The sequence below is a fragment of the Hassallia byssoidea VB512170 genome (genome assembly GCF_000817785.2).
Classification (GTDB): domain Bacteria; phylum Cyanobacteriota; class Cyanobacteriia; order Cyanobacteriales; family Nostocaceae; genus Hassallia; species Hassallia carrinoi.
Genome location: NZ_JTCM02000009.1, coordinates 33,395 through 129,165 on the forward strand (window position 1 = coordinate 33,395; position 95,771 = coordinate 129,165).

The following is a 95,771-nucleotide window of genomic DNA, read 5'->3' on the forward strand; positions in this document are numbered from 1 at the left end:
TGTCGGTGTTGGTTGGGTATTGACGGGTTTAGGTGTAGATGTAGGTGCTGGTGGTGTCGGTGTTGGTTGGGTATTGACCGGTTGAGGTGTAGATGTATCGGCTGGTGATGTTGGGGTGGTTGTACCAGGTGTCGCAGGGGGTATGGGTGACTCAATAGATGGGTTAGGTTTTGGAGATGCGGTCGGTTGAGTAGCAGGAATTTGCTCGATTCCTTGTTGTACTGCTTCTGGTTGTCTTTCATCTGGTGGTTTAGCTATGATGAAATTTGCACCTGGTTGAAGGCTTGCTAAAGCACTTAGAGGTAGGACGTAACTGCTTATCAAAAAACTACTGCTCATGAAACAAATCAAAATAAAGTCTAATTTGTCTCGATAGTTATATTTGCTTTTTATTACCATAATTGCGTTCCTCATTGTTGATGAAAACATTGAGTTTGAAGATAGGTTGTACCCGACAAGATTTTATTATTGACGTGTTAATTTCATCTACTTTATGCTGATTTATTAGAACGAGATAAGTTTATTTGGTTCCCATCCAAATTAAAATTTTAAATGACTAACAATATTTATATTCATCTGCTTTAAATAAGTTTATTGAGTTATGAAGTTAGTCAAGGGCTGAGTTTTATACTAGAATAAATATATACTGTAAATGTTATAAAATATACAAAATGATTTTGTTTTTTCAAGATGATGAGGGGTAACACCCATTATAAAAGTGGCTTATTTGATGCAATTATTAAGAGCGATCGCTCTTCGATGATGTCATACATATGGCTATTTGATGTCCACCTGATAGCAGATAGCAAGATTATACGTCATAAATTAACATATACCCAAAGTGCAAATGGATTCCCAGTATGCTCTGCTGCCTGAATCCCGATTGCCAAGACCCCCTAAATCCAGATGGTAATAAATTTTGTCAGTATTGCGATACTCCATTAATTTCCCTTTTAAGGGGTCATTATCGAGTTATCAAATTACTATCTGATGAAGGTGGATTTGGCAGAACCTATCTAGCGGAAGATGTAGATAAGCTGAACGAACAGTGCGTTGTCAAACAATTAGCACCGAAAATTCAGGAAGCTTCGGTATTGCGTAAAGCAGTTGAGCTATTTAAAGAAGAAGCGAAGCGGCTGCAACAATTAGGAGAACATAACCAAATTCCCACGCTTTTGGCTTACTTTGAACAAGATAATTATTTATATTTAGTGCAGCAGTTTATTGATGGGCAAAATTTACTTAAAGAATTGCAACAACAGGGAACATTTAGTGAAAGTAAAATTCGAGAAGTTTTGCTCTCATTATTACCCGTTCTCAAGTTTATTCACGATCGCGGCGTAATTCATCGAGATATCAAGCCACAGAATATTATCCGCCGTCAAAGTGATGGGCAATTAGTCTTAATTGATTTTGGTGCTTCAAAGCAACTCTCGGCAACAGTCATGATGAAAACGGGAACAGCTATCGGTTCGCATGGCTATACCCCAATTGAACAAATGCAAGATGGAAAAGCTTATCCCGCTAGTGATTTATTCGGTTTGGGTGCGACTTGCTTTCACCTGCTGACGGGAATTCGTCCATCTCAACTTTGGATGGAACAGGGTTTTAGTTGGGTTACGTCTTGGCGAAAATATTTGCATAATTCTGGTAGTGGGATTGCCTCACGTCTAAAATTGGGTAAGGTTTTGGACAAGCTGTTGAAAACAGATATCCAAAAGCGTTATCAATCAGCCTCGGAAGTCCTCAGTGACTTGATATCTGTATCACCACCGTCAGCAGTACTTACAACTTTAATTTCTACCCAAGCGCAATCTCTGACAACAAGTCGCTCCGCGTCTACTACTACGCTACAATTAGGCGCGAGGCTGAGAAATCAACTGATTATAAGTGCGGCTATCGTAGTGTTGGCAATAGCAGGAGTTTGGTATTCATTATCTCGTCCTGTTGCAATCACTAAGTCTTCTCCCAGCCAGCCTGTAAAAACAACTTCGGAAAATTCCGATCAACCAGATACCCTAAAAGGACATTCCAGCGATGTTAATTCTGTCACCTTCAGTCCCGATGGACAGATGCTTGTGACTGGAAGTGACGATCTGACGATCAAATTATGGAATCTAACAACTAAACAGGAAATTCGCACCTTCAAAGGACATTCGTCATACATTTACGCGATCGCTATCAGTCCGGATGGACAAACTATAGCCAGTGGTAGTTTTGACAAAACTATCAAATTGTGGAACTTAAACACAAAAGAAGAAATCCGTACCCTCAAAGGACATTCTGACAGCGTTGCTTCTGTAGCTTTCAGCCCAGATGGTAAGTTGCTAGCTAGTAGCAGTTTGGATAAGACGATTAAACTGTGGAATCTCCAAACAAACAAGGAAATCCGCACTTTTACGGGACATTCTGGTGGCGTTGCTTCTATTGCCTTTAGTCCTGATGGTTTAACTCTTGCTAGCGGTAGTTATGACAAAACAATCAAACTGTGGCAGATCGCAAACGGTAAAGAAATCCGCACTTTAACGGGACATTTGGATTTAGTTTCCTCCATCGCCTTTAGTCCCGATGGACAGCAACTTGCTAGCGGTAGTAAAGACAAGACGATCAAATTATGGAATCTAAATACAGGAAAGGAAATCCGCACCCTCACCGGACATGATGACAAAGTTACTTCTGTTGCTTATATCCCCAAAGGAGGATACAGTAAAAACCCAGATAGTGTAATTGTGGCAAGTGGTAGTAATGACAACACAATCAAATTGTGGGATACAGCAACCGGGCGAGAAATTCGCACATTAAAGAAAGATTCTGGCTATGTTTATGCGATCGCCATCAGTCCGGATGGACGAACTCTCGCTAGTGGCGGTAGTGCTGACAATATTATCAAAATTTGGCATCCGTAAAAAAGTAGTGAAAACTGTAGTGAGGACTTTAGTCCTCAAGAACACGGCTAAAGCCGTGACTACGTATGATATAAGTTCTATAGATAACAGCAACAACCCGAAAGCATCAAATATCACAAATGATCAAACATGTTATCTTTGTGCTGCTATTAATACTGTGTTTATCAGTGGCGCTTCCGGCTAAAGCCGCTGTCTGCCGCAATTACGACAATCACCGGATTTGTATTATAAGTATAAAACGAAGCGCAAAAAATTACTGGGAATACAGAGCAGCCATTAGTTTTGATGGAATTAAAACACCTATCGAGGTCTACAACTGCCGCTCTGGAGTTAAAATTCAACAAGATAAAACTGTTTTACCATTTAAGCATAACGATGCTGGCAAGCTAATATGCAGTTTTTTTCCGAAGTCGTCATAAGGAGTGTAAATCTTAGTTTATTTCTTCTTTGTAGCGAACACGCACCACGCAACAAAGAGTGTAAAACCTACATAGCCAAATACAACGATCCATTCTTGAGCGCTACTAAAGTTATCTATCATTGCGATCGCTTCTCTAAGTCGTTTTTTGAAAAACGAGTATAATTAAGTATATACACAAGTAATTGCTTGCATTAAATAAATAAAAGTAAGTAATATCAGGTTCGTTAGTTCCACTTATATTAACCGTGAGGTCGGTAATGAGTAATGGATAATAAAAATAATTACCTATTCTCAATTAGCCAACAATCTTAGACAAAAAGGAAAGCCAAATCAAATAAGAACGAACTCGCGTTAAATTATGAATAAACGGCATTTTTTGCAGGCTGGTGCAACAGTACTTGGCACAGCATGGTTATCACATTATTTACTTGGCAGGTCAGAAGTTATGGCAATCTCAAATAACGAGTTTGAAGTTCAGAAAACTGAACAAGAGTGGCGTACTATTTTAACACCAGAACAATATAAAGTGCTGCGTCAACATGGAACTGAACGCGCTCACACTAGCCCGCTGGATAAAGAGTATGATAAGGGTACTTATGTATGTGCAGCATGTGATTTGCCAGTTTTTAAATCTGATACAAAATTTAATAGTGGCACAGGCTGGCCCAGTTTTTTCCAACCAATTGAAGGTGCGATCGCTACAACCGTAGACAAGTCATTATTTATGACTAGAACTGAAGTTCATTGTCATCGTTGTGGCGGACATTTGGGTCATGTATTTGACGATGGTCCTAAACCCACCGGCAAGCGCTACTGCATGAACGGTGTATCTCTGAAGTTTGTTGAAGCTTAAGTAAAAATTAAGTAGTGAGCGATTTATCGCTCAAAATGGGCACTCGTGTGTGCCCACTACATTATTTTAAATTTTAAACACAAGATAAACAAAATAAAAATACGTTTCTCGCATGAGAAACTGCAACTGACTATTCAAACTGCGATAACGAGTAGTCGGTGTTGGTGATGGATACGCATCCATTCCCAAATCTTGCGCCATCAACACGGAACGCTTAAGATGCAAAGGATCGCTAACAATAAGAAACTTAGTTAATTGATATTCATCAGCTACCTTTTGAGCGTTTTTGAGATTCTGGTTAGTAGTTCGAGATTCAGTTTCAATCAGAATATCCGCTGATTTGACTCCTTGGGTTATAGCATAGCGTTTACCAACGATCGCTTCCGCAGATTCATCTTTATCGCCAATTCCCCCAGTAAAAATAATCACCCGAACATCGCCATTTTTATAAAGATTAATGCTGTGATTTATTCGTTCGCGGAAAACCGGAGAAGGTTCTTCTCCCCAAACTGCCGCACCGAGAACAATTGCCGCATCAGCTTTGATAACATTGTTATTGTTGCCATAAAAATAAATGGAGAGAGATATGGAGGCGATCGCTAAAATTAACGCAGACATTAAACCGAGCAAAATCATCGCCAGCCATTGTTTTTTAGTTTTATAATTGAACATTGCCAGAAACCGCTAATTTAAAATTAGTAATTACAGCAGATTGCAAAGCGCGTTAAGTACAGTTCCGATGTCTATAAACGACATATAAAGCCCTTTTTACTTTTAACTCCGCTCCTCTTGTACAGACGTTCCAGTGGAACGTCTCTACCGCTCCTCCGCGCCTTTTACTTAACTTTCTAACAACGTCCAGAAGTAGCCATCGGGAGCGACAAAAGAGAAACTCATCTCCCCAAATTCATTGCTAACAATATTTGTAAATTTTTGTACTTTACTTGCTTTAATGCGGTCGAAATATGCATGTATTCCGCGCACGCGATAAGTGTATAACGACATTCCCAAACAGCCCGGTTGCGCTTGCTCAAAGTGCGATTCTAATTGGATAGAATCTGGAAAGCGAATAATATAAAGTCTGCCAGAACGTGCAGCCATAAAATCAGACGCAGAAGAACGCGGATCGTCAAAAGCTGTAACAATAAACTTTTCACCTTTGTTTAAATCAAAAATCTCTCTACCCGCAAGAGAAGATTCATAACTAGTTTCAACATCATCACGCACTTTCAGCAAACCCAAAACTTCTTCATAAAACTTCAGCGTTTCCTTACTATCATCTTGAATTATCATTCCCATGTGGGTAAACTGACTAGTTTTAAAAGTAGCGCTGAGGTTGATTTGTCCGTAATGCGGTAGGGAATAGCCAAAGCGTTGAAATAAAACTTGTCGAGTCAAAGGTTGCAATAATAGCATTTCTCGTACCCCTACAACTGGTTCAACAAAAGGACGACTTTTTCTGTCTTTGTTGTAAATAACTTCCCAGTGCGGATTAGTGTAGCGGATAGACCAATTTGCAATTTTTGCCTCCTCCACATGATTTAAAATACTTAATACATCCGCAGTTAAAGTTGTTGCCCAGCGATTTCCCTTCGCTTTCATTGTCGCAGTTCCCAACCCTTCATTCGTCGGATTTTGCCAAACCATCAACCGAATCAAACCATGATCTGCATTTAGGTGGTTAAGGCGAAGCGATCGCAAAGACGAATCTACCCCATATAATTGCTTTGCTGCTGCTGCGGATAATTCCCCCACTTCCCCGATACGATAACCAAATTGCTGCCAATATTGAATTGCCGAAATTGGATCTGGAATACCAATACAAACCTCGTAAATACCTTCAATCATACGATTTTAGATTTTGGATTTTAGATTTTAGATTGGGGAATGGGTAATGGGTAATGGGGAATGGGTAATGGGTAATGGGGTAATGGGGAAAGGGCAAAGAATTATTACCAATTACCAATTACCAATTCGCAATTACCTATTACCTATTACCTATTCCCAATTCGCTATTCTCCAATTTGTTTCAAGTCTTGTAAAACTGCGTTGGCTGATTGATAGCGATCGCTAAAATGATATCGCACCATTTTATCTAAAATCGTTGCCAATTCGTCGCTGACTTTCGCCGATTGACGCCACCTCACATTACCTGTTTCCAAATCTGGTGATAGTTCTTGGGGTGGCACTCCTGTTAGTGCTTGAATGGCAATCATCCCTAAGGCATAAATATCACTGCTCAAGCGGGGATGACCGGCAAATTGTTCTGGTGGTGCATAACCTCGCGTTCCTATCGCAACTGTCGCTAATTCTGTTTCTTCGGTGCTTGGTGGTTGCATCAATTTGACTGCACCAAAATCAATCAGCACTAAGCGATTATCTATTTCTGACCTAATAATATTACTCGGTTTAATATCCCGATGAATCACCCGATGTTGATGAATAAATGCCAGAACTTCTAAAACTTCTTTCAGCATTTCTATAACAAAAGGTTCCTTTTGCACCCGTCTAGTAACAGGTGGTAATTCCTCACTCAAGGTGTGTCCGGGAATATATTCTTCTACTAAATAGAATTCTTGATTTTCTTCAAAATAGGCGAGTAATTTAGGAATTTGATGATGTTCGCCCAAAACTTCTAAAATTTCCGCTTCGGTATTAAATAACCTTCTGGCAACTTCCATAAATCTGGTATCTCGACGTGCCGGCATTAATTGTTTGACGATACAATTAGGATTGCCCGGTCGTTGAGTATCTTCTGCTATATAAATACAACCAAATCCGCCAGAAGTGAGGACTTTGATAATTTTGTAGCGTCCACTTAAAAGAAGGTCGCCAGTTTGTTTTTCTGGTAGAATTGTCCTAGAAGTGTGATGATGTTGGTCTTGAATTGCTGTCTCTTTTAACAGCATATTTAATTGAGCGATCGCCTCTTCTTGTTTTTCAACTTCTAAAATAATCAACTTGCTTTTCTGTTGCGTTTGATATGTGGTGTAAACCATCACACTCACACCACTCATTACCAAAGCTAAAGCCTGGGGAATCACTGGTATCCATCCAGCTTGTAAAAACACCAGATAACAAAATCCGAACATGCTGCTGAGAATTATAACCACAACTACCAATCCTAAAGGATGTCGCAAACGCCATGCGACAGCGGCACCAACCACAGAAGCAACCCAAATGCAAACATATTCGGAATATTGAGGTAAATACCAAATTAACGGTTCTTTATCCAGCACCGCACTCATAATCTGACTGGCTATCTGTGCATGAATATATACAGACGGCATTCTCGGTGATTGGTTTGGTAAAGCGCTGTAGGGCGTGTAGAAGCCTTTCTCAATGCTTATTGCCGTAGTGCCAATAATTACTAAACGGTCTTTAATTAAGTTAGGATTTACTTGATTGTTGAGAACTTCTGTAAGAGTTACTTTATCAGCAAGGCGATCCAGATGGCGATAATTTAGCATGATTTGGTAGCCCGCTGCATCCAGATGTTCATAGCTACCAGAATTAGATTTTAAAATTGGGAATAAAGTTTTACCTATTTTAATTTCTTGCTTGGTGAAACTTGTTTCAATACCTTCTTTTTGTAAATAATTAATAGCAAGTAAGGCAGCAAACGATACAGTAGTTTGACATTTTTTGTCGTCTGAGTGGGCAAACAACAAACTGCGACGAACAATGTTATCATTTTCGTCAGATATCAAATCGGTAAAGCCTATTCTCTTTTCAAAAACACTCGGCGGTGGCGGAATTTCCGGATTTCCCAGACTGCTGAATCCGCAGACAGCGATAATATTATTTTGACGTGAAAGACGATTTGCTAACTGTTTATAACCAGGTTCAACAGGCAAATCGCGGTAAATATTTAAGCCGATAACCCGTGGTTGATAAGACTCTAGTTTGTCTAAAAGTTGATTAATTGTCGCATCAGACAAAGGCCATTTTTGGCGTTTAATGTCTGCTTCAGTAATTGTAACTAATAAGATACGGCGATGTCTCACGACAAGCCGCTCCGCGTCTACGCTTGCTTTTTGAGGACGCGATCGCGTAGCGCTGCCACCTGCGGCGGATCGCAACATTTGATCGTAAACTCTTAACTCCCAAGGCTGCAACCATCTCAATTCCCGAATTCCGGCAATGAAGACAGTCACTCCCACACTAGCAATGAGAATACTTGGCAGCCAGCCTTTATTAGACGCAGTATCACGAACAGAAAACAGAGGAGTTAGCGAATCTCCACTTGTTTCTTCCAACTTCGAGTCACGCCTATTTTTAGCCAACGCGGTGCGAAATTTTTCTAAAAGTCGAATCATCAAGGCGTTGCGGCGATAGCGCCAATTAGGTAGATGTTGCAGACTAAGTTAACTCTACCTCAATGTAGCAATAAACTCAGTTCAAGATACATTCATCATACATATAGCAGTTTTAAGTAAGTCGGCACTTTCTTTGTGAGCCAGTGGCTAGAGCGCCTGTCCTTTGTAGCGTGCGCTTTATTGCAGGGCAATAAAGCGAAAATGTGCAAAATTCTTACAGCCAGTGCTTGGGATAAGTTCTCTCTTCTGCCAGATTATTGAAAACCACAGCGCAGAGTACCAAAATAATAGAACCTTCCAGGGCAGGTGTTAGCAAAAATTGCCAGGGAGCCTTTGTCATCATTACGACTAATGCAACTGCTCCCGAAGGTGGATGCACAGTTCCAGTAAACTGCATCATCGCAATGGCTGTGGCAACTGCCATTCCCATTGCCCAAGGTGACGAACCGAAAAGATGTAGAATAGTCAAGCTGACTAAAGCTGCTACAAGATTACCGCCAATCACATTACGCGGTTGAGCCAAAGGACTCTCAGGTACGCCGAAAATTAATACGCTAGTAGCACCAAAGGGAGCCATAAGCAAAGGAGAATTGGTTTTCACGCTTAGGTAAGCTGTTGCCGCTATTGCTAGGAAACTACCAAACCAACTCCAAAATACATGTTTGTGATGAGGTCTATCTATAGGACATGTTAAAGGGCATGAACGCCACCTGCCACCTATCTTGAACCAGTAATTCTTACATTTCAACTGAAAGTTTTTGTAATTAAATCTGGATAGATAAGCGTAATTAATTCGCCCTTTGGGTAAGTTGCCTTTCATAATTCTCCATAACAACCATAACAAACAGGCACAAAGTTAGAAAATTTGCCTGCACAATGCTGCCCTAGCTAATTTTCATAGGACTTACGCACTCATGTCGTCACCAATTGAATTTACGTAGGGGCAATTCATGAATTGCCCCTACAAGACTTTAGGAATTCGGCTCATTCCTATTTCAAATTCACTTTTGAACAAAAAAAGCAATTAGAACTTCAATGAATAAAGAAATACCTCAAGTTTGTAAACAGGCTGAATCTACAACCTAGGCTTTTAACCTATTATTTCATTTGTATATCCACCCCACAATTAGCGTTTTTACTATTACAAAATGCACGCACATTTATAGCGTGTAAATTTCCCAAATTTAGCGACTTCACAAATGTCATAAAATTTTGACATATATTTTTAGGATATCCTTTACAGTCTCTAAATAAAACGGAAAATATATAGGAATAACTAATATTATATATAAATAAAATTTATAATATAATTTGTTCACAAGATTTAGTATTTGGCTGAGGCAATAGGATAAGTGCAAGTCGGCAACGTGTCTACGTTCTTCAAAAGCTTTTTTCACGAAGGAAAAAAGATTGCTATACATAGATTTTTTGGCTTTGCAAATTAATTTATAATTACTTCCACTTATTTCTCCGGAATATTATTTATTGGCAGATTAATAAATCAATGCAAACTATAAGTTTTCTCAATGCTGACGGTGCAGTACATTGAATCAACTGAAAGTCTTGAATTAAGCGATCGCATCACAGCTTATTGAAATATTTTGGCGAGTTAATTGAACCCTGATATGTTTAATGTTATTTATCATTGAGCCGGAGTCATAATAAGTATTTATATCAAATTTGTCCTAATATAATCCTAAAGATAGATGTAATAATTCAAAAGTCAAAGTTAGATTAAAAACGACAGCCATAATATAATTGTGGCTAAAGTAAATTTGGAGGTGAGGCTTAAAGGGTATTAGCCGAGATAGCGGTGTTCGCACGCCCGAAGCGGTTAATTTAAACTTCAGAAAAGGAGGCAAAAACTCTGAACTAAAGTATTTCAACCCTTTGACAACGACCAATTTACCTGAACCTAAACAATTTTATGAAAATAGCTCAAGTAGCCCCATTGTGGGAACGAGTTCCGCCCCCAACTTACGGAGGAATTGAACTGGTAGCGAGTCGCTTGACTGATGAACTGGTGCGTCGAGGTCATGATGTGACATTGTTCGCTTCTGGCGATTCTCAAACTTTGGCTAAATTAGAAGCTGTTCATCCGCGTGCATTGCGCTTAGATTCAGACATTAAAGAGCATGTAATGTATGAAGTGCTGGAGGTCAGCCAAGTTTACCAAAAAGCAGCGGAATTCGATATAATCCATTCCCATGTAGGGATTTGGGCATTACCTTTTGCAAATTTGGTGTCAACACCCACAGTACATACTTTGCATGGCAGATTTACGCCTGATAACAGCAAAGTATTTTCGTTTCATCAATCGCAACCATTCATCAGCATAAGTAACGCGCAGCGTCAGTTGAAACTGAATTACGCCAGCACAGTTTATAACGGCATTAACCCGGAAGAATTCACCTTTGTAGCCCAACCGCAAGATCCGCCATATCTGGTATTTTTGGGACGGTTTTCGCCAGAGAAAGGACCGCAACATGCGATCGCGATCGCCAAGCAGAGTGGTTGGTGCTTAAAAATGGCAGGAAAAGTAGACGTAGTAGACACAGAGTTTTTTGAGAAAGAAATTGCCCCTCACATCGACGGTGAACAGATACAATTTTTAGGCGAAGTTAACCACGACCAGAAATCTGAACTCCTAGGCAACGCAAGCATTACACTCTTCCCCATTACCTGGAGTGAACCCTTTGGCTTGGTAATGATTGAATCAATGGCAACTGGTACACCAGTAATTGGGATGAACATGGGTTCTGTCCCAGAAGTGATTGCCCACGGAAAGACAGGTTATGTCTGCCAAAGCTATGAAGAAATGGCAGCAATGATTCCCGCCACCTTAGAATTAGATCGTCAAACCTGCCGAGAATACGTAGAGCAAAACTTCAGCGTTACCCAGATGGTAAACGGCTACGAAGCAGTTTATCAGCAAGTTCTCCAAGAAAGCAACGCCAAGAAGTCTTCATCACTCTTGCAAGGTCAATTTTGGAATTCTCTTCTTTCCAGAAGGAAGAAAATAGCTTAATTGAAGCATGAAGGCTGAAATAAACGAAACCTTGAGATAGCCATTTCCCGTTCCCAGTCAGAGACTGGGAATGCAATAATCCCAAGGCATTCCTTCAAATTTAATGGCAGGTCTGTCACTGCTTAAACCGGAGTAGAGCAATTGGATATGGGATTAGCACTAGAAACGCTACAAAAATGGTTTAGTACGATCGATGCCAATCTACTAGCTGAGGATATTGTTTGGACAGTTTCACCTGGGTATCCCGTCTCTCAATCGCAGTATTCCTCTCGTCAAGAGGTGTTTGAGCATTTCTTAAGCGAACTCACCGCGCACTTTTCCCAGTGGGCAGCTAAACCGGAACAGTTGATTGAAGCAGGCAATCAAGTGATCGTTAAAGGTCGCTATGTTGGACAAGTGAAGCACTCTAATCTACCGATTGAAGTTGAGTTTATCCACATCTGGACTGTCCAAGACGGCATCATTACAGAAGTTGTCTCCGTGGCGGATACCGCTCAGTTTGTTCGTCATCTTGGCTATTGAGTCGAATCATGACCAGTGATGCTCTATTTGTGCAAACCGATGTGACGCAGGAAGTACAGGTGAAAGCCGCGATCGAACTTTTGGTGCGTTAGCGTCAAGCGCATAACGCACCCTACCAATCTATAGCACCATATTTTTAATTACCCTCATCCGCTGGCTTATCATTCTTCTGAGATTGACTATCAGAAGAATTTTGCTTCACTTCCTGTGTTGGTACGACGATACCGTTTGGTTCATTCCGTGGTTGTACTTGGGGTATGACTACAGAATTTGACTCTCTAGGAGATTGACGTGAAGGAGAAGCGCTATCAGAAGATGATTTGCTGGGGGAAGCGTTACGAGTTGAGCGTACCGCTCGTAATTTCTCAACCAGAGATGGTGAGGGCGCCGCGTCAGGTGTAGGTGTTTCCTTGTTGTAGGATCGACGCCGACGTTGCGGTTGTGGTGAGTCGTCTGATGTCGATTCTTCTCTTTGTCTGTAAGTCCGTTTTGGTGTTTCCTCCTCATTAGCAACAGGACGAATGCGCTTAGTGCGTCGTCTTTGTGTGTAGGTGGGTGCATCATCTCGCGACGAGGACGAGGTAGTAGAGGTAGTATTAGTAGTCTGTTTTGGGGTGGTAGTTTCTTTTACCTGCGGCGACGGTGAAATCTGCACGGGACCGACTTCCGCAGAAGTACCATTAGTAGTAGGCTGTTGAAGAACTGGCTTTGCGGATGGTTGCGGCGGCTGAGATTTGGGAACTAAGCTGGTGATAGCAAAAGCGATTGTCGCCGCTGTGAGTGCGATTCCACTACCAATCAAAACTTTGCTCGAGCGAATTTTTTTGGCAATTTTTGTCAAATTCCCGGTTGTTGATGGCGCAGTAGTATTATTTGCGGCAACTTCTGGAGGTGATGGGTACTGGTGAGTAGATAAATCGACAGTTGCAATCGTGTGAGTTGGTGTCAATTTTGTAGCACTTACCCCATTTGCGGGTAGCAACTTTAACCATTCTGCGACTGTTGCCGGACGAAAGCGAGATTCTACCGCCATACCACGCATAATTGCTTGGTTGACAGCAGCACTCAAATGTGGTTGCAGTTCGCGGGGGGAATGCATTTTTTCGCGATCGCGCAACAATGCAGGCATAGGAACTTGTGCTGTCAACAATGCATACAAAGTAGCCGCCAAACCATAAACATCGGTGGCTGGGCTGCGCTGTGCTTGCGTCATATACTGTTCAATCGGCGAATAACCCTCAGAAACCATACCTGTGTGAGTTTGCCTCACCCCACCGTTAAATTCTCGCGCAATGCCAAAATCAATCAGCACTACTTCAGCCGTTCCTTGGCGGAGGATAATATTATCAGGTTTCACATCGCGGTGCAGCAAACCGTTATTGTGTACCACCTCCAATGCTGCCCCAATCTGCCGAATGTAATGAATTGCCGTCGGTTCTGGTAAAGGTATCCCCGGCAAAACAAATGCCTCGCCTAACGTTTCACCCCGAATGTATTCCATTACCATGTAAGGCAGACCCGCTTCAACAAAAAAGTCGCTCACCCGGACAATGTTCGGGTGGATACAAGTAGCTAATCGCCTTGCCTCATCTTGGAATTGCCGCTCGAACTTAGTAAAATCAGGATGTTGTCGCAGTTTCTCATTGAGCGTTTTAATCACTACCTCCTGACGTAAGTAATGATGCGTAGCTTTGTACGTAATGCCAAAGCCCCCACGCCCGATTTCTTGATTGAGGGTATATTTTCCCCCCTGCAAAGTTGTACCTGCTAACATAGAAAATCCTAAGTCTTGAATGAGCAGCTTAGTAGTGAGTCTTTTTTGTCTTTGTTAATAATACAGTAGGGGACTCTTAACTGGGGGAGAAGGGGAGTGGGGGAGGAGGCAGGGGGACAAGCAAGAATTTATCCTATTACCGATTACCGATTACCGATTACCCATTCCCCATTCCCCATTCCCCATTCCCAATTACCGATTACCGATTACCCATTTTCTTAAAAACGCTGACCTATGCCAAAGTGCAATCGACTTTCGCCGAGGTCATTAAGACCATAATCAGCGCGAATTAAGCCCAAAGGTGAGTCAAAACGCACACCAGCACCATAACCAAAACCACTACCTGGTTTGTTACGCACGCCAGCCGGATTTCCTAATACTGTATCACCAGAACCTAAATCTGAGCCAAAGTCAGCAAACAGCACACCCCCCAAGATTGGGAAAACCGGGAAGCGATATTCTGCGGAAGCTAATACGTAAGTGCGACCGCTGCCAACGTCTCCAGCATCGTAACCGCGCACGGAATTTGGACCTCCTAAGTTAAAGGCATCATAAGGCGGTAAATCTCCAAGTACGGTGCCGCCTTGGAGATTCAAAGCTAATACTTGTGGGTTCTTACTGTTGTATAATTTAACTGGGAGAAACTGACTATAATTTGCCCGCAGGCGATTCATCGAAATGTTGCCTAGACCAATCGGAACTGATTGTTCTGTGCTGAGACTGAGAATCGAACCTTTGGTAGGATTAAACGGGTTATCTCGTTGGTCTTTGACGGCGGTGAAGGATACGGTAGCTAAATCGTCGATACCAGTACCGCTAAAAGTTAGTGGATTACCCTTTTCATCTTTTGGGGTAATTGTGCCATCGCGATCGCGTATGCTAACACGAGCATAATTAAATCCTAATGAAGTATCCCAACCGTCAATCGGTCGCTGCAAGCTGACACTACCACCTATTTTACCTTCTCGCGGTCTGTCAGCGTTAGCAAGTTTGACATCGCCATCAAAAACCTCGGAAAGTCCGCGCTTGCGAAAAGCGTTGATGCTGTAACCAAAGCGATCGGGGTTAGTTATTCGATAAGGACTGCTATACCTACCATCAAACTGAAAGTCACGCGCACCGACTTCAACATTTGCACTCAAAGTATCGTTAATACCGCCGATATTTCGGTCTTGATAGTTTAATGTACCAACAATTCCTTGGTCTGCATTGTAATTACCACCGACGTTGATACCGCGTGCGCCAAGTTCTTTTAATTGGTAAACTACATCAACGCCTGTCGCATCACCTTCTAAGGCGACATTGACATTTTCAAATAATCCCAGTTTATATAACTGCTGCAAGTCTTGCTTGACTACATTGTTTTGGAAAATTTGACCGGGTTTTAACTTTAGCTGTTGCCGCAAAAAATCTTCTTTGGTGCGTCCTGTAACTGGCTTACCTTTGCTATCAACTGTATTGCCTTCGTCGTTGACAAAACGAAACTTGACATTACTCACTAAACCTTCAGCTACATTTAAGCTCAAAATTCCTTCGCTGCTCGGTTTAATAGAGACAACCCTTGCCAGATTATAACCTTTATCGGCGTACCATTTATTAATTTGTTCTACTGTTTGCTTCAAAGCTTCCGGACTGATGGCTTTGCCAATTTGCGGTTGAAAGAGCGGCAAAACTACTTGATAGGTAAGCGTTTTCGCCCCAGAAAGTTGAAGCGATCGCACTATCAATGGTTGCACTCGATACACCACACTCAATCCCACCGGACTAGTGGTGGTATTTACACGGGCATCAACGAATAAACCCGTATCCAAAATTGCCGCTACATCTCTTTGTATCTGGTTTTGACTGGTTTCTCCCCCAGCTTGGGTTTTAATGACGCTGTTAATTATTTGCTGCAATTCTGGAGTAGCACCGACTACCTGCACATCGGTAGCGGTAACGACTAAATCCTTTTCGTTAGCCGGGGGAGTGGAGGAGGAGGGGGGAGACAAGGGAGAGGGGGAAGCAGGGGAAGCAGGGGAAGCAGGGGAAGCAGGGGAAGCAGGGGAAGCAGGGGGAGAAATTTTTCCTTGTCCGCCTCCTCCGCCTTGTCCTCCGCCTCCTCCGCCTTGTCCTCCTCCGCCTCCTCCGCCTTGTCCTCCTCCTCCGCCGCCTTGTCCTCCTCCTCCGCCGCCTTGTCCTCCTTGTCCGCCGCCTTGTCCTCCTCCTCCGCCGCCTTGTCCTCCTTGTCCCCCTTGTCCTCCTTGTCCTCCTCGTCCCCCTTGTCCCCCTCGTCCTCCTCGTCCCCCTGTCCCAACCTCTTGTGTTACGACTACAGTTGAATTATTATTAGCCGGAGTTTGGGAAAATTGTTGGACGACTACGGTTTCTGGGGATGCGATCGCCTTTATCGGTGCAGGTGTATTTTCTTGCGTCACCGGCACTACTAAGCCGGCTAATTCTTGCTGAGTCGGAGTTATAGAAGGTGCAGCTATTGCTTCAGTAGGGTTGCTAGTCACTAAGGTAGCTAAAGTCAAAATTGCGGCAGAAGAAACTTGCATGTTTTTAGCCTGATTACCTGGGAGTTAGTTTGTACTTTTATACTGAGGTTCGGCAATGGGAATAATACTAACTTCCAGCTTCCACGCCGATGATTGATACTCCCATTCACCCCTCTTGCCCAAACAGACAGTTAATTATGAGTTTTTGTTTCTATTATGAGCGATCTACCTAGGTTATCCCTAGCTTTAAATTCACCAGCTACAACTTCTGCCTTGCGTTTACTTGTTTTAAGTAATGGTCATGGAGAGGATGTAATTGCTGTCCGTATTTTACAAGAACTCCAGCAACTATCCAATCCTCCTGATATCTTCGCTTTGCCTATAGTGGGTGAAGGACATGCTTATCAACAGTTGAATATTCCCCTGATTGGTTCAGTACAGATTATGCCTTCTGGTGGCTTTATTTACATGGATGGACGGCAATTAGTCCGAGATGTACGTGGTGGTTTAGTGCAACTAACCCGCAGTCAAATTAAAGCTGTACGTACTTGGGTAAATTTGCAAAAGAAATCAGGTAATAAAAGCGCTATTTTAGCTGTAGGGGATATTGTACCGCTGTTGTTTGCTTGGGGAAGCGGTGCTGACTATGCTTTTATCGGTACGGCAAAATCAGAATATTATGTGCGGGATGAAGTCGGGTTACTGCAACGCAAATCAAAAGCTGCACGTTGGGAAAGTTTTTCCGGTTCAGTTTACCATCCTTGGGAACGTTGGTTGATGAGTCGTCCCCACTGCAAAGCGATATTTCCCAGAGATTCGCTAACCACGGAAATCTTAACAAAGTGGTCTATTCCTGCTTTTGATTTGGGGAATCCGATGATGGATGGACTTGAACCCAGCTTTCCTCAAGGACGATTGTATCGTGGTGATGCTGAACAACAAGAAATAATTCGTCCGTTGATTGTGACTCTTTTACCTGGTTCTCGTCCACCAGAAGCTTATGCGAATTGGGAACAAATTATGGTTGCAGTTTCTTCACTGATGGAAATCCCAAAACGCGATTACCTTTCACGCACTGAAAGTATGGTGTTTTTAGGTGCGATCGCGTCCAGTTTAGACTTGAACATTTTATCTCAATCTCTACTATCTCAAGGCTGGCACCTTCACTCAGAATCTCCGGTGCAAATTTATGATATTAATGCCTTGACTTTTAAATTAAAAAATGCATATATTATTTTGACTCAACAAGCTTATAACGACTGCTTGCATTTAGGAGATTTAGCGATCGCAATGGCAGGGACAGCGACAGAACAATTTATCGGCTTGGGAAAACCTGCGATCGCCATTCCGGGAAATGGTCCCCAATATAACCCTGTGTTTGCCGAAGCACAAAGCCGTCATTTGGGGTCATCTTTGATTTTAGTAGAGCAAGCGGCGCAAGTTGGTCAAGTCGTGCGATCGCTTTTTAACGATCCAGATAAACTTCAGGCGATCGCTGACAATGGCTTGCGACGCATGGGTAAACCTGGGGCAGCACGACGTATTGCCGAATGCTTGCTGGATAAGTTGGGGTAAGCAACAAACATATTTGATATCATGTCCGCTTAATTAACATTAATAAAAACATTCCAAACGTCGTAGAGACGTTCCGGTGGAACGTCTCTACAATAATATGTTGTGTGATTTGTCGGACATGATATCAGATGCGATTATGCTACTAACCCGGAACGCAAAGCGCGAACTGCCGCTTGAGTACGGTCATCGGCGCAGAGTTTGTTTAAGATGTTGCGAACGTGGGTTTTAACTGTCCCAACTGTAATATAGAGTTTTTCGGCAATCTGCCCATTGCTACAACCTGCAACAATCAACTCTAGAATTTCTAATTCTCGTTGAGTTAGGGGGTAAGTTTCTAAAACTTGCTCGTATTCAGTCTCTAATGCTTCAATTTTGACGGTCTTTGGCTGACTTGCCTGTGGGTTCTCTTCTGGCAGACCTTGCCGCATTTGCCGCAATACGACGTTGGCGATCGCTGGATCGATCCACGAGTTACCTTCGTAAGTCGCTTGGATCGCTTCCATTAATCTATCAATGCTGGTATCCTTCATGTAATATGAGTCTGCACCTGCCGCAAAAGCAGCTAGCACTGCATCCTCTGAATGTTCCATCGTCAAAATGAGGATCTTCGTTCCTTGGTCTGCTGTCTCTTCTTGGAAACTTCTAAACTTTCTCGTGAGTTCAATTCCATCCATGTCCGGCAAACCAATATCCACAACCGCGACATCCGGCTTACTGGCTTGCAAAAGTTTCAGTCCTTGGGTAGCATTTGGCGCTTCGCCAATCACTTCAAGCCCGCTATGAGACTGTAATGCCGCCCGTAGTCCCATTCTTGTTAAATCATGGTCTTCAATGAGAACTATTTTTATTTCGCTCATAGCTATACCCACTTTTTCCTGATTATATATATTAATTTACGACCTTTTGCGATCAATTTATTTTAATTTCAAAACTTAAGATAGATGATATTTTTACCAACATGCATCCACCGATAGAAATAATTAGTTTTTCTTTTTCTTCTTGCATCAAAGTAAAAATCTAGCCTGGGATATATAGCTATTTTACGAATAATTGCTCAATATTAAGACGAACTGAAATTTATACAGCTTCATGATGAATTCTAAACGACTAATTAATAATATTCAATAACAATGTTTGCAAAAGCTTTAAAATAATCTGAAAAAGTATGATTTTTCACCAAAATGAACAAATCAGAGCCGGTGGAAGCAGATATACAAGCAAGTAAAGTATGCTTTCGTACCATTTTTGACCAGACTTCTCAATTTATCGGATTAATCAAACCGGATGGCACTGTTGTTGAAGTCAATCAGACGGTGTTAAAGTTTGCCGGACTCACCAGCGCAGAAGCGATCGGGCGTTTTTTTTGGGAAGTGCGTTGGTGGACGATTTCTCCGCAAACTCAAAGACAATTACGAGAAGCGATCGCACTGGCAGCAACAGGAGAATTTGTCCGCTACGAAGTTGATATACTCGGTGCAGCCGATAACATCATAACCATCGACTTTTCGATTAAGCCGATAAAAAACGAAAGTGGGCAAGTAACTTTGTTAATCTCAGAAGGTAGAGATATTAGCGAAGCCAACGCAGAACTAAAGCAACGTGTCGCTAAAAAAAATGAAGCACTACAAAAAAGTGAGCGTCGTTGGGAAACTTTAGCCAAAATTTCCCCTGTCGGCATCTACCGTACAGATTTATCAGGAAATTATCTTTATGTCAACGAGCGCTGGTGTGAAATTAGCGGAATTACATCAGAAAATGCTTTATTGAAAGGCTGGCGATGTACAATTCCCCCAGAAGACTTAGAGCGGATAGATTCTGAACTACAACAAACAAGTCAAGATGCTTTGCCCTTTGAGTGTGAATTTCGCTTCATCCATGCAGATGGGAAAGTAAGTTGGGTGTTGTCGCAAGCAGTTGCAGAAACTAAAGATGATGGTAAGATTGTTGGTTATGTTGGCACGGTAACAGACATTAGCGATCGCAAACAATCAGAATTAGCTCTTCAACAACGAGCTTCAGAATTAACTAGTTTGACAACTATTTTGGCGCAAACAACTGCACTTTTACAAAAGCAAAATCAAGAACTTGACCAATTTGCTTATGTGGCGTCTCATGATTTGAAGGCACCTTTACGAGCGATCGCCAGTCTATCAGAATGGATTGAAGAAGACTTGGCAGATCAACTTCCCGAAGAAAATCGCCATCAAATGCATCTGTTGCGCGGAAGGGTGCAAAGAATGGAAGGACTGATCAACGGTTTATTAGAATATTCTCGCATTGGGCGCGTCCAAACAGAATCTTATGAAGTAAATGTTGGTGAATTGATAAAGGAAGTGATTGATTTACTTGCACCACCGTTAACTTTCAACATCGAAGTTGCTGAAGGGATGCCCACTTTCAGAACGAAACGATTACCCTTACAACAAGTATTTTCTAACTTAATTGGCAACGCAATCAAGTATCATCCGCGAATGGATGGTCACGTAAAAATTTATGTTGAAGAACGCTCATCGTATTACGAATTTGCTGTAGCTGATGATGGTGCTGGTATTGCCCCAGAATATCACGAAAAGATTTTTGCAATCTTCCAAACTCTGCAATCCCGCGATCAAAAAGAAAGTACTGGAATCGGTTTGGCGATTGTTAAAAAAATTGTGGAAACGCAAGGAGGTACGATTACTTTAAAGTCGCAAATAAATGCCGGAAGCACTTTTTGTTTTACCTGGCAAAAGTAGTAGAGACGTGGGCGTGCGGAACGTCTGTACAAAAGTTTGGAGTTTGGAGTTTTGACAACTTATTCGGAAATTTTTGAGGAAAACTGCTGAAAATTTCGATCAACAAAACTTTAAATCTAACTCTCACCAATGGCTGAGGACAGGCGATCGCTCGTTCATTTACAATGGGGTTGACCTTACAGGTTGCCGTATTTTATGATACGCTATTTCCAATCGCGATCAAAATAGATAATCATTCTCAGGGTCAGAATTGCTAATAGTTGTATTGTTTGCAGTAAACAGCGAATAATTAACTATATCCTCCAAGGCGATTTATGGTAAATCTACTAAAGTATAATTTCTGACCTTGCTAATTTATATCCAAGGAAATGCCAGAAAACGTGATTAATATACTACTAGTGGAGGATGACGAAGTTGATGTAATGAATGTGCAGCGGGCATTCAAAAAAATTAATATCACTAACCCAGTTTACGTGGCGACAAATGGAATAGAAGCGCTCTCGATGCTACGAAGCAGTAACGGTGAACCACCGCAAGTCCCCGCTGCGCGACGCTTAATTTTATTGGATTTGAATATGCCGAAAATGGGCGGAATTGAATTTTTAGTTGAATTACGCTCTGACCCGGAATTGAAACCAACTCCAGTAGTTGTGATGACAACTTCCAACCAGGATCAAGATAGAGTGGAAGCATACAATTTAAATGTAGCTGGGTATATACTTAAACCTGTAACGTTTGGTAATTTTGTCGAATTAATGGCAACACTCAATAAATATTGGACATTATGTGAAATGCCATAAAAAAAATTACCATTAGGTAGATTTTGGATTTAAGATTGGTTAAAAGTTAACAGTTATCAGTTTCTGCCAATGCAAAAATTTAAAATATAAAAGATAAAATTCCCGTGATGGATTTGAAAAGAGAAATGTTATACATGAACCTTTATTTGAAAGCGATAACTCAAGCCGATGGAAGAAACGCTCTCAATTTTGCTAGTAGACGATGACATAGTGGATCGCATGGCTGTGCGTCGCGCTTTGACAAAAGCAGGTGTGCGGATGGAACTGTCGGAAGTAGAAGACTGTGAAAGTGCGTTAGCGAAGCTTACCGGAGGTATCGCTGCTTTAAACGATAATAGCTATGACTGCGTTTTCCTCGACTATCGTCTACCAGACCAAGATGGCTTAACGCTGATCCAAAGAATACGAAAAGCAAAAATCAAAGTTCCCTTAGTAGTTCTCACAGCTCAAGGAGATGAGCAAATCGCTGTGGAACTGATGAAAGCTGGTGCTACAGATTATCTGTCTAAGTGTAGAGTATCCCCTGAAACGTTGGCGCAAGTTCTGCGAAATGCCATCCGGGTTTATCGCGCAGAAATGCAGGTAGCCTTGGCAGACAGACAGATCCGCGAAACTAACGAGGAACTGATTCGCAAAAACTATGAACTGGAAAAACAACGCCAACAAATTCAGTTACAAAACCTAAAGTTATTAGAAGCATCGCGGCTGAAAACTCAGTTTTTAGCCACAATATCTCATGAATTGCGGACACCCCTAAATGCCATCATCGGGTTTTCGCAATTATTGCTGCGTCCCAAGGCTGGGGAACTTACGCTTGGGCAAAAAGATATGGTGCAGCGAATCTTAAATAATGGTAAAAATTTACTGGTGCTGCTGAACGAAGTTCTCGATTTTTCCCATTTAGAAGCTGGAGGGATACAGTTAAAGCCAGGAATCTTTGATTTATCAAAGATAGTTAATGCCACAGTCGCAGAAATGCGTTCTCTCGCAGAAGCCAAAAAACTAACGGTGCTGGTTCAAAATCAGTTGCAAAACCCGATGGTATTTAATGACTGTTTGCGCGTGCGACAAATTATCACGAATTTGCTTTCAAATGCGATTAAATTTACAGAATCTGGCAATATTTGGATCGATATTAAAGAAATAGGACAAAATCAAATAGCGATCGCCATTCGCGATACAGGTATTGGTATCGCTGCCGAAGATTTAAATCATATTTTTGAAGCATTTCGGCAAGTCGATCAATCCACCACTCGCAAATATCCCGGCACAGGTCTGGGTTTGGCAATTATAGATTCGCTGGTGCAAATGATGGACGGCAAAATCATTATTGAAAGTCAGTTGGGTCATGGTTCAATGTTTCGCATTGAAATACCACGTCAAATATCATTATTGAACAAAGACGAAAATCCCACAGAACCGAGATTAAATAGTCAAAATAACCAAAATTACCAGTATCCTCCGCAAAACGAAACTTCGCTGAGATACCGAAACCAAAAACTCTAAAATTCCTTTAAAAAAGCCGATAAGTCATGTCTGTTGTTGAAACTTTAAAAATTGACCGTATTCTCGCTGTTGATGATACTCCAGATAATCTCATCCTCGTTCAGACGATTTTAGAAAGTGAAGGATTTGAGATGGATTTAGTCGCAGATGGGATGACTGCTTTGCAGCAAATTACAGAATCACCACCAGATTTGATTTTGCTCGATGTGATGATGCCGGGAATAGATGGATATGAAGTCACACGACGCATACGTAGTAACACGGGATTGCCTTATATTCCGATTCTGCTAATTACAGCTTTTACAGAATCTAGCGTTGTTGAAGGTTTGGATGCGGGAGCGGATGATTTTATTAGAAAACCATTTGATACAGATGAGCTACTGGCAAGAGTGCGATCGCTTCTACGTCTAAAACACAGTCTTGACGAACAACAAAAAATGGCACGTCAGCGAGAAGACTTTGTTTCGCGGATGACGCATGATTTGCGAACTCCGTTAGTAGCATCGGATCGAATGTTGAATTTATTTCAACAAGAGATTTTCTGCAAGATTTCCCCAGAAATGAAACAAGCGATCGCTGTGATGATTCGCAGCAACCATAACTTGACGCAGATGGTGAACAATCTGCTAGAAGTTTATCGGATTGAGGCTGGTAAAAAGACCTTGAATTCCGAAATTTGCAATTTACCAGAAATGCTAACTGAAGTAGTTGAAGAATTAAATCCAATTGCTAACGATAAAGGCTTAACTTTAAAAATAGATACTAGCGCTTTGGAAAAAGTCAGTGAAAATGCTGGTATAGTTACAGGCGATCGCTTAGAATTGCGGCGCGTTTTCAGCAACTTAATCGGTAACGCCATCAAGTTTACAGATTCAGGAGGGATAGAAACTCGCATTTTTGAATCCGCACAGAATAACGGTAAAAATTTGGTAACAATTGAAATAGAAGATACCGGCTATGGGATAGCTGCCGAAGACCAAACAACAATTTTCGAGCGCTTTCGACAAGGTAGAAATAAACGCGCCGGTAGCGGTTTGGGACTGCATTTATCCCGTCTGATTGTCGAAGCACATGGGGGAACGATTGAGCTTTTCTCTGAAGTAGGTAAGGGTAGTGTATTTACTGTGCGCTTACCAAAGCAAAGTCAATTGAGCAATTAGCCATTAGCTATATCTAAAATTACCAATCGAATAAACCAGGAGACGGATAAAAAACGAGTGAGAAATACTACATTTGGATGCTGACTTTTGGCAGTGGCTATTACTATAATGACGACAGTTGCAACTGAAGTTCTCAATTTAATTACATCGTAAGAGTCCACTACTGCTGATAACTCAGAAAGTAATCAATAATTAATAAAAGTAGATTACAATACTTTTTGGCTTAACGGTAGTTGTCTAAATCTACAGTAAAACAACACATGACGACAACATCAACCCCAACCCGCGGACAAATTCAAAGAACACTCGCGCAGCGTATCCAAGCTTTGTACCGTGACCAACTAGGACATCAGCCGAGTAAAGTTACCTGTCAATTATCCGATAGCAATCTTACCATCATCCTGGAAAATTCCATCACTCAACCAGAGCAGTTACTAGCGCAAACCGGTCGAATTGAACTTGCAGAACAAGTACGAGCTGATTTAGATGAAGCAATTCAACCTCAACTCAAAACAGTAATTGAAGATATATTAAATGTCCAGGTAGTTGAACTACTTAGCGATGCCACACTAGAGACAGGACGCACAGGAATTATAGCTTTACTCACCGATACCCCAAATATTCGCAATTCCCCTTTAGCTTCCAAGACTAAAAAAAAGACAACAGATAAAAGCGATAGTGACACATCTGGCGAATAAACTATTGCTGTAGGTCAAAACAAAATTCCGGATTTAGCTTTTTACCCAAGACTTTGCAAATCAGCGCTTCTAGGTCTTCAATCATGTAAGGCTTGCTGATATAATCATCAAAGCCTGCCATGAGGATGCGTTCTCGTTCCTCCGGGCTTGCTAAAGCTGTAACTGCTATCACCGGAATTTTACAAGTTAGCGGTTCATTTTTCAGATAATGTACTACATCGATACCACTCAAACCAGGTAACAAAATATCCATCAGTATCAAGTCTGGTTGATACTCTTTGGCTATAAGTAGCGTTGAAGAACTGTCTGTTTGACAAATGAGTTTACAACCAAGTGACTCCAGGGTATAGCTAATCAGCATTAAATTATCATCGTTGTCTTCCACCGCCAAAACCAAAGGCTGCGGATAGTTGGGCTTCTTTTCTTCACTAATGAAAGAACGTGCCAAATCCATATCTTCTCCAGAAGATGATATTGAACATCGTAGTTATAACAGACAACAGCGGAGGCATCAAGAGAGCGGTTCTAAAACGCTCATTCAAGACTGGCTCTTGTTTCGACCTTCAAAGTTGATAATCTTTGCTCACTCAACACATCCACGAGGAAAGAATATATCTAACTGACAAAGCGATCGGACACTTCTTGATTATATGAGATAAATGTAAAGAATGATAGCACTCAGGTGAGAAAACGTTAATAAATTTAATTATAATTTTACATTATACCACTTTATTACATTTTTATCAAAGAAAATTAACCTACTTTGTAGTCAGGACTGAAGTCCTTATTTCTTCTTTGCTGCGATACCAGCTTGTAAAAATTACCATCCACCCCCTTGACAATTGTGTAGTATAAATGTAGTATAAAGATAGCGATAAACAAAAGCATCATATATTTCTAAGTTAGACAAAAGCCACATAACTGGTAAGCGATCGCAGATATAAGGAAATTTCCGAAAAACTGGGTAAAGAAAACCTTTATCCTTGTGCTTGGTGAATGTTCCTTTCTAAAAATGCTGTCGTAATAGTGCCAGATATGATAACAGTATAGGCAAATACTATTTTTATAAATTAAAGCTGTACTGACCAAATTGGCAGTTATCGCTGCACCGCAATTAAAGAATAAAAAAAATTTGACTTATTCTACTTGCGTCTTTAAATAGGAGGCAAAATCATGGAAATATCTGCAAAACTTGTCAAAGAACTGCGGGAAAAAACTGGCGCGGGGATGATGAGTTGTAAAAAAGCGCTGACAGAATGTAATGGTGATATGAATCAAGCGATCGCCTGGTTGCGGCAAAAAAGTATGATATCTACTATCACAAATCGCATTGCAGCAGAAGGACTGATTGAAAGCTACATTCACACTGGTGGTAAAGTCGGTGTGCTGGTAGAAGTGAATTGCGAAACTGATTTTGTTAGTCGCAGTCTGGAATTTCAAATCTTGGCAAAAAACATCGCCATGCAAATTGCGGCTTGTCCAAATATTGAGTACGTGAACATAACAGATATTCCCGTTGAAGTTGTCGATAAAGAAAAAAAAATCGAAATGGGACGGGATGACTTGGCTAATAAACCAGAAAATATCAAAGCCAAAATTATTCAAGGACGGATTGAAAAACGTCTCAAAGAAATGTCTTTGATGAATCAGCCTTATATCCGTGACCAAAATATCACGGTAGAAGAACTGGTGAAACAATCTATATCTAAGTTTGGTGAAAATATCCAAGTTTGTCGTTTTGTTCGCTTTCTGCTAGGCGAAAAAATTGAAAAGTAATACTGCGATGATTTAGTAGGGTGGGATTTTCTCACTCTGCTTTCAACCATGAGGTGAACCATGAGCATATTTAAAGTTGAAGTAGTCAAAATAAGCAGCGTTAATCCTCACCCCAATGCTGATAGGCTAGATATTGCTGTGGTTGAAAATATGGCGTATCAAGTTATCACCGCCAAAGGTAACTTGAAGATTGGAGATTTAGCATTTTACTTTCCGATTGATAGCGTAATTCCAGAGCGTTTTATCGATGAATTTGGCATTCGCAACTACTACTCTAAAAAACTGCGTGCGGCTAAATTGCGAGGAATTTTTTCGGAAGGTTTGCTGATTCCAGTAGGTGAGAACTTTACAGTTAACGTTGGAGATGATTACACCGAGTATTTTGGTGTAACTAAATACGAATACCCAATTCCTCGCGGAATGAGTGGGGAAATGGAAAACCATATTGGACACTATAAATTCCCCAGTCCAGAGAATTTAAAGCGTTACAAAGATGTGTTGATAGAAGGTGAAGAAGTAGTAGTCACAGAAAAGCTACACGGAACTAACTTCACCGTCTTAGTTGATGCTGAAGGCATCATAAAAATTGGCAGTCACAATTACTTTTGGAAAAACAGCGAAGCGAATAAAACTCTAGTTTACATCAGAGCATACAACGAAAATGAAGCTTTGCAGAAATTACCGCCAAATACTCAAGTTTTTGGGGAAATCTACGGCGTACAAGATATTAAATATGGCTTGAATAATGGCAAAATTAAAATTGCTTTATTTGCTGTACGTCGTGATGGAAAATTCCTAAATTACAATGAGTTTGTGGATTTTTGTGAAGAATTTAATCTACCGCGAGTGCCTTTACTTTATATTGGTGCTTACAGTTGGCAGGCGGTGTCTCAGTTCAATAATGCTGATAGTGTCACAAGTCCAACTTGCATGATGGAAGGTGTTGTTGTACAACCAATAGTTGAGAGAACGCATCCGGAAATAGGTAGAGTAGTGCTGAAATTGATAAGCGATCGCTATCTACTTCGTCAAGATGGAACTGAACTACATTAATAATAAATAGCAGGTTAATATCGCTTAAAGAATCACTATAATTAGAAAGTGATAAACTATAACTTGGCGATATACCTGTGCTGTTGTAATTACAAATCAAGAAAAATCACTTAAAATTGAACTGCTTGCGTGCCATAATAGTCGCGCATCTTACATAGAGAAGCGAGTCAGCACCCAAAACCTGCAAGGTAAGCTTAGAAGTAGCTATCCTTGTTGATCATTTGTGTACAAACTCCCCAGCGGAGTTTTTTCTTCTGTGATGGACAATCAAAGTGGCAACTTGCACGTAAGTAGTTTACAGTACAATAAAACTTTTTTCCCATCTCCTACATTACAACAGAACAACTCAACCACTGCCGCACAACTGAAAATATGGATTTTGATTATTTTAGACACAATGAAGGCACTCCAACAAATAACAATCGTCAAAGCTTACTTGCTAGCGGTTGGCGCCCGTTTAACCGAGAGTTTGACTGGGGCTTTTTGTGGCATTTGTTGCATACCGACGCAGGGGAATTAACTCAAAAAAGTTTGAATTTAGCAAGTAATATTGCTGATAATTTGGGACGGACTAATTATGCTTGGTGGGCTAATATATTAAATGTTGTTTCTGATAATACGCGCTACGAAATAGAAAAACTTTGGAATTACATCACACCTGAACCTAACTCACCAGATCATCGCTATAAAGATATTTTAAGTACAGAAACGCCGATTGTTCAATTTGTGAGCCGCAACAGTATTCCGATTGATTACGTTCTGAATAGACTTCAAGAAATTACTGTATTAAGAGTTTTAGAATTATTAGGTCGTCCGGATATTATTACTCAATATTATTTAGAACGAGATTTTTATTTTCCGGTGGAACGATTTTCTAACTGGGAACGCTTAGATGTGATAAATACAGTTTATGCTTACTGGTCTAAGTATGACGTTTGGCTGCAAATTGACCCTTACGATCGCGGAAGACGCCAATATACTTTAATGGCAAGAAAATTAACGCCATTAATTAACAAAGCAACTTATGATTTGGCAATGATGCTGAGTGGATATCAAAGTCGTGTGGGTAAGGTTCACAGTCAATTTCCGATTCGCACTTTTCCAGAAGATATCCAAAGTTTTACAGATTCAGTACAGCAAGCGGTTCTCAATCAAAAGCAGCTAGCAGTTTTAGTACATGGTGAACCGGGTACAGGTAAAACCGCATGGACGCAAGCTGTAGCTAAAGAAATTCTTGTGCCTTTAGGATATGTGATTTTTATTTTAGATCACGATGCGATCGCTAACTTTGTCCCACCCACATACTTAGAAAGAATCTGTATTATTATCAACGAAGCTGATAATTTAGCACAAGACCGTGCCAGCGAAGTCGCGCAATACAATAATAAAACCGAACACATTCTCAGCTTGCTGGATGGCACATTATACCAAAGTGTAATTGATGAATCTGGTATTCAAATGCAACAGCGTTTGGTCATTTTGATGACTTGCAACACAACTGAAAGATTAGACCCCGCAATGTTACGTAAAGGAAGAATAGATTTAATGTATAAGTTTGAGCAAAAATTTGTGTAAAAGATAATTTATTGTGAATTTTTTAGGGAGAGTAACTCATGCAAAGTCTTAGTGAATTCATTAACAAGACGATGCAACAGTGGAAAGTGCCTGGACTGGCAATCGCGATCGTTAAAGATAACGAAATAATTTTTTGTGAAGGCTTTGGAAAGCGAGATGTAGAACAAGACTTAAAAGTAACTCCGAAAACTCTCTTTGCGATCGCATCTTGCACCAAAGCTTTTACCACAATGACGATGGGCATCTTGGCAGACCGGGGAAAATTAGACTGGGATAAACCTGTCAGAAATTATTTGCCCACTTTTAAGCTTTATGACTCTTATGCAACTGAACACATTACACCTCGTGACCTGGTAACTCATCGGTCTGGTTTACCCCGTCACGACGCGATGTGGTATAAAAGTTCCTTCACCCGGCAAGAAATATTTGAGCGCTTACAATATCTCGAACCCACTCACGAGTTGCGAACTGTTTTTCAATATCAAAATTTGATGTACATGACCGCTGGGTATTTAGTTGGTCAAATTGCAGACAGTTCTTGGGAAGAATTTGTACAACAGGAAATTTTTAATTTTTTAGAAATGAGAGACAGCAATTTTTCTGTTGTGAAATCTCAGGAAACTAATGATTTTGCGCTTCCTTATCAAGAAAAAGACGACGAAGTTAAAAAAATTCCCTTTTGCAATATCGATGTCATTAGTCCAGCGGGTTCTATTAATTCTAACGTCACTGATATGGCTCAGTGGCTTTTACTCCATCTTAACCAGGGTAAGTATGGTGAGAAACAAATTATCTCCTCAACTAATCTGAGTCAGATGCACTTTCCGCAAATCGTGATTTCCCAACCACTAGAATATAATGAAATTTTCCATAATTTTTATGGGTTGGGATGGCAAGTTACCGCTTATCGGGGGCATAATTTTCTTGAACATGGGGGTAATATTGATGGATTTTCTGCCCTAACAACTTTTCTGCCTCAAAACAATATTGGTATGGTGATTTTAACTAATATGGATAAAACGCCATTACCAAGAATTGTGACTTATTATGTATGCGATCGCTTGCTCGGTCTAGAAGAGGTTCATTGGAATGAACGCATAAAAGAAAAGGTAGCCCAAACTAAAGAAGCTGCTGCAAAAGAAAAAGAACAAATCGCCTCAGAGCGTAAAACTGGAACTCAACCTTCTCATTCTCTAAAAGATTACATAGGTGATTTTGAGCATCCAGGATATGGAAAACTATCAATAGAATTTAAGGACAATCATTTAACAGCAACTTATAACTCAATTGTTTATGAACTAGAACACTATCACTATGACATTTTTCAATTAAAATCTGAGTTCGTTGATAAACCTCAAATGATATCTTTCTTTACTGATACCAAAGGCAATATTACTAACCTGAGCGTCCCCTTAGAACCTACTTTCAAAGATATCGTATTTACTCGAATGCCTGACAAGGGCATGACACAAATAAGTTTTTTGGCACAATTTGTCGGTGAATATGAATTTTCAGGGAAAATTATCAAAATTTCTCTCAAAGATAATCGCTTAGTTGCGTCACTACCTGGTCAGTCAGATTCCGAATTAGTCGGTTACAGAGAAACCGAATTTAATTTGAAAGATTTACCAAAAAATACTATTAAATTTATTCGAGATCCTAATGGGATTTTTACACAAGCATTAATTACTCAACCTAACACATTGATTACTCAGCCTAATAGTGTATTTACGGCAACAAAAAAATAATAAACTTGATGTCAACAAGTTTATTTGTAGGATGTTTTCAGGAATTCGCAAACAATATGTGTAGTAATATTTTTCTGGAATCTGTCTTAGATGTTTTGTAGTTAAACCCTAAGCATACTCATTCCCACCCCACAAATAATCAGGTGAATAAATAAACGTGAAAATCCAACAATTGATCACAGAAGCACTTAGCCTTCCTAATAATGCGATCGCTTACCATGTCAGTCAACAGTTTGCCGCGCTTTATCCCAAAAAAGCACTGGTAGAAGGTAACGATTCTACGTTTAATTTAAATAAGTACGCAGAAGCAAACTTTTGCTTTCTGCACCAGCAAACATCTATCCATAACCAGATTCTTACTGCTTGGGATGGAATGGAAAATAAAATTTACAATTATACCGAAAATGCTAACTTCGAGGTGATATGGCAAGGGCATAAAATCGACGTACTTTTAATGAGTTGGCAGGAAGGTTTTTGTAAAATTCGCTATTACTGGATTTTAGCTGAGACTAAAGAGATTGCCGAAAGCTTTTTTACTGCTGTTTGTGATTGGAACTCAGAAATTCGCGATGAAGTTTTAGTATTTGAAGATGGTTGCTGGGCAAAAAATCCCGAACTATTTCAAGCAATTCAAAGTGCAACTTTTGAGAATCTCATCTTGCATGGTACTCTCAAACAAGACATTCAAGACGACTTGACAAACTTCTTTGCATGTCGCGAAACTTACGCAGCTTATAATGTACCTTGGAAGCGAGGAATTTTGTTTATCGGTTCCCCAGGAAATGGCAAGACGCACACAGTAAAAGCATTAATTAATAAAATGCAGCAGCCTTGCTTGTACATTAAAAGCTTTAAGTCAGAGTATGATACTGATAGCGAAAACATCCGTAAAGTCTTCAAACAAGCACGACAATCTGCTCCTTGTATTTTGGTTTTAGAAGATATTGATTCTTTATTAACTGATGAAAATCGCTCTTTCTTTTTGAATGAACTTGACGGTTTCGCGTATAATGAAGGAATTGTCACTCTGGCGACAACCAATCATCCTGAAAAATTAGATTCAGCAATTCGCGATCGCCCCAGTCGTTTTGACCGCAAATATCATTTTGAACTGCCAGATATCGCAGTACGACAAGCTTACATAGAATTTTGGAACAATCGCCTGCAAACTGCAATGCGTCTATCTGAAGATGTTTTAAATCAGATAGTTGCAATGACAGATAACTTTTCTTTCGCGTACTTGAAAGAACTATTTCTCTCATCTATGATTCGCTGGATGACAACAATGGAAGCTGGAGCGATGGAGAAAATTATGATTTCTCAAGTTGCTATTTTGCGAGAACAAATGAGTAGTAATACTGGCAAATAAAATTTGGGTAATTGAAATGAAAGTCTATCGATATCAGGATGCAAATCAATTTTATGACCGGGTAAAAGATTACTTGCTGAGAGATGAAGCACTTCATAATCGGCTGCTTAGACTTTGCCACGGCTTGATTCACAATCCCGAAAGCTTCGAGGAAAAGCCACTTTTAGCAACCGTGGAAGCTGAGGGAGATATCGTTGCAGTAGCAATGAGAACACCACCTCGGAACTTGTTATTGTCCAAGATACAGGATTTTGGGGCAATAGAGGCGATCGCTCAAAATTTACACCTCACAGAAAATTCATTAGCGGAAGTCAATGCTCCTAATGCTGAGGCAAAAGCTTTTGCAGAAACTTGGCGATCGCTTACCAGTCAATCCTACGAAATAAAAATGGCGCTGCGTGCTTTTCAATTGAAACAAATTGAGAAGATTTCTCAAGCAACGGGTGAATTACGTCAAGCGACTGAGCGCGATCGCCAATTGCTTATCGATTGGTTTGAAGCCTTTGTGGTGGAAGCTTTGGGTATTGCTCGCACAAATACAGAACGCGCTGTCGATCGCCATTTACAGCGAGGTACAGCTTACCTTTGGCAGGATGAAACCCCCGTCTCAATGGCTTGTCATGTTGGGATAACGCCCAACGGTGCGGCAATTAGTCTAGTGTACACACCGCCGGAACACCGTGGCAAGGGTTACGCTAGTTCTTGTGTCGCAGCTTTGAGCCAGACTTTACTATCTCGCGGACACAAATACTGCTTTTTGTTCACCGACTTGGCAAATCCTACTTCTAACCGTATTTATCAGGCGATCGGTTATCAATCGGTAGGAGATTTGTATGATTGTTCTTTCTTTGCGGGATGATTTATTCACTTATAGGCGCAAAGGTGCAGAGTAAAATGAAAGTTCATCGGTATGAAGATGCAAGTCAATTTTATGAGCGAGTTAAAGACTACTTGCTGAGTCAAGAAGCACTTCATTTCCTGCTGCTGGGAATTAGCAACGTTTTAATTTACAACCCAAAACGTTATGGGGAAAAGCTTTATCTAACAACTGTAGAAACAGACGGAAATATTGTTGCAGTTGCGATGAGAACACCACCTCACAGGTTACTTTTATCCAAGATACAGGATTTTGCAGCGGTGGAAGCGATCGCTCAAGATTTACACCTCATTCAATCATTACCGGGAGTTACTGCTCCCATGAATGAAGCAAAAGCTTTTGCGGAAGTATGGAAAGCGCTAACTGGTCAATCTTACCAATTAATCAAAAGGCTGCGTACCTTTAAACTGGAAAAATTGCAGCCAATTTACTCAGCACAAGGTAATTTACGAATAGCGACAGAAGCAGACAAAGAACTTCTTTTGCGCTGGTATGAAACCTTTTCGCTGGAAACAGTTGGTGGTATTGAGTCATATCCAAAACGCTGGATTGAACACACTTTGCAGCAAAGTACTGCTTACATTTGGCAAGATAAAATTCCTGTCTCAATCGCTTGTCGTGGGGGATTAACGCCTAACGGTGCGAGTATTAATATGGTATATACGCCTCCAGAATACCGCAAAAAGGGTTACGCTAGTGCTTGTGTAGCGGCGTTGAGTCAGACACTATTAGATAAGGGATATAAATACTGTTTTTTGTTTACTGACTTGGCAAATCCTACATCCAATCACATATACCAAGCCATTGGTTATCAACCTGTAAATGATTGGTATGATTATTCTTTTATAGAAAATGATTCGATTGATGTCTCAGCATAATTCTATCACCATAACTGACATACAAGCTGCTGCAAAACGTCTTGATGGAATTGCCCATCGTACCCCAGTTATAACTTCCATAACTGTTAATCAACGCATCAATAGCCAAGTATTTTTCAAATGCGAAAATTTTCAACGCACTGGCTCTTTTAAATTTAGAGGTGCATATAATGCGCTGTCGCAACTATCGGAAACTCAAAAACAAAAAGGTGTGTTAACATTTTCATCCGGGAATCATGCTCAAGGAATCGCCTTAGCCGGACAATTATTAAACATTCCCACCACAATTGTAATGCCTGATGATGCACCCGCCGTCAAACAAACTGCAACACGCGGTTATGGTGCTGAGGTGATTCTATATAATCGACAGCAAACCAACAGAGAAGAATTAGCCCAAACTTTAGCACAAGAAAGAGGTTTAACACTGATTCCTCCTTACGACCATCCTGATATAATTGCCGGACAAGGTACAACAGCTTTAGAACTAATTGAAGAAGTTGGTGAATTGAACTTGCTATTAGTTTGTTGTGGGGGTGGAGGATTACTTTCCGGTTGTGCGATCGCCACCAAAGCACTTTTACCAAATTGTCAAGTAATTGGTGTAGAACCACAACTTGCCGACGATGCTACACGCTCATTTCATAGCAAAATCTTACATACTGTAAACAATCCTAATACCATTGCCGATGGTGCGCGTACTCCCAGCTTGGGTAAAATAACTTTCCCGCTAGTACTGGATTATGTTGATGATATGGTGACAGTATCGGAAGAAGCAATTCTTCGCACCATGTTCTTTTTGTGGTCACGTTTGAAAATTGTCGTTGAACCTACCGGAGTGTTAGCAACAGCAGCTTTACTTGAAAATGTGGTGACAGCATCAGAGGCAAAAATTGGTGTCATCATCAGCGGTGGAAATGTCGATTTAGTGCAAATTGGTAAACTGTTTTCAGTAGGATTTTAATCAGGTGGTGGATATTCCAAGCCTATATAAATATGTAGGTTCAGAGGAAGTACAACTTGCTGTGGCTAGTTTTGCCATAGGAAAGAAGATTCAGTCTGTAAGTGACCTTGAAAAGTGGATTTATGAAACTAAACAACAAACAAACCCTTGGGGACTGATTCCTGCGACTTTTGTTGTGGACTCAGAAGGCTATTTACGAGTTAGCGATCGCCACTCTGAACATATCGCTTGTGCTGGTGGTGAATCTGTACTTTCGGCTGGTGAGATATTTTTTAGATATGGTGACGAAGGACTAGAAGTAGCTGAAGTTACAAATCAATCAACAGGCTTTTGTCCAGAACCAGAATCTTGGAAGTACCTTGATAATGCGCTGAAATTAATTTTATTACCTCATCCTCCAGGATTTACTATCGAGTTTATTTTTCGCCGTTGTTGTGCTTGTAACCAAGTTAATCTAGTTAAGGAAAACGTATTTATATGCGCTGTTTGCGGCGAAAAACTTCCAAACATTTGGAATTTTGAATAACCTTAGTACATATTTGCACAAAGAAAGCAAAAACTCTGCGTCCCTTAGCGCTGACTCTGTGTTCCCACCGAAGCTTTGATCGGAGGAAACCTCCGCTCAAACTTCTCTCTGCGTTGAAAAACGCTCTGACGCATAGCTATACTTAATACAAAGACTTTTTTAGATAAAATCATGATTACTTTTGTGAATGTTTTCACCGTTTTACCAGAAAAGCAAGAAGATGCTTTCCTCAATATCCAAAAAGTCTACATGGATGTTGTCAAACATCAACCAGGATTTATTTCTGCCAAATTACTTGTCAGCGATGATAAGACAAGAGTCACTGCGATCGCTAACTGGGAAAGCGAAGTTGATTTGAAAGCCATGAGAGAAACTCCAGGCTTTAAGGATTTACACAATCCCCAATTTTATCAAGCCATTGTTTCTAACGATGGTCATGTATACAGTACTGTGGTAGACGTTTAGGCGCAGTTCTCACCCCAATATGGACAATTCTCGTCTGGTAAAAATCAGCAAATATCTCAGCAAACATCTACGACATCAACCAGAAAGAATTGGCATTACCCTTTCTCCTGGTGGTTGGGTTGCTGTCAATAAACTATTAGCAGCTTGCAAAAAATATCAGTTTCCTATCAGCCGCGACGAGTTGGATTTAGTCGTAGAATATAACGACAAACAACGCTTTTCTTTTGACTCTACAGGCACTCTCATTCGTGCTAACCAAGGACATAGTGTAGAAGTCGATTTGCAGCTAAAAGCTGTTGTTCCTCCTGATGTACTTTATCACGGTACGGGACACAAAGCCGTTGAATCAATTCTGCAAACCGGACTTTGTAAAATGTCACGCCATCATGTCCATCTTTCAGCAGATATTGTTACCGCGACAACTGTTGGTGCAAGGCACGGTAAACCGATAGTTTTTGCTGTAAATACTAGGGCAATGTATCAGGCAGGTTACGAGTTTTACTGTTCTGATAATAATGTTTGGTTAGTAGATAATGTACCACCATTATATCTACAAAACCTCAAAAGACTTTAGTTTTCTTAACATTTATTAGTTATCTCTTACGATAGAAGAATAAGTTCATAACTAATTGAGAAAGTAATAGCAAGATTCTTGATGGACTATAAAATGAACATTATTGCTTGGATTATTTTCGGTCTTATAGCCGGAGCGATCGCCAATCTCGGTTCGAGTACATAAAGCAGCGTTTGCCCAACCGAAAAACCTTAACTTGATAAACACATAACCGCAATTAACAGCGCTTTCTACGCAGTCCCCAAACCATGACACTACATGTCCCAATTAGAAAGAAACCAGATGATGGTTCGGGAACTTTCGTAACTACCAACGAGAGATTATCTGCATAAGCATCATTTACCCGTCCTCTTACATAATTTGCATTTAGCACCACATTGATTGACTTTGTACCCACAGGTACAACCCCTTTATTAGACTGAAAAAACAAGCCTGTCTGATTATTTCTCTGCTCTGGAGTATAAGAAATAATACTAGCTTTACCTAAAGACTTATTATCCTGACCGAGGAAACTAATATCTAATTGTGCGCTATCTAAATCTGTTGTATATCCACCCAACCAACCACTCAAGTTAAATGCACCTTTACCCTTATCAATAATAGACGCAATATCAGCTACATTGATTAATTGCGAAGCACTAGAAGAACCTCTATCACCTCCACCATAAAAGAGATTTTTGCCGCGATTTACCGGTCCTGGAGAAGTAGCATCAGGAAGTCCACCAACGCTTACGGGTTGACCAGAAGGGGTGGTAAAATCGAAACCTTTAGCTCCATATTGCAGCACGCTGAAACTACCAGTTAAAGTCCAGCCAGGAATAGCAGGTATATTAGCTCCAACTGCATTACCGATTGGATCTCCTTGTCCTTGTTCCGCATCACCATTAACAATTAAATTTTTGTTGAGTGTGCCAGCATAAATTGGACTAGAAAGTAGCAGACTAGATGAAATTCCTGCTATCAAGGTTACACCAATCTTGACTATCAAATTCTCAAAGGTATTTTGAAGTTTTAGCTGATTCATAGATAATTTATTCTCCTTAAATAACATATTCAACAGAACACCAAATCTTTCGCGTAAAAACTTACTCAGATGTTAATCTTAACTTTGACTTGCTGCTTTTTATAAGCTACTAATTTTTTCTGCAAGGCAAAGGCAACACTCACAGCTAAGATAACTCCACCCACTCCTTGAGATTCAGGAACAGAAGTAGATTTTGCACTCGTAAACCCATACTTTAATAAAACCTTTTGTCCATCAGGTGACAGAATATATTTTGCCAATTTATCACCCTCCGGGCTAGCATTTTTGAGGACTGTTAAACCATACTTAGCTCTGACTGCTAAGTTATCTGGCAATTCCACAATTTGCAAATCTGAGGCAATATCACGGGCAGCAAGACCGCTGGTGTAGTAAGCTAAAAAGACATCTGCCTGTTGGGTTTCTTTAACAAAGTAAACCAAGCTATTTTTTCCCTCAGGAACTGTGGGAGCATTAGGATTACCACCTACCAATTGCAAAGCTTTGTTATTGAGAATGTCATAGTTACCTGGTTTAATATTGTCAGCTTTGCGGAATATCTCTTGGGCATAGTCTCCAGAAGGATCTTTTATTGGTGTTGAGGTTCCCAACTTAATCTCAGGGTTGAGCAAATAATCTAGTAAGTTGTCTGAAGTTACTGATAACCCTGGTTTAACAATTGCAACCAAACGGTTATCAATAAAGTTGACCACAGGTTGACTCAAGCCTTTATCATATAATTGCTGCGGATTACCGATATCTGCACTAGCAAAAACGTCAGCAGATGCTCCTTCGCTGAGTTCTTTTTCTATACGTTCCCGAATTGAACCAGAAGGACCAGATACTTGTGTAACAGGAATTCCATATATTTGAGTGAAATCGCTGCTGACTTCCTTAAGAGCATTGCCCAAACTGCCTGCATTGTACAAAACAGCAGCAAAAGCTTGATTGGGAAGCATGACACTACAAACGCAAGTAACCAAGGATACAGCAAAAAGATGCTTGTTCATATTTTTTGGGTAGATGTAAGCTCGTTATTAGTCAGTAAATTTTCTACAAGCCTTTTGAATCCATGAACTATCAACACTGCTCAAGTATGTTTGTGTATGAACCCTGATACATACGTGCTTTTTCGGATACACACAACTTTACCAACAATATTGGAAAAAATCAATTTATCTTACGTGTTTAATTGCCAACTTTACAAAAACTTCATGAGTGCAAAAAATCTTCATTCTCTACCGCTTAAGTTGGTAAAAGGATTTAAGTGATACAGTTTAGTCTGCCAACTTCTGCTTTCTGTGGCATAGCCAGAATTATTTTTCTTTTATGCCTTTGCAACTTTCCTTCATCTTCAAACTGCTGTAAAACGCGGGTAACTGTCACACGAGTGGTATTAAGTACATCTGCTATTTCTTGATGGGTGATAGCTAGTTCAATTAATTTTCCTTGTTCTAACTCACGACCAAATTTGTTGCTTAACCACAGCAAAAATTGCCACACACGCATAGATACCCGCTTGCAATTGATAATACACATTAGCTCCTCTACTTGCTGAATGTGCGACAACAAAGCGTCTATATTTTGATGCAAGACCTCAAAGGGAACGATACTTGCTTCTGTTGCATTCAAGCACTCTAGATGGTAAGGTCGAACTTTAGATAGCGGATACCCAACTATATCGCCAACTCCCCAATAACCTAAGGTCGTAGATTTTCCATCTTCGTCCCAGGTTGAGGCACAAACTATTCCCCGTTCTATTCTATAGAACACGCTCGGTTCTAGTGGAATAAGTTCACCACGTTCAAAAAAGTGCTGTTTTACAAGTGTAGGGGTTTCACAAAAAGTAGACAAAAATGGCACAAGCGTTCGTTTACTAGATCCACAAGTCCCCACGACCAAATCGGATGTTCGCGCTTGCGTCTTTGTTGTTTGAGCGTCTCCGACAGGAGAAGGCTGTCCATTTTTGTCCGGCATCGGACTTAGGGTAGATTTTGCCTGGATGGGTATTGCAGTTTCGAGCATTATTGCTACCAAAATTGTAGGTAATAAAAGATTTAAATGATTAATATTATTTATTCTGTAAATTTCGATACTTATTGCTCTTGACGTTTGGGAAAAACGAAGTTCCCCTTGCTCCTCTTTTTCATTCTTTTACCCTGACCCGGACATGAGAATAAGTCGCATCGAGTCTAAATGAACATACCAAGGGAAAGGTTGGTCTTTGAGCGTCGTCCATTTCTCTTTGAATACTTCGGCTTGTAAATGATAATCTTGATTATTTGTAGAAGACGAATGCAGCTTCAAAAACAACGTCATTCGGTGGGGTGTTTCGACAGTTCTTACCAACCAGCAAGGAAATGTATTTTCTTGTGATGAGTCGCCCTTAAAGGTGATATGATGGGCGCGAATACCTACAGAGGATAGCTCGTCTGGAATTGGTTCAATTACTCGTAGCGTGCAACCCCAGTCAACAGCCTCGATTTGTTCGGGTGTAAGAGTGCGACCAAACGAGAAGTTCTTGCATCCAGTTAGTTGAGCAACGCTAACTGTGGCAGGATGCTCAAAAATTTCGTATTTTGAGCCATAATGAACTGCTTGTCCTCGATCCATAACTAGCAGATTTGGACAAATTCGGTAAGCTTCTTCCAAATTGTGAGTGACAAATAAAGTAACTCCTTGGTAATCAGCTAGGGTAGCAATCATTTGCTGTTCTAACTGACTCCGCAAGTGAGTATCTAATGCTGAAAACGGTTCGTCTAAAAGTAAAGCTTCCGGTCTAGAAGCTAAAGCTCTGGCTAATGCGACTCGTTGCTGTTGACCACCGGAAAGTTGCTGTGGAAAGCGATCGCCCAATCCTTGCAATTGTACATCTATCAGTTGAGCCTCTACTTGCTGCTTCACAGATATAGAAGATAACCCCTTCGGCAAACCAAAAGCGATGTTTTGTGCTACCGTCATGTGTGGGAAAAGCGCGTAATTTTGCACTAAAAAACCAATGCGGCGATCGCGTGCTGCTAAATTAATTTTCCGTTCCGCATCAAATAACACCCTTCCATTTAAAACAATCCGCCCCGAACTCGGTGTTTCTACCCCCGCCAGACAGCGTAAAATCATACTTTTACCAGCCCCAGAACCCCCCAACAATCCCAAGGGTTCCTTGTCAGCACTGAAAGATACCTTCAACTCAAAACCAGCAAGCTTTTTCTCAATATCTACAAAAAGTCCAGAATCTGTGGAATGGGGAGTAGGGAGTAGGGAGTAGGGAGTGGGGAAAGAATTACCCCCAAGTCGTCCCCCTTGTCTTCCTTGTCCACGGACACGTTCCTCACTCCTCCACCCCCGCACGGAAGTGTCCTCCCCTTGTCCCCCCCTCCCCCCCTCTCCCCCTCTCCCCCTCTTCCCCCTTGCTTCTTGCCAAATATTCACCGCAACAATCCCAGATAACGAAGTAGCCATAATTACTAATGACCAAAGCCAAGCTTCGTTATTATCACCCGCTTCCACAGCAAAATAAATTGCTAGTGGCATAGTCTGCGTTTGTCCGGGAATATTGCCAGCTAACATTAAGGTGGCTCCAAATTCACCCAAAGCACGAGCAAAAGCCAGGATTGTTCCGGCTAAAACTCCCGGAATTGATAAAGGTAACATGATACGCCAAAATATCGTCCATTGGGAAGCACCAAGGGTTTTGGCTACTAATAGGAGGTTTTGGTCAATTTGTTCAAAAGCTCCCAGTGACGTTCTATACATCAAGGGGAAGGAAACAACTGTGGCAGCGATCGCCGCACCATACCAATTAAAAACGATGCTAAAGTTAAACTTATCCAGAAATTGCCCAGCCGGACCATATTTGCCAAAAAACATCAGTAATAAAAAGCCAACGACTGTCGGAGGCAAAATCAGCGGAGAAACGAAGATTCCCTCAATCAGCGATTTGCCTTTACCTCGGTATCCCAACATCCAATAGGCAGCGGCAATACCGACAAAAAAGGTAATAATTGTGGCAAGTAAAGAGGTTTTCAGGGATATCCACAAAGGGGTTAAATCGAGGGGCATAATTCACTTTATGGGTTTAATTATTTACATTTAGTTTTATGAACCTGTAGCCAACGTAAATCCTTGATTTTCAAATGTAGTTTTGGCTTGATTGTTAGAGACGAATTGTATAAAATCCTTGGCAGCATCAGCATTTTTGCTGCTTTTGAGAACAGCAACTGGATAAACAACACTTTTATGGGTATTTTCAGGTGCTGTTTTTACAATTTTTACCTGGGGAGAACTTTTAGCGTCTGAGAGGTAAACGATACCAGCATCAGCGTTTCCTGACTCAACATAATTGAGTGCTTGACGAACATCCTTTGCGTATACAGCTTTCGGTTTAACTGCATCCAAAATTTTCAGTGCAGTTAGAACTTGTTGGGCATATTCTCCAGCGGGAACGCTTTTAGGTTCACCCAAAGCAATTTTTTTCACACTCGGTTTTGTCAAGTCTTTGAAGTCAGTCACTTGTGTAGATTTTTGCGGAACAACCAACACCACCTGATTTTTTAACAAATCTTTGCGGGTTCCCTCTAGCAAAAGACCTTTTTTATCTAAAGCGTCCATTTGTTTGGTTGCAGCAGAAATGAATACATCAACTCCTGCACCCTGTTCAATTTGTTGTTGCAGCGCACCAGAAGAACCAAAATTGTATGTCAGCTTTACATTTGGCTTTTCCTTGGTGTAGCTTTGCTTAATTTGCTCCATCGCATCTTTTAAGCTAGCGGCTGCTGATATAGTTAAGGTTGCAGACCCAGGAGCTGCACTTTTAGTCGCGGGTGGGTTAAGCGTCGTTGTAGAATTACAACCGACGACCAGTAGCAACGATAGAAACACCCAACTGATAAAAGAAAAAATTCGTATCTTGCTCATTAGCAGCTTCTAAAAATCTTGTTATTTTCTCAATACTACCAACTAGTTTACCTACTAATTTGGCAATAAAAATTATGATTAGAGAAAATATCTAGAAATGAGAATGCCTTTTAACTCAAGGTGAATTCGACGAACCTCTCCCCGCTTTTTGCAAAGCAAAAAGCACCCCTCTCCTACATGGAGAGGGGGAAATAAAGCGCCTAGTTTGAACGAAAAATAGGGTTTCAAAGCCTCTCCCCGCTTCGGGGAGAGGAATGGAAGCGGGGTCATATTTTATTCGTCGAACTCACGTTAACTCAGGACTTACACAAAATGCGGTTGGACACTCTATTCGCTTGTAGCGGTAATTCATGAATTACCGCTACAAACGATATGTTTTGCGTAAGTTCTATAACTGTTGACAATGTGTCTTAAGAATGCAACGTGCGTATTATTGCATTAAGGCAAAAGAAAGCCGTATTTGGTGAGTATACCCTTAGCTTGCTCACCAGACAAGAACTGGACAAACTCTTTAGCAGCAGCAACGTTTTTACTGCTTTTCAGCACTGCCATCGGATAGGCAATTGGCGAATGATATTTTTCATCAGCAGCAACAACAATTTTTACCTTGTCAGAAATTTTGGCATCAGTTCTATAAACCAGACCCGCATCAGCATTACCACTTTCTACTGCTGCTAGAACTTGACGCACGTTGTTAGCATAGACGAATTTGCTTTTTACTTTCTCAAAAATGCCTAATTTCTTCAAGACTTGCTCACCGTATTGTCCTGCGGGTACGCTTCTCGGTTCGCCGATCGCAATTTTCTTTATATTACCTTGCGTCAGGTTATAAAAACTGGTAACACCAGCAACATTCTTTGGCACAACCAAAACTAAACGGTTTTTCGCTAAAACTCCACGAGTCCCCGCAACCAACTGTCCTGCTTGTTCTAATGTATCCACCTGCTTTTTCCCCGCAGAAATAAAAATATCAGCCGGCGCACCTTGCTGAATTTGTTGTAATAAAGCACCAGAAGCCCCAAAATTATAGTTGATGTTGGTTCCTGGTTTACTTTGTTGGTAAACAGTCTTAATTTCTTCCATCGCTTCTTTTAAGCTAGCGGCAGCAGAAACAAGTAAGTTACCGTTAGATGCTACCACTGTAGAGTCACTCAGCAGCGGCAAGCTGGCAACTGCTGCACCAATCAAGGTAAAAAATCGTCTTCTATTGATCATGGAAAATATGTAACCCGTGATACGGTTTTTCCCAAAAATACTGGTATAAACTATTTACCAACATTGTTTAGCGTTAGTTGAAGTATTCTATATAATTTTTCTGTGTATGTCTAGTACGTTATTACCTCAAGTTCTCAAGCAGATTAAGTAAAAAGAATTGATTTGTGATTGGGGGATGCGCTTCTATTTGCTACTTGACACTGACTTAATTGGTAGTATGATTTTACAGTATCAATTAAATTGGTATAGAGGTGTGAGGTAAATGTCTAGTTTTCTTGCGTTATCTTTGTGGATAGCTCCAATACTGTTATTTGCTAGCGTTGTTACTGCACAAACTGCATCAGCAAATTCCGTGCTAGAAGCTACTCACCAAGTGCAATTGGATACTCAACTGGCTCAGTCGCAGACAGAAGATAATCTTGTTTCGGAAACACCAATAGTACCTGTTAAGGATATTTCATCCGAACAGAATCGGCAAATCAATGACGAAAGCAATCAAGATCCATACATAATGGATCAGGTGACTTCAGTCTCGCAACTTTCGGATGTGCAACCTACAGATTGGGCATTTCAAGCTTTGCAATCATTGGTTGAACGCTACGGTTGCATTGCCGGCTATCCAAACGGCACGTTTAGAGGCAATCGGGCAATGACTCGCTATGAGTTCGCTGCTGGTTTGAATGCTTGTTTGAATCGGGTTCAAGAACTGATTGCCACAAGTACGGCTGACCTGGTTACTAAAGAAGATTTGGGAACTCTGCAAAGACTGCAACAAGAGTATGCTGATGGGTTAGCAGAACTGCGAGGACGGATAGACCCTTTAGAAGCGCGTATAGCAGTTGTGGAAAGTCAGCAATTTTCCACGACTACCAACTTGACTGGAGATGCAATCTTTAGTATTGGGGGTGTGTTTGGTGGAGACAGAGCGCTCAATTCCGACCAGTTGAATGAAATTAATAATCCTAGTATCACCGCAGCACAGAGGAATACAGCCAGAGCGAGTGCTTATGGTCCATCGGGTTCCAAGTTGCAAGATAATGCAGTTTTTAGCGATCGCGTTCGTTTAATCTTCGATTCCAGCTTCTTCGGCAAAGATCGCTTGCGAATTCTTCTCAAAGCAAATAACACCATTCCTTTTAACTCGCCAGTTACTGGCACAAACATGACTCGCTTGAGTTATGACACCACAGTTCGGCAGGAAAATACAATAGATATAGGGAAAATATTCTACAACTTTCCAGTCGGCGATAAGCTCAGTGTCACTGTTGATGCTATTGGTGGGTCGTTCTTCGATAACTTTAACACTGTTAATTCCCTGTTTGCCGCAGCACCAACAGGCGCACTCTCCCGCTTTGGTCGATTTTCACCCATCTACCGAGCAAGCAACACAGGTCTTGCTGTTGGTCTAGGTTCTGGGGTAAGTGCGGTACTCAAATTGAACGACACATTTACCTTGTCTGCGGGTTATTTGGCACGCAATGGTAATGAACCCGGTGTTAATAGAGGTTTATTTGATGGTAGTTATGGAGCTTTAACGCAATTAGCTATCCAACCAAATAAAGATGCGACTATCGCTTTAACTTACGCGCACTCTTACTTCAGCGGTGTTGTCAATGGTGTTGTAACTGGTGATGTAAACGTTTCTGGTTCTGAAGGTAGTGCTTTTGCAGCTACTCCTTTTGGTAACAATATTGCCACCTCTGCCAATCATTACGGTTTACAAACTAGCTATCGCTTTAACCCTAAATTCGTCCTTTCTGGTTGGGTTGGATATACTCAAGCAACTGCGGAAATAGCTTCAGGTAATAACCCTGCAAGAAATAATGTTAACAGAGGTGACAAAGCCGATATTTGGAACTGGGCTGTAACTCTTGGTTTCCCCGATTTGGGTAAAAAAGGCAACTTGGCTGGTATTATTTTTGGTCAACCGCCCAAAGTAACAAGTAATGACTATGGTCCGAGTACCTTCACACCTACAGCTACAAATCGAATAGTTGACCGTCGTACAGACAGCGATACTTCCTATCATTTGGAAGCGCTGTATCGCTATCAAGTTAATAGCAATCTCTCAATTACGCCAGGATTTATTATCATATTCAACCCAGAACACAATAGCAACAATGACACTATATATGAGGGAATTATCCGCTCTACATTCAGGTTTTAGATAATTCTTTCTGAATACTTGCAAGATTCGTAGTAGCTTAAGCCTATTTTCTCACTTACATCAATAAGCCTGACTCATGACTGGGGAGGGTTTTTATTGATTGTTATATCCCGGATTTAAACACAAATAAGCGACTTGCTCACGATAAGCAAGCCGCTTATTTTTCTAGACACTTAATCTTTTAATCTACAGCAAGTAACACATCAGATGATTTAATTACCGCGTATGCCATCTTTCCCTCAGAAATTTTTAGTTCTTCCGCTGAGATTTTTGTGATTATTGCAGTCACTTCTATTCCTGGCGCAATTTCTAAGGTTATTTCTGTATTGACTGCTCCAGGCACAACTGTTTTAACTGTACCTTTGATAGCATTACGAGCGCTAACTTTCATACCCTGATTTTCTTTTATTGATTTCAGCATCGTTAAATATAGCACGACTAAAATTAATTGTCTTCCGTAAGTTTACGGTAATTATATTTCCCCTGACAAGAAAATAATAATTTTTTAATTCTTTTGATACCAAATAAACTGTCTTTAAACACTTTGCTCTATTTTTATATGCCACGCTTTATTCACTATATTTATAGTCCGACTTAGACCTCACTCGCAGTATGACCATCTAAAAAGCCTTTGAGTATTAATTACCAGCAGATAATATAATTTGTCATGGCGCAAAAATTTTTTCATGACGCAAGCAAATTGGCAAGATGTATGATATTCTTTTTATATAGGGAATCGAAAGGGCGAAAGCAGTCGTAATCTTGAGGCAAAGTAAGATATACTATCCTCGAATATTGCTTTTGCAGATATTAGGTAAATCCGCGATCGGCTTTTTGTAACGCAAGAGATAGAGAAGCCAATGAAGCAGGATAGTGAACTCCGTAACAACTTGAAGTCAATGAGAACTCGCTTAGGTATGAGTCAGCAAGAGTTGGCTAACCTAGCTAAAGTTACCCGTCAGACAATTAGTGGTGTAGAGTCAGGACAGTATGCTCCCTCAGTTGCGATCGCACTTCGTTTAGCCAAAGTGCTTGGCTGTCAAGTCGCGGATCTATTCTGGTTCGAGGAGGATCTACTTGAAATTGAAGCAGTTCTTGCCAAATCTATCTCTTGCAGTCAACAACAGCCGGTCAGTCTAGCGCGGATTGGGGGGCAATGGATAGCATATCCTCTTGTTGGGAAAGATGCTTTTCGCTTGGAGATGATTCCGGCGGATGGTAAGATTAATAGCCTCTCAAATGCAAACACAGTCCGGGTTAGGCTTCTTGATGATATAGACAAACTCCACAACACGGTTGTGATTGTCGGCTGTGCGCCTGTACTCTCATTATGGGCGCAAGCTACGGAACGCTGGTATCCTCAACTGCGAGTTCAGCATAACTTTGCCAACAGCATGGCTGCATTGCATAGTTTATGCAAAGGTGAAGCTCACATTGCCGGAATGCATCTATACGATCCGGAAACTGGAGAGCATAATACTCCTTTTGTTCGTGAACTACTAGCCGAAAGAGCAGCTGTTTTAATTACTCTTGGTGTTTGGGAAGAAGGAATTTTAGTCGAGTCTGGTAATCCGATGGGAATTAAAACAGTAACCGACTTGGTAGAAGCGAAAGCAATGATTGTCAACCGCGAACTCGGTGCTGGTACTCGTTTGCTTTTGGAACATAAACTGCAAGAAGAAAAACTACCATTCCACGCTGTTAAAGGATTTGACCATATCGTTAAAAGTCATCAAGAAGTTGCCGAAGCTGTAGTATCAGGTATTGCCAAGGCAGGCATCAGTACGGCATCTATAGCTGCTTCCTTTGGGTTGGGATTTGTACCTCTGCATTCCTCAAGATACGATTTAGTGATTCTCAAGGAATATTTAGAAGAAGCACCAGTAAAGCAGTTACTCGGTACTTTAGGAAATCGCTTGATTCACTCTCAATTAGAAGTTCTCGGTGGTTATGACACAAGCAAAACCGGGGATGTTGTAGCGACGATTTAGGAATGGTTAGGAGTTAGTGGGTAGTGGTTAGTGGTTAGTGGATAGGAGTTAGGAGTTAGGAGTTAGGAGTTAGTGGTTAGTGGTTAGTGGTTAGCTAGTGGTTAGCAATTAGCAACTATCAACTCTCAACTCTCAACTCTCAACTCTCAACTCTCAACTCTCAATTATCAACTATCAACTATCAACTACCAACTATCAACTATCAATCAAAAATTTACTTCTTCGCTTTGAATATGTACTGGCTTTCGACAGTTTTTGCTGTAGAGCGATCGCCCCCTGGTGACGTTCTACAAGCGATCGCACTGCTGTAACAAAGTAGATGTGCGATCGCACAAATGCAAAAAGACCCACCAAACAAACAAATTGCAGGAATAACTCATCATGTCGGACGAAAAAATTAGACAGATTGCTTTCTACGGTAAAGGTGGTATTGGTAAATCTACCACTTCCCAAAATACTCTTGCAGCTATGGCAGAAGTGGGTCAACGCATTCTAATTGTAGGTTGTGACCCCAAAGCTGACTCCACCCGCTTGATTCTCCACTGTAAAGCTCAAACTACCGTGTTACACCTCGCTGCTGAACGTGGTGCTGTGGAAGACCTAGAACTCGAAGAAGTGGTAATTGATGGCTTCCGGGGTATCAGATGCGTAGAATCTGGTGGTCCAGAACCTGGTGTAGGTTGCGCCGGTCGCGGTATCATTACCGCCATCAACTTCTTAGAAGAAAACGGTGCCTACCAAAACGTAGATTTCGTATCTTATGACGTGTTGGGTGACGTTGTTTGCGGTGGTTTCGCCATGCCTATTCGTGAAGGTAAAGCCCAAGAAATCTACATCGTTACCTCCGGTGAAATGATGGCGATGTTTGCGGCTAACAACATCGCTCGCGGTGTTCTCAAGTACGCTCACACAGGTGGTGTGCGCTTGGGTGGTTTGATTTGCAACAGCCGCAAAACTGACCGGGAAGATGAACTGATTACCACGCTAGCAAACAGATTAAGCACTCAAATGATTCACTTCGTCCCCCGTGACAACATCGTGCAACACGCTGAATTACGTCGCATGACAGTGAACGAGTACGCACCTGACAGCAACCAAGCTCATGAATATCGTACCTTAGCTGACAAGATTATCAACAATAAATTCCTCGCCGTTCCCACACCTATCGAAATGGACGAGCTAGAAGAGTTGCTGATTGAATTCGGTATTCTTGAAAGCGAAGAAAATGCAGCGAAAATGATTGCTACAGCCGATGCAGCTAAAGAAGCCGAGAAGAAACAAGAAGATGCTGAAGGTGAAGCGCTTGAAGCACTCAAGAAAGGCAATGTAGAAATAGTTGCTGGCTAAAACAAGTAAAGCTTTTGCTTCTATTTAAGAAGTAATAGAAGTTGCTGAAAACGGGTAAGGCACTTGCCCTGAAAAAAGATACCAGCCGTCACATCCAGATCCACGACACACAACGAATAATCCCAATACACGGTGAATCAGTCGGCGGCAAAGGTTTCCTTTCCGTCGAACTGATGAACCCGGAGGGCTGGTATCTTTTTTTTGCGGTCTCCCCTAAGCAACCAGGTGGGCTAAAAAGCCCACCTTCTCCCGAATTGTCGAAACGACCTGGAGGTGTAAGAATGAAGTATGCATAAGTATTTCCACGTAAGCATTAATCTGTCAATGCAATTGCTTGCAAAACTAATAGTTTAGTTTTTTGTGTTCTCCTAATTTTTGGTTGATTGTTTGGGAATGGGAGATAGAATTTCTCATTCCCTTTAATTACACACGTTGCATTAGATGGATAACCTGTTATTAACCCACACATAAAAATCTCTCTTTTCCCAATCCCCAGTCTCCAGTCCAAGCGTCACTAATCCCCAGTCCCCATGAAACCCACCTCAGAACAAATCAACGACTCCCTCGCACCCGGATGCGAAAATAATCCGCAAAATAAAAAATCCACACTACCCCAACCTGGAACCGCTCAAGGGGGTTGTGCCTTTGATAGTGCAATGATTACCCTCCTACCAATAGCTGATGCTGCTCATGTAGTCCACGGACCGAGTGGCTGTGCTGCAAGTATGTGGGGAAGTTATGGCAGTCTTTCTTCTGGTTCAACATTGTACAAGATTCGCTTTACCAGTGAAATAGAAGAAAACGATATCATCTTTGGCGGAGCCAAAAAGCTCTACAAAGGTATTATAGAATTGCAAAGACGCTACAAACCCGCTGCGGTATTTGTCTACTCTACCTGCATCACCGCCATGATTGGTGATGACATCGAAGGTGTCTGCAAAGATGCCACCCAGCAAACAGGAATACCCGCTATCCCCGTACATTGCCCAGGATTTATTGGTAGTCAAAGTATGGGCAACCGCGTTGCTGGTGAAGCTTTACTAGAACACGTTATCGGCACGGCTGAACCAGAATATACCACACCATTAGACATCAACCTAATTGGTGAATACAACATCGCGGGTGCAATGTGGAATGTTTTGCCGCTTTTGGAGAAATTAGGTATCCGAGTTTTGGCAAAAATTACCGGCGATGCTCGCTATAAGGAAATTTGTTACGCTCATCGTGCCAAGCTCAACGTGGTGCTTTCTGCCAAAGCATTAACCAGTATGGCAAAAAGGATGCAGAAACGCTATGGTATCCCCTACATTGAAGAGTCTATCTATGGTGTAGAGCAAATCAATCAATGTCTGCGGAATATTGCCGCGAAATTGGGTGATAGCGAAGCGTTAGCGAGTCCTCGAGCGTCTGCAGATTTACAAGAACGTACAGAAAGGCTCATTGCTGAAGAAACTGCCGCATTAGATGAGAAACTTGCTGTTTATCGTAGCCAATTACAAGGTAAGCGCGTTGTCCTTTATACCGGAAGTTTTAAGAGTTGGTTAATTATCTTTGCGGCTCAGAAGTTGGGGATGAAAGTTATTGCTACCTGTACTGAAAATAGTACTGAGGAAGAAACAGCTAGAATCAAAAGTCTGCTGGGTGAGGATAGCATCATTCAACAAGACAGTCCCGAAGAAATGCTACAAATAATTAATGAAAATCAAGCTGATATGTTGATTGCAAGCGATCGCTTTCAAGACACTGCCCTAACAGCCAAGATTCCTTTCCTCAACATTAACACCGATCGCAATCATCCTTATGCAGGCTATCTGGGCATATTAGAAGTAGCAAAAGAACTGTATGCAGCTTTTTACAATCCTGTGTGGTCAGAAGTACGTCAGCCCGCTCCTTGGAATGCAGAGGTATAAAAATGGCAATTCTTAGCATTACCAGCACGTCAGTTGCAGTTAATCCCCTCAAGCAAAGCCAAACTTTGGGCGCAGCTCTAGCCTTTTTGGGATTGAAGGGAATGATGCCTTTATTACACGGTTCAATAGGCTGTACTGCCTTAGCTAAAGTTGTATTAGCGCGGCATTTCCGTTGCAGCATTCCCCTTTCTACGACAGCGATGACAGAAGTTGCGACGGTTCTAGGTGGGGAGGAAAATGTTGAAAAAGCAATTCTTACTTTGGTGCAGAAGTGCAAGCCAGAAATTATCGGTTTATGCACGACTGGATTGATGGAAACCAGAGGAGATGATATGGGGCGTTTTGTCAAGGAAATTCGCCACCGTCACCCAGAATTAGATTATCTGCCGATTGTGGTTGTCTCCACACCGGATTTTAAAGGTGCATTGCAAGATGGCTTTGCTGCTGCTGTCGAAAGTATAGTTAAAGAAATTCCCCAAAAAAGTGATGATTTAGATGCTTGTCCTAGACAAATCACGATTTTGGCAAGTTCTGCTTTCACGCCAGGGGATATACAAAAAATCAAAGAGATTGTTACCAACTTTGGACTTATTCCCGTTGTTGTACCTGACCTTTCTGGCTCATTAAATGGTCACATAGAAGATTCATCAACAGCCATTACGGCAAATGGTACAAATGAAGCACAGTTGCGCTCTATCGGCAGTTCTGCGTTCACTTTGGCGCTAGGTGAGAGTATGCGGAGTGCAGCGCAAATTTTAGAAAAGAACTTCAGCATACCTTATGAGGTGTTTGGTGAACTGACAGGACTATCAGCAACAGACAAATTTATGCAAGCATTGGCGGATATCAGTGGTAACAGCGTACCAGAAAAATATCGCCACCAACGCTCTTTGTTGCAAAATGCGATGCTGGATAATCACTTTTTGTTTGGCTGCAAGCGAGTTTCTCTAGCGTTGGAACCAGATTTACTTTGGTCAACAGTTCATTTTCTGCAATCGATGGGAGTTCATATTCATGCAGCAGTGACTACAACACGCTCTCCACTGCTGGAAAAACTTCCGATAGTCAGCGTCACCATCGGCGATTTGGAAGACTTTGAGCTACTAGCACCTGGGTCTGACTTGTTAATTGCTAACTCTCATGCGGATGCGATCGCCCAACGTTTGGGTATTCCCCTTTATCGTCTAGGAATTCCCATCTTTGACCGCTTAGATCATAATCATTTTACCCTAGTTGGCTACCGAGGCACTATGCAGCTTTTATTTGACATTGGCAATCTGTTTTTAGAGCAGGAAGCCTTAAGGAAAGTTAGGAGTTAGGTAGAGACGTTCCGCCGGAACGTCTGTACGGGAGGCGCGGAATTAGGAGTTTTTTCTGATGTTCTTTTTACTACTTATGACTTCTAATTCAGACCAAAATTAAAACAGTAATTGTCATGTTTGTATTCTCATTAATTGCTTTGGTGAGCGCGATAATTTCTGTTTATATCAGTACAAGTATCGCCGATAAAATAGAGCAGCCGATAGCTGTATTGATTGCTTTGTTCTTCCTAAGTTTAAGTTTGATTTTTGCACCTGTACTAATCAAACTACTAATTGCAATAGTTTTGCTGCTCATACAAAGAAGTTACGTTCAACTCGCTTATTTGTTGCAGAGAAACAGAAATCAAAAGCCAGGAAAAGGAAATGCTATTTCCTGACTTTTTCATTCTTCAATCTTCCGCAACACTCCCAACCCTCAATTATTTTCCTTTTTACCAACAAATTTGGTAAAAATGTATCCGTTGATGCAATTTTGTGGAGTAATTTCAGCTTTGATAGTTATGGCAAGCCGTATACGCTTTGGAAATATACCAACCAATGTTAGCAAGCACTCGCGCGATCGCTTCTGCATTGACACCAAAATTACGTCTTTTACTAGATATGAATCCAGCACAGCCAAAAAGAGCAACTGTGACGAGTAGTATATCAAGAAAGCTTCGCCGTCGCTTTGACTTGAGACAATCAGTTGCAGCACCATCTTTGCTCACCTGGTTCGAGGTCATTGGCTACACAGTTCTGTTAGAGTCAGACATTGCCTCTCTTAAGTATCGTATAGGGCGCAGTAGTTATAGTGAAGTGATTTTGCGCGATCGCCTTTATAGTGCTTTGCTCTTGATTAACCCGACTTTACCAGATGAAGCGATCGCCACCGCTATCAATCAAATTACTACCACAGATGAAAACCTACTGGAAAATAACCGACGTTTTCATCAATTCTTAACTGATGGTGTTGAAGTTGAATATCTCTTGAATGAACAAATAGTTCATGACAAAGTGTGGCTAATTGATTCGGATAATCTACTGAATAATGATTGGCTAGTTATTCATCCTTTTACAGTTGTTGAGGGTAGTCATGCTCATTGTCCTGATGTGGTTGTTTTCATCAATGGCTTACCTTTAGCAGTGATTGTATCGATTCATCCAAGTGATGATCAAGCCACGCTTAAAGCAGGTTATGAACGAATTCAGACCTATATTCAACAGATACCAAAGCTATTTTATTACAATACATTCCTAGTCATTACTTGCGGAAATCGAGCGCGAATCGGTACATTAACATCAAATTGGCAAGAGTTTTTACTTTGGCGCACAATTGATGGTGAGGCAGTTGCGGTGAGCCACCCCGTTGCGGGGGTTCCCAAGGCACGTTTTCGGGGGAAGCTTCCCCCGAAAAGCTGCCGCCCCGTTGTAGGGAGTGGCGAACCCGTAAGGGTGGACGGGTTCCCCGGCATAAGCAAACTGCCGTTAGCGTCAGCGGTAGCGAGGAACGAGCGTCACCCGGAGGGCGAAGACTTTACCGATTCGGGCGCAACTGAGCTAGAAGTGTTAATTCAAGGTGTTTTTGACAAACGGCGTATAAGAGAGTTAATACAGCATTTCATAGTTTTTGAATCTACAGAAACCGACATTAAGAAAAAGTTTATTTACCGACCTTTTTGTACAATTTCCACAAAGCCCTATAGACGGTATTAGATATTTAGGTTGTCAGATTCCCAACTTCTTAAATAAGTTGGGAATTTTCCCAAATTTGCAGTATCCAGTCACACATAAATAGAGGTTGAAATGATTACAGAATCAGACCTAGTGCAACAATTCACGATAGTTATCAATTACTATGAACCACAATTGGGTGAATGCTTACGCCACTGCTATATAAAAGTTATTCAATCTTCTTGGAAAAAACATTGTGTTCGCTCTTTACCATACATCGGAATTTACTGTCCTGATAGCATGATTGCTATTCTCAAAGAGCAAAAAGATGTACTCAAAGATGTAGCACAACATCTGGGACTAGCTGAAGTTGTTTGCATTAATGCTAGTCGCTTGTTGCGAGATCCCCAATCGAAGTTAAAGGATGCTCATCCGCGCTTGTGGTTAGAACTGCACTGGATGTTGACACAAGAACAGGAACACCTACTATGAAAACTGGAATTTTTTGCAATTACGAAAATCATCATCGAGATGCCCGTCGTGCAATTTTTGAGCAAGTGGCATTAGTCAGACGTGCAGAAAGCTTAGGATTTGAGTCAGCTTGGGTAACAGAGCATCATTTTAACGATTTTAGTGTGAGTCCATCTATTTTGGTATTGATGGCACATTTAGCGGGTGTGACTTCCACAATTAGATTAGGTTCAGCAGCAGTATTGCTGGCATTTCACAACCCGATCGCTATTGCAGAAAGCATTGCCACATTAGATAATCTGTGCAACGGACGACTTTTGTTTGGAATTGCCAAGGGTGGACCATTTCCTGACCAAAATAAGCACTTTGACACTCCTACAAGTGAATCACGTCCGAAAACATTAGAAGCGATGACGTTGATTCATAAATTGCTGTATGACACTGATGTGTCGTTTAGCGGAAAATATTATGAATGCGCGAGCGTAACAGTTTATCCAAAGCCTTTACAGAAACACATTCCAGTATATTTAGCAACTAGTGATGATGAGGCGATCGCCTTTGCTGCTCTCAATTCTTTTGGCTTGATGGGGGGAGCACCATTTAGTATGGATACGCTCAAAAACAATGTTGCCAAATATCGTGCGATTAATTCTAATGGTTTTGACCGACTGATGCTAGCACGCTTCTTTTTTGTCGCTCCTACATACAATGAAGCAGTAAGTGAGGCATTACCTTTTTTACGTAAATTTAGCCAGAGAATGAAAGCATTCAGAAGTCAAGTCCAAAGTTGCGATAATAACAGTCAACATCTCCAGCCAATTAATGGTCACAAAACCTGTTTTGATGAAGACTATTTGCTTGAAAACTCAATTATTGGTAATGTTACTACTTGTCGTGACAAAATCAAACGATTTCAAGATGAACTTCATTTAGGTACTCTTGCACTCAATCCATGCTCGTTAAATCTACAAAAAAACCTAGACAGTTTGACACGTTATAACCAAGAGGTGCAAAATTATGTATGAAAAGATTGAGATTAGTTATTGGTTAGTTGATAGTGGATAGTGGGAGCGTTGTTAGTGGTTAGTGGTTATTGGTTAGTGGTTAGCAACTATCAACTACCAACTATCAACTAACACCCAACAACTACCAACTATCAACTAACAACTAACACTCAACAACTATCAACTAACACCTAACAACTATCAACTCACTATTACTCATTATGAATATATCTAACCTTCATCCAGATGATTTGCCTACAACTAAGGCTAGCCTACTTACTGAGTTAATGTACAGGCAGCTTGAAGAAGCTATCAACAGACGTTTTTACGAAGCCTGTACTCCGATTATGCGAGTTTTACTATCAAGTTGTCACTGGTATTTTCAGATAAATACTAGCCCTTTGATGTTAATTATTATCTGCTATGAGGTTGAAAGTTACTGTCATATCACCAACGCTATTCCTCAATTTGTCAACAAGTTGAAGTTGTTTTCTAATAACTCCAAAATTCATCTTTTTTCACCAGATAAGGGGATACCGTGATCAATGGAAATCCAAGAAATATCAGATGATTAAGGCTAGTTAAATAAGTGAATGCATCTAGAAATTAGATGACTAAAGAGAGTTAAATGTCAAAATTTACCAGCCAGAAGATATACCCCTTGGCTGGGAAATTTTGACTTTCATTTCTAGGATGATGATTTCTGTAGATTGCAGGACTTAGGCAATAACTCTCTGAAACTCTTATTCCTTGTTTTGTGGGAGACCAAGGCGAACGGAATGTCCCTGGTATAAGATTAGGATGTAATTTTTTCTTTGTTGCCTCTCCCACTTTACGAAACCGTGGGATCGTCACCAGTTTTCATTTGCCGTAAAATCTGCTCAATTTGTCCTGCTTTCTCAGGTCTATTTTGTGCTTTAAAAATATTTAATGCTTTTTCTGCATATGCGATCGCTTCAAAGTGATTACCTTGTTCCCAAAGAGCTATAGCCATATTCCTTAACGCATCACCATAATTAGGATTGATAGTTAGTGCTTTCTGATACTCTGCAATTGCTGATGACCATTGCTGTTGACTTGCATAAACTTGACCCATTGCATTGTATGCAAGGGCATATTTAGAATTTTTCTGAGTCGCTTTCTGATATTGTTTGATTGCATCTTCTTTTTTGCCCTGACGAAATAGAACATTCCCTAACTGGTAATATCCGAAACTATCTGAGGGAAATTTTTTAATTAACTTACGTAAAGTTTCTTCCGCGCCAGTGAAATTACCTTGGTAAAATAAAGTGTTTGCTGTTTGCCGAAGTTGCGATCGCTCTTGGTCTTGGTTGTTTGAGAACTGCGCTAGTAGTTGTGGTTGTGTATATTGTTTGGTAATATTTAAATCGCGTACTTCTGCTTTGGCGAATTGTAATGTATTCGTTACAGTCAAGATATTGAGTATCAAGTAACTAGTAGTTTGAAAAAAAGCTGATTTGGGAAGATTTTTGGAATTCATGGGTAATATATTTTCTCTACTGCATGAGATTTTCATCAATCTTTCTCATATTCTAGTATTATTGAACAAATGCCAGTCAGAAAAATAGCCGCGTCCTTTCAGCAATAGAACTATAAGTAATGGTAATATTTGCCTATATTTTATAGAACTATTAGCCCTCTAATGCCAAAAGGCAGCTATGCTGGCATTACAAATAAACTTGACTATGAGCAATATTTTTCATATGCTTTTTGATGCTCCTTTTTAATTTCTTTTGCTAAAAAGTCTGGGGTTAAAACTTGAACATTTGCCCCATATTGCAACATTCGCTGTCGAAACCAAAACCAATAATCTTCTAGTGTAGCAATATCAACAAATTTACCTTCTGTATCTCGATGAATTACCCGTTCTCCGTCGCGACGGGGTTGGTAGTTTGCTAAGTCACCACTCATGCGGTAGTGGATTTCCAACTTGGGCAACTCGCAAGATAGCCAATGTACATCAGAAGCAGGACCAACATTAACTATTCTATCTACTCTAAATATATGATTTTGGTCGATGTTGGGGAAAGTTAGAAATCGCCACGATTTCCAATCGGGAATAAATGCAAAAAGGTAAAGAATACCATTATGAAAGCGCAATTCTGAGCGATCAATATCCCATATACGCTGTCCCTTTTTGTTGCTTTGGTAGGTAATAGTGTAACGACGTTGTTGTTGAAACCTTTCCTGAAGGTGGCGAACAATAATATCAAGTTTGCTTTCGCTGTAGTCTACGGGAGGGCTAAAATTAACTTTGACAAATTCTGGAATGTCAGATTCTTTCAGATTACCAAGGCGCAAAATTTGGCTTGCTTGTGCAGAAAAGCCCATCCCCGCAAAGAAATAAGCTGCTAGTGCTAATGCCTGTCGCTGTTCGGTTGAGAGAATAACGGGGAAATTTGACTCTACCAGTTCGTAAGGATGGTGAGGCGCACTTTTAATTTCTATACCGCAGTCTCTCAGCTTGCGAATTGTGCGCGTGAGTTTTTGCTTGATATCCATGTCGTCTGATGACTTGCCGTGTGCTTCCATAAATGGAGATAGTAAGTCAACTAATTCTTCTCGCTTCCGTGGCTTCTCTGCTAGCTGTTTGAGGATTTCTAGGGCGAAGGCGATTTGGTTGTAATTAGTATCAAGTTTATATGACATAGTTTCTGGAGAAGTTAGTTAATTTAAAATTAACCTCCTCAAGCAGAAAACTTTAAAGTTTCAATACCACGGCAGCATCCCAAGCGGGAATCATTAATTTGAAAGTTTAGGGAGAGCGATCGCATGATACTGCAAGATATTGTTTCAATCCCGCAAGCGGGAATCATTAATTTGAAAGTATATTGAACTCTACTATCAGTAAATACGATATTTTGTTTCAATCCCGCAAGCGGGAATCATTAATTTGAAAGGCCAGGGAAACTAGGTGATTGGTGTTGTTCCTCGATGAGTTTCAATCCCGCTTGCGGGATTGAAACAAATTAAGAGCGATCGCTTTTATGCAAATGTATAGTTACTTTCAAATAAATGAAACCCGCTTGCGGGATTGAAACTATGGCTCGTGGGCAAAAATGCGGCGTGCGCTATCTTTCAAATAAATGAAACCCGCTTGCGGGATTGAAACACGGATAGCGTCAGTAGGCAACATGACCTTAACCTTTCAAATAAATGAAACCGGGCAACGAAATTGAAACTTCCCCATAAAGAAATAGAATTCATCGACGATCGCAACTTTCGGTCATTGCCAAAGCGATATACTAGACAAGTAAATTAACAAAATTTAACAATGGTAGAACGCCCAATCAAAAAATCGGAACGTCAGCCCTCTTCAGGTAATGACAGCAAGTCAGAAAATTCGGATTCTATGCCGACTCCTCAATCCAATCCCAAAAGCTCAAAACAAAGTGATGACCGCTCAAAGGGTAGAGGCAAAAAAGCATCCTTTAAAGATGAATCCAGGCAATCGGTTAATCCAGCCCTAGCGCGGGGTCCGAAACCTGTTAAACCTCAGCCGAAAGTCATCATAGAACCGGAAAGCGAATCACAACCAATTTCCGAAGAATCTCAAGATTAAAAAGTAGAATTATCAGGATAATTCAAATAATCACAATTGAACCATTTGAGATTCTTTGACGTTATCGATATTTGATAGCGAAATCCTTGAGAGTCCGAATACTGCGTAGACGCGGAGCGGCTTGTCGTGAGACATCGCTCTGGTTGGATTGCTTGAAATAGTGCGATCGCAGTCGTAATAATTTCACTCAACTCGATGATTCTTGGTTATACGCGCTTGTATATGAAGCGATAATCCCGGTTTTTTCACGGTTTATACGTCCAGTTTTTCAAAATCTGAACGTATAACCTATTTTTAACGTAGGCGCGTTGTCTTGTACCTGCTTACTATCAACACCGCCTATCTATTCTCTATTTGCCAAAAACATCCTTGATTTTATCAACAACGCCTTCAACAACATTCTTTTCCTTGTCTATTACTTTCTGGGTCTTTGCAGCATCTTCGTTTGCTCTCTTTTCAATTGTAGCCTTATCTGTTTTTGCTTTGCGCTCAATCAAATTACCATTGTCAGTTGCTTCGTCAACTTTAGAGGCATTTTTCCTTGCAGTTTGCTTAACTTTATCTTGTGAATCTCGGACGAAATTTTTGGCTGCTTCAGCACCTTCATTAACTTTGTCTTTAACTTGATCGCCTGCGTCTGCTTCGGCGATTAAGTTTACAGCCGGATTAGCCATTGCTGCGGTGTTTGAGAAAAACGCACCCTGCCAGACGAAGGCGACAGCAAGCACACAAAACACAGTTGTAGCCAGAAAGCGTCCCACTCTCGTTAGCCCTTTCGTTAAATAATTCCGTTTCATAGAATACAATCTCGATTTTTATTTAGCATTCTATTATTACTTCATTTGGCTCCCAACCCAAATCATTCCCTAGACAGAGGTTCTCCCCTCATAAGTTGTTGAACAAATTCGCTCTTTCAATAGATTAAATAAATCAACATTATGCAATCTACACATTCAAGGAGCGCAGTTCTTTTATGATTATTTCTTTTACTCAATAATATTCCCCTCATCATCTTGATCCACTTCAACCACACCCACGTTAAATCCCTCCCACTTTAAAGACAGTAAACCCAACTCAATAAAAGAGCGATCGCACTTTCGTTTATACGTATAAATATAAATTTTTATGTAAAAAATTATATTTATACGTAGTTTAACTTTCACTGACTACCATCACAGGATATGTGACAGTTGATTATTCCGAATGCGGGTTCTAAAAATTCGCGTTTTGAATTGGCTTAATTCTATTTCCATTGTTCAGTCCCCCATTTATGCCTTGTATGATAAAAGTCCCACTAGGGCTAACTGTATTTTTCTCAGTGGTGATGCGCGTTCCATTTGAGTAATAGTAAGTACTAGATCCGTCACCATGATTTATCGTCACGGATGGATAAATTACCTTTCTATTGTTTAGCTTAAGGGAACCATTATTATAAATGCGCGTTCCGCTAGGGTAATTGAGCAAGTTGCCAGTGCCTTGGCTAGCATTAGACCTAGCTGGGTTTTGCGTTATAGTCTGAGCGCTTGTCACCGACTGAGTTGTTGCTACTAAAGACAAAATAGACAAACAGCTTACAATAAAACGTTTCATCACATAACCTCGCTCGTTTGTCCGCTTCAATTTTTTATTTTTAGTTTAAAGCAGACGCAATTAATACAAGTCTCATTATTTATTTTAAACAGGCATATGTTGATCGGGGCAGCGCTAGGTAAAACAGCCTCCAGAACTGAACTTAATAAAACGATTTTGGCAACATTTTAAAATCGCTCCACCAATATCAATCTCCTACTTTAGGTAAAACAATCCCTCCTTGGGAGGAAGTTTATATCACCTATGAAGGACAGAACCGTTTTCACCAATGCCGAAGTTATTCTGACAATACATTGAAACACGGTTTCAAATAACACCAAGAATGTTTTTTTTCGGTTTACCGCTGAAAAAGCTTCAAGGCTCTTTGAGTATAGCTTTATCAAACTTTTACATTCAGAAAAACAACACGTATGACTAACCCCAACGAAAACAAAAGTTACCGCGAACAAGTGCAAGAAAGTTACACCGACAATAGTGGAAATATTCACACCAACGTGACGCGAACTTCGGAAACAGTTAGTAACAAAGTAGATCCGAAATCTTACGAGAATGGTTATCTTAACGGTCAAACATCTGAACGTATCTACCAAGAAGAAACTCTCACACAACGCGATAATGAAAACGCTAATCGTGGATTGTTAATCGGTATTTTGCTTACAGCCTTAGCAGGGTTGATCGGCGGTTCTGTGTGGTATTTTAATCAACGCGATCGCGCTGTGGATAACACTGTTGCACCAGTAGCGGTTCCCGTACCCGCTAGCAGCCCAACTCCTACAGTAACTGTAACGCCTCAACCCCAAACTACAATTATTGAAAGAACCAAAGAAGTTCCAGTTCCAGTTGAAAAAACCAAGGAAGTTCCAGTTTTTATACCCGTACCTCAACAGAAAGCTGCACCCGCACCAACGGTGAAACCTAACATTAATATTACTGTTCCCCCTCAACAGCCTGCTTTGAAACAAACTCCTGCTACACCAAAATCGACAACGCCGCCATCAAGCTCAAATAGTAGCAGTGATAGCACCTCTACTTCTACTACTCCTACAGCTACTCCCGAAGAGAAACAAAATAAAACAGATGTATCACCCAGTGACAGTTCTTCGCCTACTGAGAACGATAATCAAGATAGTTACGCTAGGTAATAGCTGACCCAGACAGCGGTTTTAATGTGAGTTAAGTACAAGCGGGTGGGCAGTCTTTGCCCACCCTACAATAGTTTTAGAGATTTCTGGTGTACCTTATTTACCTGCAATGTGAGGTTATTGCAACCCTACCCAGATACTACCTTCATCCACACGGGTAGGAAAAACAGCTAGTGCTTTTTCTTTAGACATCATCCCCATCACCTTGCCAATACCGGGGGGAAAAGGACTCCAATCCTTAATATTACCGGTACGTAAGTCGAAGGCGCTGCGGTGAAAAGGACAAATAATCGCTTTATCTTCTGTTAGTTTGCCCTTTCGCATCGGTAGCCCCAAGTGCGGACAGGAATTTTCTACGGCGTATATTTCGTTGTCATGGTGAAGCAGTAGAATAGCGCGTTGTTCAACTTTAACAACTTTCCGCTCATTAGGTGGTAGTTCATCTTGAGTTAGTACTTTAATCCAATTCATACACGCCTCGCAGCTATGGCAGATTTGGGAATTTTATGCGTTTTTGGTGAAAGGATGGGCGATCGCGTACATAATTTCACACTTCTTTTGGGGAATTTCATGAGGGGAAAAGGTTAAAGGGGAAAGGGAAAAGGAATAAAGAACTTTCTTTTTCTTTTCTTTCCCCTTTTCCCTTCCTCCTTCCCCTTTTCCCTTTACCCTTTTCCCTTTACCCTTCCCCAACTTGATGACGCTAGCTCGACAACCGATTAAACTGTGGATAATATGTAACGATTGTTGCTATCAGCAACACTTACATACATTTCATGACATTCATAAACATTCCTAAATTCAATCTTATATCTAAAACCACTTATGTCAGTGTATCAACGTAGTTGCGGGTCAGCCGCTGATTTGATTATTGGGGTTTGCAATCAAGAAAACGGCGATTTTAAGCCAAATTCGGCTTCTGTGAGTGTCCTCGCCAAAAGAAAAGGCACTATATCTAATTTTCTGGCTCCCCTCACCCAGGATACTTTTAAACAGGTTGTTACCGAAGTAGAACAAAAACTGCTGATTGTGAATCAAACCCTTTCCATGCTGGATTCCCAAGGGTTTGAAACGATTTTGCAAGAAATGTTACATACTATAACACTTAAGACCGGGGAATTACTAGGAGCAGACCGAACGACAATATTTTTATTAGATGAAGAAAAACAAGAACTTTGGTCAATTTTGGCAGAAGGAGAAGGCGATCGCTCTCTAGAAATTCGCATTCCAGCGAATAAAGGAATTGCCGGTGAAGTCGCCATGTATAAAAGAGCGATTAATATCCCCTATGATTTTTATGAAGATCCGCGATCGGTATTTGCCCAAGAACAAGAAAAAAGAACCGGCTACCGCACTTACACAATGTTAGCTCTGCCGTTGTTAAATCAACAAGGGCGATTAGTTGCAGTAGTACAATTACTGAATAAATTACTATCTTCTGACAATCTAGATGCCCCTATTTCCGACAGAATCGATATTAGAGGCTTTACCAGCGCTGACGAACAATTATTTCAAGAATTCGCCCCTTCAATTAGACTAATTTTAGAATCATCACGCTCTTTTTATGTCGCAACCCAAAAACAAAGGGCAGCAGCAGCCTTGATGAAAGCGATAAAGTCTCTTTCTCAAAGCAATCTCGACTTAGAAGACACCCTAAAGCGGGTGATGGACGAAGCGAAGGAACTAATGAACGCCGATCGCAGTACTCTATGGTTAATAGATCGCGAAGCAAGTCAATTGTGGACGAAAATTACTCAAGATGATAATTCTACCAAAGAGTTGCGAATCCCAATCGGTAAAGGCTTTGCTGGCAAAGTAGCAGAATCTGGGAAAACGCTAAATATTCCTTTTGATTTATACGATCATCCTGACTCTGATACTGCCAGACACATGGACAAGCAAAATGGCTATCGCACATGTAGCTTACTTTGTATGCCAGTGTTTAACGCCGATCAAGAATTGATTGGTGTTACCCAGCTAGTAAATAAAAAGAAATCCGGCGATTTTCCCAATTATAACCCGAATTCATGGCCCAAAGCGCCCGAATGCTTCCAAGCTAGTTTTGACAGCAACGATGAAGAGTTTATGGAAGCTTTTAATATTCAAGCAGGAGTCGCATTGCAAAATGCTCAGTTGTTTGCCACTGTTAAACAACAAGAACAAATGCAGCGCGACATTTTACGCAGTCTTTCTAATGGTGTGGTTTCTACAGATAAAGCCGGGTTAATTATCGCCGCTAATGAAAGTGCAAAACGCTTGCTAGGACTTGAGGCAGAAGACCGTTTAGAAGGTAAATTAATTACTGATATCATCCGCATCAAAGAAGGTGACTTTAGTAAGTGGTGTCAGAATGCTTTAAATGCAGCTAACCTCAAATACAGCCAGCAATATTATCCGGATCGCACACTCATTGCCGGTCAGATAGAACAGCACAGTATTAATTTATCAATTAACACGATCGCCGATGCAAGCGATAATCGGCAAGTTCGCGGCGCCCTGGTTGTCATGGAAGATATCAGCGATGAAAAACGCCTCAAGAGTACAATGTACCGCTACATGACTCAGGAATTAGCAGAAGAATTGCTGAAGTTGGATGATGCTAAATTAGGAGGCGATCGCAAAGAAGTTTCGATTTTATTTTCTGATATTCGCGGCTACACCACTTTAACTGAAAACCTGGAAGCAGAAGAAGTGGTAAGTATGCTCAACGAATATTTTGAATCGATGGTAGAGGCGATTTTCAAACATAAAGGCACTCTTGATAAATATATCGGCGATGCGATTATGGCGGTGTTTGGTTCCCCTTTACCTTTAGAAGAACACGCTTGGATGGCAGTGCAGACATCTTTAGAAATGCGCGATCGCTTAAAAGAATTTAATGCCCGTCGTTACGCAGCTAGTAAGCCGAGAATTAACATTGGTATTGGCATCAATTCTGACACTGTAATTAGTGGTAATATTGGTTCTAGCAAGCGAATGGAATTTACAGCGATTGGTGACGGTGTGAACCTTGGTTCTCGATTAGAAAGTGTTAGCAAACATTATGGTTGCGACATTATTATTAGTGATAACACTTATAAACAATGTCAAAATCAAGTCTGTGCTAGAGAACTAGATTACATTCGCGTCAAAGGTCGAAATGAACCAGTTGCAATATACGAATTAATCGGTTTGTGTTCTGATTCTATAAAAAGCGAAAAAATACAAGTAATTGAGTATTATCGTAAAGGACGAGAGTATTATCTCAATCGCGACTTTGAAAAAGCTAAAGCTGAATTTGATAACGTTTTAGAAATTGACAAACATGACCAAGCTGCTATGTTACATCTGCGGCGTTGTCAGCACTGGTTACAGCAACCTCCAACGGAAGCAGATTGGGATGAAGGCGTCTGGACTTTTAAGGATAAGTAAAAGTAACTCGTAGTAAGCGCTTCAGTACTTAGACTTGAGCGCTGAAGCGCTCACTACGAGTTAAAACCAAGGACGACGGAACAATCCAGAGTCAAAACCGTGGCTGTAAAATTGCAGCCTTCCATAACCGAGAAATTGTCCGTGTGATTTCTCACCCGCCGGAAAAGCTGTGACTCCAAATAGATAAACACCGCTAACTGTAGGATTTTGCACTGGTTTTAGCGCAATTGTGATGGTTTTACCTGGAGACACTGGCGGGTTAAATGTTATTGATATTGTCTTTTTATCTCTGCTAACATCTGTCAGTTGTAACTTTTGTCCTTCGTTAGAACGTGTACCTTCAAAGGCGTAACTTTTTTTCAGTTCAAACCGAATGTCATCTACTCCCTCATGCTGGTTAATAGTTATCTTTTGTAAAGGTTCGCCAGCATTATCTGGCAAGCTGACTGTAAAATAATATGTCGCGCCCCACACATAAACGTCGTTATATGTAGTCGCTGTATAAGTAAGGCGCGGCGGTTGGGCAAAATATACTGTGCCATCTCGCAATTGGATTGCTTGAGTCAGGCGATCGCTATATCCCCCAATTCCAATTGTCCAAGCAATTGCGCTGCTAAATAAAACTACTATATGTATTGCTTTATTCACACAAAACACGCTTCAAAATAATTTATTAAGTAGAGACGTTCTGCCAGAACGTCTCTACAGATAACGTTTAAATGCTACAAACAGCAGATAACTTTTTTTGAATTCGTTTAGTTTATATTCCTATATTACCATGAAATACCGACAATTATTTTCATTTATGAGGTTTTGTAAAGTTAAGTAAAGTTTTTCCGAAGAGAACTAATAAAAGCAACAACTGTATTGTTAAAGATGATTGAGATTGCTTGTCAAAGTAACTACTTACGCGACAAACTAGAAATTAAATACAGGCAATTATTTTTATGAATGCTATTTCCAACGTTGAATTCAAGCGCCCGATTTGGCAAACCGCTGTTATCTTGACTTTGGGCTTCTGGCTCAGTGCTAGTATAGTTTTAGATTGGGTAATTATGCCTAGTCTTTATCTTTCCGGCATGATGACTCAAGCTGGTTTTGCCACAGCAGGCTATGCAATCTTCTGGAATTTTAATCGCATTGAATTATTGTCTGCTGGCATAATATTGACTGGTGTTTTGGCTATGAGCAAAACTCATAGCTGGCGTGCTGGTACTGTGGTTTTAGCAGTATTGCTACTAGCTGTATCTTTGGTTGATACTTATTTCTTAACTCCACAAATGTCTGCAATTGGAGTTCAACTGAATTTGTTTGAAACAGCTACTACAACTCGAGCGTCCATGAGTTTGTTACACGGTAGTTACTGGGTGCTGGAAGCTTTGAAGTTATTGGCTGCGGGGACTTTATTGAGTCGCTGCTGGCGAGAAGTTTAATACTATGCCGCTATAATTAAAAATTGCCTACCAGACTGATAATGACTGGTAGGCAATTGTTTTATTGTAGTTAAAGGCTTATTCAGAATCTGCGGATGCTTCATTATTAGGTAACAGCAGACGTAAAGCGAGTATGGCAAATCCCACAGCAGCGATCGCTTTTAACAAACGTGTCGGTAATAATTCTGCCACAGTTCCCCCTGCCAGCGCTCCTAACAAGCTAGTCAGCAGCAACGCACCCGCTGTCCCGAAGAACACTGCACGCTTCGATTGACAACGACCTGAAAGTGCGATCGCCGCTAACTGACTTTTATCACCTAATTCTGATAAAAAAACTGTAATAAAACTTAACCCTAAAAGATGCCAGTCCATTAATTTTATCCTTTGTTAATTGTTCGACTAACTACTAACCAATAACTACTAACCAATAACTAATAACCAATAACCACATCCCAAAACAGCATTATGGAAATCAGCAACAACATTACCCCGGCGGCTTTTTCCACGGTTTTCGGAGAAAGTCGGCTGGCTATCCAACTACCCAAAAGTACACCTAATAAACTTGTGGTAATCAACGCAGCCGCAGATCCCATGAATACCACCCACGGCGAATGCGATTGAGCACTCATCAACAAAGTTGATAACTGCGTTTTATCGCCAATTTCCGCGAGAAATATTGTGATAAATGTAGTGCCGAAGGTTACTAGTACGGACTGTGGTTTTTCCGCACAATCAGCATCCACAGGCTCAACTGGCTCAATAATGATATTTATTGAGTCGCTTTCGATACCGTTTATTAGTTCTGTCTCGCTTTCAATTGGAGATATGGCACAAAGGCTCAAAGGCGCATCAAGTTTCACTCTTCAGTAGTCCTATGGTGAGGGTTTTTCATATTCTTCTCATTTTCTCAGATTATCGTCATAAATTGCAACAGTGTAGGTAATTGGTAATTGGTAATCGGTAAGAAAGGAGGGGGAAAGGGGAAAGGGGAAAGGGGAAAGGGTAAGAAAAACTTCTTTTCTTCCTTTTCCCTTTACCCTTTAACCTTTTCCCCTCATAAATTTTCCCATTCCCCATTCCCCATTCCCCATTCCCCATTCCCTCATAAACCAACAGAAGAATCAAAGCGGAGTATTTCCAGACTGCGATCGCCATAAACTCCCTCTATCTGTTGACGACAGCAATCAATGGCAAAATCATTCAGTTCCTCTGGTTCTATACCATACATATCTTGAAACACCTCTGTTTCTACACGGCAGAAACGAGGACGATTTGCGTAAATGCGGCATTCTCTCGTGGTATGGTCAAAATTAACGCACCATCCACCTTCACCTACCATGCTCAGATACAGTTCCAGTTCCTCTGGTAATAAATACTCTTCTAAGTCTGGACGCTCTGCTGGGTCTAGATGACAGCAGGCTCCACATTGCTTTATACATTCCCAAATTGCCATTGTTTTCACCTTGATTAGAAAGTGGGGAGTGGGGAGTGGGGAGGGGGGAGTGGGGAGTGGGGAGTAGGGAGTGGGGGGACAAGGGGCGACGGGTGTGGGGGACAAGGGGCGACGGGTGTGGGGCGACGGGTGTGGGGGACAAGGAAATAAAGCAATTCATAACTCCTCACTCCTAACTCCTCACTCCTAACTCTTAACTCCCCATTCCCCATTCCCCATTCCCCAGTTTATGTTTTTTCTTATAATTTTGTTAAGTAAATTAAATTCTAGGCGCGATCGCCGGATATGATCATTTTCGGGTTTTGCATTTGATTTATTTAATTTTTTAGATCAATATTGAATTCAACCGGAGGCAATAATGTTTGACGCTTTAGCGAATATCCATTGGGAAGTTATATTTCAGCTAGTTTCAGTTGGGCTAATTATGATAGCTGGACCAGTAGTTATATTTTTGCTAGCATTTCGCAACGGCAACCTTTAAGAGTTATCAATGAGGTAGAGACGTTCCGACGGAACGTCTGTACTTATAGGAGCGGAGTTAATTGAGTACTTATAATTCCGCTCCTCCTAACTCTTAACTGATTTTAAAGCCTGAAGTGCAGCTTGGATAATGCCGTCATACTGCGGTTGAGAAATATCAACTATTTTAGCGTCTTGGCGATTGGTTCCCAAAAGAGCGCTCTGATGTCCACAGCAGACAGCGAGAACTTTACCTTCAGAATTTTTAATTCTTAATTCTGGTAACTCACCATTTTGATAGATGCCACAGGTATAGTGGCGTTGGTTATACTCAAAGGTGCTTTTTGACGGCGTAGATGCTGAGGTGAAAGACAGGTGAGATTGTTTTGCAAGTCTGACACCTAGTAATTCTAACTCAATTGTGGTGTTGCCGTTAAAGTTATTTTCGCGTAATTTGTAAGCGATATCTAATCGTGAGGGTAAGGGGAAGTAGTCACCCCAACGCCAAGCGATCGCTTTAATTTTAAATTGTCGATTGTCGATTATTTGCGCCACTGTCAGTTTAATGTGACCTTTGCCAACGATTTGTTGCTCAATTACTTGGACATTAGGTGTCCAGAATACCGGATCGGGGTTGTCGATACCGCAGGGGTGAAGGGCATTAAGCTGTTGATAAAGCTGAGAATTGATTTCATTCAGGTAAGCTTTGGCATCAATTTTGATTAATGGTTTGATATGCTCAAGTTCTAGAGACTTGTTAGCAAACTCACACAATCGCTTTCGCAATGCTGCCAAATTTTCTGCTGGGAAAGAAAATCCTCCGGCGGCTTTGTGTCCGCCATATTTGCCAAGCAAGTCATGACAATATTCCAAAGCTGCAAACACATTAAACTCTGGAATTCCGCGTGCGGAACCGCGAATGTGTGTTTCATCCTCATAAGTGGCGATGAACACAGGCACACCGTAGCGTTCCACCAAGCGAGAGGCGACAATACCAATCACACCATGATGCCAATTTGATTTTACAACAACTAATACCCGGTCTTGCTGTAAAGATGAGATAAATTCAGTTTCGACGATGGCGATCGCTTCAGATTCAATTTCTGAACACATTTGCTGGCGTTGCTTATTAATCGCTTCGCACTGCATCGCTTTTTCTAGCGCTATCCCCATATCATCAGTAGTCAGCAAATCTATCACAATTTGCGGATCGCCAATCCGACCAATCGCATTAATTCGCGGACCCAAGCGAAAGCCGATATCTTCTGGCTTTAACGATTTTGGATTTTGGATTTTGGATTTTGGATTTGAGGAGTCAAAAGTTGTAGAGACGCGATTAATCGCGTCTGTACAAGAGTTATTAATCGCTTCATTCCCTTGTCCCCCTTGTCCCCCTTGTCCCTCTTGTCCCCCTTGTCCTCCTTGTCCCCCCACTCCCCCACTCCCCCTCTCCCCCCCTCCTCCAACACCTGCTACCTGAATTAACGCTTGCACTCCGGCTAACTTGGATTTGGGTAACTGTTGTAAACCGCGTTTCACCCAGCGTCGGTTGACTCCAATCAATGGTGCTAAGTCTGCAATGGTTCCCAATGTAAAAAGTGCTAGCATCGGCTGAATTAAGCCTTTAGCTTGTCCTAGTTGTTGTGCTAGACAAACTGCCAAAATATAGGCAACGCCAACACCAGCGACACTGCGATAAGGTGAGGATTCGGCTATGAGTTTCGGGTTGAGGATGGCATTTGCCGGCGGTAATTGCTGGGGGATGTCGTGGTGGTCGGTGATAATTACTTTGAGATTGAGTTCTCTGGCAAAAGCGATCGCATCATACGCAGAGATACCATTATCTACTGTGAGAATTAGTTTAACACCTTCGTTTGAAAATTCTTCAACAATGCGTTTATTAATGCCGTAGCCTTCGTGCATTCGGCTGGGGATGGCGTAGTCAACAAGAGCGCCTAAAGTTCGCAGACTACGCAATAATAAAGCTGTGCTAGTCATGCCATCTGCATCGTAGTCACCGCAGATAGCGATTTTTTCTTTTGATGCGATCGCCGACTCTAACAACTCTAAACTTACCGCCAAATCTGGAAATTCTGTTAGCGGGGAAGGCAAACTTAAAGATTCTGGATCTAAAAAAGCTTGCACTTGTTCTGGGGTTTTGATACCGCGATTTATCAGCAATTGGCTGATTATCGGTGATATATTTGTAACTATTGCCAGTTTTTGGGCAATTTCTGGTTTGTCAGGGCAAATTTGCCAGCGTTGAATCGGCAAACGAGTTAGTCGGCGATCGGGCAATTCAGATGTAAGTTGGTCTGCCATGCAAGCTATCAGCACTTCAGGTGTCAGCTTTTAGCGTAAAGTCTCAAGCTGAATGTGTAAAGTGGCATGTACGTAAGTAAAACAGTTCTTTATTCCGTAATTATACTGTAGCAAAAATTAGTTAACAGTATATAATTTTTCTATACATTAGATTAATTTATCATGAAGCTTGTTTCAGTTAATCGGGGTTAGTTACTAACTTATCTGGGGTCATCTGTCAAATATCATGTCAGCAAAACTTCAAAAAATATACTTAATTAGCGATTTGTTTCAAAGGATAAATCGCCGAATATACCAGATCATTGAGTGCCATTTAATTGAGAAAAGTTATTAAATTAGTACTTGAAAAATTGATTGCCAAATTGTTAAATAGCACCAAAAAAGATGAACAGATAAAATGAGTCTGCTTCAAAGGAATAATAAAGCATCACCACACATGAAATATTTGGAACTGGAGCAGATTTGTAACAAGTTTTCAGATAATCGGCAGATGGAATACTTACAAATCAATAGAGATTTTCACATCCTAGATGTCTCTGAACAAGTGCAACGGTTTGCCGATCGTCCACCGGAGGTGATGCTTTTAAGAGATGTCCGCCTTGGCTTTCCGGAACTAATAGGAGTGGAAGATATCCTAATAGACATTTTGGAAGGAAGAAAGCAATATTTTGAGTTAAAAGGAATAACGCGTGTTTCGGAAAATTATACTTTATTATACATTGATTTGTATGTGATAAATCTGGATAGAAAGTTGCTAATCTTCTTTGAAAATGCAACATCAAGAATGGTTTTGCAGCAAAATTTAGTCCAGAAAAATCGCGAGGCAAATATTTTATTGAGGAAATTAACAGCTTCGGAAAATTATCTTGATAATATTATTAGATCTATCGCTGATGTATTGTTGGTAACAAATAGCTTTGGAAAGATAAAAAGAGTCAATCAAGCCGCAATTGATTTATTTGGCTATAGCGAAACGGAATTATTAGAGAAGCATATTTCCCAGATTATTAATGGAGAAGAGTTATTATCAAAAGAAAACCAAGGAGATTCCAGCAGAAATGCGAAATTTTTGCAAAATTGCGAAGTTGTTTGTCAAACAAAAACCGGGGATGAGGTTTTTGTCGCTTTTTCGGCAGCAGTAATTCAGACTGATATTAATCAGAATTCACCAGATTTAGTTTATATCGGTCGGGACATTACAGAACGTAAGCGATCGCAAGCGCGTCTTTCTGCGGAACATGCCACAACCCGGATATTGTCAGAATCAGCCAAGCTGGAAGAAGCGACTCCAAAAATTTTGTCAGTTATCTGCGAATACTTGGGATGGGAAGTAGGGGAACTTTGGATGTTAGACGAGCAAGCCAACGTGCTACGCTATGTGGAAACTTGGCATTTGCCGTCGGTTGATATCCCAGAGTTTTTGTTGGCTTCCCGGCAGATCGCCTTTTCACCAGGTATTGGGCTACCAGGTCGCGTCTGGGCTAGCGGTGAACCGGTCTGGATTGAAGATATCAACTCAGAAACGAATTTTCTGCGAACAAAGAGTGCAATCCAAGAAGGACTGCACGGTGCTTTTGGTTTTCCTCTCAAAAATCAAAGCGAAATTCTCGGCGTTATCACCTTTTTCAGCCGAAAGATTCAGCCACCACAGTCGGATTTGCAGTTCATGATGACGGCGATCGGCAGTCAAATTGGTCAATTTATCAAGCGCAAACAAGCAGAAACGGCGTTGCTTGAAAGCGAAGAACTCTTTCAAGCTTTCATGAATAACAGTCCGACGGTGGCTTTTATGAAAGACGAGGGAGGGCGCTACGTTTACGTTAACAAGCAGTTAGAGCAAGTTTTTAACATAAAATCGGCTTCTTTGCGAGGTAAGACCGATTTTGATTGGTTGCCGCACGACACAGCAAAACAGATACATGAAAATGATATATTTGTCATGTCTACAGGTAAAACTGTAGAGCTAATTGAGGCTGTTCCTACCCCAGATGGATGTCTGCATCACTGGTTAGTCTTCAAATTTCCTTTTGAAAACGCTGCGGGACAAAAGTTTGTTGGTGGTGTGGCGGTTGATATTAGCGATCGCCATCGTCTAGAACAACAGATTCGGCATCGTTTAGAACAAGAACTTTTTGAAGAAAAAGAACTCGCGCAAGTGACGTTACGATCTATCGGGGATGCAGTTATCACCACCGATGCTGAAAGTAAAATTAGATTTCTTAACCCAGTCGCTGAAGAACTCACCGGTTGGAGTCAGCAATCAGCGCAAGGAAAGCCGTTGACAGAGGTATTTCAAATTATCCACGAAGTTACCCGCGAACCAGTAGAAAACCCAGTAGAAAAAGCTTTACGCGAAGGTAATATTGTCTCTCTTGCTAAGGATACTGTTTTAATTAGTCGCAATGGTAATGAGTTTGCTGTTGAAGATTCTGCCGCACCAATTCGCACTCTTGATGATGAAATAATCGGTGCTGTGATGGTGTTTCATGATGTTACCACAGCCCGCTCTCTGGCACGTCAACTAAGTTGGCAAGCGAGTCACGATGCTTTAACAGGACTAGTTAACCGCCGTGAGTTTGAAAATTGCCTGACTCAAACTTTAGCCTTTGCCAGAACACAAAATCAACAACATGCATTGTGTTATCTAGATTTAGATCAGTTCAAAATTGTTAATGATACTTGCGGTCATATCGTTGGTGATGAACTTTTGCGCCAAGTAACCGCACTATTTCAGGCTCAGGTGCGTTCCAGCGATACTTTAGCACGTTTGGGCGGAGATGAATTTGGTATTTTGCTCAACCATTGCTCTCTAGAGGCAGCACTACCGATCGCCAAGATGCTGCGTGAAAGTATCGAAGCATTTCGTTTTGTTTGGCAAGATAAAACTTTTAAACTTGGTGTCAGTATCGGTTTGGTTGAGATTAATCAGAACAGTGAAAGCGTAACTACCGTTTTAAGTGCTGCTGATGCAGCTTGCTATGCTGCCAAAAATAACGGACGCAATCGAGTACATATTTATCAAGCTGATGATACTCAACTAACGCAGCAGCAAGGTGAAATGCAATGGGTAGCGCGGATTACTCAAGCTTTAGAAGAAAATCGTTTTTGCCTTTATTACCAGCCGATTGTCCCGATTACCGAATCTGAAAATGGCGAACATTATGAAGTGCTGTTGCGTCTTGTGGATGAAGTCGGGAACTTGGTATCACCGATCGCCTTTATGTCATCGGCTGAACGTTACAATTTAATGCAAACTCTTGACCGTTGGGTAATCTGCACCCTCTTTGCTACTCAAGGACAGCATTATCGAGAAACCTGGAAAGGTTGTCAATTAGATAAAATTGGTTGCGGCTGTTTGTATGCTATCAACCTTTCTGGTGCGAGTATTAACGATGAGCAGTTTATCGAATTTCTGCACGAACAGTTTGCATTATACCAAATTCCGCCAGCATTAATCTGCTTTGAAATTACCGAAACCGTAGCGATCGCTAATTTAGGAAAAGCGGCTCAATTCATTCGTTCGCTGCGAGAAATTGGCTGTCACTTCGCTTTGGATGACTTTGGTAGTGGAATGTCTTCGTTTGCTTATCTCAAAAATCTGCCAGTAGACTATCTGAAAATTGATGGCAGCTTCATTAAGGATATTGTCGATGACCCGATTGATTTAGCAATGGTAGAAGCAATAAATCAAATTGGTCATTTGATGGGTATTAAAACTATCGCCGAGTTTGTCGAAAATCAAGAAATCTTAACAAAAATTACCGCTTTGGGCGTCGATTATGCACAGGGTTATGGTATCGCCAAACCGCGTCCGTTTTGATTGGGGAGTGGGGAGTGGGGAGTGGGGGGCAGGGGGCAGGGGGCAGGGGGCAGGGGGCAGGGGGCAGGGGGAGGGGGCAGGGAGTAGGGGGCAGGGGGCAGGGAGTAGGGGGCAGGGAGTAGGGGGCAGGGGGCAGGAGAGATGAGAAAAGAACCAATTAAAAGTCATGAGGACTTGGAAGTATACCAAATGGCATTTGATGCAGCTATGAAAATCTTTGAACTATCAAAGAAGTTTCCCGTGGAAGAGAGATATTCTTTGACTGACCAAATTCGTAGATCGTCACGCTCTGTTTGCGCTAATTTAGCTGAAGCATGGAGAAAGCGGCGTTATGAAGCAGCTTTTATAGCTAAACTAAACGATTCTGAAGCAGAAGCCGCAGAGACTCAAACGTGGCTCAAATTCGCCGTTAAATGCAATTATCTGGACGTTGAAACAGCTCGAGAACTTTATGCAACTTACAATCGAGTTTTGGGAATTCTAGTAACCATGATCAACAATCCATCACCTTGGCTTTTGAAGCGCTAATTCTCCCTGCCCCCTGCCCCCTGCCCCCTGCCCCCTGCCCCCTGCCCCCTGCCCTAAAACACGTTTACTCTGCCATCATCAAGGATATCAACAGAGCGATCGCCTGGGAAATGCCATGTAGGACGAAGTTCAACTCGTAATGTGGCAAAGTTTGGTTTGGAGACTATTGCTTGTAGCGACAACCCTGTATCATCCCAAAACACCAGAGAGACATTCGGTTCTGTACCGTCTCCCTGGTCTAATTGTAATTTCTGTCCGGGTTGCAAAGTAATTGCATTCGTTCCGCGTATTTTCTCTAATTTTATTAACCTTGGCGTGCTATTTATAACTTCCAGCCGAATGTGTTTGCCGGGTGTAAATTGAAGAGGGGGAGAACCACATTTAGAGGCACAGGTTCCCGCAAAGGTAGGGCTTAGGTGCTGAGTGGATGTTAGCACTACGGCGGTTATTAAAGTTGCAAATAATAACTTAGACATGGTATTAGGATTTACACAGCTAAATATGTAGATTTGAATACCCAAGCCTAACACCATACATCCCGGTTTGAGTAGCTCAAAAGTCAAAAATATTACTTATGTTTTGCCTCGTGCATATCTCTGACTATCTTTGCCACAAGCTTTCTGGGAGAATATCTAATCGATTGAGCGAGTATTTTATTTCTAATTCCCGGAATGACAACAGTTTTCTTTGCCATTAAACCGCGATAGCCAATTTCGGCTACAGTTCGTGTATCCATCATTCGTCCAGAACTAGCGATTTTAGCTTTTTCCATCGCTGCTGCTTGTTGAAATCCGGTTGCTGTGGGTCCTGGACAAAGAACAGTCACGGTGACACCTGTACCTTCTAATTCATTAGCGATCGCTTCCGAAAATGATAATACATAAGCTTTCGTCGCAAAATAAACTGCCATCATCGGTCCTGGTTGAAAAGCAGCAGTTGAAGCAACATTTAATATTCTCCCATAACCCTGCTTTACCATGTCCTTGACAAATAACTTTGTTAAATGAGTGATACACGCTGCATTTACTTGTATCATGTCCAATTCAGCGTTGATATCGGTTTGGTGAAATAATCCATAAGTCCCAAATCCCGCATTATTCACCAAAACATCAACCTTAATATAGCATTGTTGTAACTCGGAAAAAATTTCTTCTCTAGATGTTGGTTTGGATAAATCCTTGGCAAGAATTTTCACAGAAATGCCAAATTTTGGCGGAAATTCCTCAGCGATTTGCGTAAGTTTTTCTTTTTGCTTGTCAACTAATACAAGATTGTAACCATCTTTAGCAAAAATACAGGCTAATTCGTAACCGATTCCACTGGATGCACCAGTAATAAGAGCAGTTTGTTTCTGCTGATTTTGGTATGTGGTGTTCATATATGACATCCAACTGAAATCCTATTAACTCTCGATATTTTCTATATTAGGTGATTCGTTTTGCTGACTGTAGTGCCTTTAGTCATAATTGCACTCCAAAAGCTTGAGACTTTAGTCCCAAGTTCTTTAATTAGCAAGCTTTTCACAGATTTTTACTACTTTTTTAAATCTGATTTAACTAACTAAAATAATACATTTTAAACAAAATCAATTGAAAACAAAGTTAGAAAAATTACATTTTATCTTTAGTTAATATAATTTCTTTGACTGCAAACAAGGAATATATCAAAAAATATAGTCTGTGACAATTAAATAAAACTAAAATTGTTTGCTGATAACATTGCCATGCTTGATACAAATTATCGGGATCTATTGTCGTAGAGACGTTCCGGACCGAACGTCTCTACAAGATGTGAAAGGATATTACAGGTAATACCTGACGGTGGTAATAACGCGACTTTGTTTAGCTCTTAAAGCTGTTTTTAAGAACAAAGTTGTTTGATTATGTAAAAGACTATCCCACCAATTGCGAGTGACAAAAGCCGGAATAATTACGGTTGTAAAAACATCTTGATGGCGGTCTTCAAACTGTGCGACAAAATCAACAATTGGCTCGATAACAGAGCGATAAGGTGAATCGATGATTTCTAAAGGAATATCTGATTCTAAATTTCGCCATTTTTCTTGCAGCTTTTCTCGGTCAGTAGAATTAAGGTCTACATGAACGGCTACAATTTCATCAGCAATGGTGCGTGCGTAGTCTAAAGCTTCTACCGTTCCTCGATTAAGTTGTCCGACTACAACCACTGCCGGGTGAGTCACGACTGCTGGTTTCGGTCTGGGAACATAGCTACGTGGTGGTAATCCTTGAATGCTGAGACGTTGCGCTACGTATTCATAGTGACGGTGAATCGCTAAAAATAGCCACACCACCAAAGGAATCGCTACAACTACCAACCAAGCACCTAATAGAAACTTGGTTGAGACGATGACACCAAGAACAATTAATGTGGCGATCGCTCCCAAACCATTCATCAAAGCACTTGCTTGCCAACCGCGTTCTTTTAGTCTAAACCAGCGACGTACCATCCCCGCTTGCGAAAGGGTAAAGGAAGTAAATACACCGACTGCGTACAGAGGAATAATGGCATTAACTTGCCCTTTGAAGACAATCACCAAAACCGCAGCACAGAGGCTGAGAAGGATGATACCGTTAGAGTAGACTAAGCGATCGCCTAATAATGCTAATTGTCTTGGTAAAAAGCCATCCTTTGCCAAAAAGTAACTCAGTCTGGGAAAGTCTGCATAACTGGTATTCGCCGCTAAAAGTAAAATCAACAAAGTGACAATTTGGATAAAACCGTAAAATGGTCCATTGCCAACCAGCAGCTTACCTAACTGAGAAACTAAAGTTTCTCCCTCTCTGGGAACAACGTGATAAACGTTCGACAAGTAGGTGATTCCCACAAACATTAGTCCGAGAATTATCCCCAAGAAAAGCAATGTGAGACGGGCATTTTTCCACTCTGGTTCCTTAAAAGCCAAAACACCATCGGATATTGCTTCTACTCCCGTCAGCGCTGTACATCCAGCAGCAAAAGCTCGCAAAATGAAAAACAAACTGACTCCTTCTTGTACAGGAAGGGTAGGATATTCTGTGACAGGTTGTCCAGTAGCTTGTTTAAACAAACCAAGACCAATCAACACAAAAATACTGGCAATAAAGGCATAAGTAGGAGCCATAAAAATATTGCCTGATTCCTTTACACCCCGGAGATTTGCCAGTGTCAACAGGAAAATAAAAATCAAGCAAAGGCTGACTGTATAGGGTAGCAGTGCTGGAACTAATGAGGTAAGGGCAGCTGTACCAGCAGATACACTGACGGTAACAGTGAGGATATAATCAATCATCAGCGAACCCCCAGCCACCAACCCCGGATAAAGACCGAGGTTTTCTCTGGCTACGATATACGATCCCCCACCTTTGGGATAAGCGCGAATGGTTTGTCTATAGGAAAGTATGACTATTCCCAACAGTAAGATAATTGCTACAGCAATAGGTACAGACAAACCCAAAGCGCTGCTTCCTGCGGTTACTAAAATTAGCAAAATCTCTTCTGTTGCGTAAGCAACCGAGGAGAGAGCATCCGAGGAAAGAACCGCTAAAGCCGCAGCATTGCTTAATCTTTCTTCAGCATGAGCGCTGGTTGGTAATGTTTTACCGAGTAAAAATTGCTTGATTTGAGGGTAGAAGGACATACAACGCCCACCTGAAAAAGGTTTTGGTCATTGTTCTGTGAAAGTCAAAAGCTATGCACTGAGCAATGAATATTGCAATTTTGGCAGATTTCTGAGCAATAGTTGTAAAATTTTAAATTGGACTGATTAACTAGCAATACTATCTACAGATAGTTTTTTTCAGAATAGGGCATCGGGCATTGGGCATTGGGAATTGGGAATTGGGAATGCGTTTTTTACCATTACCCATTCCTCATTGCCCAATGCCCCATGCCCACTCCCCTAATTAGTTGCTTTTTCCAGCCAGACTTCTACATCGTCTGCAAGCAACTTGTCTGCTGCTTCTAACATAGATGCTGCGATGTCTTTCAAGTCTTCGCGATTATCCAAATAAGTTTTTAAGGCTGACATCGGATCGATGCTACTACTAGCACTCAGTTCGGGAATGCGCGGACGAGCCAATTGACTGACTAATTCTGGTTGAATGGTGTAGGTGTGCGCTGTAGTTAAAGCATTATGCAGTGAAGCGTTATCAATTAAATCCAACTGTTCGGAACGAAGTTTGTAAATGAGTCTAACTACGGAGTCTTCTATATTATGTTTGGCGATCGCTTTCATGATAGCTCCCTGCGGATCTTCTGCCTTGGATACATCTACTTCAATTGTCCGGAAAGTCCGCACATCCAAACGGCAAAATTCCCATTCAGCGTTACCCCGCTCCAATTCTATCATCACATAACCTTTATCTTCTTTTTCTTCGCTAAAATCCACCCGCTCAATACTTCCCGGATAAATCACCGGCGGATCGTTAGATTTATTCAGATTTTGATGTTTGTGGACATGTCCCAATGCCACATAATCAAAACAAGGTCGCGTTAACAAAGATAATGGCAGTGTAAAGCCTTTACCCACAGCCAAAAAACGCTCGGCTCCTAAAGTCGCATTATCAGCCATTAAGTGAGCTAAAAGCACAGTTGGCACATCCGGATCTAAACGGCGAATTTCTCCTTCTAAAACTACTCGCAAGCGTTCTGTTAATAGCTGGTTGACTTCCGCAAGTGATAAATTATCAGTATCTTGGCGCGTCATCAACGTCGAACGTGTCAGCCAAGGTAAAGTCATAACTTGCACGCTTCCATTGCGGGTTTGGATGTGGTGAGTAGTTAAGGTATCACCGACAACAAAACCCCGCACTCCCAAGGTGCGGTAAATACATAAACTCGCGCCTCCCTGTCCTTGAGAATGCTGATCGTGATTGCCTACCAGCAGCACTGTGGGAATATTAGCATCCACGAGGCGGCGAAACTGACTGGCAAAGGCTTCTTGTACATATGGTGGCGGTGTCGCATCCGGGAAGGCGTCGCCACCGAATATCACCATATCCACCGGGTCTGTTAACGCGCGATCGATACATCGAGATAAAGTCTTGACAAAATCCTCCAACCGTGTATTTGAACCAGTTTCTGGATTAATGCGTCCGTGGGAAAAACCGCTTCCCATGTGGATGTCGGAGAGGTGGAGGATTTTAATCATATTTGTCCTTAGTCATTAGACATTAGTTATTTGTCTAAATACTAATGACAAATGACTAAGGATTAATGGCTCTTGCGTTGTTTTTATGGAACACAATACTAGAAACTTGTTGCTTGATAGCCTTTAACCCTTACATACAAGGACTTTCAAGATTTTCATGTGCATTATTAATAATAGCGTGAGTGGGTTTAGCATAAAACAGGCAAAAGAGCTGGATTAATAAACGGCTTATGTGAATTAGAGGCTGAAAGAACAAAGTTTCGTTCATAAGGCCGGATTTGATGATGAAAGCAAAGGCTAAAACCTTTGATATCACTGGGGAATTTTTAACTCACTTAAAAAGTACTTTATTTTCAGCATTCAATTCTCAAGCCTGCGAATGCGAATTGCTCTTGGTGTAATAACAGTAAAAGCTCCCAGTAACTCAACGTTGTGTTGATTAATTGTATTGGCAATAATCTCTGCTTTACTGATTGTCGATAACCCTGGTAATCGAATTAATACAACACCTGAAGCAATACGACGTAAGCGGAACACTAATTCACCAAAATCTTTGTCAGACGTTAATAATATAGCTTCTTCTTGATTAGCCAAATCCAGCACTACATCATCTGAAATTCCTGGTTGCATTTCAGCAACGTACCACACTAAATGGCAATCTTGACGCAAACGCTCAACAATCTGCCAATCTAAATTCTCGTCTGCTAGAAATTTCAAGAAGCATTCTCAACAATGGGATAAATGACATCATATCGTAAAGCCTCAGCCGCAAATGCTAAAGCTGCTTGAATTGCTTCGCGTGTGAGTCGCGGATGTGATTCTAAAATTTGTTCTGGGGTTTCACCAGCAGCCAACTTTTCTAGAATTAACTCAACGGTGATACGTGTACCAACAATTACAGGTTTTCCCATCATTACTCTTGGATCGGATACAACCATTTGTTTAAGCTGCTTTTGCATTGTATTGGCTCGTTGCTTACTTCTTATATCATGCCATTAACAAAGTGCATCGCCTGTATGAAAAGATGAGCGATCGCGATTACACGTGGAAACACAATCAGTAGAAACTGTTAATTGGGATGCTCCCTAACAGTCTGTGATTCGCTAATGTAATCTATAAATATTTTGCTAAACCGATATATGCTCTTTCAAAAAATTGTTGAATTCATCACTATAACTTTCAATAGTCTTATTCAATTCTTCTTTAGCCTGAGTTTGCGATTTCTGAAGATATTCCATAACATCTTCTTCAATCTTTTGCATAGCTATAGATGTTGTGTTATAGTAAGTAACTATAGCTCCACCTATAGCCGATACAACTGCGAAGGTCGGCAATATAGGAAATTCCAGCTTCAATATATTTATACCTATAAGTCCTCCAAGAATACAACCTCCGACACCTGAAACTGCACTGTAGACAAAGCGAGGATCAGGTGATAACAAAACTGAATTTTTAGATTCAGAATGCTGAAATTCAACCTTTCTTTTCTCTCTAAAATCTCGATTTTGCTGGTAAAAAGAATTAGGAACCTTACTTTCATATCCCTCTAAATTTCTTATTGCATCTTCAGTCAAGTAATTCAATGTTGTATCTAATAGCAACCATTTTTTGTTTGCAATCATTCTCGGAACATACTGACTTATTGCACTCTGTAAACGTTCTAAATCATCATTTCCAGTGACAAAATAGTTTTTCCGAATCTCTTCATAAACTTCTTGAAATACTCGATCTATATCTCTGTTAATAGCGGTTTCAGTCTCTTGGAATTGGTTCATATCATCACCCACCTGTCAATTCTATGACAAACTTTATTTCAGAGTGTTTGCAATATTTCAAGCTGCTTATCTACGGATATTAAATTATAACTTAACTGTTCTATTTCTTTCTGTAGCTCTCCAGCTTGCTGTCTTTGATTTTTTAAGTTCTCATAAGCTTCCTGGCGTTCATCTATTATTGTACTAAGCTTTTCTTGAAACTTATTATCGTATTCATCAAACACTTTCGCAATGTTTGTCACCATTTCGCCAGCAACCGTGCTAATAAGTATTTTTGCTTCACGTATCAACCCATCTTTATATTTTTTCTGATCAAAGTCTTTTCTAATCTCTCCGGGAGTTCCTTTATTGTATTCGTTTATCCCGTTTACTATTCCTGCTGCTACTGCTACTGCTATCGCTCCAATCGGACCTGCCACACCACCACCAGCAACAAATGCTGCTGCTATTGCTGCTGGAGCACCGCCACCCAAAGCACCCAAAACAAATCCCACTAATGCCTTTTGCATTTTATCACCAGGAACCTTGGTATCTACGTAAGCAGCTTCACGTGCTTTATCGGCAATATCTTTAAGGCCAATATTAGGAGTATTTATGCTGTATTTAACCCTGAATTCTTCTCCCACTTCTTCCATTTTCTTTGTATATTCTTCATTCAATTTGGTTATGCAGGAGTCCACTTTCTTCTCACAATCCTTATTGAAATCAACAATATACTTCAAAATTGCATCTTCATCAGCAGCATTTTCTAATAATTTGACATATTCCTCTTTCAATTCATAAAACTCTGCATTAACACCACTATTCAGTCCACTATATTCTTTGCGTTTTAAAGTGGAGAATTGGTTTAGAATGCTCCGATAATTTTCTAGATTTTCTTTTAGCGTATTAATTTCTTTATCAAACTCTTGTGCTGTCTTAGTGATTTTGCTTTGTTTATAATGGATTACTTCCTCATAAATACGCTTTTGCTCTTTATAACCACCTGAAATTTGAGCAACCACCAAACTTAGCCTCTCACTTAAAGCCTTTTCCGAAAATTCTCTAAGTATATTTTCTGCAAGTGCGAAGTTTGAAGCTTTATATACAGCAGCCGAAATCTTATTTTGATCATCATTATAATCTAGCCTATACTGAGCGATAAGACGTTTGAAAACTTCATCCGTATCATAGAGTTTCTGAGATGTTCTTCCTGCCAAAAGCTCATCATGGATTCTTTTGAGTATACTATCTACGGCAATAATTCTCCCATCTTTAATGTTAGGGAATAATTTTTTTGCTTCTTTCAGAATTTCATCAATATCATCTGAACTGGATTGTGCTTTATGGGTTAAAAACATAAAAATATTATCTTTAACCTGGTTAGGAACAGCAGTGTCAATAAAATGTTTCAACGATTCACTTGCAATATTTTTTATCGGATGGATAAAGATTACTGCACTCGCATCAAGCATAGATTTAAAAGTTGCATCTTTCAGCCCTCCTCGCGCATTAACACCCGGTGTGTCAACAATGCGTAAATGTACAGACTTAAATCCGAGCGGATATCCCATTATTATTTCAACAGAAATTTTTGATAAGTCACGATACTCTTCTAAATATTCTTTGATTAAGTGCTTAAACTTAATCTCATCTAATTGGTGGGGATTTTCCAAGAACGGTCTAGAAGATGTACCATCAGTACGCGACAGTAAAGTGTTAATATCTTGATCATTTATTTGTTGTGGTCTTTCATCAATCAGGAATTGATTAAGTTGTAAAACTGGTAGTGACCGATATTCCTCTGAAATTTGAGCAATTTCCTTTAACTTTTCTTGGATATTAGGAATATCACTTTCTTCTGTTTCTCTAGAGTTGGCATATTTTACTTTTAGGTAAACTTTTCTCTTGTCTTGTTCATTATCTGTATCTAATATCTCAATAATGCCACTGGTACATTGCAATATTCCGGTAGGTAAAATTTGCCGTTTGAGTAATCCATTAATAAACGCAGATTTTCCAGATTTCGATTCACCAACAATTGTAAGTAAATACTTATTTTCCGCTACAAGTTCAACATCTTTCTTTAAAATCTGTAAGTCTTGCTCAGAACGCCCGTCAGACTGATCGGTACTATCCAATAATTCCTTACGACTGTTCTCATACAAATTGAACGAATTAATTACTGCTTGTCTTTGCTTTTCATACTCTGATCCTACAAACATGCTATTTCTCCTCAACCTGGATTTCCTGAAGCTTAGTAGAGAAAATTCCTACGAATATAGCACTTACGCATTGACAGAATAACAAAATAGTGAACGGAATATGTTCACGTTAGTTGTACGTTAGCATATTTTTGCAAACCTTAGCAGTGATGGCATTATCTAGATCCCATAGATGATGTTTTTTGTCAATGCGTAAGTCCTAGAATACTATACAGCTTATGTGAGATGGGGTAGCAAAAAAGAAGGGGAAACCGCAAAACAAAGGTAACGACACCAAAGCTTGAGGTCTCCCAATGACTATGATCGACGGTTCGACCCTGTTGAGAATAATTTTTGTGTTAGTAGATGACTGGTATCAGCAAAAAGGCTCTATCTAACTAAATATGAATTCCACATTCTGTTTTTTCACTTCCCCGCCAGCGTCCGGCGCGTTCGTCTTCGCCTTCGCCTACTTTGCTGGTGATGGGTTCGTCACCGATACTGGGATAACCTTGGTCGTGTAGGGGGTTGTAAATAACGCCGTGTTCAGCAACGTAAGCCCAGCTATCTTTGCGTGTCCATGCAGCCAGGGGATTAACTTTCAGGCGTCCTTGGTTATCTAATTCAAATACAGGCATATTAGCACGAGTTACGGCTTGGTCACGACGACGACCTGTAATCCAAGCAACTGTGTTCAGTTCGTCTAAACCACGTTGTAACGGTTCTATTTTTGTTACTTGGTGAAATTGCGTAATATCTTTATCCCAGAGTGCTTCGCCGTATTTAGCTGTAAAGGCTTCGCGGCTATCTACATCGGGAGTTTTGTAAGTTTTCAGATCGAGATTGTATAATTCTTTGGCTTTAGCAACTAGTTCCAGGGTTTCCGGAAAGTGATACAGCGTATCGAGAAATATTACTGGGACTGGATGCTTGAGTTCATTATAAAGAATATGAGTAATTACCAAGTCATCCACGTTAAAAGCGCTGGTTTGCACTAGTCCAGTTGGAATATTTTCTTGTGACCATGCCAAAATATCTTTGGGATGCGCGGTTTCAAATTGCTTGTTTAGTTGCTCTAAGTCAAAGTTGTCAGTTTGAAAAGCAAATTCCCTAGAAGCGGTTGTCATAATTTTTTTGTTGAATGATTTCTACCTTGCTTAAGATTTATTTTACATTATCAAGGCACGTTTCCCGGTAGGTAATAAGGTATTTACAAGATTCGGAAATTACTACCGAGGGGGAGTGCTCTTGAGTGGGGGGACAAGGGGGACAAGGGGGACAAGGGGGACAAGGGGGACAAGGGGGACAAGGGGACAAGGAGACAAGGAGACAAGGAGCTAATTTGTTCTCTCCACTCTCCATTCCCCACTCCCTACTCCCCACTCCCCACTCCCCACTCCCCACTCCCCACTCCCCACTCTCCATTACCCATTACCCATTCCCCATTCCCCATCTTTCCATCTCCCCATTCCCCATTTCTCAGCAAACACTATTGCATTTACTAAGAAAGTTTACAGTATTTTAAGTTTTACTCTGATTTGATTGATATATATACCTATACTGATATCTTTAGAAAATCCTTAGAAATAAAAAACTGTACTAATTATGAACGATTCAAAATCTTCCAACCCATTGAAAGAGTCTTTGTTGATGGGCGTTTTAGTTATGCTGACCAGTGCTAGTGTCATCACTATCATGAATATGTTCTAAGTTAAGGATTGTAAAGTTTGGGAAAAATAAGTTAACAAAGCTCTGCTCTTTCATGAGTGGAGCTTTTATATTTATTAACAATCTTAATTTTTTCGGGTGGATGAGACGCGATAAAAAACAAATATATCTGTTAAGTCATCAGTAATACTGACGCTTAAGTTTTTAGGTTCATGTATTGCTATGTAACCAAGATGCATTCATACTTAAGTGTGGAAAGATAAAAAAGCGCGATGGCGCAAAGCGCCCGCCTTCGGCGATCGCACAAGCTGATTTAAGTAGTGCTAAACTCGGAACGCGCTAAGTTATAAAGATTGCGATCGCGTAATTCAACGCAATCCTAATTTTGCCGAAGATCCATGAAAATAAAGGTAACGCTTTGTTAAGTTTAAAAAAGAAAGTCGAAGCAAAGCAAGCTTTTGAGCAAGCTGTAAGAATCTATTCGCAAAGACAGGATAAAACTAGTTTACAACGAGTGCAGCAAATCATCGCCAAAATTTAGCCTGACTCGTTCCTATGCTCTGCATGGGAAAGCATTTCAGGAGGGCTGCTGCCTCCCTCAATTATAGCATTGGCAGAGCCAATGAGAATGCATTCCCAGGCTGGAGCCTGGGAACGAGTGTGCGAGTGATATAAAATAAATATTTGCCAATGTCAGCACAGCATCTTAAATAAAAATGAAAACAGATGCAATTTTCTACGAATTATTTAAAGAATTTCCTGACATCTTCTTTGAACTAATTAATAAACCGCAAACCAACGCAAATATTTACGAGTTCACAACTCCAGAAATCAAACAACGCAGCTTTCGGTTAGATGGTGTATTTTCAACTTTAGAAAACTTCTTTAACGAACCGATTTATTTTGTATAAGTTCGGTTTTACAAAGACGAAGAATTCTATGACAGACTTTTTACGGGAATCTTCCTTTACTTTAGTCAATACCAACCGGCTAACCCTGATTGGTACGCTATAGTTATATATGATAAACGCAGCAACGAAAGCGTATATCCACCGCGTTATCACGCTTTAAGAGAAATCCATCTGCGATGCGTTTACCTAAATGAACTTGAGGAAGTTGCATCATCTTTAGGTTTAGGAATTTTGAAGTTAATTGTCGAAAGTCAGAATAACGCTATCGAATTTGCGAAACAATTAGTTAACAAAGCTAGGGAAGAATTAACAGATGTCATTGTTCAGGAGAAAGTTTTAGAATTTATAGAGACTATTTTTGTTTACAAGTTTCCAAATTTAAGTCGGGAGGAGATAGAAGCAATGCTCAATTTAGATTTAATTAAGCACACGAGAGTTTATCAAGAAGCGAAGGAAGAAGGAAAGGAAGAAGGTAAACAAGAAATTGTGGTAGAAGTTGTTCCCAAGCTTTTACAACGCGGATTAAGTTTGCAGGAGATTGCAGAAATATTAGAGGTAGATGTGGAAACTGTCAGAAAAGCTGCACGACAAACTTAATGTTTTTTGTCAAAACTCCATTTAAGTCGAAAGGAGATAGAAGCAATGCTAAATTTAAGCTTGATTAAGCACACCAAAGTTTATCAAGAAGCGAAGGAAGAAGGTAAACAAGAAATTGTGGTAGAAGTTGTTCCCAAGCTTTTGCAACGCGGATTAAGTTTGCAGGAAATTGCCGAAATATTAGAGGTAGATGTGGAAATTGTCAGAAAAGCTGCACGACAAACTTAATGTTTTTTGTCAAAGGTTAATCTTGCAACAAGCATTTTACCCACCTGGGATTTAAATCCCAGGCTTATAGCATAAGTCCACGTTTCGTGGGTGTTAATGGGTCTATCAGGATTTATCTCAGCTTTTGTTGGGGCTACGATAGGGTCGTGGTTGATGAAAACCCTTCAGTGTGGTATCAACGATTAGGCAAACTTCGATATGCATACCATCAGGATCGAAAAATGATAGATTAAGTACTGAACCAAGGTCGGCGATCGCACCATCACTCACACCCCGGTCTATGAGTTTGCGACGGATAATCTCAAATGCCGATTCTGTTGGGACATTCAAAGCTAAGTGGTCGATGTGTCCTCGTCCAAACATGTTTTTAGACCCAAAGCTATGGACATTATCAGGCATTTCTACTGCGTGAAGCACGCTCTGTGGTCCAGCCCGTAGAAGTGCGTGACGAAAGGCTGGGGTCGTCTCCTGGAAAATTACTGGCATCTCGAATACATCAGTATAGAAGTCGATAAAGCGGTCGATATCCGCTGTAATCACTGCAACGTGGTGGATACCTGATACAAGGTTCATTGGGGTTACTCCTGTTGGACTATGGTTAGTAATAGAGAGCGATTACAATAAGAAGTGAAGGCATATCGCAATTAAGCATTCTAAGCATTACCGAATTGATGCGATGCCGAGAACGGTTCGCTATAATCACGGCATTTTTGAAAATATCTACATAAAATTAGATGTTGGACAAAGTATGTTATGCACTTACCCCTCTCCAAAACATCAAAGATAATAATACAAGTAATATGCTCTAAACAAATATGGGCAATACTAGGTTCTATTGCTAAATTTTGGTTTTAGTCAAATGCGATTAATTTTATACAGTAAACCTGGTTGCCATTTATGCGAGGGGTTGCAGGAAAAGTTAGAACAAATCGTAGAGACGCGAAATTTCGCGTCTCTACAACTTGAAATTCGCGATATTATGACTCGTGATGAGTGGTTTGCTGCATATCAGTATGAGGTGCCGGTGCTTTTTGTAACGTTCGCCTCTGGCGTTGCCGAAGGCTACCGCAGAGACGCAGAGTCAGCAGAGGGAAGAGAGGAGATGATACCTCGTCCTTCGCCGCGTGCAACGGTGTCACAATTGGAGAAAATGCTCCGGAAGTATTTATAGGTGTTTGTATAAACTGAAAAATAGTGCAAAATAAGCGCAATGTTAGCGGGTGACGAGGTTCGCAAGATGAAACTGCGTGAATTATTAGCGGGTGTAGAGGGAATTGGACAATTACCTGAACATTCAGCGATGGATGCTCTTGTGAAAGGTTTGAAGACGAATTCTCATGCTTGTGGTGTGGGAGATTTGTTTATCGGTATGCCGGGAACGCGAGTTGATGGTGGGGAGTTTTGGCAAAGTGCGATCGCATCCGGTGCAATTGCTGCTATTATCTCACCTCAGGCGGCTGAAAAAAATCCTCCCACAAGTGAGTGTGCGATCGCTGCAAAGGATATGACTAAGGCTTGTGCCCAAATTGCGGCAGCTTTTTACAATTATCCCGGACAAAAACTCAAGCTGGTGGGGATGACGGGTACGAATGGCAAAACTACTACTACCCATTTGATTGAATATTTGCTGCACAAGGCAAATAAAAATACGGCTTTGATGGGAACTCTCTATACTCGTTGGGCAGGTTTTGAGCAAACTGCTGTCCACACTACGCCGTTTGCGGTCGAGTTGCAGCAGCAGCTGGCGGAAGCTTTAAATGCTGGCAATGAGTTCGCAGTGATGGAAGTTAGTTCTCACGCTTTGGCGCAGGGTAGGGTGATGGGTTGTCAGTTTGAGGTGGCGGTGTTTAGCAATCTCACTCAAGACCATCTTGACTATCACACTGATATGGAGGATTATTTTGCGGCGAAGGCACTACTTTTCAATTCTGATTATCTCACAGGAAGGGCGATAATTAACAGCGATGATGTTTATGGAAAGCGATTAATTACGTCTTTGAATTCAGATAAGGTTTGGAGTTACAGCGTTAACGATTCTACGGCTGATTTGTGGATGAGTGATTTAAATTACGAACCTAATGGTGTAAGTGGTACAATGCATACACCTAAGGGGAAAGTTGCTTTTCGATCGCCTTTAGTCGGTCAATATAATTTAGAAAATCTCCTAGCGGCGGTAGGTGCAGTTTTACACTTAGGTGTGGATTTGCAGTTAATTGCTTCTGTGATACCGGAGTTTCCGGGAGTTCCCGGACGGATGGAACGAGTGCAAATTACTTCTGAGCAAGAAATTAGCGTGATTGTCGATTATGCTCATACTCCCGATAGTTTGGAAAATTTGCTGAAAGCCGCACGTCCGTTTATTCCTGGGAAGATGATTTGCGTGTTTGGCTGTGGAGGCGATCGCGATCGCACTAAACGTCCGAAAATGGGTAAAATCGCCGCTGAATTAGCTGATGTAGCGGTTGTGACATCAGATAATCCCCGGACGGAAGACCCAGAACGAATTTTAGCAGATGTTTTGGCGGGAATTCCTGATACAATTAATCCGACAGTTATATGCGATCGCGCTACTGCCATTCGTACTGCAATTTTACAAGCTCAACCCGGAGACGGCGTATTACTTGCCGGTAAAGGTCACGAAGATTATCAAATTCTCGGCACCGAAAAAATCCACTTTGACGACCGAGAACACGCTAAGGACGCTTTAGAAGAAAGAATGGGTAATCGGTAATAGCTAATGGCTAATGGCTAATCGGAAAAACAAGCAATTAGCTATTAGCTATCAACCTTGATGGTTCATGTCGTGAATTGTTCGTAGTGAGCGCTGAAGCGCTCAAATTTGAGCGCTTCAGCGCTCACTACAGAATTATAATTTACAAACCTTTCAGTTATATCTACCCGTGAACGTTCCCACCAGCTTTTCTACCCAAAGTCGCAAGGCAGACCACATCCGCATCTGTCTAGAGGAAGATGTTCAATGTCAGCAAATTACTAATGGACTCGAACGCTATCGCTTTATTCATTGTTGTTTACCGGAATTAGACCGAAATGACATTGACATTAGCACAACGTTTTTAGGAAAAACTCTCTTAGCACCTTTGTTAATTTCTTCCATGACTGGTGGTACCGAACAAGCGGGAATCATTAACCGTCGTTTGGCAGAAGTCGCACAACACTATAAAATAGCAATGGGTGTCGGTTCTCAGCGTGTGGCAGTAGAAAAACCCTCGGTTGCTGATACGTTTGCGCTACGAAAGTACGCACCAGACGTTTTGCTACTTGCAAATTTGGGCGCTGTGCAATTTAATTATAAATACGGTTTAGATGAATGTCTGCGCGTAGTCGATATTCTCGAAGCCGATGCTTTGATTTTACACCTAAACCCTTTGCAAGAATGCATCCAAGCGCGAGGCGATACAAATTTTCGCGGTTTGCTTGACAAAATCGCCGAATTATGTAGTAAAATACCCGTGCCTGTAATTGTCAAGGAAGTAGGTAATGGCATTTCTGCAAAAATGGCAGAGAAATTGATTGCCGCTGGTGTGACAGCGATTGATGTAGCCGGTGCGGGTGGTACGTCTTGGGCGAAGGTGGAAAGCGAAAGAGCAGAAAATGCTTTACAAAGACGTTTAGGACAAACCTTTGCTGATTGGGGTTTACCGACAGCAGAATGTATTACAAGTATTCGGGCTGTTGCGCCAGAAGTGCCATTGATAGCTTCTGGGGGATTGCGTCATGGACTGGATGCAGCAAAAGCGATCGCTCTCAAAGCAGATATCGCAGGTTTGGCAATGCCATTCTTGCAAGCAGCAGCGGTGGGAGAAGCAGCATTGTGCGATTTGGCTGATGTCTTAATTGCCGAAATCACTACAGTCCTATTCTGCACTGGCAATGCTACCTTATATCAGTTGCAAAATTCTGGAAGCTTACAAAAAATAGAAACCTAACCCCCTACCCCCTTCCCTTGTAGGGAAGGGGGAGAAGATGCCTTGCATCTAAACGAGGATTATGTGCCCCTCTCCTTGTAGGAGAGGGGTTGGGGAGAGGTTCATCCTCTTCTTGGGAAGGGGGAGAAGTTGATCAAACTCACGTTACTAATTGTGTGCTGTTCTTCTTTCTCTCCTCGTAGGAGAGGGGTTGGGGAGAGGTTCATCCTCTTCTTGGGAAGGTAAAGAGGTTCATCGAACTTCACGTTAATATAAGTTGCAGCAGCTTTAAGCCGTTTAAATGTTAGGTTTGAGATATTCGGTGGAATTATAAGCAAACAAGTCAATCGTCCAAAGTTTTTGACAATTGACTATTAACTAATAACTAAAAAAAATGCGTAATTTTCTCAAACAAACTTTTGCTAGCTTAATTGGCAGCTTACTGGGACTGATTATTTTCTGCGGTGTCGGCACCAGCACTTTGTTCTTTCTGTTGCTGATAGCTGCTACCTCCAAAGACACTGGACCTATAGTCAAGGATAAGTCAGTGTTGGTTTTTGACTTGGCAACGAAAATCACTGACAGCGAACCAAGTTCTAACGAACTTTTTCAGCAAGCACTCTCAGGTGAAAATGAGAATAGAATGTCACTCCGCAGGGTGATCGATACTTTAGAAAAAGCGCGTCGTGATAAACGAATTGTCGCTATGTATTTAGATGCTACTCATACCGGAGCCGGTAGTGGTGTTGGGGGTTTCGCGACTCTTAAAGAAGTCCGTCAGGAGTTGGAGAAGTTTCGCGCTTCTGGAAAAAAGATTATAGCATACGGTATGGAATTGGGGGAACGGGAATATTACTTAAGTTCGGTTGCCGATACGGTTGTCGTCAATCCCCTAGGGGCGATGGAAGTTAACGGTTTGAGTACACAAACGATGTTTTTATCGGGAGCATTGCAAAAGTATGGTATAGGTGTTCAAGTTGTGCGCGTTGGTAAATTTAAAGGCGCGGTGGAACCGTATATACTGCCAAAGTTGAGTCCGGAGAACCGCCAACAAACTCAAAAATTGTTGGATGATGTTTGGTCAGAATGGCGTACAGCGGTGGGTAAAAGTCGCAAACTTACTCCGCAAAAATTGCAGGCGATCGCCGACAATCAAGCTGTCTTAATGGCTGATGAAGCCAAGTCTAGCGGTTTGGTAGATCGGGTAGATTATTTTGATGAAGTAGTTAGCGATTTGAAAAAGTTAACTGATAGCGATAAGGAAGATAGAACATTCCGTCAAATCGACTTAGCAGAATACGCTGGAGTTTCTGGCAAGCAATTTGGTATAGAACGCGACTCTATAAATAAAATTGCTGTGGTTTATGCGGAAGGCGAAATTGTCGATGGTCAAGGTAGCGATGGTGAAGTTGGAGGCGATCGCTTTGCCAAAACCTTCCGCAAACTAAGACAAGATAAAAATGTCAAAGCCGTTGTCCTGCGGATCAACAGTCCCGGTGGTAGCGCTACTGCCGCAGAAGTGATGCAGCGAGAAGTACGACTAACTCGCAAAATCAAACCAGTAGTTGTTTCAATGGGTGATGTCGCTGCTTCTGGTGGTTACTGGATAGCCAGCGATTCCAACCGCATTTTTGCCGAACCAAACACCATCACAGGTTCAATCGGCGTGTTTGGCTTGCTGCTAAATGGGCAAAAACTGGCGAATAATAACGGCATCACCTGGGATTCAGTCAAAACCGGACGCTATGCTGATAGTCAAACCGTCTCTCGTCCCAAATCTCCCGAAGAGTTAGCTGTTTATCAGCGCAGTGTTAACCGCATTTATAATCTATTTCTCAACAAAGTTTCTCAAGGTCGCAAACTTCCACAACAAAAGGTAGCAGAAATCGCTCAAGGACGAGTTTGGTCTGGGGTAGCGGCAAAGCAAATCGGCTTAGTTGATGAAATTGGCGGCATCGATGCTGCTATAGATTATGCGGCTAAAAGCGCGAATTTAGCAAACGATTGGGAATTACAAGAGCATCCCAGACGCAGCACCTTTGAAGAACGCTTTTTTTCTGGGGTAACTCAACAAGCGCGGACTATTTTGGGAATTGAGACAATAACTAAATCACCCGATTTACTAACCGCTGAATTCCAAAAACTACAAAAGGAATTAGCGATTATGCAAAAAATGAACGATCCCCTCGGCGTTTATGCTCGTTTGCCCTTTAACTTTACGATTAGGTAATAAACCGTAGTGAGGGCTGAAGCCCTCATTAAAGCCATTAAAGCCATTAAAGCACTAAAGTGCTTACTACAGTTCTAAGTTAAATTTTGCAGAATTATATGCTTTTTTGAATCAAATCTAATTACACCTTGTTTTTGTAACTTGCCCATCAATCGCGTAATTGTAACTCTGGTAGTACAACACGCGCTAGCAAGTTCTTCGTGGGTGAGGCGAACATTTAGGCGGGTTCCTTGTGGGATAGGTTGACCGATTTCTTGTTTTAAAAGTAATAATAAATAATGTAAACGCTCTTGTACTCGTTGCCTTCCGGAAATAGCTAAAAAAGATTCTGTCTGCCGCAATCTTTGATTAATTTTTGGTAAAAGCGCATGACTCAATGCCGGAGATGCTATTTCTGCAACATCAATTGAAACTAACTCAACATCCACCAGCGCTGTTGCTTGGTAAGTTTGTAAAGAAGTCAAACTAGAGCCAAAAACCATTTTTTCACCTACTAACCCTGTCAGCACTTCTTCGCCAGTTTCACAAAATGTATTAAGTTTAACTAAACCCTGACAAACATAAAAAATTTCTGATGGTTTGAGGGTTATAGTTTCTCCTTTAGAATATTTATATATAAAGCGATTTTCGGTGAAGTAAATTTCGTTATTAGCTTCTGTTTGCTCAGGCTGAGGAATTTCACGCACCACCCAGAGTAAGTTTATCGGTTTACCCTGTTGATTGGGATCGGCTGCTTCTGTTAAAGTTAAATTAAGTAATTTCCCATCGCGTTGGTACAAGCTGACTGATAATTCTCTACTGCTGTCTGATTTTAATACTTCTACTAAGTGATTGCGAAACCGCCGACGTTCTTCTAAAGGAAAAAACTTAATTAATGCTTTGCCTACCAAAGAATTTTGAGGAATCTTAAACAAGGTGGTAGCAAGATAGTTAGCTTCTATAATTATGCCTTGAGTATTAGTTAATAAATAGGCGTTTGGTGCAAAATAAAATAAATTATGGTAGCGATCGCATTGTTCTTCGAGCAAATTTCGCGTGCGTATTAAATCCTCATTTTGTACGTATAGTTCCTCAGCGGCTAATTGCAACATCCTGGAGTTGCTACTGAGTTCTTTAAAAGCTTGCGGTAACATCTCCGACTTTAAACAAGGCAATGCGATCGCAGTTTGGTTCAAGTCTGCCAAACGCCTGTGAAATGCTTCTGTACGTTGAATAAACTGTTCTATCTTCACTTGAAATTTACGCCCTATTAGTTATATCACCAACAAAATCCCAGGAAAGAAAATTTCCTCTTCAGCTTATTGTCTCCTACGAACTAAGTAAATCTGATAATTTTTTCTGATTTATACCGTAGGGGTAGCTTTCGGTTACGACTTGAGAAATATTTTGAGTTGAGGATAAACTAAGCATATTTTCTATTGACTAGCTTTGAGCGCAATCAACAGAGGTACAGCCGTAATTTTCTAGTGTAATTTTACTACTTTTGGGTTCTTGTTTACAAGTAAGCGATCGCTCTATGCAAATTCAGACTAACCCCTGTATAAGCTGATGTTTATCGAGTCTGATTAAGTCGTGCCTAACCATTACCAGATACAACATATTTGATTTCATTGACTTTTGCTATGGCTAGAAAAAATTTATAAGCTGAGGTTATATCATGTCCGTTTGATCGCTCACTAAACCCAAAGAACCCCACCCCGCCAAAGCGATGCTTTGTCTCCCCTCCCCGCAAGCGGGGAGGGGATTAAGGGGTGGGGTTCTTTTGACTTTGG

The 95,771-nt window shown here is 41.0% G+C and carries 85 protein-coding genes and 2 pseudogenes; 48 read left to right on the top strand and 39 right to left on the bottom strand.

Annotation, left to right across the window (positions count from 1 at the left end):
* Nucleotides 1-399 (bottom strand): annotated as a pseudogene (locus PI95_RS06790) (peptidase); the annotation flags it as partial.
* A 461-nt stretch (nucleotides 400-860) separates the two neighbouring features.
* On the opposite strand from PI95_RS06790, the gene PI95_RS06795 reads away from it, so the two are divergent.
* Together PI95_RS06795 and msrB are read left to right on the top strand one after the other, a co-directional pair.
* Nucleotides 861-2,906, top strand: a complete 2,046-nt coding sequence (locus PI95_RS06795; RefSeq protein WP_039737779.1) for a serine/threonine-protein kinase — start codon at nucleotides 861-863, stop codon at nucleotides 2,904-2,906.
* Nucleotides 2,907-3,685: 779 nt separating this feature from the next.
* On the top strand, nucleotides 3,686-4,180 hold the full coding sequence (msrB, locus tag PI95_RS06800) for a peptide-methionine (R)-S-oxide reductase MsrB (protein WP_039737787.1): 495 nt from the start codon (nucleotides 3,686-3,688) through the stop codon (nucleotides 4,178-4,180).
* A gap of 66 nt (nucleotides 4,181-4,246) precedes the next feature.
* On the opposite strand, the gene PI95_RS06805 is transcribed toward msrB, so the two are convergent.
* Both PI95_RS06805 and PI95_RS06810 read right to left on the bottom strand, forming a co-directional pair.
* Nucleotides 4,247-4,852: a YdcF family protein gene (locus tag PI95_RS06805; protein ID WP_039737788.1), complete on the bottom strand. Its 606-nt coding sequence runs from the start codon at nucleotides 4,850-4,852 to the stop codon at nucleotides 4,247-4,249.
* Nucleotides 4,853-5,020: 168 nt separating this feature from the next.
* A complete protein-coding gene (locus PI95_RS06810) occupies nucleotides 5,021-6,028 on the bottom strand; it encodes a VOC family protein (protein ID WP_039737790.1) in 1,008 nt (335 codons plus the stop codon).
* Nucleotides 6,029-6,074: 46 nt separating this feature from the next.
* On the opposite strand from PI95_RS06810, the gene PI95_RS06815 reads away from it, so the two are divergent.
* Nucleotides 6,075-6,254, top strand: coding sequence for a hypothetical protein (locus PI95_RS06815; RefSeq protein ID WP_163518665.1), 180 nt, complete (start codon nucleotides 6,075-6,077; stop codon nucleotides 6,252-6,254).
* Here PI95_RS06815 and PI95_RS06820 read toward each other — a convergent pair.
* Complete coding sequence (locus PI95_RS06820; RefSeq protein ID WP_163518674.1) at nucleotides 6,193-8,499, bottom strand: CHASE2 domain-containing serine/threonine-protein kinase; 2,307 nt, start codon at nucleotides 8,497-8,499, stop codon at nucleotides 6,193-6,195. The two genes, PI95_RS06815 and PI95_RS06820, sit on opposite strands and share 62 nt — an antisense overlap.
* Before the next feature lie 214 nt (nucleotides 8,500-8,713).
* On the bottom strand, nucleotides 8,714-9,319 hold the full coding sequence (locus PI95_RS37645) for an HPP family protein (protein ID WP_052324664.1): 606 nt from the start codon (nucleotides 9,317-9,319) through the stop codon (nucleotides 8,714-8,716).
* A gap of 1,107 nt (nucleotides 9,320-10,426) precedes the next feature.
* Between PI95_RS37645 and PI95_RS06830 the strand changes: the two genes are divergently transcribed.
* Both PI95_RS06830 and PI95_RS06835 read left to right on the top strand, forming a co-directional pair.
* A complete protein-coding gene (locus PI95_RS06830; RefSeq protein ID WP_052324665.1) occupies nucleotides 10,427-11,527 on the top strand; it encodes a glycosyltransferase family 4 protein in 1,101 nt (366 codons plus the stop codon).
* 147 nt (nucleotides 11,528-11,674) lie between these two features.
* Nucleotides 11,675-12,049, top strand: a complete 375-nt coding sequence (locus PI95_RS06835; RefSeq protein ID WP_039737793.1) for a nuclear transport factor 2 family protein — start codon at nucleotides 11,675-11,677, stop codon at nucleotides 12,047-12,049.
* 136 nt (nucleotides 12,050-12,185) lie between these two features.
* On the opposite strand, the gene PI95_RS06840 is transcribed toward PI95_RS06835, so the two are convergent.
* Complete coding sequence (locus PI95_RS06840; protein ID WP_039737795.1) at nucleotides 12,186-13,823, bottom strand: serine/threonine protein kinase; 1,638 nt, start codon at nucleotides 13,821-13,823, stop codon at nucleotides 12,186-12,188.
* Nucleotides 13,824-13,919: 96 nt separating this feature from the next.
* Here PI95_RS06840 and PI95_RS36695 point away from each other — a divergent pair, with 96 nt between their 5' ends.
* The gene (locus tag PI95_RS36695) at nucleotides 13,920-14,045 is read left to right on the top strand and encodes a hypothetical protein (RefSeq protein ID WP_268896670.1); all 126 of its coding nucleotides are present in this window, start codon (nucleotides 13,920-13,922) and stop codon (nucleotides 14,043-14,045) included.
* Here the strand turns inward: PI95_RS36695 and PI95_RS06845 are convergent.
* On the bottom strand, nucleotides 14,042-16,363 hold the full coding sequence (locus tag PI95_RS06845; protein ID WP_236116960.1) for a BamA/TamA family outer membrane protein: 2,322 nt from the start codon (nucleotides 16,361-16,363) through the stop codon (nucleotides 14,042-14,044). The genes PI95_RS36695 and PI95_RS06845 overlap by 4 nt on opposite strands.
* A 156-nt stretch (nucleotides 16,364-16,519) precedes the next feature.
* Between PI95_RS06845 and PI95_RS06855 the strand changes: the two genes are divergently transcribed.
* A complete protein-coding gene (locus PI95_RS06855) occupies nucleotides 16,520-17,878 on the top strand; it encodes a lipid-A-disaccharide synthase-related protein (protein WP_039737798.1) in 1,359 nt (452 codons plus the stop codon).
* A 134-nt stretch (nucleotides 17,879-18,012) separates the two neighbouring features.
* On the opposite strand, the gene PI95_RS06860 is transcribed toward PI95_RS06855, so the two are convergent.
* Nucleotides 18,013-18,735 carry a response regulator gene (locus tag PI95_RS06860; protein WP_039737799.1) on the bottom strand — a complete coding sequence of 241 codons (723 nt, stop codon included), beginning with the start codon at nucleotides 18,733-18,735 and terminating at the stop codon, nucleotides 18,013-18,015.
* Between the two features lie 324 nt (nucleotides 18,736-19,059).
* Here PI95_RS06860 and PI95_RS06865 point away from each other — a divergent pair, with 324 nt between their 5' ends.
* From PI95_RS06865 to PI95_RS06885, 5 genes are all read left to right on the top strand, one after another.
* Nucleotides 19,060-20,613, top strand: a complete 1,554-nt coding sequence (locus PI95_RS06865) for a sensor histidine kinase (RefSeq protein ID WP_039737802.1) — start codon at nucleotides 19,060-19,062, stop codon at nucleotides 20,611-20,613.
* Between the two features lie 368 nt (nucleotides 20,614-20,981).
* Nucleotides 20,982-21,413, top strand: a complete 432-nt coding sequence (locus PI95_RS06870) for a response regulator (RefSeq protein WP_039737804.1) — start codon at nucleotides 20,982-20,984, stop codon at nucleotides 21,411-21,413.
* A 168-nt stretch (nucleotides 21,414-21,581) separates the two neighbouring features.
* Nucleotides 21,582-22,919, top strand: coding sequence for a hybrid sensor histidine kinase/response regulator (locus PI95_RS06875; RefSeq protein WP_039737805.1), 1,338 nt, complete (start codon nucleotides 21,582-21,584; stop codon nucleotides 22,917-22,919).
* Between the two features lie 26 nt (nucleotides 22,920-22,945).
* On the top strand, nucleotides 22,946-24,079 hold the full coding sequence (locus PI95_RS06880; RefSeq protein ID WP_039737807.1) for an ATP-binding response regulator: 1,134 nt from the start codon (nucleotides 22,946-22,948) through the stop codon (nucleotides 24,077-24,079).
* Nucleotides 24,080-24,339: 260 nt separating this feature from the next.
* On the top strand, nucleotides 24,340-24,777 hold the full coding sequence (locus tag PI95_RS06885; protein ID WP_039737809.1) for a Na-translocating system protein MpsC family protein: 438 nt from the start codon (nucleotides 24,340-24,342) through the stop codon (nucleotides 24,775-24,777).
* A gap of 1 nt (nucleotide 24,778) precedes the next feature.
* Here the strand turns inward: PI95_RS06885 and PI95_RS06890 are convergent, their stop codons facing one another.
* On the bottom strand, nucleotides 24,779-25,231 hold the full coding sequence (locus PI95_RS06890; RefSeq protein ID WP_039737812.1) for a response regulator: 453 nt from the start codon (nucleotides 25,229-25,231) through the stop codon (nucleotides 24,779-24,781).
* 716 nt (nucleotides 25,232-25,947) lie between these two features.
* On the opposite strand from PI95_RS06890, the gene tsf reads away from it, so the two are divergent.
* The 11 genes from tsf (at nucleotide 25,948) to PI95_RS06945 (ending at nucleotide 36,579) form a co-directional block, all read left to right on the top strand.
* The gene (tsf, locus tag PI95_RS06895) at nucleotides 25,948-26,553 is read left to right on the top strand and encodes a translation elongation factor Ts (protein ID WP_039737814.1); all 606 of its coding nucleotides are present in this window, start codon (nucleotides 25,948-25,950) and stop codon (nucleotides 26,551-26,553) included.
* A gap of 60 nt (nucleotides 26,554-26,613) precedes the next feature.
* Nucleotides 26,614-27,606 carry an RNA ligase (ATP) gene (locus PI95_RS06900; RefSeq protein ID WP_039737817.1) on the top strand — a complete coding sequence of 331 codons (993 nt, stop codon included), beginning with the start codon at nucleotides 26,614-26,616 and terminating at the stop codon, nucleotides 27,604-27,606.
* A 372-nt stretch (nucleotides 27,607-27,978) separates the two neighbouring features.
* Entirely contained in the window at nucleotides 27,979-29,181 is a 1,203-nt protein-coding gene (locus tag PI95_RS06905) for an AAA family ATPase (protein ID WP_039737819.1), read from the top strand.
* A gap of 38 nt (nucleotides 29,182-29,219) precedes the next feature.
* On the top strand, nucleotides 29,220-30,929 hold the full coding sequence (locus tag PI95_RS06910; RefSeq protein WP_163518675.1) for a serine hydrolase: 1,710 nt from the start codon (nucleotides 29,220-29,222) through the stop codon (nucleotides 30,927-30,929).
* A gap of 157 nt (nucleotides 30,930-31,086) precedes the next feature.
* Nucleotides 31,087-32,298: an AAA family ATPase gene (locus PI95_RS06915; RefSeq protein ID WP_039737821.1), complete on the top strand. Its 1,212-nt coding sequence runs from the start codon at nucleotides 31,087-31,089 to the stop codon at nucleotides 32,296-32,298.
* Nucleotides 32,299-32,314: 16 nt separating this feature from the next.
* On the top strand, nucleotides 32,315-33,157 hold the full coding sequence (locus tag PI95_RS06920) for a GNAT family N-acetyltransferase (protein WP_039737822.1): 843 nt from the start codon (nucleotides 32,315-32,317) through the stop codon (nucleotides 33,155-33,157).
* Between the two features lie 35 nt (nucleotides 33,158-33,192).
* Nucleotides 33,193-34,053, top strand: coding sequence for a GNAT family N-acetyltransferase (locus PI95_RS06925; protein WP_039737824.1), 861 nt, complete (start codon nucleotides 33,193-33,195; stop codon nucleotides 34,051-34,053).
* A complete protein-coding gene (locus PI95_RS06930) occupies nucleotides 34,040-35,014 on the top strand; it encodes a threo-3-hydroxy-L-aspartate ammonia-lyase (protein WP_039738321.1) in 975 nt (324 codons plus the stop codon). The genes PI95_RS06925 and PI95_RS06930 overlap by 14 nt, the downstream gene beginning before the upstream one ends.
* 4 nt (nucleotides 35,015-35,018) lie before the next feature.
* The gene (locus PI95_RS06935; protein ID WP_052324666.1) at nucleotides 35,019-35,540 is read left to right on the top strand and encodes an SH3 domain-containing protein; all 522 of its coding nucleotides are present in this window, start codon (nucleotides 35,019-35,021) and stop codon (nucleotides 35,538-35,540) included.
* A gap of 171 nt (nucleotides 35,541-35,711) precedes the next feature.
* Complete coding sequence (locus PI95_RS06940; RefSeq protein ID WP_039737827.1) at nucleotides 35,712-36,005, top strand: antibiotic biosynthesis monooxygenase family protein; 294 nt, start codon at nucleotides 35,712-35,714, stop codon at nucleotides 36,003-36,005.
* 19 nt (nucleotides 36,006-36,024) lie between these two features.
* A complete protein-coding gene (locus PI95_RS06945; protein ID WP_039737830.1) occupies nucleotides 36,025-36,579 on the top strand; it encodes an RNA 2'-phosphotransferase in 555 nt (184 codons plus the stop codon).
* Nucleotides 36,580-36,796: 217 nt separating this feature from the next.
* Here PI95_RS06945 and PI95_RS06950 read toward each other — a convergent pair whose 3' ends face one another.
* The 6 genes from PI95_RS06950 to modA (PI95_RS06975) form a co-directional block, all read right to left on the bottom strand.
* Nucleotides 36,797-37,603 (bottom strand): hypothetical protein, encoded by an 807-nt coding sequence (locus tag PI95_RS06950; RefSeq protein ID WP_039738322.1) that lies wholly within the window; start codon nucleotides 37,601-37,603, stop codon nucleotides 36,797-36,799.
* A gap of 65 nt (nucleotides 37,604-37,668) precedes the next feature.
* Nucleotides 37,669-38,610 (bottom strand): extracellular solute-binding protein, encoded by a 942-nt coding sequence (locus PI95_RS06955; protein ID WP_039737833.1) that lies wholly within the window; start codon nucleotides 38,608-38,610, stop codon nucleotides 37,669-37,671.
* Nucleotides 38,611-38,863: 253 nt separating this feature from the next.
* Complete coding sequence (locus PI95_RS06960; RefSeq protein ID WP_236116961.1) at nucleotides 38,864-39,625, bottom strand: Crp/Fnr family transcriptional regulator; 762 nt, start codon at nucleotides 39,623-39,625, stop codon at nucleotides 38,864-38,866.
* Nucleotides 39,626-39,754: 129 nt separating this feature from the next.
* A complete protein-coding gene (modB, locus tag PI95_RS06965) occupies nucleotides 39,755-41,659 on the bottom strand; it encodes a molybdate ABC transporter permease subunit (protein WP_163518676.1) in 1,905 nt (634 codons plus the stop codon).
* Nucleotides 41,660-41,695: 36 nt separating this feature from the next.
* On the bottom strand, nucleotides 41,696-42,514 hold the full coding sequence (gene modA / locus PI95_RS06970; protein ID WP_039737835.1) for a molybdate ABC transporter substrate-binding protein: 819 nt from the start codon (nucleotides 42,512-42,514) through the stop codon (nucleotides 41,696-41,698).
* Nucleotides 42,515-42,952: 438 nt separating this feature from the next.
* The gene (modA, locus tag PI95_RS06975) at nucleotides 42,953-43,726 is read right to left on the bottom strand and encodes a molybdate ABC transporter substrate-binding protein (RefSeq protein WP_039738325.1); all 774 of its coding nucleotides are present in this window, start codon (nucleotides 43,724-43,726) and stop codon (nucleotides 42,953-42,955) included.
* A 265-nt stretch (nucleotides 43,727-43,991) separates the two neighbouring features.
* Between modA (PI95_RS06975) and PI95_RS06980 the strand changes: the two genes are divergently transcribed.
* Complete coding sequence (locus tag PI95_RS06980) at nucleotides 43,992-45,896, top strand: iron uptake porin (protein ID WP_039737836.1); 1,905 nt, start codon at nucleotides 43,992-43,994, stop codon at nucleotides 45,894-45,896.
* Between the two features lie 181 nt (nucleotides 45,897-46,077).
* Here the strand turns inward: PI95_RS06980 and PI95_RS06985 are convergent, their stop codons facing one another.
* The gene (locus PI95_RS06985; RefSeq protein WP_039738327.1) at nucleotides 46,078-46,287 is read right to left on the bottom strand and encodes a TOBE domain-containing protein; all 210 of its coding nucleotides are present in this window, start codon (nucleotides 46,285-46,287) and stop codon (nucleotides 46,078-46,080) included.
* A gap of 469 nt (nucleotides 46,288-46,756) precedes the next feature.
* Between PI95_RS06985 and PI95_RS06990 the strand changes: the two genes are divergently transcribed.
* Nucleotides 46,757-47,887 carry an XRE family transcriptional regulator gene (locus PI95_RS06990; protein WP_039737837.1) on the top strand — a complete coding sequence of 377 codons (1,131 nt, stop codon included), beginning with the start codon at nucleotides 46,757-46,759 and terminating at the stop codon, nucleotides 47,885-47,887.
* A 195-nt stretch (nucleotides 47,888-48,082) separates the two neighbouring features.
* Here PI95_RS06990 and PI95_RS06995 read toward each other — a convergent pair whose 3' ends face one another.
* Nucleotides 48,083-48,238, bottom strand: a complete 156-nt coding sequence (locus tag PI95_RS06995; protein ID WP_236116962.1) for a hypothetical protein — start codon at nucleotides 48,236-48,238, stop codon at nucleotides 48,083-48,085.
* 30 nt (nucleotides 48,239-48,268) lie between these two features.
* Here PI95_RS06995 and nifH point away from each other — a divergent pair, with 30 nt between their 5' ends.
* From nifH to PI95_RS07035, 8 genes are all read left to right on the top strand, one after another.
* Nucleotides 48,269-49,234 carry a nitrogenase iron protein gene (gene nifH, locus PI95_RS07000; RefSeq protein ID WP_039737838.1) on the top strand — a complete coding sequence of 322 codons (966 nt, stop codon included), beginning with the start codon at nucleotides 48,269-48,271 and terminating at the stop codon, nucleotides 49,232-49,234.
* Between the two features lie 530 nt (nucleotides 49,235-49,764).
* Entirely contained in the window at nucleotides 49,765-51,144 is a 1,380-nt protein-coding gene (gene nifE / locus PI95_RS07005; protein ID WP_039737842.1) for a nitrogenase iron-molybdenum cofactor biosynthesis protein NifE, read from the top strand.
* Nucleotides 51,145-51,146: 2 nt separating this feature from the next.
* Nucleotides 51,147-52,463: a nitrogenase iron-molybdenum cofactor biosynthesis protein NifN gene (gene nifN / locus PI95_RS07010; protein WP_039737844.1), complete on the top strand. Its 1,317-nt coding sequence runs from the start codon at nucleotides 51,147-51,149 to the stop codon at nucleotides 52,461-52,463.
* Between the two features lie 116 nt (nucleotides 52,464-52,579).
* Nucleotides 52,580-52,843, top strand: a complete 264-nt coding sequence (locus PI95_RS07015; protein WP_039737845.1) for a hypothetical protein — start codon at nucleotides 52,580-52,582, stop codon at nucleotides 52,841-52,843.
* A gap of 160 nt (nucleotides 52,844-53,003) precedes the next feature.
* Nucleotides 53,004-54,158, top strand: coding sequence for a type I restriction endonuclease (locus PI95_RS07020; protein WP_163518679.1), 1,155 nt, complete (start codon nucleotides 53,004-53,006; stop codon nucleotides 54,156-54,158).
* A gap of 90 nt (nucleotides 54,159-54,248) precedes the next feature.
* A complete protein-coding gene (locus tag PI95_RS07025) occupies nucleotides 54,249-54,608 on the top strand; it encodes a hypothetical protein (RefSeq protein ID WP_039737846.1) in 360 nt (119 codons plus the stop codon).
* On the top strand, nucleotides 54,605-55,612 hold the full coding sequence (locus PI95_RS07030) for an LLM class flavin-dependent oxidoreductase (protein WP_039737847.1): 1,008 nt from the start codon (nucleotides 54,605-54,607) through the stop codon (nucleotides 55,610-55,612). The genes PI95_RS07025 and PI95_RS07030 overlap by 4 nt, the downstream gene beginning before the upstream one ends.
* 200 nt (nucleotides 55,613-55,812) lie before the next feature.
* Entirely contained in the window at nucleotides 55,813-56,133 is a 321-nt protein-coding gene (locus PI95_RS07035) for a hypothetical protein (RefSeq protein ID WP_163518680.1), read from the top strand.
* Between the two features lie 290 nt (nucleotides 56,134-56,423).
* On the opposite strand, the gene PI95_RS07040 is transcribed toward PI95_RS07035, so the two are convergent.
* Together PI95_RS07040 and PI95_RS07045 are read right to left on the bottom strand one after the other, a co-directional pair.
* Nucleotides 56,424-57,092 carry a tetratricopeptide repeat protein gene (locus tag PI95_RS07040; protein WP_039737849.1) on the bottom strand — a complete coding sequence of 223 codons (669 nt, stop codon included), beginning with the start codon at nucleotides 57,090-57,092 and terminating at the stop codon, nucleotides 56,424-56,426.
* A 203-nt stretch (nucleotides 57,093-57,295) separates the two neighbouring features.
* Nucleotides 57,296-58,261 carry a helix-turn-helix transcriptional regulator gene (locus PI95_RS07045; RefSeq protein ID WP_039737850.1) on the bottom strand — a complete coding sequence of 322 codons (966 nt, stop codon included), beginning with the start codon at nucleotides 58,259-58,261 and terminating at the stop codon, nucleotides 57,296-57,298.
* Between the two features lie 625 nt (nucleotides 58,262-58,886).
* On the opposite strand from PI95_RS07045, the gene PI95_RS07050 reads away from it, so the two are divergent.
* Complete coding sequence (locus PI95_RS07050) at nucleotides 58,887-59,174, top strand: hypothetical protein (RefSeq protein WP_039737853.1); 288 nt, start codon at nucleotides 58,887-58,889, stop codon at nucleotides 59,172-59,174.
* Nucleotides 59,175-59,524: 350 nt separating this feature from the next.
* On the opposite strand, the gene PI95_RS07055 is transcribed toward PI95_RS07050, so the two are convergent.
* Nucleotides 59,525-59,971: a hypothetical protein gene (locus tag PI95_RS07055; protein ID WP_039737854.1), complete on the bottom strand. Its 447-nt coding sequence runs from the start codon at nucleotides 59,969-59,971 to the stop codon at nucleotides 59,525-59,527.
* A gap of 415 nt (nucleotides 59,972-60,386) precedes the next feature.
* The gene (locus PI95_RS07060; protein WP_163518681.1) at nucleotides 60,387-60,764 is read right to left on the bottom strand and encodes a hypothetical protein; all 378 of its coding nucleotides are present in this window, start codon (nucleotides 60,762-60,764) and stop codon (nucleotides 60,387-60,389) included.
* Nucleotides 60,765-61,174: 410 nt separating this feature from the next.
* Here PI95_RS07060 and PI95_RS07065 point away from each other — a divergent pair, with 410 nt between their 5' ends.
* Entirely contained in the window at nucleotides 61,175-61,906 is a 732-nt protein-coding gene (locus tag PI95_RS07065; protein WP_039737856.1) for a hypothetical protein, read from the top strand.
* Nucleotides 61,907-62,023: 117 nt separating this feature from the next.
* Here PI95_RS07065 and PI95_RS07070 read toward each other — a convergent pair whose 3' ends face one another.
* Nucleotides 62,024-62,377: a Rieske (2Fe-2S) protein gene (locus tag PI95_RS07070; protein ID WP_039737858.1), complete on the bottom strand. Its 354-nt coding sequence runs from the start codon at nucleotides 62,375-62,377 to the stop codon at nucleotides 62,024-62,026.
* 354 nt (nucleotides 62,378-62,731) lie between these two features.
* Between PI95_RS07070 and PI95_RS07075 the strand changes: the two genes are divergently transcribed.
* Nucleotides 62,732-65,317 carry a GAF domain-containing protein gene (locus PI95_RS07075; RefSeq protein WP_039737862.1) on the top strand — a complete coding sequence of 862 codons (2,586 nt, stop codon included), beginning with the start codon at nucleotides 62,732-62,734 and terminating at the stop codon, nucleotides 65,315-65,317.
* A gap of 60 nt (nucleotides 65,318-65,377) precedes the next feature.
* On the opposite strand, the gene PI95_RS07080 is transcribed toward PI95_RS07075, so the two are convergent.
* The gene (locus PI95_RS07080) at nucleotides 65,378-65,953 is read right to left on the bottom strand and encodes a DUF2808 domain-containing protein (RefSeq protein WP_039738331.1); all 576 of its coding nucleotides are present in this window, start codon (nucleotides 65,951-65,953) and stop codon (nucleotides 65,378-65,380) included.
* 311 nt (nucleotides 65,954-66,264) lie between these two features.
* Here PI95_RS07080 and PI95_RS07085 point away from each other — a divergent pair, with 311 nt between their 5' ends.
* Nucleotides 66,265-66,750: a DUF4149 domain-containing protein gene (locus PI95_RS07085; RefSeq protein ID WP_039737864.1), complete on the top strand. Its 486-nt coding sequence runs from the start codon at nucleotides 66,265-66,267 to the stop codon at nucleotides 66,748-66,750.
* A gap of 78 nt (nucleotides 66,751-66,828) precedes the next feature.
* On the opposite strand, the gene PI95_RS07090 is transcribed toward PI95_RS07085, so the two are convergent.
* The 4 genes from PI95_RS07090 to PI95_RS07105 all read right to left on the bottom strand — a co-directional run bounded on the left by PI95_RS07090 (nucleotide 66,829) and on the right by PI95_RS07105 (nucleotide 68,415).
* Nucleotides 66,829-67,122 (bottom strand): TMEM165/GDT1 family protein, encoded by a 294-nt coding sequence (locus PI95_RS07090; RefSeq protein ID WP_039737866.1) that lies wholly within the window; start codon nucleotides 67,120-67,122, stop codon nucleotides 66,829-66,831.
* Nucleotides 67,123-67,181: 59 nt separating this feature from the next.
* A complete protein-coding gene (locus PI95_RS07095) occupies nucleotides 67,182-67,517 on the bottom strand; it encodes a TMEM165/GDT1 family protein (protein WP_373695686.1) in 336 nt (111 codons plus the stop codon).
* Nucleotides 67,518-67,852: 335 nt separating this feature from the next.
* Complete coding sequence (locus PI95_RS07100; RefSeq protein ID WP_039737872.1) at nucleotides 67,853-68,203, bottom strand: YkgJ family cysteine cluster protein; 351 nt, start codon at nucleotides 68,201-68,203, stop codon at nucleotides 67,853-67,855.
* Between the two features lie 14 nt (nucleotides 68,204-68,217).
* Complete coding sequence (locus PI95_RS07105; RefSeq protein WP_163518666.1) at nucleotides 68,218-68,415, bottom strand: hypothetical protein; 198 nt, start codon at nucleotides 68,413-68,415, stop codon at nucleotides 68,218-68,220.
* A gap of 146 nt (nucleotides 68,416-68,561) precedes the next feature.
* On the opposite strand from PI95_RS07105, the gene psb30 reads away from it, so the two are divergent.
* Nucleotides 68,562-68,684 (top strand): photosystem II reaction center protein Ycf12/Psb30, encoded by a 123-nt coding sequence (gene psb30, locus PI95_RS07110; RefSeq protein WP_089130693.1) that lies wholly within the window; start codon nucleotides 68,562-68,564, stop codon nucleotides 68,682-68,684.
* An 86-nt stretch (nucleotides 68,685-68,770) separates the two neighbouring features.
* Here the strand turns inward: psb30 and PI95_RS07115 are convergent, their stop codons facing one another.
* Nucleotides 68,771-70,984 (bottom strand): single-stranded-DNA-specific exonuclease RecJ, encoded by a 2,214-nt coding sequence (locus PI95_RS07115; RefSeq protein WP_039737874.1) that lies wholly within the window; start codon nucleotides 70,982-70,984, stop codon nucleotides 68,771-68,773.
* A gap of 397 nt (nucleotides 70,985-71,381) precedes the next feature.
* Here PI95_RS07115 and PI95_RS07120 point away from each other — a divergent pair, with 397 nt between their 5' ends.
* Both PI95_RS07120 and PI95_RS07125 read left to right on the top strand, forming a co-directional pair.
* Nucleotides 71,382-74,804 (top strand): EAL domain-containing protein, encoded by a 3,423-nt coding sequence (locus PI95_RS07120; RefSeq protein ID WP_052324669.1) that lies wholly within the window; start codon nucleotides 71,382-71,384, stop codon nucleotides 74,802-74,804.
* Between the two features lie 141 nt (nucleotides 74,805-74,945).
* Nucleotides 74,946-75,332, top strand: coding sequence for a four helix bundle protein (locus PI95_RS07125; RefSeq protein WP_039737876.1), 387 nt, complete (start codon nucleotides 74,946-74,948; stop codon nucleotides 75,330-75,332).
* 53 nt (nucleotides 75,333-75,385) lie between these two features.
* On the opposite strand, the gene PI95_RS07130 is transcribed toward PI95_RS07125, so the two are convergent.
* The 9 genes from PI95_RS07130 to cysH form a co-directional block, all read right to left on the bottom strand.
* A complete protein-coding gene (locus PI95_RS07130) occupies nucleotides 75,386-75,808 on the bottom strand; it encodes a hypothetical protein (RefSeq protein WP_039738335.1) in 423 nt (140 codons plus the stop codon).
* 92 nt (nucleotides 75,809-75,900) lie between these two features.
* Nucleotides 75,901-76,710: an SDR family NAD(P)-dependent oxidoreductase gene (locus tag PI95_RS07135; RefSeq protein ID WP_039737877.1), complete on the bottom strand. Its 810-nt coding sequence runs from the start codon at nucleotides 76,708-76,710 to the stop codon at nucleotides 75,901-75,903.
* A 423-nt stretch (nucleotides 76,711-77,133) separates the two neighbouring features.
* The gene (locus PI95_RS07140) at nucleotides 77,134-78,969 is read right to left on the bottom strand and encodes an APC family permease (protein WP_039737878.1); all 1,836 of its coding nucleotides are present in this window, start codon (nucleotides 78,967-78,969) and stop codon (nucleotides 77,134-77,136) included.
* Nucleotides 78,970-79,230: 261 nt separating this feature from the next.
* The gene (gene sbcD / locus PI95_RS07145) at nucleotides 79,231-80,481 is read right to left on the bottom strand and encodes an exonuclease subunit SbcD (protein ID WP_039737881.1); all 1,251 of its coding nucleotides are present in this window, start codon (nucleotides 80,479-80,481) and stop codon (nucleotides 79,231-79,233) included.
* Between the two features lie 360 nt (nucleotides 80,482-80,841).
* On the bottom strand, nucleotides 80,842-81,198 hold the full coding sequence (locus PI95_RS07150) for a DUF5615 family PIN-like protein (RefSeq protein WP_039737883.1): 357 nt from the start codon (nucleotides 81,196-81,198) through the stop codon (nucleotides 80,842-80,844).
* Nucleotides 81,195-81,440 (bottom strand): DUF433 domain-containing protein, encoded by a 246-nt coding sequence (locus tag PI95_RS07155; protein WP_039737886.1) that lies wholly within the window; start codon nucleotides 81,438-81,440, stop codon nucleotides 81,195-81,197. Before PI95_RS07155 ends, PI95_RS07150 begins: the two co-directional genes overlap by 4 nt.
* A 168-nt stretch (nucleotides 81,441-81,608) precedes the next feature.
* A complete protein-coding gene (locus PI95_RS07160) occupies nucleotides 81,609-82,268 on the bottom strand; it encodes a hypothetical protein (RefSeq protein ID WP_039737887.1) in 660 nt (219 codons plus the stop codon).
* Between the two features lie 26 nt (nucleotides 82,269-82,294).
* On the bottom strand, nucleotides 82,295-84,460 hold the full coding sequence (locus PI95_RS07165) for a dynamin family protein (protein WP_039737888.1): 2,166 nt from the start codon (nucleotides 84,458-84,460) through the stop codon (nucleotides 82,295-82,297).
* Nucleotides 84,461-84,837: 377 nt separating this feature from the next.
* Nucleotides 84,838-85,566, bottom strand: coding sequence for a phosphoadenosine phosphosulfate reductase (gene cysH / locus PI95_RS07170; protein WP_039737889.1), 729 nt, complete (start codon nucleotides 85,564-85,566; stop codon nucleotides 84,838-84,840).
* Nucleotides 85,567-85,691: 125 nt separating this feature from the next.
* Between cysH and PI95_RS07175 the strand changes: the two genes are divergently transcribed.
* The 4 genes and pseudogenes from PI95_RS07175 to PI95_RS07190 all read left to right on the top strand — a co-directional run bounded on the left by PI95_RS07175 (nucleotide 85,692) and on the right by PI95_RS07190 (nucleotide 87,843).
* Complete coding sequence (locus PI95_RS07175) at nucleotides 85,692-85,964, top strand: hypothetical protein (protein ID WP_163518667.1); 273 nt, start codon at nucleotides 85,692-85,694, stop codon at nucleotides 85,962-85,964.
* A gap of 528 nt (nucleotides 85,965-86,492) precedes the next feature.
* Nucleotides 86,493-86,648, top strand: coding sequence for a tetratricopeptide repeat protein (locus PI95_RS07180; protein ID WP_163518683.1), 156 nt, complete (start codon nucleotides 86,493-86,495; stop codon nucleotides 86,646-86,648).
* Nucleotides 86,649-86,823: 175 nt separating this feature from the next.
* Nucleotides 86,824-87,615: pseudogene (locus PI95_RS07185) on the top strand (Rpn family recombination-promoting nuclease/putative transposase).
* A gap of 45 nt (nucleotides 87,616-87,660) precedes the next feature.
* Entirely contained in the window at nucleotides 87,661-87,843 is a 183-nt protein-coding gene (locus PI95_RS07190; protein WP_039737891.1) for a hypothetical protein, read from the top strand.
* A gap of 117 nt (nucleotides 87,844-87,960) precedes the next feature.
* Here PI95_RS07190 and PI95_RS07195 read toward each other — a convergent pair whose 3' ends face one another.
* Nucleotides 87,961-88,416, bottom strand: coding sequence for a VOC family protein (locus tag PI95_RS07195; protein ID WP_039737893.1), 456 nt, complete (start codon nucleotides 88,414-88,416; stop codon nucleotides 87,961-87,963).
* 286 nt (nucleotides 88,417-88,702) lie between these two features.
* Here PI95_RS07195 and PI95_RS07200 point away from each other — a divergent pair, with 286 nt between their 5' ends.
* The 4 genes from PI95_RS07200 to sppA all read left to right on the top strand — a co-directional run bounded on the left by PI95_RS07200 (nucleotide 88,703) and on the right by sppA (nucleotide 93,999).
* Nucleotides 88,703-89,014, top strand: coding sequence for a glutaredoxin family protein (locus PI95_RS07200; RefSeq protein ID WP_039737894.1), 312 nt, complete (start codon nucleotides 88,703-88,705; stop codon nucleotides 89,012-89,014).
* A gap of 66 nt (nucleotides 89,015-89,080) precedes the next feature.
* The gene (locus tag PI95_RS07205; protein WP_039738336.1) at nucleotides 89,081-90,574 is read left to right on the top strand and encodes a UDP-N-acetylmuramoyl-L-alanyl-D-glutamate--2,6-diaminopimelate ligase; all 1,494 of its coding nucleotides are present in this window, start codon (nucleotides 89,081-89,083) and stop codon (nucleotides 90,572-90,574) included.
* A 169-nt stretch (nucleotides 90,575-90,743) separates the two neighbouring features.
* Nucleotides 90,744-91,790, top strand: a complete 1,047-nt coding sequence (fni, locus tag PI95_RS07210) for a type 2 isopentenyl-diphosphate Delta-isomerase (RefSeq protein ID WP_039737896.1) — start codon at nucleotides 90,744-90,746, stop codon at nucleotides 91,788-91,790.
* A gap of 373 nt (nucleotides 91,791-92,163) precedes the next feature.
* Nucleotides 92,164-93,999 (top strand): signal peptide peptidase SppA, encoded by a 1,836-nt coding sequence (gene sppA, locus PI95_RS07215; RefSeq protein WP_039737897.1) that lies wholly within the window; start codon nucleotides 92,164-92,166, stop codon nucleotides 93,997-93,999.
* A 74-nt stretch (nucleotides 94,000-94,073) separates the two neighbouring features.
* Here the strand turns inward: sppA and PI95_RS07220 are convergent, their stop codons facing one another.
* Complete coding sequence (locus PI95_RS07220) at nucleotides 94,074-95,231, bottom strand: helix-turn-helix domain-containing protein (protein WP_039737899.1); 1,158 nt, start codon at nucleotides 95,229-95,231, stop codon at nucleotides 94,074-94,076.
* Nucleotides 95,232-95,771: the final 540 nt, after the last annotated feature.

Coding starts and splice junctions, on each gene's coding strand:
- PI95_RS06795 (WP_039737779.1), top strand. CDS start 861: ATGCTCTGCTGCCTGAATCCCGATTGCCAAGACCCCCTAAATCCAGAT.
- msrB (WP_039737787.1), top strand. CDS start 3,686: ATGAATAAACGGCATTTTTTGCAGGCTGGTGCAACAGTACTTGGCACA.
- PI95_RS06805 (WP_039737788.1), bottom strand. CDS start 4,852: ATGTTCAATTATAAAACTAAAAAACAATGGCTGGCGATGATTTTGCTC.
- PI95_RS06810 (WP_039737790.1), bottom strand. CDS start 6,028: ATGATTGAAGGTATTTACGAGGTTTGTATTGGTATTCCAGATCCAATT.
- PI95_RS06815 (WP_163518665.1), top strand. CDS start 6,075: ATGGGTAATGGGGAATGGGTAATGGGTAATGGGGTAATGGGGAAAGGG.
- PI95_RS06820 (WP_163518674.1), bottom strand. CDS start 8,499: ATGATTCGACTTTTAGAAAAATTTCGCACCGCGTTGGCTAAAAATAGG.
- PI95_RS37645 (WP_052324664.1), bottom strand. CDS start 9,319: ATGAAAGGCAACTTACCCAAAGGGCGAATTAATTACGCTTATCTATCC.
- PI95_RS06830 (WP_052324665.1), top strand. CDS start 10,427: ATGAAAATAGCTCAAGTAGCCCCATTGTGGGAACGAGTTCCGCCCCCA.
- PI95_RS06835 (WP_039737793.1), top strand. CDS start 11,675: ATGGGATTAGCACTAGAAACGCTACAAAAATGGTTTAGTACGATCGAT.
- PI95_RS06840 (WP_039737795.1), bottom strand. CDS start 13,823: ATGTTAGCAGGTACAACTTTGCAGGGGGGAAAATATACCCTCAATCAA.
- PI95_RS06845 (WP_236116960.1), bottom strand. CDS start 16,363: ATGCAAGTTTCTTCTGCCGCAATTTTGACTTTAGCTACCTTAGTGACT.
- PI95_RS06855 (WP_039737798.1), top strand. CDS start 16,520: ATGAGCGATCTACCTAGGTTATCCCTAGCTTTAAATTCACCAGCTACA.
- PI95_RS06860 (WP_039737799.1), bottom strand. CDS start 18,735: ATGAGCGAAATAAAAATAGTTCTCATTGAAGACCATGATTTAACAAGA.
- PI95_RS06865 (WP_039737802.1), top strand. CDS start 19,060: ATGAACAAATCAGAGCCGGTGGAAGCAGATATACAAGCAAGTAAAGTA.
- PI95_RS06870 (WP_039737804.1), top strand. CDS start 20,982: ATGCCAGAAAACGTGATTAATATACTACTAGTGGAGGATGACGAAGTT.
- PI95_RS06875 (WP_039737805.1), top strand. CDS start 21,582: ATGGAAGAAACGCTCTCAATTTTGCTAGTAGACGATGACATAGTGGAT.
- PI95_RS06880 (WP_039737807.1), top strand. CDS start 22,946: ATGTCTGTTGTTGAAACTTTAAAAATTGACCGTATTCTCGCTGTTGAT.
- PI95_RS06885 (WP_039737809.1), top strand. CDS start 24,340: ATGACGACAACATCAACCCCAACCCGCGGACAAATTCAAAGAACACTC.
- PI95_RS06890 (WP_039737812.1), bottom strand. CDS start 25,231: ATGGATTTGGCACGTTCTTTCATTAGTGAAGAAAAGAAGCCCAACTAT.
- PI95_RS06900 (WP_039737817.1), top strand. CDS start 26,614: ATGAGCATATTTAAAGTTGAAGTAGTCAAAATAAGCAGCGTTAATCCT.
- PI95_RS06905 (WP_039737819.1), top strand. CDS start 27,979: ATGGATTTTGATTATTTTAGACACAATGAAGGCACTCCAACAAATAAC.
- PI95_RS06910 (WP_163518675.1), top strand. CDS start 29,220: ATGCAAAGTCTTAGTGAATTCATTAACAAGACGATGCAACAGTGGAAA.
- PI95_RS06920 (WP_039737822.1), top strand. CDS start 32,315: ATGAAAGTCTATCGATATCAGGATGCAAATCAATTTTATGACCGGGTA.
- PI95_RS06925 (WP_039737824.1), top strand. CDS start 33,193: ATGAAAGTTCATCGGTATGAAGATGCAAGTCAATTTTATGAGCGAGTT.
- PI95_RS06930 (WP_039738321.1), top strand. CDS start 34,040: ATGTCTCAGCATAATTCTATCACCATAACTGACATACAAGCTGCTGCA.
- PI95_RS06940 (WP_039737827.1), top strand. CDS start 35,712: ATGATTACTTTTGTGAATGTTTTCACCGTTTTACCAGAAAAGCAAGAA.
- PI95_RS06945 (WP_039737830.1), top strand. CDS start 36,025: ATGGACAATTCTCGTCTGGTAAAAATCAGCAAATATCTCAGCAAACAT.
- PI95_RS06950 (WP_039738322.1), bottom strand. CDS start 37,603: ATGAATCAGCTAAAACTTCAAAATACCTTTGAGAATTTGATAGTCAAG.
- PI95_RS06955 (WP_039737833.1), bottom strand. CDS start 38,610: ATGAACAAGCATCTTTTTGCTGTATCCTTGGTTACTTGCGTTTGTAGT.
- PI95_RS06960 (WP_236116961.1), bottom strand. CDS start 39,625: ATGCTCGAAACTGCAATACCCATCCAGGCAAAATCTACCCTAAGTCCG.
- modB (WP_163518676.1), bottom strand. CDS start 41,659: ATGCCCCTCGATTTAACCCCTTTGTGGATATCCCTGAAAACCTCTTTA.
- modA (WP_039737835.1), bottom strand. CDS start 42,514: ATGAGCAAGATACGAATTTTTTCTTTTATCAGTTGGGTGTTTCTATCG.
- PI95_RS06980 (WP_039737836.1), top strand. CDS start 43,992: ATGTCTAGTTTTCTTGCGTTATCTTTGTGGATAGCTCCAATACTGTTA.
- PI95_RS06985 (WP_039738327.1), bottom strand. CDS start 46,287: ATGAAAGTTAGCGCTCGTAATGCTATCAAAGGTACAGTTAAAACAGTT.
- PI95_RS06990 (WP_039737837.1), top strand. CDS start 46,757: ATGAAGCAGGATAGTGAACTCCGTAACAACTTGAAGTCAATGAGAACT.
- nifH (WP_039737838.1), top strand. CDS start 48,269: ATGTCGGACGAAAAAATTAGACAGATTGCTTTCTACGGTAAAGGTGGT.
- nifE (WP_039737842.1), top strand. CDS start 49,765: ATGAAACCCACCTCAGAACAAATCAACGACTCCCTCGCACCCGGATGC.
- nifN (WP_039737844.1), top strand. CDS start 51,147: ATGGCAATTCTTAGCATTACCAGCACGTCAGTTGCAGTTAATCCCCTC.
- PI95_RS07015 (WP_039737845.1), top strand. CDS start 52,580: ATGTTTGTATTCTCATTAATTGCTTTGGTGAGCGCGATAATTTCTGTT.
- PI95_RS07020 (WP_163518679.1), top strand. CDS start 53,004: ATGTTAGCAAGCACTCGCGCGATCGCTTCTGCATTGACACCAAAATTA.
- PI95_RS07025 (WP_039737846.1), top strand. CDS start 54,249: ATGATTACAGAATCAGACCTAGTGCAACAATTCACGATAGTTATCAAT.
- PI95_RS07030 (WP_039737847.1), top strand. CDS start 54,605: ATGAAAACTGGAATTTTTTGCAATTACGAAAATCATCATCGAGATGCC.
- PI95_RS07035 (WP_163518680.1), top strand. CDS start 55,813: ATGAATATATCTAACCTTCATCCAGATGATTTGCCTACAACTAAGGCT.
- PI95_RS07040 (WP_039737849.1), bottom strand. CDS start 57,092: ATGAATTCCAAAAATCTTCCCAAATCAGCTTTTTTTCAAACTACTAGT.
- PI95_RS07045 (WP_039737850.1), bottom strand. CDS start 58,261: ATGTCATATAAACTTGATACTAATTACAACCAAATCGCCTTCGCCCTA.
- PI95_RS07050 (WP_039737853.1), top strand. CDS start 58,887: ATGGTAGAACGCCCAATCAAAAAATCGGAACGTCAGCCCTCTTCAGGT.
- PI95_RS07055 (WP_039737854.1), bottom strand. CDS start 59,971: ATGAAACGGAATTATTTAACGAAAGGGCTAACGAGAGTGGGACGCTTT.
- PI95_RS07060 (WP_163518681.1), bottom strand. CDS start 60,764: ATGAAACGTTTTATTGTAAGCTGTTTGTCTATTTTGTCTTTAGTAGCA.
- PI95_RS07065 (WP_039737856.1), top strand. CDS start 61,175: ATGACTAACCCCAACGAAAACAAAAGTTACCGCGAACAAGTGCAAGAA.
- PI95_RS07070 (WP_039737858.1), bottom strand. CDS start 62,377: ATGAATTGGATTAAAGTACTAACTCAAGATGAACTACCACCTAATGAG.
- PI95_RS07075 (WP_039737862.1), top strand. CDS start 62,732: ATGTCAGTGTATCAACGTAGTTGCGGGTCAGCCGCTGATTTGATTATT.
- PI95_RS07085 (WP_039737864.1), top strand. CDS start 66,265: ATGAATGCTATTTCCAACGTTGAATTCAAGCGCCCGATTTGGCAAACC.
- PI95_RS07090 (WP_039737866.1), bottom strand. CDS start 67,122: ATGGACTGGCATCTTTTAGGGTTAAGTTTTATTACAGTTTTTTTATCA.
- PI95_RS07100 (WP_039737872.1), bottom strand. CDS start 68,203: ATGGCAATTTGGGAATGTATAAAGCAATGTGGAGCCTGCTGTCATCTA.
- PI95_RS07105 (WP_163518666.1), bottom strand. CDS start 68,415: ATGGGGAATGGGGAGTTAAGAGTTAGGAGTGAGGAGTTAGGAGTGAGG.
- psb30 (WP_089130693.1), top strand. CDS start 68,562: ATGTTTGACGCTTTAGCGAATATCCATTGGGAAGTTATATTTCAGCTA.
- PI95_RS07115 (WP_039737874.1), bottom strand. CDS start 70,984: ATGGCAGACCAACTTACATCTGAATTGCCCGATCGCCGACTAACTCGT.
- PI95_RS07120 (WP_052324669.1), top strand. CDS start 71,382: ATGAGTCTGCTTCAAAGGAATAATAAAGCATCACCACACATGAAATAT.
- PI95_RS07125 (WP_039737876.1), top strand. CDS start 74,946: ATGAGAAAAGAACCAATTAAAAGTCATGAGGACTTGGAAGTATACCAA.
- PI95_RS07130 (WP_039738335.1), bottom strand. CDS start 75,808: ATGTCTAAGTTATTATTTGCAACTTTAATAACCGCCGTAGTGCTAACA.
- PI95_RS07135 (WP_039737877.1), bottom strand. CDS start 76,710: ATGAACACCACATACCAAAATCAGCAGAAACAAACTGCTCTTATTACT.
- PI95_RS07140 (WP_039737878.1), bottom strand. CDS start 78,969: ATGTCCTTCTACCCTCAAATCAAGCAATTTTTACTCGGTAAAACATTA.
- sbcD (WP_039737881.1), bottom strand. CDS start 80,481: ATGATTAAAATCCTCCACCTCTCCGACATCCACATGGGAAGCGGTTTT.
- PI95_RS07155 (WP_039737886.1), bottom strand. CDS start 81,440: ATGCAAAAGCAGCTTAAACAAATGGTTGTATCCGATCCAAGAGTAATG.
- PI95_RS07165 (WP_039737888.1), bottom strand. CDS start 84,460: ATGTTTGTAGGATCAGAGTATGAAAAGCAAAGACAAGCAGTAATTAAT.
- cysH (WP_039737889.1), bottom strand. CDS start 85,566: ATGACAACCGCTTCTAGGGAATTTGCTTTTCAAACTGACAACTTTGAC.
- PI95_RS07190 (WP_039737891.1), top strand. CDS start 87,661: ATGCTAAATTTAAGCTTGATTAAGCACACCAAAGTTTATCAAGAAGCG.
- PI95_RS07195 (WP_039737893.1), bottom strand. CDS start 88,416: ATGAACCTTGTATCAGGTATCCACCACGTTGCAGTGATTACAGCGGAT.
- PI95_RS07200 (WP_039737894.1), top strand. CDS start 88,703: ATGCGATTAATTTTATACAGTAAACCTGGTTGCCATTTATGCGAGGGG.
- PI95_RS07205 (WP_039738336.1), top strand. CDS start 89,081: ATGAAACTGCGTGAATTATTAGCGGGTGTAGAGGGAATTGGACAATTA.
- sppA (WP_039737897.1), top strand. CDS start 92,164: ATGCGTAATTTTCTCAAACAAACTTTTGCTAGCTTAATTGGCAGCTTA.